The 115,343-nt window shown below is 72.7% G+C and carries 86 protein-coding genes (2 of these 86 cut by a window edge); 51 read left to right on the plus strand and 35 right to left on the minus strand.

What is annotated here, in order from left to right; translation table 11 throughout:
* Positions 1-330: the 3' portion of an O-acetyl-ADP-ribose deacetylase gene (locus IH09_RS19875; RefSeq protein ID WP_052858160.1), read on the plus strand. It extends 234 nt beyond the left edge of the window; the window shows 330 of its 564 coding nt (coding positions 235-564); its start codon lies off the left edge, out of view; the stop codon is at positions 328-330.
* Between the two features lie 103 nt (positions 331-433).
* Here the strand turns inward: IH09_RS19875 and IH09_RS19880 are convergent, their stop codons facing one another.
* Both IH09_RS19880 and IH09_RS19885 read right to left on the minus strand, forming a co-directional pair.
* On the minus strand, positions 434-775 hold the full coding sequence (locus IH09_RS19880) for a DUF5713 family protein (RefSeq protein ID WP_052858163.1): 342 nt from the start codon (positions 773-775) through the stop codon (positions 434-436).
* An 81-nt stretch (positions 776-856) separates the two neighbouring features.
* Positions 857-1,396 (minus strand): MarR family transcriptional regulator, encoded by a 540-nt coding sequence (locus IH09_RS19885; RefSeq protein ID WP_052858167.1) that lies wholly within the window; start codon positions 1,394-1,396, stop codon positions 857-859.
* Positions 1,397-1,452: 56 nt separating this feature from the next.
* Here IH09_RS19885 and pip point away from each other — a divergent pair, with 56 nt between their 5' ends.
* From pip to IH09_RS19900, 3 genes are all read left to right on the plus strand, one after another.
* On the plus strand, positions 1,453-2,424 hold the full coding sequence (pip, locus tag IH09_RS19890; RefSeq protein WP_052858170.1) for a prolyl aminopeptidase: 972 nt from the start codon (positions 1,453-1,455) through the stop codon (positions 2,422-2,424).
* Positions 2,425-2,628: 204 nt separating this feature from the next.
* Positions 2,629-4,101: a DNA-3-methyladenine glycosylase 2 gene (locus tag IH09_RS19895; protein ID WP_052858174.1), complete on the plus strand. Its 1,473-nt coding sequence runs from the start codon at positions 2,629-2,631 to the stop codon at positions 4,099-4,101.
* Positions 4,102-4,110: 9 nt separating this feature from the next.
* The gene (locus tag IH09_RS19900) at positions 4,111-4,680 is read left to right on the plus strand and encodes a methylated-DNA--[protein]-cysteine S-methyltransferase (protein ID WP_052858176.1); all 570 of its coding nucleotides are present in this window, start codon (positions 4,111-4,113) and stop codon (positions 4,678-4,680) included.
* A gap of 263 nt (positions 4,681-4,943) precedes the next feature.
* Here the strand turns inward: IH09_RS19900 and IH09_RS19905 are convergent, their stop codons facing one another.
* Positions 4,944-5,753 (minus strand): nucleotidyltransferase domain-containing protein, encoded by an 810-nt coding sequence (locus IH09_RS19905; RefSeq protein WP_052858180.1) that lies wholly within the window; start codon positions 5,751-5,753, stop codon positions 4,944-4,946.
* 60 nt (positions 5,754-5,813) lie between these two features.
* Here IH09_RS19905 and IH09_RS19910 point away from each other — a divergent pair, with 60 nt between their 5' ends.
* Complete coding sequence (locus tag IH09_RS19910; RefSeq protein WP_052858184.1) at positions 5,814-6,164, plus strand: hypothetical protein; 351 nt, start codon at positions 5,814-5,816, stop codon at positions 6,162-6,164.
* Positions 6,165-6,301: 137 nt separating this feature from the next.
* On the opposite strand, the gene IH09_RS19915 is transcribed toward IH09_RS19910, so the two are convergent.
* A complete protein-coding gene (locus tag IH09_RS19915) occupies positions 6,302-6,814 on the minus strand; it encodes an NUDIX domain-containing protein (protein ID WP_052858187.1) in 513 nt (170 codons plus the stop codon).
* A gap of 152 nt (positions 6,815-6,966) precedes the next feature.
* Positions 6,967-8,673, minus strand: coding sequence for a BCCT family transporter (locus IH09_RS19920; RefSeq protein WP_052858192.1), 1,707 nt, complete (start codon positions 8,671-8,673; stop codon positions 6,967-6,969).
* A 147-nt stretch (positions 8,674-8,820) separates the two neighbouring features.
* Here IH09_RS19920 and IH09_RS19925 point away from each other — a divergent pair, with 147 nt between their 5' ends.
* On the plus strand, positions 8,821-9,999 hold the full coding sequence (locus IH09_RS19925; RefSeq protein WP_052858195.1) for a glycerate kinase: 1,179 nt from the start codon (positions 8,821-8,823) through the stop codon (positions 9,997-9,999).
* 94 nt (positions 10,000-10,093) lie between these two features.
* Here the strand turns inward: IH09_RS19925 and pssA are convergent, their stop codons facing one another.
* The 9 genes from pssA to IH09_RS19970 form a co-directional block, all read right to left on the minus strand.
* Positions 10,094-10,942, minus strand: a complete 849-nt coding sequence (pssA, locus tag IH09_RS19930) for a CDP-diacylglycerol--serine O-phosphatidyltransferase (RefSeq protein WP_172450752.1) — start codon at positions 10,940-10,942, stop codon at positions 10,094-10,096.
* Positions 10,929-11,576 carry a phosphatidylserine decarboxylase gene (locus tag IH09_RS19935; RefSeq protein WP_052858196.1) on the minus strand — a complete coding sequence of 216 codons (648 nt, stop codon included), beginning with the start codon at positions 11,574-11,576 and terminating at the stop codon, positions 10,929-10,931. Before IH09_RS19935 ends, pssA begins: the two co-directional genes overlap by 14 nt.
* A 170-nt stretch (positions 11,577-11,746) precedes the next feature.
* Positions 11,747-12,952 carry an acyl-CoA dehydrogenase family protein gene (locus IH09_RS19940; RefSeq protein ID WP_052858198.1) on the minus strand — a complete coding sequence of 402 codons (1,206 nt, stop codon included), beginning with the start codon at positions 12,950-12,952 and terminating at the stop codon, positions 11,747-11,749.
* Position 12,953: 1 nt separating this feature from the next.
* Complete coding sequence (locus IH09_RS19945) at positions 12,954-13,478, minus strand: MaoC family dehydratase (RefSeq protein ID WP_052858200.1); 525 nt, start codon at positions 13,476-13,478, stop codon at positions 12,954-12,956.
* Positions 13,479-13,483: 5 nt separating this feature from the next.
* Complete coding sequence (locus IH09_RS19950; RefSeq protein ID WP_052858203.1) at positions 13,484-14,446, minus strand: HpcH/HpaI aldolase/citrate lyase family protein; 963 nt, start codon at positions 14,444-14,446, stop codon at positions 13,484-13,486.
* Positions 14,443-16,494, minus strand: a complete 2,052-nt coding sequence (locus tag IH09_RS19955) for a protein meaA (RefSeq protein WP_052858205.1) — start codon at positions 16,492-16,494, stop codon at positions 14,443-14,445. Before IH09_RS19955 ends, IH09_RS19950 begins: the two co-directional genes overlap by 4 nt.
* Before the next feature lie 31 nt (positions 16,495-16,525).
* On the minus strand, positions 16,526-17,899 hold the full coding sequence (gene ccrA / locus IH09_RS19960; RefSeq protein ID WP_052858207.1) for a crotonyl-CoA carboxylase/reductase: 1,374 nt from the start codon (positions 17,897-17,899) through the stop codon (positions 16,526-16,528).
* A gap of 1,014 nt (positions 17,900-18,913) precedes the next feature.
* Positions 18,914-19,717: a TetR family transcriptional regulator gene (locus IH09_RS19965; protein WP_052858391.1), complete on the minus strand. Its 804-nt coding sequence runs from the start codon at positions 19,715-19,717 to the stop codon at positions 18,914-18,916.
* 139 nt (positions 19,718-19,856) lie between these two features.
* Entirely contained in the window at positions 19,857-21,680 is a 1,824-nt protein-coding gene (locus IH09_RS19970; protein ID WP_052858208.1) for a 3-hydroxyacyl-CoA dehydrogenase family protein, read from the minus strand.
* Positions 21,681-22,070: 390 nt separating this feature from the next.
* Here IH09_RS19970 and IH09_RS19975 point away from each other — a divergent pair, with 390 nt between their 5' ends.
* The gene (locus IH09_RS19975; protein ID WP_052858212.1) at positions 22,071-22,772 is read left to right on the plus strand and encodes a HEAT repeat domain-containing protein; all 702 of its coding nucleotides are present in this window, start codon (positions 22,071-22,073) and stop codon (positions 22,770-22,772) included.
* On the opposite strand, the gene IH09_RS19980 is transcribed toward IH09_RS19975, so the two are convergent.
* Positions 22,664-23,164: an N-acetyltransferase family protein gene (locus IH09_RS19980; protein ID WP_446750509.1), complete on the minus strand. Its 501-nt coding sequence runs from the start codon at positions 23,162-23,164 to the stop codon at positions 22,664-22,666. The two genes, IH09_RS19975 and IH09_RS19980, sit on opposite strands and share 109 nt — an antisense overlap.
* Before the next feature lie 402 nt (positions 23,165-23,566).
* Positions 23,567-24,595 (minus strand): Rv2578c family radical SAM protein, encoded by a 1,029-nt coding sequence (locus IH09_RS19985; RefSeq protein ID WP_052858214.1) that lies wholly within the window; start codon positions 24,593-24,595, stop codon positions 23,567-23,569.
* A gap of 155 nt (positions 24,596-24,750) precedes the next feature.
* Between IH09_RS19985 and IH09_RS19990 the strand changes: the two genes are divergently transcribed.
* The 3 genes from IH09_RS19990 to IH09_RS20000 all read left to right on the plus strand — a co-directional run bounded on the left by IH09_RS19990 (position 24,751) and on the right by IH09_RS20000 (position 28,739).
* The gene (locus IH09_RS19990; RefSeq protein ID WP_052858217.1) at positions 24,751-25,194 is read left to right on the plus strand and encodes an SRPBCC family protein; all 444 of its coding nucleotides are present in this window, start codon (positions 24,751-24,753) and stop codon (positions 25,192-25,194) included.
* A 183-nt stretch (positions 25,195-25,377) separates the two neighbouring features.
* Entirely contained in the window at positions 25,378-27,894 is a 2,517-nt protein-coding gene (locus tag IH09_RS19995; protein WP_052858219.1) for an ATP-binding SpoIIE family protein phosphatase, read from the plus strand.
* Between the two features lie 53 nt (positions 27,895-27,947).
* Positions 27,948-28,739: a class I SAM-dependent methyltransferase gene (locus IH09_RS20000; RefSeq protein WP_052858221.1), complete on the plus strand. Its 792-nt coding sequence runs from the start codon at positions 27,948-27,950 to the stop codon at positions 28,737-28,739.
* A 67-nt stretch (positions 28,740-28,806) separates the two neighbouring features.
* Here IH09_RS20000 and IH09_RS20005 read toward each other — a convergent pair whose 3' ends face one another.
* Complete coding sequence (locus tag IH09_RS20005; RefSeq protein WP_052858223.1) at positions 28,807-29,499, minus strand: HAD family hydrolase; 693 nt, start codon at positions 29,497-29,499, stop codon at positions 28,807-28,809.
* A 241-nt stretch (positions 29,500-29,740) separates the two neighbouring features.
* Entirely contained in the window at positions 29,741-30,655 is a 915-nt protein-coding gene (locus IH09_RS20010) for a ScbA/BarX family gamma-butyrolactone biosynthesis protein (protein ID WP_094792504.1), read from the minus strand.
* A gap of 111 nt (positions 30,656-30,766) precedes the next feature.
* Between IH09_RS20010 and IH09_RS20015 the strand changes: the two genes are divergently transcribed.
* Both IH09_RS20015 and IH09_RS20020 read left to right on the plus strand, forming a co-directional pair.
* On the plus strand, positions 30,767-31,480 hold the full coding sequence (locus IH09_RS20015; protein WP_110952448.1) for a ScbR family autoregulator-binding transcription factor: 714 nt from the start codon (positions 30,767-30,769) through the stop codon (positions 31,478-31,480).
* A gap of 555 nt (positions 31,481-32,035) precedes the next feature.
* Positions 32,036-33,292 carry a S8 family serine peptidase gene (locus IH09_RS20020; RefSeq protein WP_110952438.1) on the plus strand — a complete coding sequence of 419 codons (1,257 nt, stop codon included), beginning with the start codon at positions 32,036-32,038 and terminating at the stop codon, positions 33,290-33,292.
* Between the two features lie 14 nt (positions 33,293-33,306).
* Here the strand turns inward: IH09_RS20020 and eccCa are convergent, their stop codons facing one another.
* On the minus strand, positions 33,307-37,257 hold the full coding sequence (eccCa, locus tag IH09_RS20025) for a type VII secretion protein EccCa (protein WP_052858230.1): 3,951 nt from the start codon (positions 37,255-37,257) through the stop codon (positions 33,307-33,309).
* Between the two features lie 257 nt (positions 37,258-37,514).
* On the opposite strand from eccCa, the gene eccD reads away from it, so the two are divergent.
* The 18 genes from eccD (at position 37,515) to IH09_RS20115 (ending at position 72,106) form a co-directional block, all read left to right on the plus strand.
* Positions 37,515-38,909, plus strand: coding sequence for a type VII secretion integral membrane protein EccD (gene eccD / locus IH09_RS20030; protein ID WP_052858232.1), 1,395 nt, complete (start codon positions 37,515-37,517; stop codon positions 38,907-38,909).
* 179 nt (positions 38,910-39,088) lie between these two features.
* Complete coding sequence (gene eccB, locus IH09_RS20035; protein ID WP_052858233.1) at positions 39,089-40,597, plus strand: type VII secretion protein EccB; 1,509 nt, start codon at positions 39,089-39,091, stop codon at positions 40,595-40,597.
* Between the two features lie 118 nt (positions 40,598-40,715).
* Positions 40,716-41,027, plus strand: a complete 312-nt coding sequence (locus IH09_RS20040) for a WXG100 family type VII secretion target (protein WP_052858242.1) — start codon at positions 40,716-40,718, stop codon at positions 41,025-41,027.
* An 82-nt stretch (positions 41,028-41,109) separates the two neighbouring features.
* On the plus strand, positions 41,110-41,409 hold the full coding sequence (locus tag IH09_RS20045) for a WXG100 family type VII secretion target (RefSeq protein ID WP_052858244.1): 300 nt from the start codon (positions 41,110-41,112) through the stop codon (positions 41,407-41,409).
* A 102-nt stretch (positions 41,410-41,511) separates the two neighbouring features.
* Complete coding sequence (locus IH09_RS20050) at positions 41,512-41,973, plus strand: hypothetical protein (protein ID WP_052858247.1); 462 nt, start codon at positions 41,512-41,514, stop codon at positions 41,971-41,973.
* A 133-nt stretch (positions 41,974-42,106) separates the two neighbouring features.
* A complete protein-coding gene (locus IH09_RS39990) occupies positions 42,107-44,305 on the plus strand; it encodes a hypothetical protein (RefSeq protein WP_240150470.1) in 2,199 nt (732 codons plus the stop codon).
* Complete coding sequence (locus IH09_RS20060; protein ID WP_094792509.1) at positions 44,196-44,558, plus strand: YbaB/EbfC family nucleoid-associated protein; 363 nt, start codon at positions 44,196-44,198, stop codon at positions 44,556-44,558. The genes IH09_RS39990 and IH09_RS20060 overlap by 110 nt, the downstream gene beginning before the upstream one ends.
* A gap of 133 nt (positions 44,559-44,691) precedes the next feature.
* The gene (locus IH09_RS20065; RefSeq protein WP_052858253.1) at positions 44,692-45,021 is read left to right on the plus strand and encodes a hypothetical protein; all 330 of its coding nucleotides are present in this window, start codon (positions 44,692-44,694) and stop codon (positions 45,019-45,021) included.
* Between the two features lie 19 nt (positions 45,022-45,040).
* Complete coding sequence (locus IH09_RS20070) at positions 45,041-55,774, plus strand: WXG100-like domain-containing protein (protein WP_052858254.1); 10,734 nt, start codon at positions 45,041-45,043, stop codon at positions 55,772-55,774.
* 2,187 nt (positions 55,775-57,961) lie between these two features.
* The gene (locus tag IH09_RS39170; RefSeq protein ID WP_052858255.1) at positions 57,962-59,695 is read left to right on the plus strand and encodes a hypothetical protein; all 1,734 of its coding nucleotides are present in this window, start codon (positions 57,962-57,964) and stop codon (positions 59,693-59,695) included.
* Between the two features lie 52 nt (positions 59,696-59,747).
* On the plus strand, positions 59,748-63,167 hold the full coding sequence (locus IH09_RS20080; RefSeq protein WP_052858259.1) for a right-handed parallel beta-helix repeat-containing protein: 3,420 nt from the start codon (positions 59,748-59,750) through the stop codon (positions 63,165-63,167).
* A gap of 276 nt (positions 63,168-63,443) precedes the next feature.
* Positions 63,444-64,883 carry an MFS transporter gene (locus IH09_RS20085; protein WP_052858261.1) on the plus strand — a complete coding sequence of 480 codons (1,440 nt, stop codon included), beginning with the start codon at positions 63,444-63,446 and terminating at the stop codon, positions 64,881-64,883.
* 15 nt (positions 64,884-64,898) lie between these two features.
* Positions 64,899-66,497 (plus strand): FGGY family carbohydrate kinase, encoded by a 1,599-nt coding sequence (locus IH09_RS20090; RefSeq protein ID WP_052858263.1) that lies wholly within the window; start codon positions 64,899-64,901, stop codon positions 66,495-66,497.
* A 114-nt stretch (positions 66,498-66,611) separates the two neighbouring features.
* Positions 66,612-68,315: an FAD-dependent oxidoreductase gene (locus IH09_RS20095; protein ID WP_052858265.1), complete on the plus strand. Its 1,704-nt coding sequence runs from the start codon at positions 66,612-66,614 to the stop codon at positions 68,313-68,315.
* Between the two features lie 99 nt (positions 68,316-68,414).
* Complete coding sequence (locus IH09_RS20100; RefSeq protein ID WP_052858267.1) at positions 68,415-69,971, plus strand: FAD-binding protein; 1,557 nt, start codon at positions 68,415-68,417, stop codon at positions 69,969-69,971.
* Between the two features lie 27 nt (positions 69,972-69,998).
* Complete coding sequence (locus tag IH09_RS20105) at positions 69,999-70,649, plus strand: glycerol-3-phosphate responsive antiterminator (RefSeq protein WP_052858271.1); 651 nt, start codon at positions 69,999-70,001, stop codon at positions 70,647-70,649.
* A 3-nt stretch (positions 70,650-70,652) separates the two neighbouring features.
* Complete coding sequence (locus IH09_RS20110) at positions 70,653-70,955, plus strand: putative quinol monooxygenase (protein ID WP_052858273.1); 303 nt, start codon at positions 70,653-70,655, stop codon at positions 70,953-70,955.
* The gene (locus IH09_RS20115) at positions 70,952-72,106 is read left to right on the plus strand and encodes a zinc-binding dehydrogenase (protein ID WP_052858275.1); all 1,155 of its coding nucleotides are present in this window, start codon (positions 70,952-70,954) and stop codon (positions 72,104-72,106) included. Before IH09_RS20110 ends, IH09_RS20115 begins: the two co-directional genes overlap by 4 nt.
* A gap of 147 nt (positions 72,107-72,253) precedes the next feature.
* Here the strand turns inward: IH09_RS20115 and IH09_RS20120 are convergent, their stop codons facing one another.
* Together IH09_RS20120 and IH09_RS20125 are read right to left on the minus strand one after the other, a co-directional pair.
* Complete coding sequence (locus tag IH09_RS20120) at positions 72,254-73,843, minus strand: carboxylesterase/lipase family protein (RefSeq protein WP_318279493.1); 1,590 nt, start codon at positions 73,841-73,843, stop codon at positions 72,254-72,256.
* Positions 73,840-74,061, minus strand: a complete 222-nt coding sequence (locus IH09_RS20125) for a hypothetical protein (RefSeq protein ID WP_052858277.1) — start codon at positions 74,059-74,061, stop codon at positions 73,840-73,842. The genes IH09_RS20120 and IH09_RS20125 overlap by 4 nt, the downstream gene beginning before the upstream one ends.
* Before the next feature lie 137 nt (positions 74,062-74,198).
* Between IH09_RS20125 and IH09_RS20130 the strand changes: the two genes are divergently transcribed.
* Positions 74,199-74,792, plus strand: coding sequence for a TetR/AcrR family transcriptional regulator (locus IH09_RS20130; protein ID WP_052858279.1), 594 nt, complete (start codon positions 74,199-74,201; stop codon positions 74,790-74,792).
* A 109-nt stretch (positions 74,793-74,901) separates the two neighbouring features.
* Here IH09_RS20130 and IH09_RS20135 read toward each other — a convergent pair whose 3' ends face one another.
* Positions 74,902-75,438: a DUF4232 domain-containing protein gene (locus IH09_RS20135; protein ID WP_052858398.1), complete on the minus strand. Its 537-nt coding sequence runs from the start codon at positions 75,436-75,438 to the stop codon at positions 74,902-74,904.
* A 494-nt stretch (positions 75,439-75,932) separates the two neighbouring features.
* Here IH09_RS20135 and IH09_RS20140 point away from each other — a divergent pair, with 494 nt between their 5' ends.
* The 5 genes from IH09_RS20140 (at position 75,933) to IH09_RS20160 (ending at position 84,130) form a co-directional block, all read left to right on the plus strand.
* On the plus strand, positions 75,933-77,684 hold the full coding sequence (locus IH09_RS20140) for a purple acid phosphatase family protein (RefSeq protein ID WP_110952439.1): 1,752 nt from the start codon (positions 75,933-75,935) through the stop codon (positions 77,682-77,684).
* A 195-nt stretch (positions 77,685-77,879) separates the two neighbouring features.
* Entirely contained in the window at positions 77,880-78,713 is an 834-nt protein-coding gene (locus IH09_RS20145; protein ID WP_052858402.1) for a M55 family metallopeptidase, read from the plus strand.
* The gene (locus IH09_RS20150) at positions 78,706-80,040 is read left to right on the plus strand and encodes a M20/M25/M40 family metallo-hydrolase (protein ID WP_052858282.1); all 1,335 of its coding nucleotides are present in this window, start codon (positions 78,706-78,708) and stop codon (positions 80,038-80,040) included. The genes IH09_RS20145 and IH09_RS20150 overlap by 8 nt, the downstream gene beginning before the upstream one ends.
* Before the next feature lie 69 nt (positions 80,041-80,109).
* Positions 80,110-82,137 (plus strand): S9 family peptidase, encoded by a 2,028-nt coding sequence (locus IH09_RS20155; protein ID WP_052858285.1) that lies wholly within the window; start codon positions 80,110-80,112, stop codon positions 82,135-82,137.
* Positions 82,138-82,312: 175 nt separating this feature from the next.
* Complete coding sequence (locus IH09_RS20160; protein ID WP_244933976.1) at positions 82,313-84,130, plus strand: CocE/NonD family hydrolase; 1,818 nt, start codon at positions 82,313-82,315, stop codon at positions 84,128-84,130.
* 109 nt (positions 84,131-84,239) lie between these two features.
* On the opposite strand, the gene IH09_RS20165 is transcribed toward IH09_RS20160, so the two are convergent.
* Entirely contained in the window at positions 84,240-84,434 is a 195-nt protein-coding gene (locus IH09_RS20165) for a ferredoxin (protein ID WP_052858286.1), read from the minus strand.
* Between the two features lie 35 nt (positions 84,435-84,469).
* Positions 84,470-85,657 carry a cytochrome P450 gene (locus IH09_RS20170; RefSeq protein ID WP_052858287.1) on the minus strand — a complete coding sequence of 396 codons (1,188 nt, stop codon included), beginning with the start codon at positions 85,655-85,657 and terminating at the stop codon, positions 84,470-84,472.
* Positions 85,658-86,002: 345 nt separating this feature from the next.
* Here IH09_RS20170 and IH09_RS20175 point away from each other — a divergent pair, with 345 nt between their 5' ends.
* The 6 genes from IH09_RS20175 to IH09_RS20200 all read left to right on the plus strand — a co-directional run bounded on the left by IH09_RS20175 (position 86,003) and on the right by IH09_RS20200 (position 92,654).
* Positions 86,003-87,403, plus strand: coding sequence for a CoA transferase (locus tag IH09_RS20175; RefSeq protein WP_052858290.1), 1,401 nt, complete (start codon positions 86,003-86,005; stop codon positions 87,401-87,403).
* Positions 87,404-87,492: 89 nt separating this feature from the next.
* The gene (locus IH09_RS20180; RefSeq protein ID WP_052858292.1) at positions 87,493-88,044 is read left to right on the plus strand and encodes a GNAT family N-acetyltransferase; all 552 of its coding nucleotides are present in this window, start codon (positions 87,493-87,495) and stop codon (positions 88,042-88,044) included.
* A 32-nt stretch (positions 88,045-88,076) separates the two neighbouring features.
* On the plus strand, positions 88,077-88,445 hold the full coding sequence (locus IH09_RS20185; RefSeq protein ID WP_052858408.1) for a glyoxalase superfamily protein: 369 nt from the start codon (positions 88,077-88,079) through the stop codon (positions 88,443-88,445).
* Between the two features lie 143 nt (positions 88,446-88,588).
* Positions 88,589-89,494 carry an arginase family protein gene (locus IH09_RS20190; RefSeq protein WP_052858293.1) on the plus strand — a complete coding sequence of 302 codons (906 nt, stop codon included), beginning with the start codon at positions 88,589-88,591 and terminating at the stop codon, positions 89,492-89,494.
* 108 nt (positions 89,495-89,602) lie between these two features.
* Complete coding sequence (locus IH09_RS20195) at positions 89,603-91,636, plus strand: DUF5107 domain-containing protein (protein ID WP_052858294.1); 2,034 nt, start codon at positions 89,603-89,605, stop codon at positions 91,634-91,636.
* 97 nt (positions 91,637-91,733) lie between these two features.
* Positions 91,734-92,654: an NADP-dependent oxidoreductase gene (locus tag IH09_RS20200; protein ID WP_052858296.1), complete on the plus strand. Its 921-nt coding sequence runs from the start codon at positions 91,734-91,736 to the stop codon at positions 92,652-92,654.
* A gap of 133 nt (positions 92,655-92,787) precedes the next feature.
* On the opposite strand, the gene IH09_RS20205 is transcribed toward IH09_RS20200, so the two are convergent.
* Positions 92,788-93,138, minus strand: a complete 351-nt coding sequence (locus IH09_RS20205; RefSeq protein ID WP_052858298.1) for a VOC family protein — start codon at positions 93,136-93,138, stop codon at positions 92,788-92,790.
* A 190-nt stretch (positions 93,139-93,328) separates the two neighbouring features.
* Here IH09_RS20205 and IH09_RS20210 point away from each other — a divergent pair, with 190 nt between their 5' ends.
* Together IH09_RS20210 and IH09_RS20215 are read left to right on the plus strand one after the other, a co-directional pair.
* On the plus strand, positions 93,329-93,928 hold the full coding sequence (locus tag IH09_RS20210; RefSeq protein ID WP_052858301.1) for a TetR/AcrR family transcriptional regulator: 600 nt from the start codon (positions 93,329-93,331) through the stop codon (positions 93,926-93,928).
* An 88-nt stretch (positions 93,929-94,016) separates the two neighbouring features.
* Positions 94,017-94,745 (plus strand): YqeB family protein, encoded by a 729-nt coding sequence (locus tag IH09_RS20215; RefSeq protein WP_205379210.1) that lies wholly within the window; start codon positions 94,017-94,019, stop codon positions 94,743-94,745.
* 46 nt (positions 94,746-94,791) lie between these two features.
* Here the strand turns inward: IH09_RS20215 and IH09_RS20220 are convergent, their stop codons facing one another.
* A complete protein-coding gene (locus IH09_RS20220; protein WP_052858302.1) occupies positions 94,792-95,607 on the minus strand; it encodes a class I SAM-dependent methyltransferase in 816 nt (271 codons plus the stop codon).
* Positions 95,608-95,862: 255 nt separating this feature from the next.
* Complete coding sequence (locus tag IH09_RS20225; RefSeq protein ID WP_052858303.1) at positions 95,863-98,220, minus strand: collagenase; 2,358 nt, start codon at positions 98,218-98,220, stop codon at positions 95,863-95,865.
* A gap of 404 nt (positions 98,221-98,624) precedes the next feature.
* Between IH09_RS20225 and IH09_RS20230 the strand changes: the two genes are divergently transcribed.
* Together IH09_RS20230 and IH09_RS20235 are read left to right on the plus strand one after the other, a co-directional pair.
* Positions 98,625-99,338 carry a GntR family transcriptional regulator gene (locus IH09_RS20230; RefSeq protein WP_052858305.1) on the plus strand — a complete coding sequence of 238 codons (714 nt, stop codon included), beginning with the start codon at positions 98,625-98,627 and terminating at the stop codon, positions 99,336-99,338.
* Positions 99,339-99,433: 95 nt separating this feature from the next.
* Positions 99,434-99,895 (plus strand): GNAT family N-acetyltransferase, encoded by a 462-nt coding sequence (locus tag IH09_RS20235; RefSeq protein WP_052858307.1) that lies wholly within the window; start codon positions 99,434-99,436, stop codon positions 99,893-99,895.
* Positions 99,896-99,948: 53 nt separating this feature from the next.
* On the opposite strand, the gene IH09_RS20240 is transcribed toward IH09_RS20235, so the two are convergent.
* A complete protein-coding gene (locus IH09_RS20240; protein ID WP_052858309.1) occupies positions 99,949-101,628 on the minus strand; it encodes a DUF6297 family protein in 1,680 nt (559 codons plus the stop codon).
* Complete coding sequence (locus IH09_RS20245) at positions 101,625-102,341, minus strand: ABC transporter ATP-binding protein (RefSeq protein ID WP_052858311.1); 717 nt, start codon at positions 102,339-102,341, stop codon at positions 101,625-101,627. Before IH09_RS20245 ends, IH09_RS20240 begins: the two co-directional genes overlap by 4 nt.
* Before the next feature lie 270 nt (positions 102,342-102,611).
* Between IH09_RS20245 and IH09_RS20250 the strand changes: the two genes are divergently transcribed.
* Both IH09_RS20250 and IH09_RS20255 read left to right on the plus strand, forming a co-directional pair.
* Positions 102,612-103,835, plus strand: a complete 1,224-nt coding sequence (locus IH09_RS20250; RefSeq protein ID WP_052858314.1) for an aminotransferase class I/II-fold pyridoxal phosphate-dependent enzyme — start codon at positions 102,612-102,614, stop codon at positions 103,833-103,835.
* Positions 103,836-104,316: 481 nt separating this feature from the next.
* A complete protein-coding gene (locus IH09_RS20255) occupies positions 104,317-105,489 on the plus strand; it encodes an MBL fold metallo-hydrolase (RefSeq protein ID WP_190233350.1) in 1,173 nt (390 codons plus the stop codon).
* Between the two features lie 46 nt (positions 105,490-105,535).
* On the opposite strand, the gene IH09_RS20260 is transcribed toward IH09_RS20255, so the two are convergent.
* Positions 105,536-106,183 carry a DedA family protein gene (locus IH09_RS20260; protein ID WP_052858316.1) on the minus strand — a complete coding sequence of 216 codons (648 nt, stop codon included), beginning with the start codon at positions 106,181-106,183 and terminating at the stop codon, positions 105,536-105,538.
* Complete coding sequence (locus IH09_RS20265) at positions 106,180-106,962, minus strand: MBL fold metallo-hydrolase (protein WP_052858318.1); 783 nt, start codon at positions 106,960-106,962, stop codon at positions 106,180-106,182. Before IH09_RS20265 ends, IH09_RS20260 begins: the two co-directional genes overlap by 4 nt.
* Before the next feature lie 185 nt (positions 106,963-107,147).
* Between IH09_RS20265 and IH09_RS20270 the strand changes: the two genes are divergently transcribed.
* Positions 107,148-109,322, plus strand: a complete 2,175-nt coding sequence (locus tag IH09_RS20270) for a phage holin family protein (RefSeq protein ID WP_052858320.1) — start codon at positions 107,148-107,150, stop codon at positions 109,320-109,322.
* 85 nt (positions 109,323-109,407) lie between these two features.
* Positions 109,408-110,754, plus strand: coding sequence for an amino acid permease (locus IH09_RS20275; RefSeq protein WP_110952440.1), 1,347 nt, complete (start codon positions 109,408-109,410; stop codon positions 110,752-110,754).
* Here the strand turns inward: IH09_RS20275 and IH09_RS20280 are convergent.
* Entirely contained in the window at positions 110,751-111,818 is a 1,068-nt protein-coding gene (locus IH09_RS20280; RefSeq protein WP_052858324.1) for a fatty acid desaturase family protein, read from the minus strand. The two genes, IH09_RS20275 and IH09_RS20280, sit on opposite strands and share 4 nt — an antisense overlap.
* Positions 111,819-112,134: 316 nt before the next feature.
* On the opposite strand from IH09_RS20280, the gene IH09_RS20285 reads away from it, so the two are divergent.
* Entirely contained in the window at positions 112,135-112,536 is a 402-nt protein-coding gene (locus tag IH09_RS20285) for a nuclear transport factor 2 family protein (RefSeq protein ID WP_052858326.1), read from the plus strand.
* A 27-nt stretch (positions 112,537-112,563) separates the two neighbouring features.
* On the opposite strand, the gene IH09_RS20290 is transcribed toward IH09_RS20285, so the two are convergent.
* The 3 genes from IH09_RS20290 to IH09_RS20300 all read right to left on the minus strand — a co-directional run.
* A complete protein-coding gene (locus IH09_RS20290; RefSeq protein ID WP_052858327.1) occupies positions 112,564-113,376 on the minus strand; it encodes a helix-turn-helix domain-containing protein in 813 nt (270 codons plus the stop codon).
* 123 nt (positions 113,377-113,499) lie between these two features.
* Complete coding sequence (locus IH09_RS20295) at positions 113,500-114,456, minus strand: YihY/virulence factor BrkB family protein (protein ID WP_052858329.1); 957 nt, start codon at positions 114,454-114,456, stop codon at positions 113,500-113,502.
* A gap of 738 nt (positions 114,457-115,194) precedes the next feature.
* On the minus strand, positions 115,195-115,343 hold the end of the coding sequence (locus tag IH09_RS20300) for a DUF1266 domain-containing protein (RefSeq protein WP_052858331.1). Its footprint extends 988 nt past the window's final position; 149 of the gene's 1,137 nt are visible here — the last part of the coding sequence; the start codon falls outside the window, past its right edge; the stop codon is at positions 115,195-115,197.

Genomic DNA, 115,343 nt, shown 5'->3' on the forward strand with positions numbered 1-115,343 from the left:
ACCGGCGCCGGCCGACTGCCCGCCCGCTGGGTGATCCATACCGTCGGCCCCGTCTGGTCCGCCGACGAGGACCGCACCTTGCTGCTGGTCTCCTGCTACGAGCGGTCGCTCCAGGCCGCCGCCGAACTGGGCGCCCGCACGGTCGCCTTCCCCGCCATCTCCACCGGAATCTACGGCTGGCCGATCGACGACGGCGCCCGCACCGCCGTCGCCACGGTCCGCGCGGTGACCGCGGCGATGCCCGGCACCTTCGACGAGATCCGCTTCGTCGTCTTCGACGACCGCGCCCGCGAGGCGTACGAGGCCTCCCTCGCCGACGACTCCCGCTGACGCCCCGTAGCAGGAGGAGGACAGCCGCCGGGACGGGCGGCCGGCCAGCAGTCCCGTGGTGGGAGGGCGCAGGCGCCGCGGCCGGCCCGGCGGATGCGGCGCCTTACCAGTCCCGAGCGGCTATCAGCTCCTCCGCATCCGCCTCCGGGAACCCGTACGCCGTGGCCACGAACCAGAAGTCCTCGGCTATCTCCTCCCGGGCGACGGTCTCGATCTCGCTGCCGGCCGCGTCGAACTCCGCCTCCAGGGCGTTGAATTCCTCCGTCGCCGCCTCCGTCAGCACGTACAGCGCCGGCAGATCCGAGGGCGGCTCGGCCTCGATCCGCTCGCAGAGCCGCAGCAGGATCGCCCGTCCCTTGTCGACGACGTGATCGGGGAAGTACCCGTCCGCGTACAGCCCCCGGAGAAACGCGTGTTCTGCCACCCGCTGGTTGGTGATCGGCACCGAGACCCCCGTCCTTTCGTTCCATTCGGCCCGTCAGAAAGCCGATACCGCCACTCTGCACCACGCCACTGACAACGCCCCTCAGCGCACGGTGCCGTCCGTCGTACCGGCCGCCCCCGGCGCCGGGGGATCCGCGACGAGGTCCGGCGCCACCGCGGCGATCCGTTGCCGCATCGGGCGCCGGTGCAGGGCGTCGAGCGCCTCCTCGACGAGGCGGCTGAGCGGAAACGACAGCTCCGCCTCGAACTCGGCGGCCGCGGCGCTGGTGGCCGCCGCCTCGGCGTCCAGCGCCGGCAGCAGCGACTCGGCCCGCGGGGTGAGGCGGACGATGCGCTGACGGGCGTCCCGGCCCGGGGTGCTGGTCACCAGACCCGCCGTGACCATCTGGGCCACGGTCTGGCTCGCCGCGGAATGGGTCACGCCGACGGCCCGTGCCAGCTCGCGGATGGTGGCGGGCCCCGAGGCGGCCAGCGCCCGTACGACCGGGGTGAACCGCGGCCGGAATCCCGTGAGCCCGAGATCCGCGTGGACAGCCGCGACATCGCCGTCCAGGAGGTCCAGCAACTGGCGGAGCCTGGTGCCGAGCAGTTCCGGGCCGGGACCGGAGCGGGAGGGAGTCATGGGGCGTAATGTAACAGCGCTGTTGTATTGGTTGGGTGAGCGAAGGAGGCAGGGAGATGGCCGAGCGTTATCCGCCGATCGAGCCGTACGACAAGGGGATGCTCGATGTCGGCGACGGCAATCAGGTGTACTGGGAGGTCTGCGGCAACCCGGACGGCAAGCCCGCGCTGGTCGTCCACGGCGGACCGGGCTCCGGATGCACCACCGGGGCGCGTGAGTATTTCGACCCCGAGCGCTATCGGGTCGTCCTGTTCGATCAGCGCGGCTGCGGCCGGAGCACCCCGCACGCGAGCGATCCGGCCACCGATATGCGGTACAACACGACGGATCATCTGCTCGCCGATATGGAGCGGTTGAGGGAGCACCTCGGCATCGACCGCTGGCTGCTGTTCGGCGGATCGTGGGGCTCCACCCTGATCCTGGCGTACGCGGAACGCCATCCGCACCGGGTGTCGGAGATCGTCATCCCCAGCGTTACCACGACCCGGCGTTCGGAGACCGACTGGCTCTACCGGGGTGTCGGCCGGTTCTTCCCCGAGGCATGGGAACGCTTCCTGGCCGGCGTCCCCGGGGTACCGCGGGACGGCGATATCGTCGGGGCGTACGCGCGCCTGACGGAGGACCCCGACCCGGCGGTACGGGAGAAGGCCACCGCCGACTGGTGCGCCTGGGAGGACGCGGTGCTCTCCCTGGAGGCGTACGGCGCACCGGCCCCGTACGGTGGTCGGCCCACCGCGGCCCGGCTGGCCCTGGTCCGGATCTGTGCGCACTACTTCTCCCACGGAGCGTGGCTGACGGAGGGCGCCCTGCTCCGCGGCGCCGACCGACTCGCGGGCATCCCGGGGGTGCTCATCCACGGACGTCAGGACATGAGCGGGCCGCTGCACACCGCATGGGACCTGGCCCGCGCCTGGCCCGACGCCCGGCTGATCGTCATCGAAGACGCCGGCCACAAGGGCAGCGCGGCGACGCGGGACCAGGTGATCGGCGCGCTCGACCGGTTCGCCACCACGAGTGAGCGTCGGTGACCGATAACCAGTGACCGGTGAGTCCGGCAATCAGTGACCGATGATGGGTGGCCGGCGTCCGGCAACGGATGGCGAAGCGACCGGGCCCGGAAGCGAGGCGGGGGTGTCCGGGCCCGGCCCCGAGCCATCCCCGCCCCGCCACCGCCCCACCTACATGTCGGATTCCCGCCAGCCGTCGCCCGCGGGCTGAGTGATCCTGAGGGCATGCACACCGACACCGAGGGCTGTCTGCGCGCCGTGCAGTCCAAGGACGCCCGTTTCGACGGCTGGTTCTTCACGGCGGTGCTCACCACCCGTATCTACTGCCGGCCCAGCTGCCCCGTGGTGCCGCCCAAGCCCGCGAACATGCGTTTCTACCCCAGTGCGGCCGCCGCCCAGCAGGCCGGATTCCGGGCCTGCAAGCGCTGCCGGCCGGATGCCAGCCCCGGATCCCCGCAGTGGGACGAGCGGGCCGACCTCGTCGCCCGTGCCATGCGGCTGATCGCCGACGGCGTCGTCGACCGCGAGGGCGTCCCCGGCCTCGCCGGGCGGCTCGGCTACAGCACCCGCCAGATCGAACGCCAGCTGCTGGCCGAACTCGGTGCGGGACCGCTCGCGTTGGCCCGCGCGCAGCGTGCCCAGACCGCCCGGCTGCTGGTGGAGACCAGCGGGCTGCCGATGGCCGAGGTCGCGTTCGCCGCCGGGTTCGCCAGTATCCGTACCTTCAACGAGACCGTACGGGAGGTCTTCGCGCTCTCCCCGACCGAACTGCGGCAGCGCGCCAGGCCCGGTCCGCGCGCGGCGGTGCCCGGCACGCTCGCCCTGCGGCTGCCCTTCCGGCAGCCGCTCAACCCCGACAACCTCTTCGGCCATCTCGCAGCCACCGCCGTCCCCGGTGTCGAGGAGTGGCGCGACGGCGCCTACCGCCGCACGCTGCGCCTCCCGTACGGGCACGGCATCGTCGCCCTCAGCCCCCGCCCCGACCACATCGACTGCCGGCTCGCCCTCACCGATCTGCGTGATCTCGCGGGTGCCATCGCCCGCTGCCGCCGGATGCTCGACCTGGACGCGGACCCGGAGGCCGTCGACGGACTGCTCCGTGCCGACCCGCAGCTGGCCCCGCTGGTCGACAAGGCGCCGGGCCGCCGGGTCCCGCGCACCGCCGACGCCGACGAGTTCGCGCTCCGCGCCGTCCTCGGCCAGCAGGTCTCCACCGCCGCGGCCCGCACCCACGCGGGCCGCCTGGTCCGCGCGCACGGCGACGAGATCGACGATCCGGGCGGCGGCCTCACCCACCTCTTCCCGTCCGTCGACGCGCTCGCGCACCTCGACCCGGAGTCGCTGGCGATGCCCCGCACCCGCCGCGCCACCCTCACCGGCGTCATCGCGGCGCTCGCCGCCGGCACGTTGCAACTCGGCGTCGGCAGCGACCGGGAGGAGGCCCGCGCCCAGCTGGCGGCGCTGCCGGGCATCGGCCCCTGGACCGTCGAATGCGTTGCCATGCGGGCCCTCGGCGACCCCGACGCGTTCCTGCCGACCGATCTGGGGCTGCGCCGGGCCGCCGCCGGACTGGGCCTGCCCGCCACCCCCGCGGCCCTCATCCGTCACTCCGCGCGCTGGCGCCCCTGGCGCGCGTACGCCGTCCAGTACCTCTGGGCGACCGACGACCACCCCATCAACCACCTCCCCACGAACTGAGCACCCGCCATGACCCGTCATCCGTCACCGGACTCCGCAACCGGCGCCGTCCTCCCCACGCCCGCCCTCACCCACACCGTCCTCGCCGACACCCTCGTCGGCCCGCTCACCCTCGTCGCGGCCGGGGACGCGCTCACCGGCCTCTACATGACCGATCAGCGCCACCGCCCGCCGCAGGAGAGCTTCGGCCCTCCGGCGGACCCCGCCGAGCCCCCGTTCGCCGCGACCATCGCCCAGCTCCGCGCGTACTTCCGCGGCGAGCTGACCACCTTCGAGCTGCCGCTGGCGCTCCGCGGCACGCCCTTCCAGCGACGCGTCTGGGCGGCCCTGTGCACGATCCCGTACGGCGAGACCGTCAGCTACGGCCACCTCGCGGCACGGCTCGGCGTCCCGTCGGCGGCCCGTGCGGTGGGTCTGGCCAACGGGCGGAACCCCGTCGGCATCGTCGTCCCCTGCCACCGCGTCGTCGGCGCCGACGGCAGCCTCACCGGCTACGGCGGCGGCCTCGACCGCAAGCGCCAGCTGCTCGCCTTCGAGCGCTCGGACGAGGCGCTCTTCCCGGTGGAGGAGTGCGGCTGACCGCCAGGGAGACGGCGCCGGCCACGGCGGTACGGCCACGATCCGGGCTCCGTGGCCGCGGTCGTACGGCCGCGGCTGCGACGGCGACGGCCGCGCAATGCCGCCGAGCGGCGTCCGGCCCCTCTGGCCGGCAGCCCGGATGACCTCCGTGCGGTGCCCGGCCGTGGTGCGCGCGTCGCCCGGCGGCGTACGGCCACGCGGTCGGCGACAGCCCCTGATGGGCGCGTGCGGCCGCCGCCGGGGCGCCACCGCGCGCCCGTCCGTCAGCCCTCGACCGCCTCCCGGACCTCGGCCACCAGCCGCTCCGCCCGGGTCAGGGAGCGTGCCAACTCCACGTCCGTACGGCCGAGTTCGCCGAGCAGCGTGGTCGCGTGGCCGCCGAAGCCTGGCGGGGTCCGCGGCAGTGCGGCGGCCACGGCGAGCGCGCCCTTTTCGTTGACGCACCACACCCCGTGGTGCGCGTGCAGGGCCTGGACGAGGTAGCCGACCGCCCGGGACAGGCAGAGCGCCGCGTACAGCACGTCCTGCGCCGCGTACGACTTGGTGGCCATCGTCACCGAGAAACCGGCGTCCCAGACCGCGTCGCGCGTCAGGGACGTCCGCAGCGCCTCCGGGTAGCCCCGGGTCTCCTCCTGAAGGCGGCCCAACTCCCCACCGGGGTCGGCGAGTACCTGCCCCAGGGCCACCTCGCCCGGGTACGCGGGGGACCAGAAGCCCAGTGGGTGACCGGCCTGGACGCCGATCTCGAAATGGCCGCCGCGGCACTCCTCCCACACCCGCCGCACCCGGTCGACGTCCCGCAGAATCCAGTCCACCCGGCTGCCGTCGGGCAGTTCGAGCCAGGCCCCGCCGTTGACCCAGGCACCCCAGGCCCCCGGTTCGTACACCTCGACCGGACCGCCGGTCACCTCCGCGGCCAGCGCCGCCAGCGCCCGGAGATCCGGTTCGCCCCGGTAGTAGACCCCCAGATCCCAGTCGGAGTCCGGGCGGTGCGTCCCGCGCGCCCTGCTCCCGCCGAGCATCACCCCGACAACTCCCGGTACCTGCGCGATCTTTGCGGCGATGTCGTCCATACCGGCCAGCCTAGGCCCTCCGACTGATCGCGCTCGGACAGGGGCCGGTAGCTTAGGCGCATGTCTTCTGTACTTGTTGTCGGTTACGACCCGCAAGCGATACCCGGCGGCGACGGCGAGGCGCTTGGTGCGGCTCTCGACGCGGAGCTGGTCCGGTTCGGTGAGCAGGGCATCGACGCGGCCGTGGCGCTGGTCGTGTTCGACGAATCGGCCGCGTCCGTCCTCGTCGCGTCGCTGACCGAGCGTCCGTGGGATGTGGTGGTCGTCGGCGGTGGGATCCGCAAGACCGAGCAGTTGCTTCCGCTCTTCGAGCAGACCGTGAACCTGATCCGCCGCCATGCGCCCCAGGCCGCCATCGCGTTCAACACAGGTATCGGGGACAGTGTCGAGGCGGCACAGCGGTGGCTCTGACTTCCGTTCGTCCGGCACTTATGTGATCCGCCGACAGGCCCTGGAGCAGCGGGCCGACGGCGGGCCGGGAACCGGTCGTCGGTCCGGGTGCCGCTGCCCCCGGACCCCACGGCTCCCGGACCTGCCCGCCGGACAGGTCAGCCGGGGGTGCCGTCGGCCGACCTCGGCGGGCGGCCGTCCTCCAGTTCCGCCGGGCCGCGGCCGTCCGCCAGGGCGCCCAGCGCCGCGCGGATACGCAGCGTCATCTGGTCGTCCAGCAGCGCCTTGGCCTCGTCGCAGCTCACCAGCCGCCAGGAGAGCAGCTCTTCCTCCTGGAGCCGGATCGCCGCGAGCTGTGCCGCGTCCAGCACCCCGCCGTCGTACACGTACGACACCAGCGGCGGACGCTGCTCCCCGCGTGTCCAGTCGACGACGAGCAGCGGGCCCGGTTCGATGTCCAGGCCGATCTCCTCGGCGGTCTCGCGCCGGGCGGCCTGCCGGGGCGACTCGCCCGCGTCCGACTCGATGGTGCCGCCGGGCAGGGTCCAGGCTTCGCGGTAGTTGGGCTCGACGAGCAGGATGCGGCCGTCCGCGTCGCGGAAGAGGGTGCCCGCGCCCGCGAGTACGCGGGGCAGGCCGGCGATGTATGTGGCGTAGTCCATGGTGGTCACGCCGTGAGCCTAAAGGGCACCCGGCCCCGGGCGGAGCGGCTCCGGGCGCAAGGGCGTGGCGCCCTCGCATCCCCGGCCCGCCACCGGGGCCCGTCCCGCTCCGTACGCCGCCCGCGCCTCACCCCTTTCCCGTCCCTCGTCCTTCCCACCGCTCATTTCTCCGGCGTGCCCGAATCGTCGCCCGACCGCCGGGAGTCGGCGGCGCGGCGCAGGCGGGCGTGGCGGGTCGGGCCCGCTTCGGTGATCGCGTCGCCGACCATCGCCCGTACCGCGTCCCGCAGTCCGTGCAGGGCGTGGTGGCGGGCCGGGCCCGCGCCGGGGTCCGCCCGGAGCTCGGTCAGCAGCGCCCAGCACAGCGCGAGCATGACGAGGACGAAGGGCAGCGCGACCAGGATCGTCGCGGTCTGGAGGGAGCCGAGGCCGCCGGCCAGCAGCAGTACGGCGGCGACCGCGGCCATCAGGATGCCCCAGGTCACCACCAGCCAGGTCCGCGGATGCAGCGCGCCCCCGCTGGTCAGTGAGCCCATCACCAGGGAGGCGGAGTCGGCGCTGGTGACGAAGTACGTCATCACCAGGACCATCGCCACCCAGGAGGAGACGGCGCCGGCCGGCAGGGCGTCCAGCATCCCGAAGAGCGATGCCTCGGCGTCCTTGGCGGTGCTCGTCAGGTGGGCGGCCCCGGTCGCGTCCAGCCGGATCGCGGTGCCGCCCAGTACGCAGAACCAGATCGTGGTCGCGCCGCTGGGCACCAGCAGGACGCCGATGAGGAACTCGCGGATGGTGCGGCCGTGCGAGATGCGCGCGATGAAGGTGCCGACGAACGGGGCCCAGGACAGCCACCACGCCCAGTAGAAGATCGTCCAGGTGCCCAGCCAGGCCCGGTCGGTGAAGGCGCCGGTGCGCGAGGCCATCGACAGCAGATCGTTGAGGTAGCCGCCGATGCTCGCCGGGATGCTGTCCAGGATGTAGACCGTGGGGCCGACGACGAAGACGAACAGCATCAGCAGCGCGGCGAGCAGGATGTTGAGCGTGGACAGCCATTTGACGCCCTTGTGCAGCCCGGAGAACGCCGAGCCGACGAACGCGGCGGACAGCGCGAAGATGATCACGAGCTGGGTGCCCCTGCTGTCCACCGACCCGGTGGTGAGGTGCAGCCCCTTGGCCACCTGGAGCGTGCCCAGGCCGAGGCTGGTGGCGGTGCCGAAGACCGTCGCGAAGACGGCGAGCAGATCGATGGCCCGGCCCGGCAGGCCGTTCGCCCGCCGCTCGCCGATCAGCGGGACGAAGACGGAGCTGAGGCGGTTGCCGCGGCCCTTGCGGAACACCGAGTACGCCAGCGCGAGCCCGGCCATGCCGTAGATGGCCCACGGGGTCAGGGTCCAGTGGAAGAACGAGTACTCCAGAGCCGTCCGGGCCGCGGCACCGGTCTGCGGCGGGACACCGGATCCCGGCGGCGGCGAGACATAGTGCTGGAGCGGTTCGCCGACCCCGTAGAACATCAATCCGATGCCCATACCCGCGCTGAACATCATCGCGATCCAGGTGAGATTCCCGAACTCGGGATCCGCGTCGTCCGCGCCCAGCCGGATTCTGCCGAACCGGCTGAAGGCGATCACCAGACACAGCACGAGGAAGATATTGGCGGCGACCACGAAAAGCCAGGCGAAATTTCCGAGTACCCAGCTCAGCGCGGTACCGGTTACCGATTCGAAATTCTTCTTGCCGAATGCCGCCCAGGCGACCACCGCGAGAACCGCGACGACCCCGATACCGACCACCTTCGGATCGGGCGGGGGATCCTCACGGGATTCTCCGGGCGTGGAATACGGGGCCGGTTCCCCGGTCGAGTGCACGCTCATGGCGTCCCACTATGGACGCCCATAACGGGGCATGCCGGATGGGCGCGCCGTCGGCCCCGTACCGGAACCGCCGGCCCTGTTCGCGGGGCCGCGCGCCGGATAAGGTCACTGCGGCGCGACTGCCAGTTCGAAAAAAGGGGACATACGGTGGCGGACGCAGCAAGAACGGACCCCGCGCGGGGCGGGGCGCGCACCGCGCGGGTACTGATCGCCGCGGACAAGTTCAAGGGCTCGCTCACGGCCGTCGAGGTCGCCGAGCACGTCACGGCCGGTCTGCGGCGCGTGGTCCCGGACGTCGGAGTGACGGCCGTACCCGTCGCGGACGGCGGCGACGGCACGGTCGCGGCGGCGCTGGCGGCCGGGTTCACCCGCCACGAGGCGCGGGTCACCGGGCCCACCGGCGCGCCGGTGACGGCCGCCTTCGCGCTGCGCGGCGACGGTACGGCGGTGGTGGAGATGGCGGAGGCGTCCGGCCTCCAGCACCTCCCGGCGGGTGTGTTCGCGCCCCTGACGGCCGGCACGTACGGCACCGGTGAGCTGCTGCTCGCGGCGCTGGACGCGGGGGCGGCCTCGATCGTCCTCGGGGTCGGCGGCAGTGCGACGACCGACGGCGGCGCGGGGATGCTCACGGCACTGGGCGCGCGGTTCCTGGACGCCGGGGGCGAGCCGCTCGCCCCCGGCGGCGGGCCGCTGCGGGAACTGGCCACGGCCGATCTGTCGGGCCTCGATCCCCGGCTGGCACGTACCCATGTCGTACTCGCCAGCGACGTCGACAACCCGCTCACCGGCCCCACGGGCGCCGCCGCGGTCTACGGGCCGCAGAAGGGCGCGAGCGCGGCGGACGTCGCCGCCCTGGACGCCGCCCTGGCGCATTTCGCCGCGGTGCTGGGGAGCGCCGTCGGACCGAAGGCCGCCACGTATGCGGCGGCTCCCGGCGCGGGCGCCGCGGGCGGTATCGGGTACGGCGCGCTGGTCGGCCTCGGCGCGGAGTTCCGGCCCGGTATCGAGGTGCTGCTCGACGTCCTGGGCTTCACCCCGGCGCTGACGCGGGCCACCCTCGTCATCACCGGCGAGGGCTCGCTCGACCGGCAGACGCTGCACGGCAAGGCACCGGCCGGGGTCGCCGCCGCGGCCCGTGCGGCCGGTGTCGAGGTGGTCGCGGTCTGCGGCCGGCTCACGCTGCCGCCGGAGACGCTCGATGCGGCCGGCTTCCGGCGCGCGTACGCCCTGACGGACCTGGAGCCCGATCCGGCCCGCTGCATGGCCGAGGCGGGCCCGCTGCTGGAGCGCGCGGCGGAGCGTCTGGCGCGCGACTTCCTGGTCTGAGCCCGGTGTGGGCGGCCCGCACCGGGGAATGCCGAGAGCCCCGGGCGAAGGAGGTCCTTCGCCCGGGGCTCTCGGCGTGTCGTGTGCGGTCGCGCTACGGAAGCTGGGTGGCGCGCGCCTCGCGGCGGTTGCCCCGGAAGGTGTTGACCCGCCGGGCGGTCGCGAAGAGCGGGATCATGGCGCCCAGCACCACCTGGAGCGCACAGCCGGTCTGGAGCAGCAGCATGCCACCGGGGGCGTCCAGCGCCCAGGCGGCCAGCATGCCCATGCTGAGCACGATCCAGCTGAGCATCGCCACCGCGAGCCGGCCCCGCGGCTTGGGGTACTCGACGCGGCTCACCATCAGCCAGGCCACCCCGATGATCGCCAGCAGCGTCGGGATGAACGGCAGCTCCAGCAGGACGATGGCGACGACGGTCAGGGCGCCGAACGGACTCGGCATGCCTTGGAAGATGCCGTCGCGCAGCGTGACACAGGAGAACCGCGCAAGCCGCAGCACCACCGCCAGCAGCACCACCACCGCGGCGACCACGGACACCCGCTGGTGCGCGTCCTGGGCGACCATGCCCCAGGTCACGACGAAGTACGCCGGGGCCAGTCCGAAGCTGATCAGGTCGGAGAGGTTGTCGAGTTCGGCACCCATCGCGGAGCTGCGCAGCTTGCGCGCCACGAGTCCGTCGAAGAGGTCGAAGATCGACGCGAGCAGTATCAGGATCACGGCCATCGCCGCGCTGTGCCGGGCCATCCCGCCGTCGTCGGTGCCCGTCAGATGCGGGATGAGGACGCCGGTGGTGGTGAAGTACACGGCCATGAAGCCGCAGATCGCATTACCGAGAGTGAGGGTATCCGCTATTGACAGCCGCGTGGACAGCGGCATGTCGTCATCGGCCTCTTCGGTCTCGGGCGCCCAGCCGGCCTGCGTCTCGGGATCAATCACGGTCAAGGCGAGTCACCCCCGCGGTGGTGGCCTGGCCGACCTCGACCGCCGCCTCGACGCCCTCCGGGAGGTAGACGTCCACGCGCGAACCGAACCGGATCAGACCGATGCGCTCACCCTGCTCGACCTTGGTGTCCGCGGGCACGTAGGGGACGATACGGCGGGCCACCGCCCCGGCGATCTGCACCATCTCGATGTCGCCGAGCTCGGTGTCGAAGTGCCAGACGACCCGCTCGTTGTTCTCGCTCTCCTTGTTGAACGCCGGAACGAATCCACCGGGGATGTGCTCCACGGACGTCACCGTGCCGGCCAGCGGCGCACGGTTGACGTGGACATTCAGCGGGCTCATGAAGATCGCGACGCGGGTGCGCCCGTCCTTCCACGGCATGATGCTCTGCACCACACCGTCGGCCGGGGAGATGACACGGCCCTGCGCGATCTCCCGCTCGGGGTCGCGGAAGAACCACAGCATGCCCGCCGCCAGAGCGGTGGCGGGCACGGCAACGGCGGCCCAGCGTCCTGACCGGCGGGACCGGGCGAGGCTGACCGCTGCCGTGGCAACGGTCGGCACGAGCCACGGCGACGCTCCGCGCGCGAGGCGGACACGGCCGCGTTGTGCAGAGGATTGGCTGTGGGGCATGGTTGACCTTCGTAGCGGAGGATGCCGCGTAGGGATACGGGGGACGGCGGCTTTCCGGGGATGCTATCGGTTTCGGGCGGCAACTGGCCAAGAGCCAACGCCAATCCATGGCCGAAGTGCGATGACGGGGTGTGATCTTCGTCTAGGTAAAATCGGTCTAAATGGGACGTTCACCCCTGGATTCGGTACTCCTCCAGTAGCCGACGCCCGATGATCATTTTCTGGATCTCGGCGGTGCCTTCGCCGATCAGCAGCATCGGGGCCTCGCGGTAGAGGCGCTCGATCTCGTACTCCTTCGAGAAGCCGTAGCCGCCATGGATGCGGAACGCGTCCTCGACCACCTCCTTGCAGTACTCGGAGGCCAGGTACTTCGCCATCCCGGCCTCCAGGTCGTTTCGCTGACCGGAGTCCTTTTTGCGAGCGGCATTAACCATCATCGCATGCGCCGCTTCGACCTTTGTCGCCATTTCCGCCAGTTTGAACTGGATGGCCTGGTGCTGCGCAATGGGTTTTCCGAAGGTGTGCCGCTGCTGGGCGTACGCGACACCCAGCTCGAAGGCGCGTCGGGCGACCCCGCAGCCGCGCGCGGCCACATTGACCCGGCCGACCTCGACGCCGTCCATCATGTGAGAGAAACCACGTCCGCTCTCGCCGCCGAGGACCCGGCCGGCCGGGATCCGGAGGCCGTCCATGATCATTTCAGTGGTGTCGACACCCTTGTAGCCCATCTTGTCGATCTTGCCGGGAATGGTCAGGCCCGGCCGGACCTCGCCGAACCCCGGCTCCTTCTCCACCAGGAACGTCGTCATCGACCGGTGCGGCGCCGTCCCCTCCGGATGCCCCTCGTCCGTGCGGCACAGCACCGCCACCAGCGAGGCCGAACCGCCGTTGGTGAGCCACATCTTCTGGCCGGTCAGGACGTAATCGTCGCCGTCCCGTACCCCCTTGGACGAAATGGCCGACACATCGGAACCCAGCCCCGGCTCCGACATCGAGAAAGCGGCGCGGATTTCCCCGGTCGCCATCTTCGGCAGGAAGTGGTCCTTCTGCTGCTGCGTGCCGTGCTGTTTGAGCATGTACGCCACGATGAAGTGGGTGTTGACGATGCCCGACACGCTCATCCAGCCGCGGGCGATCTCCTCGACGGTCAGCGCATAGGTGAGCAGTGACTCACCGAGACCGCCGTACTCCTCGGGAATCATCAGGCCGAACAGGCCGAGTTCTTTGAGGCCCTCGACGATCTCCGTCGGATAGGCGTCGCGGTGTTCCAGCTCCGTGGCGACCGGCAGGATCTCTTTGTCGACGAAGTCACGAACGGTGGCGAGGATTTCCCGCTGGACATCCGTCAGACCCTCGGTCTGCGCAAGACGACCCATGTCACTTCTCCTTCTCGGCGGACGGGCCGGACGGTTCGGGGCGGCCCGGCTGCTCCCCGCCGCGCGCCTCGGTGTACGCGGCCGTCGGCACCAGCACCTTGCGCCGGAAGATGCAGACCAGCGTGCCGTCCTGGTTGTGGCCCCGGGTCTCGACGTGCACGACACCGCGGTCCGGCTTGGACCGGGACGGTGTCTTGCCGAGCACCGTCGTCTCGCCGTAAAGGGTGTCGCCGTGAAAGGTCGGTGCCACGTGTTTCAGCGATTCGACCTCCAGATTGGCGATGGCCTTTCCGGAGACATCCGGCACCGACATACCCAGCAGCAAGGAGTAGATGTAGTTTCCGACGACGACGTTCTTTTTGAAGTCGGTGGTCCGCTCCGCGTAGTTGCGGTCCATGTGCAGCGGGTGATGATTCATCGTCAGCAGACAGAAGAGGTGGTCGTCGTATTCCGTGACGGTTTTCCCCGGCCAGTGCTTGTACACCTCGCCGACGGTGAACTCTTCATAGGTGCGGCCGAACTGCATGGCGGTTATGCCTCCGGTGCCTCGAACGTGGATGTACGGGTCATGCCGGCGGCCCGGCCCTTTCCGGAGATGACCAGCGCCATCTTGCGGCTCGCCTCGTCGATCATTTCGTCGCCGAGCATCGCGGAACCCTTCGCGCCGCCCGCCTCCGAGGTGTGCCACGCATAGGCGTCGAGGATCAGCTCGGCGTGGTCGTAGTCCTCCTGGGAAGGCGAGAAGACCTCGTTCGCGGCCGCCACCTGGCCCGGGTGCAGCACCCACTTGCCGTCGAAACCGAGCGCGGCGGCCCGGCCGGCGACCTCGCGGAAACCGTCCACGTTCCGGATCTGGAGATAGGGGCCGTCGATGGCCTGGAGGTCGTGGGTGCGGGCCGCCATCAGGATGCGCATCAGGATGTAGTGGTACGCGTCCGCGCCGTAGCCGGGCGGCTGCTCGCCGACGACCAGGGACTTCATGTTGATGGAGGCCATGAAGTCGGCCGGCCCGAAGACGATCGTCTCCAGGCGCGGCGAGGCACCGGCGATCTCGTCGACGTTCACCAGGCCCTTGGCGTTCTCGATCTGCGCCTCGATGCCGATCCGGCCCGGCTCGAAGCCCATCGTCTTCTCGATCTGGGTCAGCAGCAGGTCCAGCGCGACGATCTGCTGGGCGTCCTGGACCTTGGGCAGCATGATGCAGTCCAGGTTCGGCCCCGCGCCCTCGACGACGGTGATGACGTCCCGGTACGTCCACTGCGTGGTCCAGTCGTTGACCCGCACCACGCGCGTCTTGCCGGTCCAGTCGCCGTTGTTCAGCGCGTCCACGATGGTGTGCCGGGCGCCCTCCTTGGCGAGCGGGGCGCAGGCGTCCTCCAGGTCGAGGAAGACCTGGTCGGCCGGCAGCCCCTGCGCCTTCTCCAGGAAGCGCGGGTTGCTGCCGGGCACCGCGAGGCAGGAGCGGCGCGGGCGAAGGCGGTTGACAGCGGTCATGCGGGGACCTCCAGGGGGTCGAGCTCGTTCGCTTTCCGGATCTCGTCGACGATACGGCCGATGATCTCGGTGATGCCGAAGTCCTTGGGTGTGAAGACGGCCGCGACCCCGGCCGCCCGGAGCGCGGTCGCGTCGGCGGGCGGGATGATGCCGCCGACGATGACGGGGATGGGGGTGTCCGCCGGACCACCGGACCCGGCGGAGGCCGAGGGGGAGACACCGCTCCGGCGCAGCCGGTCCAGCACGTCCGGCACCAGTTCGGCGTGCGAACCGGACAGGATCGACAGCCCCACGCAGTGCACGTCCTCGGCGACGGCCGCCGCGACGATCTGCTCCGGGGTGAGCCGGATGCCCTGGTAGACCACCTCGAAGCCGGCGTCCCTGGCCCGTACGGCGATCTGCTCGGCGCCATTGCTGTGCCCGTCCAGACCGGGTTTGCCGACCAGCAGGCGCAGCGCGCCGCAGCCCAGTTCGGCGGCGGTCCGCGCCGCCTTCGCGCGGACCGCCGCCAGCGGGGTGCCCGCCTCGGCGGTGACCGCCAGGGGCGCGCCGGAGACGCCGGTGGGGGCCCGGAACTCGCCGAAGACATCGCGCAGCGCCCAGCACCATTCGCCGGTCGTCACCCCCGCCCGGACGCAGTCGAGAGTGGCCGGGAAGAGGTTGGCGTCGCCCGCCGCGGCCTTCTTCAGGGCCGACAGCGCGTCCTGCGCACGCCCCTCGTCGCGGTCGTCGCGCCAGGAGTGCAGCGCCCGGACCACGCGCGCCTCGTTGGCCGGGTCGACGGTCAGCACGGCGGTGTCGAGATCCGCGGTGAGCGGGCTGGGCTCGGTGGACTCGTAGCAGTTGACGCCGACGATCCGCTCCGCGCCCTCCTCGATCCGGGCCCGCCGCTCGGCGTGCGCCGAGACCAGCTGCGACTTGAGGTAGCCGGACTCCACGGCCGCCAGCGCCCCGCCCATCTCCTCGATCCGCGCGATCTCCGCCAGCGCGTCGGTGACCAGGGCGTCCACCTTCGCCTCCACGACCCGCGAGCCGGCGAAGATGTCCTCGTACTCCAGCAGATCGCTCTCGTGCGCCAGCACCTGCTGGATACGGAGCGACCACTGCTGGTCCCAGGGCCGGGGCAGGCCCAACGCCTCGTTCCAGGCGGGGAGTTGGACGGCGCGGGCGCGGGCGTCCTTGGAGAGCGTGACGGCCAGCATCTCCAGCACGATCCGCTGGACGTTGTTCTCCGGCTGCGCCTCGGTCAGGCCGAGCGAGTTGACCTGGACGCCGTAGCGGAAGCGCCGCTGCTTGGCGTCCTCGATGCCGTACCGCTCCTGGGTGATCCGGTCCCAGATGCGGCCGAAGGCGCGCATCTTGCACATCTCCTCGATGAACCGGACACCGGCGTTCACGAAGAAGGAGATCCGGGCGACCACCTCGCCCCTGCGCTCCTCGGGGACCTGGCCGGACGCGAACACCGCGTCGAGCACGGCGATCGCGGTGGACATCGCATAGGCGATCTCCTGGACCGGGGTGGCGCCCGCCTCCTGGAGGTGGTAGCTGCAGATGTTGATCGGGTTCCACTTGGGAAGGCGGTTCACGGTGTACGTGATCATGTCCGTCGTCAGGCGGAGGCTGGGCCCCGGCGGGAAGACGTGCGTACCGCGCGAGAGGTACTCCTTGACGATGTCGTTCTGCGTCGTCCCCGCCAGCCGGGTGACGTCGGCGCCCTGCTCCTCGGCCACCACCTGGTACATCGCCAGCAGCCACATGGCCGTGGCGTTGATGGTCATCGAGGTGTTCATCCGGTCCAGCGGGATGTCCCGGAACAGCCGCCGCATGTCACCGAGGTGCGAGACCGGCACCCCGACCCGGCCGACCTCCCCGCGGGCGAGCAGGTGGTCGGGGTCGTAACCGGTCTGGGTCGGCAGGTCGAACGCCACCGACAGGCCGGTCTGGCCCTTGGCGAGGTTGCGCCGGTACAACTCGTTGGACGCCTCGGCGGTGGAGTGCCCGGCGTACGTCCGCATCAGCCACGGACGATCCTTCTGACGCTCAGTCATATATGGCCCGTATCCTCGTGGTCCGGCGCTGTCAGTGGGTCCGGCCGGGCCGGTGGGCCCGGTCCGCCGCGGTGTCCCGGAAGCGGTTGATGGCGTCGAGGTGCCGGGCGCGCATCTCCTCGTCGCGTACGCCCATGCCCTCCTCGGGGGCGAGCGCGAGCACGCCGACCTTGCCCTGGTGGAGGTTGCGGTGCACGTCGTAGGCCGCCTGGCCGGTCTCCGCCAGGGAGTACGTCCGCGAGAGGGTCGGATGGATCTTCCCCTTGGCGACCAGGCGGTTGGCCTCCCAGGCTTCGCGGTAGTTGGCGAAGTGCGAGCCGACGATCCGCTTCAGGGACATCCACAGGTAGCGGTTGTCGTACTCGTGGCGGTAGCCCGAGGTGGACGCGCAGGTGACGACGGTGCCGCCCTTGCGGGTGACGTACACGGAGGCGCCGAAGGTCTCCCGGCCCGGGTGCTCGAAGACGATGTCCACGTCCTCGCCGCCGGTCAGCTCGCGGATGCGCTTGCCGAACCGCTTCCACTCGCGCGGGTCCTGGTGCTCCTCGTCCCGCCAGAACGTGAAGCCCTCGGCGCTGCGGTCGATGATCGCCTCGGCGCCCATCCGCCGGCAGATCTCCGCCTTCTGGTCGCTGGAGACCACACAGATCGGGTTGGCGCCGCCGGCCAGCGCGAACTGGGTGGCGTACGAACCGAGTCCGCCGCTCGCACCCCAGATCAGGACGTTGTCGCCCTGCTTCATCCCGGCGCCGTTGCGGGACACCAGCTGGCGGTACGCGGTCGAGTTGACCAGGCCCGGGGCCGCCGCCTCCTCCCAGCTCAGGTGCCGGGGCTTGGGCATCAGCTGGTTGGACTTGACGAGCGCGATCTCGGCGAGGCCGCCGAAGTTGGTCTCGAAGCCCCAGATCCGCTGCTCGGGGTCGAGCATGGTGTCGTTGTGGCCGTCGGAGGACTCCAGCTCGACGGAGAGACAGTGCGCGACGACCTCGTCACCGGGCGCCCAGGCGTTGACACCGGGACCGGTGCGCAGCACGACGCCCGCGAGATCGGAACCGATGACGTGGTACGGGAGATCGTGCCGCTTGCCGAGCGGCGAGAGGCGCCCGTAGCGCTCCAGAAACCCGAACGTCGGCAGCGGCTCGAAGATCGAGGTCCATACGGAGTTGTAGTTCACGGAGGAGGCCATCACGGCCACCAGCGCCTCGCCGGGGCCGAGTTCGGGCACCGGCACGTCCTCGACGTGCAGCGACTTGCGGGGGTCCTTCTCCTTGCTGCTGAGGCCGGCGAACATCTCGGCCTCGTCCTTGTGCACGGTCACGGCGCGGTAGGACTCGGGGAGGGGCAGCGCGGCGAAGTCGTCGCGGGTGCTGTCGGGCGCGAGGATCGCGTCCAGGATGTCGTTCACGGAGTGCCTCCGGCGGATGGGGTCTTTCCCCTGCTGTGAGCGGAGCCGAGAGCTCGGGGAAGCGTCGAGGGAACGGCTTGGGAGAACGTCGGGGTGGGGCGGAGGTGGTGCCGTCGGTTCGGCCGGGGCGGCGCCGCGCCCGCCGTCGCCGCGCGGATCGCGGCGGCGCCGGTCACGGTGCCTGGCAGCGCCGGTGGGCGCGGGTGGAGATACCCCCGGCGGTGGCCGGGGAGCCTGTGACGCAGGCGTCCGGGCGGGCGGCCACAAGTGGCTTGCTGGGACAGCCGGCGCACGGAAGTTCACTGCGCGCCGGCCGCCCGGACACCCTCAAGGTATGACACCGCGTGCCACTCGACAAGACACTGAGTGCCAAGAATTTCTCTCAGATGTCATTTGGGTGGCACGTATGAGCGGGGTGCGGGTCGTTTTCCGCGCCGTCGAGGCCGGTCAACTCCGGCTCTTCAACCGCTCACGGAGCCGCGGCCACAACTGGGCGGCGCCGTGCAGTACGAGCAGCGCCGCTGCAACGCCTCCAGTTGGGGCCGCTTCAGCTCGACCACCGGCAGCCGGTTCGGCAGCAGCGGGAGTCCGCAGGCGCGCGTATGTCGCGACCGAGAGATTTCCCGCTGCCTCGGCCGTCGCCGCCTCGGTTGCCCGCTTGAAGTCCCACAGCCCCTTCAGAGCCTGGCCCAGCGTGCTGAGGGAGGCGGTCAGCCGACGCGCGTCATCGCGCCGCCGCCATGCCTGTGCGGCCCGTTGGTGGTGGCCGGCGCGCCGCTCCCGTACCTGTGAGGCCCGTTGACGGTGGTACCGGGCGGCCTCGTGGTCGCGGTGGCAGTTGGCCCAACGACCGCGGGGCGGCGCTCCCGGAGCCGAGGTGGACGATGTTCGCCTGGATGAGGTGCTCGGCCGCGCCGCCGCTGAAGACGTTGTGTGTGGCGGGAGTCGGGTCTGCCGGGCTCGCGCCCTCCATGTCATCCGCAGTCACGTGGGTAACACGTGCGAGCCGGTGCGTCAGTTCCGCTCTTTGATCGCCTTGCGGATCGTGCGCATGATGTCGTCCAGCGGGGCGTCCGTCCGCGCCACCGCGACCAGCACCTGGCCCTCCCGGGAGACGGCCGCCGGGGGCTCCTCCCCGGTGGTGGCGCGGCCCACGCCGATACCGGCGCCGAAGGTGTCGCGGACGATCCCGAAGGCGTGGTCGAGCTGGGACTCGACATCGCCCTCGGCGCCGGCCCGCAGCCAGCGGCGCAGTACGTGGTTGTGCGCGGTGACCACGGCCGACGCCGCGACCTCGGCGAGCAGCGGATCGTCATCGCCCTCGTGGTGCGCGCCCTCGTCGAAGTGGCCCAGGAGATAACGGGTGAACAGCCGCTCGTAGCGGGCCACCGAGGCGATCTCGGCCTCGCGCAGGGTGGGTACCTCGCGGGTGAGGCGGTAGCGGGCCACGGACACGGCGGGGGAGGCCGCGTACATCCGCATGACTTCCTTGATGCCGCGGCAGACCGTGTCGAGGGGGTTCTCGTGCGGCGGGGCGGCGTCCAGGACGGCCTCGGCGCGGACGAGAGTGTCATCGTGGTCGGGGAAGATCGCCTCTTCCTTGGAGCGGAAGTGGCGGAAGAAGGTCCGCCGGGCCACGCCCGCGGCGGCCGCGATCTCGTCGACCGTGGTCGCCTCGTAGCCCTTGGTCGCGAACAGCTCCATGGCCGCCGCCGACAGTTCGCGGCGCATTTTGAGCCGCTGGGCGGCGGCCCGGCGGGCGCCGGGGGTGCTGGTGCCGGGGGCGTCGGACGACTGCGGGCGAGCGGGCTGGGACATGTGGGGACGGTACTGCATATTCGCACGGCACGCGGCATTCGGCGCCCTCGGCACCCCTGTGACCAGCGGCGGACCGCCGGCGGGTGCCGGCAGTCCGCCCCCTGCGTCCGCCGTCCCGGGCCGGGGGCGCCGCCCCGCGTCAGCGCCGGGCGTGCTCACGGAAGCCGCGGCCGGTCTTGCGGCCCAGGCAGCCCGCGGCGACGAGGTGTTCGAGCAGCGGCGCCGGGGCCAGCCCCGGATCGCGGAACTCGGCGTGCAGCACCCTCTCGATCGCCAGCGACACATCGAGACCGACCGCGTCCAGCAGCTCGAACGGCCCCATCGGATAGCCGCCCCCGAGCTTCATCGCGGCGTCGATGTCGTCCGGGGAGGCGTAGTGCTCCTGGACCATCTTGACCGCGTTGTTCAGGTACGGGAACAGCAGCGCGTTCACGATGAATCCGGCCCGGTCGCCGCAGTCCACCGGGTGCTTGCGGAGCGTCGCGCAGACCGCCCGCACGGTGGCGTGCGCCGCGTCGGCCGTCAGGACCGTACGCACCACCTCCACAAGCTTCATGGCGGGTGCCGGGTTGAAGAAGTGCATCCCGATGACGTCCTGCGGCCGTGCGGTGGCGCGGGCGAGGGCGATGACCGGCAGTGAGGAGGTGGTGGTGGCCAGGACGGCGCCCGGCTTGCAGACCTCGTCCAGCGTCCCGAACAGCCGTTGTTTGGCGGCCAGTTCCTCGGCCACCGCTTCGACCGCCAGATCGACGTCCGCGAAGGCGTCGAGCGAACCGGCCGGGGTGATCGCCGAGAGCGCGGTGTCCCGGGCCTCCCGGGTGAGCCGGCCCTTGGCCACGGAACGGTCCAGCGACCGGGCGATCCGGTCCTTGGCCCGCGCCGCCTTCTCCGCCCCGCGGGCGGCCAGCACCACCGTGAAGCCCGCCGTGGCGAAGACCTCGGCGATCCCGCTCGCCATCGTCCCGGACCCGGCGACCCCGACACGGCGCACCGGCCGGCCATCGGCACCGGGGCCGCCGTCCCCGGCCGGGCTCGCCGCGTCCGGTACGACGGCGGCGGTGCCGGGCGCCCGGTAGGTGTAGAAGCCGCGGCCCGACTTGCGGCCGGTCAGCCCGGCCTCGGCCAGCTGCCCCAGGATCGGCGCGGGCGCGTGCAGCCGGTCGTGGGACTGCGCGTACATCGCCTCCAGGACCGTACGGGCGGTGTCCACGCCGATCAGGTCGAGCAGCGCCAGCGGGCCCATCGGCAGTCCGCAGCCGAGCCGCATCGCGGCGTCGATGTCCTCACGGGTCGCGTATTTGGACTCGTACATCGCGGCGGCCTGGTTGAGATAGCCGAACAGCAGGCCGTCGGCGACGAATCCGGGCCGGTCGCCGACCGCGATCGGGTCCTTGCCCAGGGCGCGGGCCAGCTCCGTGACGGCGGCGACCGCGGCCGGCGCGGTGAGCACCGAGGAGACCACCTCGACCAGCTTCATGGCCGGCGCGGGGTTGAAGAAGTGCACCCCGAGCACCCGCTCGGGGTGCCGCGAATCGGCGGCCAGCCGGGTCACCGACAGTGCGTTGGTGCCGGTCGCCAGGATCGCGTCCGGCCGCACGACGGCGTCCAGCGCCGCGATGACCTGCCGTTTGAGCGCGTAGTCCTCCGGCACCACCTCGATGACGAGATCGGCGTCGGCCGCCGCCCGTACCTCGCCGGAGGTACGGAATCGGGCCAGCACCTCCTGTCGCTCCCGCTCGGTGATCCGCTCGCGTCGCACGGCGCGGGCGGTGGCCTCCGCCAGCGCGGTGACGGCCCGGCGGGCCGCGGCCGGATCGGTGTCGATGCCGATGACCTGGCGGCCCGCACGGGTCAGGACTTCGGTGATACCGGTGCCCATGGTGCCGAGACCGACGACGGCCACGGTCCCAAGTGGCAGGGGAGAGGCGCCGGTTGAGAGTGCAGGGGCGGACTGAGGGTCCATCGCGAGACTCCAGGAGGTGTTCCCCTGCGGGCAGGGGAGAAGTGACGACTGAGGAGGGGCCGCGTGGCGGGGGACCGGCAGTGAACGCGGCGCGGGCGGCGGTGGGCCGCGGAACGCCGCCGGACTGCGGGCCTCGCCGGCGGTGCGGGAGACTCGGCGGGCCCTGTCCCGGGGCCGTGCCGTGCGCTCCGTACGGAGGTCGGACGATGCGGTGCCGAACCGACTGCACCGCGTGGCGGCTGCGTCACCAGGCCGCCCGAGCGGGGGTACCACTCGTTCCAGCAGGCTAACCGGTGGGTAACCCGAGCACCAGGGGTAGGCCGGGTCATTAGGCTGTGGCGCAGGCCACGTCGCAGGAACCGGGGTGTCCCGGCGGGAGGGAAGCGGCAAATGGAAGAGGAATTCCACGAGTTGACGGACCGGGTGCGGGCCGAACTCCGCTCCCCACAGGACCTGGTCGCCTACGAGCGGCTGCTCGGACTGGCCCGGAAGAACACCCCGGCCGGCCGCGAGGAACTGGCCCAGATGCTGGTCGCCGTCGAACGCCCCCTGTGGGCCCGGGAGATCGCCGCCTTCATCCTCGGCTGCGCCGGGGACAAACGGGCCTTCGAGACGCTCGTCCTGCTGCTGAACTACCGCGACCCGGTGCGCTGCGCCACCGCCGCGCACGCCCTGGGCCGGCTCGGCGATCCGCGCACCGCCCGTGCCGCGGCCGCGCTCGCCACCAACCCGCTGCGCACCGCCTATGCGCTGCACCCCGTCCGGCTGCTCGCCGAACTCCGCGCACCGCAGTCCGTACCGGCGCTGATCGCCACCTTGGAACGGCTGCTGACCCCGCACACCCCGTACTGGCGGGTGGCGCTGGCCTGCGTCGAGGGCCTGGGCGCGCTGGGCGACCGGCGCGCCGTCCCCACCCTCGCCGCGGCCGTCGGGCATCCGCGGCTGGCCGCCGCCGCGGCGGCGTCACTGGCGCGGCTGGGGGTTCACGAGGATGTGCGCGCGGACGCCGGGGGTGACGGCGGGGACGGTGGCGCGGACGGCGCCGGGGGCCGGCGGGAGGGCCCGGCGTCCGACGCCACCGGTCGCCGGTAGCGCACCTCGGGAACGTTCACCCCCGCCACCTCGTACGCCTCTTCCGCCCCGTCCGGTACGAAGCCGGCCCGCTCGTAGAACCGCCGGGCGCGGGTGTTGCCCCGCACCACCCACAGGCACAGCGTCTCCCAGCCGGCGGCCCGCGCCCGGTCCAGCCCGGCGGTCAGCAGGGCGCGGCCGATGCCGGTGCCGGTCAGGCCGGGGGTGACGTAGAGGGCGAACAGCTCACCGGCGGCGGGCGGGTCCGCGGGCGGCTCGGCGGCGGGCGGGGCGGCACCGGGCGCATCGGAGACGCCGGGCGAACCGGGCGTATCGGAGGTGCCGGAGAGGTCGGGGTCACGGGCGGGTCCGAGCGCGGCCCAGCCGGCCACCGTGCCTTCCCGTACCGCCACCAGGTCGCACGCCTGCGGCAGACGGTGTCCGAACCGCGACCGCCGCTCCGCGGCGTCCGAACCGCGACCGCCGCTCCGCGGCGTCCCGCGCGACGCTCATGGCGTCCAGATACGCCTGCGGCATCAGCCCCGGGTACGCCGCCTGCCAGCCCTGGACCCGCACCGCCGAGACCGCGTCGATATCGGCCTCGGTCATCTCCCTTATCCGCAACGGTGGTTGCGTCCGTACACCTGTCATGCGCCTGTCCCCGTCCCCATCCCCGCTGCCGCCGTCCCGGTCCGCGCCGCTGCCCAATGGGGCCCGGCCCCGGCCTCGGTCTTGTCCGAAACGCTAGGCCGCGGGTCAACGGGTTTTCGGTGGTCGCGGACCCGGCGGCCGCCCCGGTGCGTGCGCGGAGCCGGTCAGAGCAAGGTCAGCTGGGTGGGCTCCGGGGGGACGGCGCGCGGCGGCGTCCCGTCCGCGGCAGGGGGCCGGATGCGGCGGGCTTCGCCGGGGCGGGCCGGGCCGATGCCGTACTCCGTGGCGAGCTCGTGGACCTGGCGGGTGATGGTGCGCTGGTACCACGTGGGGGCGTACGCGCCGTCCGCGTACATCCGCTCGTAGCGCCGTACCAACTGCGGGTGGTGGTGGCCCAGCCAGGCCATGAACCACTCGCGGGCGCCCGGCCGCAGATGCAGGACGAGCGGGGTGACCGAGTCGGCGCCCGCCCGCGCGATGGCCCGCACCGTGGCGCGCAGCTGGTCCGGCGCGTCCCCGAGGAAGGGGATCACCGGCGCCATCAGCACACCGCAGGGGATGCCGTGCGCGGTGAGGGTGCGCACCACGTCCAGCCGGCGCTCCGGGGCGGGGGTGCCGGGCTCGACCGTGCGCCACAGCTCGCGGTCCAGGAAGCCGACGGAGACCGAGATGCCGACCTCGGTGACCGCGGCGGCCTGCCGCAGCAGCTCCAGATCGCGCAGGATCAAGGTGCCCTTGGTCAGGATCGAGAACGGGTTGGCGTGGTCGCGCAGCGCCGCGATGATGCCGGGCAGGAGTCCGTACCGTCCTTCCGCACGCTGATAGCAGTCGACGTTGGTGCCCATCGCTATGTGCTCACCGCGCCAGCGCGGCGCGGCCAGCTCGCGGCGGAGCAGCTCGGCGGCGTTGACCTTCACCACGATCTGGGAGTCGAAGCCGAGACCGGTGTCCAGGTCGAGATAGCTGTGCGTCTTGCGTGCGAAGCAGTACACGCAGGCGTGGCTGCATCCGCGGTAGGGGTTGACGGTCCATTCGAACGGCATCCGGGAGGCGCCCGGTACGCGGTTCACGATCGAGCGGGCGCGCACCTCGTGGAAGGTGATCCCCCGGAATTCGGGGGTGTCGACCGTCCGGCTGACGACGTCCGTGCCGAACAGTGCGGCGCGGCTTTCGTCAAGATTGTCCCAGCGCATCGGGTCTCCTCCTCAGTACTGCCGAGTCCCCTTAATCGATAATAGAACAGATGTTCGCTTAGTGCCCATCGGCCCGATTTTGGCGCGCCGCCCAGTGGTGGTTGGCTTGGCGGCACAAGGCAGGACCGGCAGCCGAGTACTGGAGGAAGACGCACATGGGTCAGGTCGAGGCCACCACACAGCGCGAGATCGCGGCGGACCCGGAGGACGTGTTCGACGCGCTCGCCGACTACAGCGGCACGCGCCGGCAGCTGCTGCCCGAGCACTTCAGCGAGTACGAGGTCAGGGAGGGCGGCGACGGCAAGGGCACCGTCGTCCACTGGAAGCTCCAGGCCACCAGCAAGCGGATCCGCGACTGCCTGCTGGAGGTGGACGAGCCGACCGACGGCCAGCTCGTGGAGAAGGACCGCAACTCCTCCATGGTGACCACCTGGGTCGTCACCCCGGCGGGTGAGCAGCGCGCCCAGGTCGTCGTCACCACCACCTGGAACGGCGCGGGCGGCATCGGCGGCTTCTTCGAGAAGACCTTCGCCCCCAAGGGCCTCGGCCGCATCTACGACGCGATTCTCGCCAACCTCGCCGCCCACATGGAGAAGTGAGCCCCGCACCGGCGCACCGGCCGGCCCGCCCCGGGCGTGGCCACCGCCGCATCCGGGGCGCGTGGGCGGCCGGGCCAATGCGCCCGCGCACGACCTCTTCGGCCAATGCCGCCCACGCCACCGCTCCATGGCCCTACGGTGGGACCGGTGGTGCCGGACCGGTGCACGAAGGAGCAACCGCCCATGGAGCGTGGCCCGTCGCACGGTGACGACACGGCCGGCGCGGCACCCACGGTGCCCGTGCCCAGGGAGGCCGTGCCCGGACGGCTGCCGCTCGCCGTCGTGGTGGTGGACGCGGCCGGCCGGATCTCCCACTGGAGCAGCGGCGCGCGCAGGCTCTTCGGGCCCTCCCGCCAGGAAGCGGTGGGCGCGGCCGCCGTCGATCTGATGCCGGTCACCGGCGCCCTCGGCGACCGGGAGTGGGACGAGCCCCCCGATGGCGCTGGCGCTGCCGCTGCTGACGATGACGTGCCAGATGCAGGCCCGGGGGCTTTGCCCGGCGGCGGCGCGGCCTACCCGACCGCGGGCCGGGCCCGGATGGCCGGCGCCGGGTCCGCCCCGGTGGACCTGCTGTGGTGGGCGTACCCCCTGATCGGACCGGGCACGGAACGGACGCTCGTACTCGCCGCGGACGCCGCGCAACTGCACGGACCGGGCGACGACGGGAGCGGCCGGCCCGGCGCGGGGAGCGAGCGGTTCACCCCGGCCTTCGCCCGGCACACCGACTTACCCGACGCCGCGGAGCTGGCCCGGCGGCTGCCGGAGATCCTGCCGAGCATGAACCCCCTGGACAGCGCCCGGATCGTCTCCCAGGTGCTGGAACTGGGCTATCCGGTACTGGAGATCAGCCGGCACGAGCGGTTCCCGGTGACCCCGGACTGGGGTGTGCCGCGCCGTGTCGAGCGGCGTACGCGGCTGCTGCGCGCGGCGAGCGCGGTGGCCGACGATCCGCGGGCCGCCGCCGCGGCCGCCGCCGAGCTGGCCTCGGACCTCGAATACGCCGCCGTCCGCGAGCGGCTGGAGTTCCTCAACGAGGTCAGCGGGCGGATCGGCACCTCGCTCGATCTGGCCCGCACGATTCAGGAAGTCAGTGCCGCCGTCGTACCGCGCTTCACCGACGTCGCCGGCACCTATCTGCGCGAACAGGTCGTCGCCGGCGAGGGATTCCCCGACGGGCCGCCGGACGCCACGACCCTGTGGCACCGGGTCGCCGTCGAGCACAACGACGAGCCGGGGCGCTGGGACGACGTCGTCCCGGTCGGCGAGTCGATGCCCTTCCCCGTCCAGACACCGTTCTTCCAGTGCATGACCACCGGACAGCCGGTCCTGGTGCCGCGGATCAGCGACGACATGGGCAACGCCATCGCCGCGCAGTTCGAGAAGCGGGACATCAGCCCGCTGATCAACCGGCGGTCGCTGCTGGTCGTCCCGCTCAAGGCGCGCAACGTGGTGCTCGGCTTCATGATCCTGCTGCGCCATCCGGAGCGTACGGAATTCAACGACATGGACCGGGTGACCGGCGCCGAACTCGCCGCCCGCGCCGGGCTCGTGCTGGACAACGCCCGGATGTACACCTTCCAGGAGAACGTCGCCGAGACGCTCCAGGACAGCATGCTGCCGCATATCGCACCGCGGATGGCCGGCTGCGACACCGCGACCCGCTATCTGCCGGGCACCCGCCTGGGCCGGGTCGGCGGCGACTGGTTCGACACCATCAAGCTGCCCGGCTCGCGCACCGCGCTGGTCGTCGGCGACGTCATGGGCCACGGCCTCAACTCGGCCGCGATGATGGGCCAGCTGCGCACCGCCGTCCAGACCATGGCGGCCATCGACATGCACCCCGCACAACTGCTGCGCAGCCTGGACGACCTCGCCCAGCGGCTCGGCGACAGCTACCTCGCGACCTGTCTGTACGCGGTCTACGACCCGATCGGACAGCGGCTGACGATCGCCAACGCCGGGCACATCCCGCCGGTGCTGGTCCGCGCCGTGGACGGCCGCAGCGAGCTCCTGGAACTCCCCACGGGCGCGCCGATCGGCGTCGGCGGGGTGCCGTTCGAGGCGGTGACGGTGCCGGTCGCGGCCGGCGACCGCCTGGTGCTGTGCACGGACGGCCTGGTGGAGGTGCGCGGCGAGGACATCGGCGTGGGCCTCGCGGCGCTCGCCGAATCCGCCGCGCACCCCGCCGCCTCCATGGACGACGCCTGCGACGCCATCATCCGGGCGCTGAACGTCCAGGACGACCGGAAGGACGATGTGGCGCTGCTGATGGCGCGGCTCAACGGCATCGCGCCGGACGCCGTCGCCGAATGGCGCCTGGCGATCGACCCCCGGGAGGTCGGCCGGGCCAGAGCGCTGGTGGGCCGCCGGCTCGCCGACTGGGGGCTGGACTCCTCGGCCGAGCCCGCCGCGCTGATGGTCAGCGAGGTCGTCACCAACGCCGTACGGCATGCCCACACCCGGCAGGTGGTGCTGCGCCTGGTCCGTACGGACGCCCTGCTGTGCGAGGTCTCGGACGACGACCACGCCCTGCCGCAACTGCTGAACGCGGGCGCCGACGACGAGTTCGGGCGCGGGCTGCGGGTGGTGAGCCGGCTGGCGCGGGAGTGGGGTACGAGCCGGACGGACACCGGCAAGACCGTCTGGTTCGAGCTGTCCCTGCCGAACACCCGGCGTACCCGGGGCCCGCACGCCGGGTGACGGATCCGGCGCCCCTCTTGCGGGCCGCGCACCGGCGGGCGTAGCAAGGGGCCATGAGCGCTGCGAGTCCCTTCACGAGCCCCTCCGCGCAGGCGTGGGAGGGCTTCTGGCGCGCCGCGCCGACCGGTGCGGGCGAGGTCTTCTGGGACGCCGACCCCGCCCTGGCCGTGCAGCTCCATCTGCCGCTCTTCGAAGGGCACTTCGACCCAGGGCTGCCGGTGGTCGACCTGGGGTGCGGCAACGGCACCCAGACGCGCCATCTCGCCGGCCGCTACGCGCGCGTCGTCGGCATCGACCTCGCCGGCGCGGCGATCGGCCGCGCACGGGCCGAGGACGTCCACGGCACGGCCGAATTCCGCTGCCTGGACGCCACCGACCCGGACGCGATGCGTGCCCTGCACGCTGAACTGGGCGATGCTCACCTCTATCTGCGGGGCGTCCTGCACCAGTGCGCGCCCGGCGACCGGGCGCGCATCGTGGCGAACATCGCCGTACTGCTGGGCACCCGAGGGCGGGTCTTCGCGGTCGAACCGGCCGCCTCGGCCAAGGACGTTCTGCGGTCCCTCGCGCAGAGCCCCACCGGACCGCCCGCGAAGCTGCGCGCGGTCCTCTCGCACGGCATCTCACCCGGTGACATGGCCGATACGGCCGTCCCGGGACTGCTCGCCGCCCAGGGGCTGCGCGTCGTCGCGAGCGGCCGGCTGCCGCTGGCGACCACCGAGTACCGCCCCGACGGATCGCGCATCGAGATCCCCACGAACTGGCTGGTGGCAGCGGCGGCCGGCGGATCGGCCGGGCCGGTCCGCCGCCCCGGTCCCGGGGCCGGCCGCCTCCCCTCCAGGTAGCCGGTCGCGGGGTGCCCGCGGTGGCCCCCGGCGCCGCCGGCGCTCCGGCGGCGCCCGGGGCGGCGGGTCAGCGGGACACCTGGCGGGGGATGCGGTTGCCCGCCCAGCCGCTGACCCGCGGTTCGTCCAGTGAACGTACCCACAGGTCGACCAGGGCGGTGACCTGTTCGCCCGGCCAGGGGCCGACTCCGATGACCCGCAGGCCGGCGCGGGCCGCGGACTGGATACCGCAGTGCGAATCCTCGACGGCGAGGGTGTCGGCGGGTGCGGTGCCGCACTGCCGGGCGGCGGTGAGGTAGACGTCCGGATGGGGTTTGGGTCGGATGACGTCGTCGGGTACCACGATGTGGTCGAAGTGGCTGAGGAGGCCGGCGGTGGCGAGGCTGGCCTCGACGACCTCTCTGGGGCAGTTGCTGGCGATGGCGAGCGGGGCGAACTTGCTCACCGCCACGACGAGTTCCCGGGCGCCAGGCATGGTGACGGGGTGGTCGGCGGCCAGCGTGCGGAAATGTCTGAGGAGCCGGGCGGTGAGCTCGTCGCCGAGTTCGGGGTGTCCGGCTTCACGGGCCATCAGGTGTCCGCATTCGGTGTAGTGCAGGCCCTTGGCGCGTTCCGCGAATCCGGGGTCGGGGGTGAACCCGAACTCTTCCAGGGTGATTTCCCGTGCGTCCTGCCAATGGCGCTCGGTGTCCATCAGGGTGCCGTCGCAGTCGAAGACGACGGCGGCCGGGGTCCAGGAAAGGATGCGATGAGAGGTCATCTTTCTTCTTTCCGTTCTGGAGTGCCCGGAAAGCGGCAGATCTTGACGTCGCGACGGTGCGGGGCGCGGTCGGCGTGCCGGTTCATCCGCTGTCGGGCAGGTGCGATTCCCGGCGGGCGCAGCCTTGTAGGAAGAGGCTTTCTCGGGCGACCGCCGAAGAACATAACGATCGCTACGTTAGAAACGCGGAGTTGGTGTAGTCAAGGGAATCTATTTAGTTGCTATCGTGTGTTTAGAGGTCTTATCGGTATTGGAGGGTTCCGAAGGCTTTCTGTTCGCCCCCCTGAAATACGCGGAAAACGCAGGTCCCGTGATGTGGCACGCACAGGACGCGGGCGGGCGGACTGAATTCGGTGAACCGCACCGCTCTCAGCCGTCCGGCCGTGGGGCGCAGCAGGGTGCCGTGACTCTCCAGGGCCGCGGCCTGCCGGGCCGCTTCCAGCAGCACCATGCCCGGCACATGATCCGTGGCGTGGTCGAAGAAGAACGGATGCTTCGGATCGACCGGTTCCACCAGGAGGGTGCCGCCGTCGAGCCCGATCACGATGTCGCGCGGATCGGCCACCGCCGGTCCGGTGGCCTCCGGGCGCACCCGGACAGCCGTTCGCGAGGTGCGCCGGACGGTGGTCACGGCCCCGCGCAGCACGGTGTACCGGCGCGCGTCGAGAAAGCGCGCGCCGCCCCCGGCGCGGGCGAAGGCCGTACCGCCGGCCAGGAAGGTCACCTCCAGCCGGAGCCCGGTGACGGCGCCGTCGGCCCCGGTGCGTATCTCGCTCACACCGGTCAGGCAGGTGACATCGGTGGCGGCGGAAGCGGCGCGCGGTTCCGCCGCCGGGGTGAGGGCGAAGAACAGATCGGTGATGAGCAGATGCGCGGTCGCGGGCACGCCGAAATACCGCAGCGGGAGATAGATGCCGAGCTGGCGCAGGGTTTCCACGACGATCAGCGGACTGTGCAGGTCCGCACCGTCCCGGGGGAATGTGGGATGGGACCGGGGCCAGGACGCCGCGGCCTCGAAGCTGCCGTCACCGGTCCGCCGTACGTCGGTGAGGAGTACCTCCGCCAAGGAGGTGCGGTGCACCATTTCGCGTGCGACGGTGCGTGACCAGCTCAGCGGCCGGAGTTCCCCGGCGGTCTCGCCGACCGAAGTGTTCATGCAATAAGAAGAACCCAGTTCCGGTGTCCGCGCACGCCCGTCCCGTCGCGGGCGTGGGGGCGAGCCACTACATTGCCTGCTGTCGGCGACCGAGCGGTATCCGGGGTGAATGTGCAGGTACGGGCGAGGACCACGCGAAGGTCTCTGCTGGAGACGGCGGCGCGACTGTTCGACGAGCGGGGGTATGCCGGCACCAGTATCAGCGATATCAGTACCCGGTCCGGCCGTACCAGCGGGGCCATCTATTTCCATTACGCCAGCAAGGAGAATCTGGCGCTCGCCATTGTCGAGGAGCATTTCGCGACCTGGCCGGAGCTGATCGCCCGCCATCGGGCGGCCCGCCTGCCCGCGCTGGACACGCTGGTCGCGCTGAGCTTCGATGTGGCCCGCGCCTTCCGCGACGATGTCGTCATCCGGGCCGGCTCCCGTCTCTGGATGGAGCGCAAGGCCATCGACGCCGCACTGCCGACACCGTTCGTCGGCTGGACCGCGACCGTCACCGAACTCCTCGAAGAGGCCCGCGCGGAGGGCACGCTCGCCGCCGCGATCGACCCCGGAACGGCCGCGCACGGCGTCGTCTGCGCCTTCTTCGGGCTGCACACCGTCGCCGACGCGCTGGACGGCCGCAGCTGCATCGAGGAGCGGCTGCACGGTCTGTGGCTGCTGCTTCTGGCCGCGCTCCAGGCCGACCCCGCACCGGCCGCGCTGCTCAGCCGCGTCCACGACCGGGCGGGCGCCGCCGAGCAGTGCCGGCCCGCTCGCCCGGCCGGCACCGGAACGGCCCGGAGCGGCCTCGCGGCCGTCGGCGCCGCGCGGGCGAAGTAGCCCCGGCCGTCACTACGGGGTGAAGTGGTCCCGGCCATCGCCACGGGGCGAAGTAGCCCTGGCCATCGCCACGGGGTGAATCGGCCCCGGCCGCCGCCACGGGGTGAAGTCGCCCCGGCCGTCACCACGGAGGGACGGGGGAGGAGAGCACGGCGGGAATGTTCCGGTATTTCTCCGCCACGGGCCCCGGACGGAGAAGCGGCCTGCAGGGGAAAGTCGGGGGAATCCCGGGAAAGGGGCCGGCGTTCACCCACCGTTTCCCGTACGGATATCGAGATTTCGGCATTCCGGCATTTTGGGATTTCGGATGTCCGCCGTTTCGTGGATCTCCTGAGTTCGGAGCACCGGCGAGCCGAGGAGCCGAAGGCAGGGGAAGGGCGGGAGCGCCGCCGCACGGCGCATTCGCGGGCGCGGGGTTCACCCGGACGGCCGACCGGCGGCGCGGCGGCCGCGTCGGACTGCGTCGGACCGGGTCCGGCCGGGTGACCTGCGGTGCCGTTCGCGGGGCTGCGTATGATCGCGAACGCGGGGCGCTGTGGGGACGACTGATGGGGTGTGGACGTGCGAAACCGCCAACTGCCGTTGCAGCGTGGGGTCACGGTGGCGATCGGCGCTCTCGGGTGCACGGTACTGCTGGCCGGGGGAACGGCAGGGGCCCGGCCGGTGGCGGGTGTGCCGGTGGCCCGGGTCGCGGCGGCGGGGGGCGGGACGGTGCTGCCGCAGATCCCGGACGGGCCGGTCGCGGAGGGCAAGTGCACCAAGGAGTCGGCGCGCACGATCTCCCAGACCCCCTGGGCCCAGAAGGCGCTCGGCCTGTCGGAGGTACGGCCGCTGAGCCAGGGCGGCGGGGTGACCGTCGGCGTCGTGGACACCGGTCTCGACGCGGGCGTCGCGGCGCTCAAGGGACGCGCGTCGGGCGGCGGGGGCAAGGACTGCGCGGGGCACGGCACGTTCGTCGCGGGGATCGTGGCGGGGGCCGCGCAGGACGGTGTCGGGTTCGCCGGCGTCGCGCCGCGGGCCCGGGTGCTGGGGGAGACCGTGAGCGGTGCGGACGCCGGGGCGCTGGCCGGCGGTATCGAGGACGCGGTGGCCGGCGGCGCCAAGGTCGTGCTGGTCGCGGCGAGCGCGACGGAGTCCGACGCGCGGTTGCAGACGGCGGTCGACAAGGCCGCGGCCAAGGACGTGCTCGTCATCGCCGGGGCCACGGCCGGGGACAAGGGTGCGCAGGCGTACCCGGGGGGACTGCCCGGGGTGCTCAGCGTGGCGGCCGTGGGGGTCGACGGGAAACCATATCCGGGCCGTACGGGCGGGCAGTCCACCGGTGCGTCGCTGCCGCGGGTGGACCTGACGGCGCCGGGGGACCGGGTGGTCAGCGTGGGTCCCGGCGGCGGCCACTTCACCGGCGGCGGGGACTCGGTGGCGGCGGCCTTCGTCGCGGGCACCGCCGCACTGGTGCGCGCGCACGACCCCGGGCTGTCCGCGGCCCAGGTCGCCGACCGGCTGCGGGCGACGGCGGCGCGCGGGCCCGGGGCGGTCCCGGACGCCCGGTTCGGGTACGGACTGGTGGACCCGCCCGGCGCGGTGGGCGCGGTCTCCGCCGCCGCGTCCGGCACGGGCGCGCGGACCCGTACGGAGAGCGCCCCCGCGCTGGACGGGACCTACCGGGTGCCGGAGCAGCCGCCTGCCACCTCGCCGGCCGTGGCCTGGGCGGTCGTGGGTGTTGCCGCCCTCGTATCCCTGCTGGTGGGCGGCGCGGCGCTGGTGATCCCGCGCGGCCGGGCGCGCGGTTGGCGCCCCGGCCGCCTCGGCTAGGGGCCTCCCGCCCCTCAGCCGTCCTCGGCCAGCTGCGCCGTCTGGACCTGGATCTGGCGCCTGCGGGCGACCCACAGGGCGCGGCCCGGCGGGTACTCGCGGGGCTTGACGTTGCCGAGGATCAGGCCCTCGGAGGCCGGGCAGGAGAACACGACGCTCGGGGTGTTCGCCTCCACCAGGCGGCGCAGCAGCGGATCGCTCAGGGCGCGGCCGATGCCGGAGGACGACCGGGAGACGATCAGGTGCAGGCCCAGCTCGGTGCCCTGGCTGAGGAGTTCGAGCACCGGGCCGAAGGGGCTCTCGGATCCGTAGCCGCTGCCGGAGACCAGGTCGTAGTCGTCGACGAGGAGGAAGACCTGCGGGCCGTCCCACCAGTCGCGCTTGCGCAGGCGGTCCGGGGTGATCTCGGGGCCGGGTATCCGCGGCTGCATCGCCCCGGCGGCGGCCAGCATCATCTCGCGGGTGGCGTCCGCGGAGACCGCGTAGCCCAGGCGGTACTCCTCGGGGACCGCGTCGTACAGCTCGCGGCGGACGTCGACCATGGCGATCAGCGCCTCCTCGCTGGTGTGTGTGGCGACGATCGAGCGGGCGATGTGCCGCAGGAGGTTGGTCTTGCCGCTCTCCGTGTCGCCGATGACCAGCAGGTGCGGTGACGCGTCGAAGTCGTGCCAGAAGGGCGCGAGTTCGTTCTCCTCCACACCGAGCGGGACCCGGCGCCCCTCGGCGGCGGGCAGTTCGGCCGCGGGGAAGGCGGCGGGGAGCATCCGCACGGCCGGGGCGCCCGGTCCGTCCCACGCCTCGCGGACGGCGGCGACCAGGGCCTTGGTGCCGTCGGACAGGTCGGCGACCGCGCCGCTTCCGTCCATGCGGGGGAGCGCGGTCAGGAAGTGGTAGGAGTCCTCGGACAGGCCGCGGCCCGCGACGCGCGGTACCTCCTGTGCCTTGCGCATGCCGATGAGGGAGTCGACCGGGTCGCCCAGGCGCAGCTCGAACTTGGTGCCGATCTGGTCGCGCAGTGCCGGCTGCATCTCGGCCCAGCGCGGGGACGCCACGATGAGGTGGATGCCGTAGTTGAGGCCGCGGGCGGCCAGCTGGACGACGGTCTGGGTGAGGTCGTAGAAGTCCTCGCGCAGGGTGGACCAGCCGTCGATGACGAGGAAGGCGTCCCCGAAGGGCTCCTCGGCGAACTCGCCCGCCGCGCGCCGGGTGCGGTAGTCGGCCATGGAGTCCACGCCCTGCTCGGCGAAGGCCAGTTCCCGGCGGGCGAGCAGTGAGGTGATCTCGCCGATGGTGCGGGCCAGCCGCTCGGGGTGCAGCCGTCCGGTGACCGTGCCGACGTGCGGCAGATCGGTCAGCGAGGTGAGCGTGCCGCCGCCGAAGTCCAGACAGTAGAACTGCACTTCGCGTGGGGTGTGGGTGAGGGCCAGGGCGGTGATCAGGCTGCGCAGCAGGGTGCTCTTGCCGCTCTGCGGACCGCCCGCGATGCCCACATGGCCGCCGGCGCCGCCGAGGTCGGCCAGCAGCGGGTCGCGACGCTGGTCGAAGGGGCGGTCGATGACGCCGACGGGCACCTTCAGGCCGCCGCGGACGGTGCCGTACCCGTCGAGCCGGACGGTGCCAGGCGGGAGGAGTTCGTCCAGTGACGGCGGGGTGCCCAGCGGGGGCAGCCAGATGGGGTGGGCCTCGGGGCCCGCCTCGTGCAGCCGCTCGATGGCGACCTGGAGCAGGCTCGCCGACTCGGTCTCCTCCTCCGCGGGCCGCGGGAGGTCGGGCACGACGGGGTGGGCGGGCGGTACGTAGCCGGAGCGGTAGGGCACCACGGCGCCGGTGCCGGTCGCCGCCTGGGGGGTGCGGCGTTTGGCCCGGTAGGCGCCGGAGACGTACGCGGCCTTGAAGCGGGTGAGCGTGGCCTGGTCGCTCTTGAGGTAGCCGTTGCCGGGGGCGGACGGCAGCTGGTGGGCGTCGGGGACGCCGAGGACGCCGCGGCTCTCCATCGCGGAGAACGTCCGCAGGCCGATGCGGTAGGAAAGGTGCGATTCCAGCTGGTGCACCCGGCCCTCGTCCAGGCGCTGGGAGGCCAGCAGCAGATGAACGCCCAGGCTGCGGCCCAGCCGCCCGATCATCACGAACAGGTCCATGAAGTCGCGGTGCGCGGCGAGCAGTTCGCTGAACTCGTCGACGACGACGAACAGGGACGGCAGCGGTGCCAGCGCGGCGCCGGCCGTCCGGGCCTTCTCGTAATCGAGTACGGAGCTGAAGTTGCCGGCGCTGCGCAGCAGTTCCTGACGGCGGATCAGTTCGCCGTGCAGGGCGTCCTGCATACGGGTCACCAGCGCGGCCTCGTCGGCGAGGTTGGTGATGACGGCGGAGGTGTGCGGCAGCTGCTCCATGCCCAGGAAGGTGGCGCCGCCCTTGAAGTCGACCAGGACGAGGTTGAGCACCTCGGAGGAGTGGGTGAGCGCCAGCGCGGCCACCAGGGTGCGCAGCAGCTCGCTCTTGCCGGAGCCGGTGGCGCCGATGAGCATGCCGTGCGGGCCCATGCCGTTCTGCGCGGACTCCTTGATGTCCAGCTCGACGGGCGAACCGTCGGCGGCGATGCCGATCGGGACCCGCAGCCGGTCGCGCTCGCCGGGGCCGCGGTGCTCCCACAGGCGGGGCAGTTCGTGGGCGCGCAGGTCGGTGACGCCCAGCAGGGTGGTGAGTTCGAAGTCGGTGGTCAGCGGTTCGGTGATCTCGCTGGTCACGCTCATCCGGTACGGGGCGATCAGCCGGGCCAGCGGACCGGCGCGCAGGACGCTCAGCGCGTCCGGGCGGCCCAGCTCGGTGAGCTGCTCACGGCCGTTGCGGTCCTGGCCGACGACCTGGAGCAGACCGGGCGCGACATCGAGGCCCAGGGCGTGCGGACCCGGCTCCCAGGGGAGTGCGCCGCTGACGTCGATGACGACGCAGTTGCGGAAACCACCGCCACCCAGCCGCGAATTGGCGTGAATGTCCGGTCCGTCCAGAACGATGACGGTGAACGGTTCGTCCTTGGAGGGTGCCGCCTGCGGGTCGAAGCGGGTGCGCTCGCCGAACTCCTCGCCCAGCAGCTCCTCCAGCTCCGTCGCGCTGTCCGCGATCAGCCGCCGCTGGCCCGCACCGTCCTGCTGGGTGGGGTGCTGGGCGTGCGGCAGCCACTTGGTCCACTCCCACAGCGGGCGCTGCGGGTCGCCGACGCACAGCGCGACGCGCAGTTCCTCGGCTGCGTGGAAGACGGCGAGCTGGCCCAGGACGGCGCGCACCATGGCCCGCCCGGCGTCGGCGTCACCGCGCAGCTGGACCAGCGCGTAGCCGCGCAGGTGGATGGCGATGGGCTGGTCGGCGACGGAGGTGTAGGCGCGGATGAAACGGCGCAGGGCGTGCGCGGCGAGCGGTTCGAGGTCCTCGACCGGCTTGGTCTGTACGGGGGCCAGCCGCATCGCCAGCCGCTGTTCGCCGACCGCCAGGCGCACCTCGGCGAAGTCCCCGTGCGCGGCCCGCCGCTCCCACAGCCGGGAGGTGCGGACCACCGACCACAGGGCGGCCGGATCGGGGTTGCGCCAGGCGTGCGCGTCCCGTTGGCGGACCACGACCTCCCGTACGCGCCGCCGGTTCTGGCCGAGGTAGCGCAGATAGTCGCGGCGGTCACCGCTGAGCCGGGCCTTGCGTTCGCCGGCGCCGCGCACCAGCTGGCCGACGAGCATCGCCGCCGAACTCAGCAGCATCATGCCGCCGACGAGATACATGAAGACATTGCTGCCGCCACCGGGGCGCAGGACCATCAGCACCATGCCGCTGGAGGCGATGGCCATGGGCAGGTACGTCAGCATCGCGGCGGCGCTGCCGGTGCGTTCCGGGAGCGTCGGCGGCTCTTGCAGTTCGAGCTCGCCGCCCGCCGGCTCCGGGCCCGGACGGCGGGGTGGGCGGCGGAACAGAAGCAGGCTCAACGCGCCAGTCCTCTCGGTCGGTGGCCGGACCGCGGCGACGCCGGGGCAGGCCGATACGGGCGGGCCGATAGCCGTCGCACCGGATGATGTCATGCCTGGTCAAGTGCCGTGAGCTTACGCAGTTTTGCGTTTGTGATCGCATGCGCCTATTGCTCAACAAGATTGGTAAACAAACATAACCATCTCTGATACTTTCTCTCCAGCCCCACCCGTTTCATGGTCCGCGTATCGCGGATCACCGGGAGAGTGACCACTGCGTGAGCAACACCATCACTGCCGAGCTGAGCAGGCTCGTCGTCAAGGCGCCAGAACGCACCTTTGAGATAGCCGTACCGGCCGATGTGCCGCTCGCCGAACTGATGCCCTCGCTCGTGCACTACGCGGCTCCCGAGGGAGCCGACCTCGACGAGAGCGGTCTGGAACACGGCGGCTGGGTGGTGCAGCGGCTCGGCGCCGACGCCCTCGACGAGGACGCGACACCGGCGGAACTGGGCCTGCGCGACGGCGAGACGCTCTATCTGCGGCCGCGCCGCGAACAGCTGCCGCCCGTCCACTTCGACGATCTGGTCGACGGCGTGGCCGTCGGCATGCGCGAGCGTGCCGACCTGTGGCGCCCCGAACTGACCCGCCGTCTCCTGCTCGGCGTCGCCGCCGCCGTACTCGCCGCGGGCTTCGCCGCCCTCGCCTCCGCGCACGCCCCGCTCCTCCAGACGGCGGCCGCCGCGGGCACCGCCGTCCTGCTGCTCCTCGGCGCCGCCGCGGCCTCCCGCGCCGTCGGCGACAGCGCCGCGGGCACGGTGCTCGGCGTCGCCGTCGTCCCCTACCTCGCCCTGGCGGGCTGGCTGTTGCCGACCGGTCCGGAGGGGCCCGAACTGATCGGCGCCCGGCTGCTGGCCGCCTCGGCCGCGGCGGCCGGCGGTGCCGTGCTCGCCGTCGCCACCGTCGCCGCGGCGGCCCCGCTGTTCTGCGGCCTCCTCCTGGTGAGCCTGCTGGGCGCGCTGACCGGGGTGCTCGGCCTGACCGCGGGGCTCACCCTGGCCGCGGCGGCCGGCCCGGTGGCCGTACTCGCCGTACTCCTCGGCGCGTTCGTCCCCATGCTCTCCTTCCGGCTCGCGGGCCTGCGGCTGCCGCCGCTGCCCACCAACGCCGAACAGCTCCAGGAGGGCATCGAACCGCTCTCCTCCCGCGACGTGCTGGACCGCACCGCCATCGCGGACCGCTATATGACCGGGCTCTACGCCGGGACCGGCGCGGTGTGCGCCGCCAGCCTGACCGCCCTGTCGACCGGCGGCGGCTGGCCGCCCTTCGCCCTCGGCGGCGTCCTGAGCCTGCTGCTCGTCCTGCACGGCCGGGCGATGAACGGCGCCTGGCAGCGGCTCTCCGCCGTCCTGCCGGGCGTGTACGGCGGGGTACTCCTGATGCTGGCGGGGATCTGGGAGGGCGGCACCGCCGCCCGCTGCACGGTCCTCGCGTTCTCCCTGGTCGCCGGGGCCGCCCTCGTCGGCGCCGCCTGGAGCATCCCCGGACGCCGGCTGATCCCGTACTGGGGCCGCGCCGCCGACCTGCTGCACTCGCTCGCCGCCGCGGCGCTGATCCCCCTGGTCCTCGTCGACCTCGGAGTGCTGTCGGCCCTGCGCGGGCTGTGGAGCTGAGACGGCGATGCGCCACCCGCCGCCGTAACCGGCCCCGGGACCGGGGCCGAACGGCGCACGGGAAGGCCACACCACCACGACACGGCAGGGCGAGCACGAGACCCGGCCGCACCACGAAGACACACAACCCGTCGGAATACGCACAATCCGTCAACTGACGGGCAGGGGTGGGGAGAGGGATGCAGTCCAGGCGGGACCAGGTCCAGGCTTATACGTTCGTGGTCGGGCGGCTGACCACGGGCATGCTGGCGGCCGACCCGGACGCCCTGGACCCGCCCATGAGCCGCACCCGGCGCGGCGCGACGACGGGCCTGATCATCGGCGTGCTGCTCTGTGTCGGCTTCCTCATCTTCGGGATGATCTCCCCGGGGGAGTCCACCGCCTGGCGCAAGCCCGGCACCCTCATCATGGAGAAGGAGACCGGGGCCCGTTACGTCTTCGGCGGCGGGGTGCTGCGCCCGGTCGTCAACTACGCCTCCGGCAAGCTGGTGACCGGCGGCCAGGGCGAGATGCTGAGCGTGGGCCGCGCGTCCCTGGCCGATGTGCCGCGCGGCGCGCCCATCGGCATTCCCGGCGCCCCCGACTCCCTGCCCGACTCCGCCGGGCTCTCCGACCACGCCTGGCAGGTGTGCGCCACCTCCCGCACGGCCGCCGACGGCTCCACCGAATCCACCACCACCGTCGGGGTGGCGGCCGCCGCCACCACCCCGGCGCTCCGGAGCGACCAGGCGCTGCCGGCGACCGGCCCGGACGGTGTCACCTACCTGCTGTGGCAGGGCAAGCGGCTGCGGCTGGACTCCGCCCACGGCGCATTGCAGTCCCTCGGCTACGGCACCGCCGACCCCGTACGGGTGGGCAGCGCGTTCCTCGCCGCCGTCCCCGCCGGGCCCGATCTCGCACCGCAGGAGGTCGAGGGGCGCGGCGAGACGGGCCCGCAACTCGCCGGTGAGAAGCGCCGGGTGGGCCAGCTCTTCGACGTCCGCACCCCCGGCAGCCCCGACCAGCACTACCTGCTGGGCCGCGACGGGCTCCACCCGCTCACCGTCACCGGCGCCCAGCTGCTGCACGGCGATCCGCGTACCGCCAAGGACGCCTACGGCGGCAAGGAGGCGGCCGCCACCGTGCTGGGCCCCGACGAGGTCAGGGCGCACCTCGCACCCAAGGGCGGCGCCGGACCGGCCGCCGGACTGCCCGCCGCACCGCCGAAGGCCGTGACACGCCAGGCGGGCACGGTCCCCTGTCTGCGGGTCACCCCGCAGGGCGGTACGCCCGACCAGCAGCTCACACAGGTGCCGGTGCGGTACGCGGTCGGGCAGCCGGCCGCCGAGCGCGACGGTGTCACGGCCGGCTGCCCGGCCCCCGAACTCATCGGCGCGCGCCCCGGCTTCGGCGTCCTGGCCGAACCGCTGCCCTCCGGCGCGGGCTCCGGGACCCTCTACCTGGTCACCGGCGAAGGCGTCAAGTACCCGCTGGCCTCCGCCGATGCGGCCAAGCGGCTCTCCTACGACGGGGTCAAGCCCGTACGGCTGCCGTCCGCGCTGCTGCGGCTGCTGCCGACGGGACCGGCCCTCGATCCGGCGCGGGCGGCCCGGCCGGCGGACGCGGGCCCGGCCGCCAAGCCGGACCCGGGCTGTGCCAACGCCGCGGCGGCCGGCAAGGGCGTGCAGAAGGGCGGGACGCCCGGATGAGCGCGGACACCGACCGCCGGACCCGGCCCGCACGGGGCCGCACCACAGACCCGGAAGGCGGGAGCACCTCTCCCGGCGTCCGGTACGAGATCCGACACGAAGCAAAGGTGTGAGCGTCATGGTCGACAGGATGCGCAGTACCGAACACGCGATGAACGTGGGCAGGGATGCCATCAGCGAGGCGGAAGCCTCGTGCCGGAAGATCTACACCGATGTCACGACCAACCAGCAGAACCTCAGCGGCGGCTGGACCGGTGCCGCGTCGACCGGCTTCGGTGCCTCGATCTCCGAGTGGCTCGTGCAGCTGAAGGCGCTGGGCCAGAGCATGGACGAGATGGGCGTGCAGCTCGGCGGCACCCGGCACGAGTTCACGGCGAACGAGGAAGAAGCGGTCCACAAGTCCAACTGGGTCCAGCGGGTGAACCGCTGACCGGCACCGCCCGGCTGAACGGACGCACCGGACCTCCCGGGCGCCCCATGTGTGACGACCAGATCCGAGGGAGTACGAGCAGATGACCGACTTCAGCGTTCAGTACGGCGTGGTCGACGAGGCGCGGCAGTACATGATTCAGCAGACCAACGCCATCGCGACCGCCATCGAGGACCTGCACACCAAAGTCAAGGTGGTGCTCAGCGAGCTGGACGGCGAGACCGCCGGCGCGTACGACGCCAAGCACCGTGAATGGCTCGCCAAGGTCGAGGACATGCGGACCACGCTCACCGCGGGCCACCTGGTCCTCGGCGATATCCACGCCGGTTACAAGACCACCGACACCCGCGAGGGCAACCGCTGGATGTCGCTGCGCGCCTGACCCCGGTCCCGGCGGTGCGGGCGGGGCGGTCTCCCCGCCCGCACCGTAGCCCCGCGGCGGACAACGTTCCGCTCTCGTCCCCGGTTTGTGGAGGCAGACACCATGGCGAGCAATGACAAGACGACGTTCACGAAGCAGACGCTTCAGAATTACCGCGATTCGCCCGAGTACCTGAACGGGCTGCAAACGGGCGCGAACGCCGCGCTGTACGACCTCGTGGGATTCCAGGAGGAATACGGCAAACTGCTGCCCGGTGGACCGTCTTTCGGGGCCGCGGTGGAGCTTCAGAAGTCGCTGCTGGCGGTCGACACCTCGGTCAAGGAGCAGCTGGACACCGCCTACAACCTCTTCAACAAGATGGTCGTCATGCTCCGGGACACCAGCACGTCGATGACCGAGATGGAGGACTCCACGGCCCAGCTCTCGGTCGAGCAGCTCAGGAAGCTCATCGGCGGAGCGCTCCAGCCGACCACCCCGCCGGCCACGACTCCGCCCGGTACGACTCCGCCGGGTACGACTCCGCCGGCCACGACCCCGCCCCCCACCACCGAGCCGCCGAGCTAGCGCGATGTGACGCACCGGACCGATCCGTCGGTCACCGGCCGGTTTCCCCGGCCACCGACCGGTTCGCCGGTCAATGCACGGTCCGCAGCGCGGCGGACCTTCGGATCCGATCCGCGGGAGAAGGAGAACGACGGTGGCAGACCCCACTCGTTGGCACGAGCTGATGGCTGTCTTCGCCAACTCGGGGCAGAAGGGCGCCAGCGGGCTGCTCGTCACGGTCCCCAGTCCGGAGGAGGTGACGGCGCCACGCTGGACACGTGCCTACTGGAACTACTGGGCGGCGTTCCCCTGGACCGCGATGAAGACCTGGAAGTACTCCGACGGCAAGTTCTTCACGCTCCAGCGGCAGGCGGGCATCGGCCTGGCCGACGGTGAGAACGACCTCGACCGCGAGGGCGGCCCCTGGCCGAACTTCAACATGGGCAGCGCCCATCTGCTGGGCGCCCTGGGCGGGGCCGGCACCAACACCACCAGCCTGCCCAGCTTCGCCGAGGCCAGAAGGCAGCTCACGGCCGCCATCACCTTCTTCCACACCTGGCAGCCGAAGCTGGAGAAGTGGCAGAAGGACCTCGGTGAGCCGTCCCAGGGCTGGGAGGGCTCGGCCGCCGGCGCGTTCGCCGGGATCCTGGGGAAGCTCTCCAATGCGTACAAGGACATCCTGAGCTTCACCGGCGATACGGCGGGCACGTCCAAGAGCGGCTATCTGTACGAGCTGGAGCAGGCCGAGACGGGGCTGCGGACCGCCCTCACCTCCATGTGGAAGGCATACGACGGCTGGCAGCAGGACCCCACGTTCTCGCCCGCCGGGGCCATCGAGTCGTACATCAAGAACCTCACCGTGGACCAGGTCTCCGCCGAGAAGGACCGGGTCGGCAAGCTCATCCACAGCACCGAAGGCGAGGTCGGCTACGTCGACCGGCAGGCCACCTGGGACACGGTCGAGGCCAAGGCCAAGGCCATCTGGGCGAAGACCGTCGCGGACAAGCTCGACAGTGAGGTGCCGGCGATCGTCGCGGCTCTGAACACGGCGTACCGCACCTCCGCACTGGGGCTCAGGCCGCTGCCGCAGAGCATCCAGGAGGCCCTGGCGAGCGGCGGATACACCGTCACCACTCCGCCGCCGAACGGCGGCGGGGGCGACAAGGACGGTCCGCCCGGCGGTACCGGAGGCGACACCCCGCCGCCCGGCACCGGGGGAGACACCCCGCCCGGTGGTACCGGAGGAGACACTCCGCCCGGTGGTACCGGGGGAGACACCCCGCCGCCCGGGCAGACGGGTGACGGCCCGCCGCCCCCCGGGCAGACGGGTGACGGCCCGCCGCCGCCCGGATCGACCGGCGACGGCCCCCCGCCGACCGGCTTCCCGCCGCCCGGCCAGACCAAGCCGGACGGCAAGGGCGACAAGGGCAAGGGCCCGGACGGCAAGAACCCCGACGGCACCGACCTGAAGAAGCCGCCGCCGTTCAACCCCAACGACCTCCCGCCCGGCCAGACGCCCCCGGACAAGAACGGCACGGACCACAAGGGCCAGGACAAGAACCATCAGCCACCGCCCGTGCTGCCTCCGCCGTTCCGGCCTCCGGGCCAGACGCCGCCGGGCGCGGGCCCGGGTACGGGGTCGAACAAGAACTCCTGGGACCACCGCAACCAGTACCAGCCCCCGGACCTGCACGACTTCACCGGTCCCGGCAGCACCCACTACAAGAACCACGACTGGACGCTGCCGCCCGGTACCGAGGCCGACAACCGGAGCCGGGCGAACCACGCCCCGCCGGGGCAGACCGACCTCTCGCGCTACGAGCCGTACAAACCCGAGGACTACAAGGGCGACAACGGCCCGCAGACCTCCTCGACGGGCACCGGCTACTCCTCCGGCTCCGGCGGATCGTCCGACGGCACCGACGGCCTGTCGCTGGACAGCAACGGCAACCTGGTGCGCAGCGGCACGGGCGGAACGGGGGGCGGTTCCGGTACGAGCGGCGGCGGCGCCGGCTCGCAGATGCCGTACATGCCGCCGATGGGCGGTATGGGCGGCGGGGGCGGTGGCGGCGGCAAGGAAGGCCAGGAGCGCGAGCGCACCACCTGGCTGTCAGAGGACGAGGAAGTGTGGGGCACGGACCCGGATCTGGCACCGATGGTGCTGGGCCGCCCGACCCCCGAAGACACACGTGGCGGAGGCTACCGTGAGCAGCAACCCCTTCCAGGCACGGCTGGACGAGGCCATGGTCCAGCTGGAACAGGCCCGCGAACAGGCACACCGAACCCAGCAGGCCCTCGCGGAGGTCAGCGCGACGGCCACGTCCCGGGATCGTATGGTCAGCGCAACGGTTGACGCACAGGGCGCGGTGACGGGGCTGAAGTTCCACAGCACCCGCTACCGCTCCATGGCGGCGGCGGAGCTGTCCGCCGCCCTGCTCGACACGATCCGGCAGGCACAGGACGAGGCCACCGCGCAGGTGTCGCAGCTCCTTCAGCCGGTGATGCCGGGCGGGCTGGACCTCGGTGACGCGCTGGGCGGGCGCGGGGACCTGTCCGAGATGCTGGACGCGTTCACGCACGGTTCGCTGCCGGGACAGCGCGGCTGAGACCGGCGGGGCAGCGGGGACGGGCAGCGGGTCGAGAGACCGGGGGGACGCCGTACGGAGGCGCCCCCCGGGCCCGGTCGGCGGAGTCCGCCCCACACATCGTCAGAGGCAGTGACAAGAGAGGAGTACGGCGGTGTCGGACGGATACCTGGCGGCCAACCCGGAAGGGATGGTCAAGAAGAGCACCCACATCGACGACCTGGTCTCGTACACGGCGGAGATCCGCGCCTACCACGAGAGCGGGCTCAGCGGCCTGGGCACCCCGTGGGGGGAGGGCGACGAGACGGCGAACGCGTTCGAGGAGGTCTACTTCCCGGGGCACCGGAACCTGACGGTCCTGATGGAGGCGCTGGAGACCGGTATCGAGCAGTCCACGGACCAGGTCAAGGAGACGGCCACGCACTTCTCCCGTACCGAGACCGCCAACACCGAGGAAGTCCGGCGGCTGCGGACGCACGGCTGAGGAACGCGGGAAAGACAGCATGAGCATCGAGGCGTCGGACGATTTCCGCAGGCTCTGCCTGGCCCTGACCGGTTCGGAATTTCCGAAGGCCAACGAGGACGGACTGCGCCACCTGGCCGACCACCACGGCCGGGTGGCCAGGCGGTTCGCCAGCATGCCCGATTACCTCATGCACGCCGTCAACGGCATCCGCACGGACTTCGACGCCAAGGCCGCCGACGACTTCTCCGCCTCGCTCGCCGAGTTCACCTCCGGCGGGACCAACTACATCGAGGCGGCGGCCAAGGCGTCGCGCGATATCGAGCACTACGCGCGCGTGACGGCCACGAACGTCGAGTACGCGAAGCTGATGGGCATCGCGCAGCTCGTCCAGATGCTGCTGGAGATCGCCTGGGCGATCCTCCAGGGGCCGTACGGCTGGGCCGAGATCCCCGTCTTCCAGATGCTCACCAAGGTGTTCCTGCTGAAGGTGTTCCGGGGGCTGGTCGGGCACATCCTGGCCGGTGTGGTGATCAGCGAGGTCGTATCGCTGTCGCTGGACGCCCTGATCCAGCGCATCCAGATCGCGAACGGCACCCGCGACTCCTTCGACAGCGAGCTCACCAAACAGGCCGGTCTCAGCGCGCTGCTCGACGGTGTGCTCGGCGGTGTGCTGGGCGCCGGTACCGCCAAGTTCGGCAAGGTCTTCGGCAGCTCGGCCGGCGGCAAGGTGGGCAAGACGCTCACCAAGAACCTGGACGAACTCGGCACCGTGCCCCCGGGCCTCGCCAAGAACCTGGGCAAGGACGTGGGCGGGGCGCTGAGCAAGCACTCCGACGACATCCTGCGCCCCCTCGGCGGGGCGCGCCACGCGCTCGGCGACGAGGCGGCCGACCGTTTCCGGAAGTCCTTCGGCGACGTCTTCGAGAAGAACTTCGGGGACACGCTCGGGGCCGGGGCCGCCCGCGAACTCGGCCAGAAGTACGGCGACACCTTCGCCCGCAATTGGGGCCGCGAGGGGACCAAGGAAGCGCTGGCGAAGACGCTGGACGGCCCCGCGGGCAAGAAGCTGCCCGACGAGGTGCGCAACTCCCTGAAGAACCTGCCCGACACCGTCCTCGACGCGGTGACCGACACCCACCGGACCGTGGCGAGCCAGGCGGGCCACTGGCTCGGCGGGGCCGCCACCGACGCCGCCCACGGGTACCTCTCCGACGGTCTCTACAACCTGATCTTCAGCGACGAGCACGAGTTCACGGTGAACCCCTGGAGCGGTGCCGCCGGTGCGATAGCGGGCCGGGTGACGCACCACCTCACCGAGGCGGGCAGCGGACTGGTCGAGCACTTCCGGGGATCCGGGGACGGCGGGGGCGCCGGGTCGCACTCCTCCGCTCCGGGGACGGGGACGGGGGCAGGGTCCGGACCGGGGACGGGATCGGGATCGGGATCGGGGGAGAAGGCAGGCCAGGTCGGTGCTGGTTCGGGCGGTACCGGCAACGACGGGTCGAACGGTGCCGGGTCGACCGGCGGCGAAACGCACGGCACCGACAAGTCCGGCGGCGGGGTCAACGGTGACGGGGCGAACGGCGGTGGCAGAGCCACGAGTTCCGACGGGCCCGGTACCTCGGACGACGGTGACACGCACGGCACGGGCAAGGACGAACCGACCGCGGGGAAGGACGGACAGTCGGCTTCCGCCCCGGCCCCCTTCCCGACCACGGGCACCGGTCAGCAGACCGCGGGCGGTCAGAGCACGGACAACAGCCAGAACCGCGCCGGCGGTTCTTCGGCCACCTCGAAGCCCGGCTCCACCCCGTCCAGCACGTCCCCGACCTCGGCGGACGGGCGGCAGACGGGCAAGCCCGGCGGCTCCGACAAGCCCGGCGGCAGCACCGACAAGTCCAGCGGCAACACGGAGAAGTCCAGCGGCGGCACCGCCAAATCCGGCAGCACGGAAACCTCCACTGGTACCGACAAGACCGGCTCCACGGTCAAGACCGGCTCCACCGATTCCCCCGGCACTCCGTCCACCGAGTCGCACCACACCGAGCGGGAATCCGGCGACCGGCAGAGCATGCCGCCGCCCTCGGCGATCTCCACGTCCTCGTCCACGGACTCCGCCTCGCAGCACGGCAACACCCATGGCGACGAGACGCACCGCACCGAATCCGGCACCGGCTCGGAACCCCCGGCCCCGTCGCAGGTGAAGACCGGGACGTCGGAGACCACGGAGCCACCGGGGACAGCGGGGAAGGGCGAGTCGGCAGGGAAGGAAGCGGTCGCCGGCGGCGGGGCGGCGAAGCAGGATTCCGCGCCGGGGCCGCACCCCACCGGCCAGGACCGCACCACGCACCACGACACGGCCACGGAACGCACCACCTCGGACGAGACGCACCCGGGCACCACACCGGGCACCACGGAATCCGTCACCAAGTCCGATACCAAGTCCGGTACGAAGCCGGATACGAAGTCCGATGCGAAGTCCGCCACGGAATCCGACAGCAAGTCCGACACCAAGTCCGACACCGATTCCCCTACGGAATCCGATACGAAGTCCCGTACGGAATCCGTCGACAAGCCCGTCAACCATGACCAGGCCACCGGCCACCACGTCACGGACGGCACGGGCGGCGGTGCTGCCACCGATCACCACAACAAGGGCTCCGACACCGACGGCACTCCCGACCGGCGTGCGCGCCAGGCGCCGCCGAAGAAGGCATACGTCGAGCTGGCCGCGCAGCCCGACTGGCTGACGATCGGTGGCCCGGGGGCCGACGAGGCGACGCATGAACCCGTCCCGAAGACGGTGCACTTCATCTGGCTCAACGGGGAGCTCTCGCCCGCGGCGCAGGCCAACCTGCACGAGTGGGCCGCGCTGGCGAAGAACGGCGACTGGCAGATCAAGCTCTGGACGGACGAGCGCGCCAGCACGGTCAACAATGCGTTCCTGAAGGACCTGCCCCCGCACGTGCAGCCGACCCTGATCACCGACAAGCTCTTCGAGGACCCGCCGCCCAAGGGCAAGAACTCGACGATCCGGAAGCTCAAGAGCGTCTTCAAACCCACGCCGCAGCGCGATACGCGTCATATGTACGACTACGCCCACGGGAAAAAGGGCTACGCGATGGCGTCGGATGTGGCGCGCTATCAGATCCTCAACCTGCACGGTGGCATCTACGCGGACGTGGACCTCGGGCCGGGCAGGCTGACGCTGCCCAATGAGCCGTGGACGATGCCCAACGGCCCGTCCACCGCGCCCTTCTTCGGACCGGAGCTGCGCGACAAGAAGTCCTTGGCCTTTGTGCTCAAGAGGGGGCAGGACGAGCACTTCGGCGATGACGACGTACAGCGGGCCGCCGACGAGATGTACGAGAAGGGGCAGCTGGGCAACCAGTTCATCGTCACACCGCCGAGCAGCCCGTTCCTGGGGCACCTGCTGGACAATCTCCAGAACCCGGCGAAGAACCAGGCCGGCTGGCTGTATGTGGACCCCGCCGTCGACGCGGCGGACCGTACCGGCCCCGGCTACATCCGCAAGCAGGCGCTCAACTATCTGAAGGAACACGGCCACCCGGTGGCGCGAGCGGTCACGCCGTGGCAGGTCGATCGCACGGCGCGGGACAGATGGGGCGCGCTGAAGTGGATCACGGACGAGAGCGAATCCCAGGAGCACGCCGCCGGCCCGCCCCCGACCAAGACCGTCACCACCTCGTCCGGGACCGGCGATACGCCCACCGGTACGGGTACGGACGCGACACGTCCGCGCAAGGCACCGCCCGCGACGCACACCGAAGGACAGACGCACACCGAAGAACAGCCGCAGCACGTCGCGTCGGAAAACACCCACGACACGACGGGGGAGACGCACGCGAACCACACGGGGGCCGCGCACGCGAACAACACGGGAGGCACTCCCGCAAACAACACGGCACAGACTCCCGGTGGCCAGGGGGACAACAACCCCGAGGGCGGTACGGACGACATCGCGCACGGCGCGCCGGACGACGCGCAGCAGTCCGCCGCGCCGCAGCCCTCGCCCGACCCCAGCGAGTCCTGGGCCCATCTGCGGGTGGAGACCCCGGTCCATCAGGTCGGCAGCCCCACGGACACCTCGGGCGTGGAGGTGTCGCGGTTCGAGGGCTTCGAGGACAGCGCCTTCACGTTCACGAGCCAGCCCGACGGCTCGGCGCTCCACCACCTCCGGCTGCGCGGGACCGACGGTCAGGTGCGGTTCGAGTGGCGGCGCATACCGCTCCCGGGCCCGCATCAGGAGAACAGCCCGACCCACGTCCGCGAGGTCACCCTGCGGGTCCGCTTCGACCGCGGTCCGGGTGTCGGACCCGACGAGGCCGCGGCCCGTATGCGGTCGTACACCGAGGCCCTTAACCAGCACCTCAACAGCGGATACCGGCTCCCGGGCGGCGGCGACCTGCTGCACATCCGGGTGGCGGAGGCGGGCCCGGAGACCCCCGCCCGCGATGTGCACGCCACCGTGCGGTGGACGGCCGCCGATCCGCAGACGCCGCCCCGCTCGGACGAGAACAACTGGCGGGTGGACGACGACCCGGAGACCTGGATCCACGAGACGCTGCACCGGGTCGGCCTGGTGGACGAGTACCACGACAGCGCGACGGACAACGACGGTACGCCGCTCAGCCTGTTCCGCCGGAACCCGGACTCCACGGCCGTGCACGGCCCCGACAGCTTCATGGGTCCGCGCCAGACCGAGCCGGACGGCACCGATCACCTCGTCGCGCAGGTGCGGGACGACCAGCTCACCACGATCGAATCGATCATGGACAGCGGTTCGGCCCATCTGCCGGCGCCCCGCCTGGCCGATCTGCCGGACGTCGCCCGTAACCGGCTGGCCAGGATCCTCCAGCCGGCGCCCGGCCCGGTCGAGACGCGCTCCGTGGTCGAGCGGTTCGGGGCGCTCTTCGACCTGACCGTACGCGGCCGCCAGGAGGACCACGTACTGAGCGATCTGCCGGAGGGAGACCGGGACCCGGCCGCCCTCTACACCCTGTACGAGGAGTGGAACCGGGACGGCCGCTGGAACCAGGCCATGGACCTGTTGCGCGAGCACGGCGTGGACGTGGACGACCGGGGCGGCCCCGTCAATCCGGCGAACGATCCCGTACACGGTCCGGCGAATGACCCGACGCATGCCCCGACGCATGCCCCGACGTATGCGCCGAACACCGATTCGGTGAACGGTCCGACGGCTGGTGAGGGGTCCGGTTCGTGGAGCGAGACGCACCACCAGGACGAGCACGAGGGCACCGACCGGGACACGTCGGAGGGGGAGTTCTTCGACGCCCGGGAGCGCCAGACCTCCTCTTCGGAGGACGATGCCCGGGAGCATCAGACCTCCTCGTCGGAGGACGATTTCTTCGACGCCGTGGAGTATCAGCCCGATACGGACGGCGAGGAAACGACGCCGCAGGACGTCAGTACGTCGGAGCACGGCTCCACATCGGAGCAGGACGCGGCGTCGGAGCATGGTTCCGCGACGGAACACGACGGTCCTGAGGAGGACAACGGGTCCACGTCCCTTCATGAGGACGAGGAGACCACCCAGGAAACACCGGGCGACGAACCCGAACCGTCCATCCCGGACGACAACTCGTCCCACAGCGGTGATGACCAGTCGTCGGACACCCACACCGACACTGGCACCGGCGCCGACGATGAGCACGGCGCGCACGACAGCGATTACGACGCGGATCAGGAGTCGTCCAACGCCTCGCCCCCGCCCTCCCCGTCCGTCTCACGCCCCCGCACACCCGCCTCCGAGCGCGTTCGCGACGGGGACTCGGACAAGGTCTCGGAGGGCGGCCAGGAGCACGTTTCGGACGACGTCCACGACGGCGCGTCCGACAACCATCGCGATGAGGACTCGGACAAGGTCTCGGAGGTCTCTGAGGACGCGCGCGACGAGGTGCGTGACGAGGTTTCGGACGAGGTCTCTGAGGGTGTCCGTGACGAGGTGCGTGATGAGTCGTCCGATCACGTTTCGGAGAGCACGCGTGACGAGGTGCGTGACGACCTTTCCGACAACGTCTCGGAGGGCGGCCAGGAGCACGTCTCGGACGACGTCCACGACGGCGCATCCGACAACCATCGCGAGGAGATCTCGGACGAGGTCTCTGAGGATGCCCATGACGAGGCACGCGATGACGTGTCCGATCACGTTTCGGAGGACGCGCGCGACGAGGTGCGCGACAACGTCTCCGACAACGTCTCCGACAACGTCTCGGAGGGCACCCAGAAGCACGTTTCGGAAGACCCTCAGGACCACGTCTCGGACGACGCCCACGACGGCGCATCCGACAACCATCGCGACGAGACGCCCGACGACGACACTGCCAACCACCAGGACGAGACCACCGGCGACACAGCCAACGAGACGACCAACGACGCGACCAACGATGCAACCAACGAGACCGCTGACAACACCGCCAGCAACACCCCGGAGGGCAACCCCGGTGATGACCCCGGGGACACTCCGGCCACCACCACCGGGCCGCCCGTAGGCCCGAACTCCGTGCACCTCGGTCGTACGCTCGCCGGGGCGAAGATAATTGAGGCCCCGGGTCCCGACAGCGTGCGGCAGCGGGTCAACCAGTTGCTCGGGAACGGGCACACCCAGCCGCTGGCCGAACGGCAGTTGGACGCCGCGTTCGACCCCGCCAACTTCCGCGCGATGCACCCCAAGATGGTGAACGGCGACTGGCGCTTCCCGGTCCATATCGATGGCAAGGTCCACGAAGTGGTCGTCAAGGCCCACCCCGGTGAGTGGACCTGGCGGGAGCGGGAGGACACCGGGGGATCCGCGGCCAGTGCGAAGGTCAAGCAGGCCACCGCCGATCCCCGTAAGACGACCTTCACCTCCACGAAATCGGGTATCGACGAATCATCGAGCTACGCCCATCCGCTCTCCACCGAGGCGACCCTGCTCACCTCGGTGTCGGTCAAGGCGGGGGCGATGAGCTACGACGGGGAGAGCTCGGCGACCTCCGATCGTGAGGCGAGCCGGGAGACCTCCCCGAGCGGCAAGGTGAACACGTACGTGTCCACGTTCAGGTACGAGGTCTCCGTCCTGGACCCACACGGCGTCGAGGTTCCGCACACCGGCGGTGACACCCAGCAGCTGACCGGGCAGGTGGCCGCGCAGGTGGCCCATCCTTCGACAGCCTCCACCGAGCAGAACGCCAACCACGCACAGCGCTGGGAAGGCTGGAACCCGCAGGCCAACGGGCAGCGCCAGCCCAACGGTTACGCCCTCGACGTGACCGGGCTCGGCAACGTACGGGACGCCGTCTTCCGGCAGCTGCCCGGCGAGCTGCCACCCGGCAGCAGGGCGCACCAGAAGATCAACGACTTCCTCACCCCGCAGAACGTGCTGGACGGACTGGAGCAGGCCGCGGGCACCGGCCTGCTCTCCCCGAAGTTCACACTGACCGACGGCCGCCCCGCCTGGATCAACCTCAAACTCGAACCCGAGCACACCACCGTGGAGCCCGGCTACGAGACCAAGGACAAGATCGGCTCGAAGGTGACGTCGCTGCTCTCCGGCAGCCTGAACAACGGCAGTTCCTGGTCGCTGGGCGGTTCCCTGGGCGGTGCGGGCCGGGTGCAGCTGCTGCTCCAGAAGTGGGTCACCGGCACCCTCGGCTACACCTACAGCGGGACGCACGCGTACAAGTCGGCGGCGAAACTGTCGTCCACCGTGGAGCGGAACGTGGAGCACGGCGAGTCGTCGCGCCTGGTGCGTACGGGCGTCCGGTTCCGGGCGGAGGTGATCACGGGTTCCCTCTCGCCGCACAAGGACGGGCTCCGGGCGGTGACCAGCACCCCGGTCGGCACGCACAACGAGGCGCACCGGAACCACGAGACCGAGACGCCCGCGCCGCCGGCATCTTCACCACACCCGCAGAACACGGATGAGCACGCGGCCACGACGACGGACGCGAACAACACGACGGAAGCGGCCACGACGACGACCGCGACGCCCGCCCCGAACACGGACGCGGACGCCAACACGAACGCCCACGTGAACGCGAACGCGGATGACATCGAGATGCGTCCGCTGCCGCAGCGCAACGCGGACCATGTCGCCATCCAGATCGATCCGCCGGAGACCACGACCCACGCCGGACCGGAGAACACCGTCGGCCGGACGGGCACACAGGACACGGTCATCCAGATCGATTCGGAGAACACCTCCGGCCAGTCCGAGTCGCAGAACACGCACAGCCAGACAGAAGCACAGAACACGGCCGGTCAGACGGAGACGCAGAATACGGCCGTACAGGCAGCAGCGGCGCAGCACACACCCGGCCGGACCGAAGCGCAGCACACGGCCGTACCGAACGAACCCGAGCACACCGTCATCCAGATCGAGGGCGGTGATCTGACCGGCGAGCTCTACCGCCTCTACCCGGAGGAGATCACGCCGCCGCAGTCCGGTGACGTACAGCAGGCCCCGCAGCAAGCGGAGTTGCGGGATCCGGTGCATGCCCTGCGGACGGTCTATCTCGACTTCCCCGGTTCGACGGAGCTGGAGCGGCACGTTCGCGAGCGGCTGGCACAGCAGGCGCCCGGTCTGCTGCCGCCGCTCGGCCACGGACCCGGTGACCGGCCCCTCGAAGGGGATACCGGGAACGGGCGCCGGCCTCGTATCACGCCCCAGGCGATGGACAACCTGCGCAAACTGCGGCAGGAAATATCCGCCTCATCGCTGCGCGGCGGCGCGGACAGCCTGCTCGACGGCACCTTCCACTTCACCCTGGACTCCTCGCACCTCCCGCTGATGTCGTCGAAGAAGTACGAGGTGCTCATCAAGGCGGACCTCTCCGAGGGCGAGCACCAGGGCACCGTCACGTCCAAGACGAAGAACGCGGTGACCCGGACGAGCACGGCGGACCGCAGTGTGACGCACGGCAGCAAGCACGCGCTCGCCCTGTCCTTGAACTACCGCCAGCAGCTGGCGGATTCGTCGGGCAGCCAGTCCACCACCCGCAGTATCGCCAAGGCCGACGCCGGCTGGACGTTCCTGAACAAGACGCAGCAGACGGCCTCCGGGCGGGAGACGGAGACCAGCCGGAGTTTCGAGAACAAGGGGTCCGCCGACGCGTTCGGCTACCGGGTGAACTACCAGGTACTGACCCGTTCTCATGAGAAGGACGCCCCCACCCTGAACGAGGTGCTGGAGTCCGACACCTCCCTCCCGCAGGAAGAGCGGCAGGCGCGGCCGGTCAGTATCGGGGACAGCCGGGCGAAGGTGGAGGTGCAGCGGCCGGAGCAGGGCATGCAGCCCCCGACGACGCCGCATTTCACGCGGTTGCCGCCGTTCCATTTCGTCCAGCACGTCAGCGACGGCGCGGGGCTGCGGGACGGCGTGGACCGGGCGATCCGCGGCGCCTACCGCGCCCGCGAACAGGCGGGCAAGGCGCAGCAGGAGGGCGGCGGAACCGAGGGCGGCCGCGAACCGCGGGTTCCGGACCTGGAGGCGACGCTGGACTCGCTGACCAGCACCCCGCGGATTCTCTCCGATGTCTCCGCATCCTCCGGTGGCTGGTCCAACTCGCCCGACCAGCACGTCGGTTCGGGAGGCAACCGCGATTCCGTGGGTGTGTCCCGGCGCACCACCCTCGCCGACGACTATCAGTACCGCGGCACGCTGTCCGAAGGCACCCTCGAACTGGTCCTCAAGGGGTCCACGTCCACCACCGTGGTGGGCAAGAGCGGCAAGGTGCTGAGCGGGAGTCTGGGCCCCGACTTCGGGTATTTCCCCGAGACTCAGACGGGCATGACGATCGAGAGCATGCAGGCCCGCGGCGGCTTCGTGGTGAAGGGCTCGAACACCGCCGCTTTCGCGGACTCCCATCTGGAGCAGACGTCGGCGGGGCTGAAGATCAAGCGCGAGGGGCCGTGGCACCTGTACGAGGTCCGGGCCGAGAGCACCGTGGTCGGCAGGGTCACCAGCCCGAACGGCATCGTGCACTACGGCACGCCCGAGCGCAGTGAGCACACGGTGTACGTCCTGCTGTCCGACGCGGATCTGCGCGCCGCGGGCCCGCACGGCCCACAGAGTGCGCAGCGCGCGCACAACGTGCAGGAGCCGCACGGCACGCAGAATCCGGCCGGGACGCAGGGGCCGGCCGTGACGCAGAACCAGACGGTCACGCCGAATGAGCCGCAGGGTTCGGCCGGGGCGCAAGAGCAGACGGTCACGCATGAGTCGCAGGGTCCGGTGGCGACGCAGGATCAGACGGTCACGCCGCATGGGGCGGAGGGTTCGGCCGGGGCGCAAGAGCAGACGGTCACGCATGAGTCGCAGGGTCCGGTGGCGACGCAGGATCAGACGGTCACGCCGCATGGGGCGGAGGGAGAACCCGGAAGCCCCGCAGAATCCGCCTGCCCAGGGGGACGGGAACCTCACGGAAACTCCGCCGCCGCCCCTCACCGCTCCGCTCCTGGAAGCCAAGGTGGCCGCGGGATGCCTGGCCGAGGTGCCGGGTTCCGAGGAGATCCTGGCGGAGGTGCACCGCCAGCTCACCGGGGAGCGGCTGGACGGAGGTGTGCCGACCCACGCGCTGCCGTTCGCGGAGACGTTCTCACCGGACGCGCTCGCCGCGGGCTTCGACTCCCTGCTGACGGTCGGACTGACCGATCGGCAGGTCTTCGAGACGCGGACCGGCCGCACCATCACCGAGGTCAAGGTGCGCGCGGTCCCGCAGGGGGCCTGGCAGGACACCGGGAAGCGTGATGACCAGTCGGTGACCCGCAGCCTGGAGTCGGTGGAGACCCTCAAGGGCACTGGGAACACCACGTGGATGGGCGGTATGGACGCGAACCTCCGGTACGCGCTCAACCCGCGGACCAATGTCGGCTTCCTGAGCTGGGACCCGAAGGCCGCCGCCGAGGCGGGCTTCGACAACAGCAGCGGGTCCAGCATGACCAGCACCACGGGGCACAGCACTTCGGGCTTCGGCACGAGCGCGCTGTTCACCAGCGATATGCGGTTCGAGGTGATCGTCACCCGGCGTACGGAGCCGTTGGGCAAGTACACGTTGCTGGAGGCGCCCGAAGAGGTCGTGGCACCGTCCCCGACCAGTGTGTGGGTTCCCGAGTCGCTCACCGCTCCCGCGCCGGCGCCCGGCACCACCACGGCGCCCGCTCCCGGCGGCACGCAGGAGCACGTCACCGCGCAGGAGCACGTCACCACACCCGCTCCTATACCTGACACCACGGCGACAACGACACCCGCGCCCGCGCCCAACCCGGCTTCCGGCACGGTGCAGCCGACGGCCCCCGACAACGCCCAGCACCACGAACCGGCAATCGACGGCGGTCAGAACCACGAAACGCAGAACGTCGACGGCCAGAACCATGAACCGGCGAACGGTGGCGACCAGAACCACGAAACGCAGAACGTCGACGGCCAGAACCACGGATCGCAGAACGATGACGGTCAGCACCACGAACCGGCGAACACCGGTAGCCAGACCCATGAAACGCAGAACGCTGACGGCCAGAACGACGCAGCGCAACGTCAGTGGTCCGAATCCCTCCGCAGCGGGCACGACATGCTGGGGTTCGACCACGGGTCGGAGCTGCTGGACATCAGCCGGCAGGTACTGACCACACCGCGGCCCGGTCCGGACGGCGGGCTCGGTTCCTGGTTGCACTCGGCCTACACGACCATGGGCTCCTCGCTCCATCACGTCGTGGAGACCTTCCTGCCCGCGACCGACCCGCGCATCCCGCAGAACTCCCCGCTGCGCGATGAATACCGGCTGCCGGTGGAACAACGCCAGGCGCTGCGCCAGCTCATGGGCCCGCAGGCGCTGCCCGCCGTCTTCCATCTGCTCCAGCAGGAGGGCGGCTATCTGACCCCGCCGCTGGCCGGCGACGGCGGCGTCGCTCTCCAGCTCACGCTCGGCGCGACCGGCACGGCGGAGCAGGTCGGCCGCCGGGAGGCGGGCGAGGACGAGCTGTCCGGCGGGCTCAAGCAGGAGATCGCCAACGCCGCCACACTCAACATCAAGAAGAGCGTGAGCCCCGCCAACTTCGGCATCGGTGCGGACAAGCCGAGCCTGACGTTCCCGCTGAACACCATGAACATCTCCCGGGACTCGACCCAGGACAGCGACCGCCATGTCACCCGCACCCCCGCGACGCCGAGCGGTCAGGTGCGCCCGGCCCCTGTCCCGCACGGCAAGACCGAGAGCGAACCGGGCAAGGCGAAGCTCAAGGGCCCGCAGGTGCTGATGCGGCAGCCGGTGCGGTTCGAGGTCTCGGCGGTGGACGAGAAGGGTGCGTACGGCGCCCGGACCGTCGACGGCAATCTCTACTACTGGGTCGCCGAGGAAACCCCGCAGACGACGACGGAGCCCACGGAGACCGCGCAGTCGACGACGGCCGTCACGGAGACGACCCAGCCCACGACTCAGCCCACGACGCCGCCCGTGGAAACCCCGCACACGACGCCGGAGTCCACCCCGAGCCCACCGGCGACCGCCGTGCCCGTGGACCTCCCGACCCAGGCCCCGACTCCGGTTCCGACCCAGAGCCAGAACCAGACCCCGACCCAGAGCCAGAGCCAGAACCAGAGCCAGGCTCAGAACCAGAGCCAGACTCCGGCCCCGGTGGAGCTCTCCGAGCAGCCGGTCGATGTCGTCGAGCCGCCGGTCGTGGTGGAGAATCCGGCCCAGGTCACCATCGATATCTCCGAGCCGGAGTTGGTCGAGACCCCCGCCCCGGATGTCGTCGAGAACTCCGAAGCGACGACCTCGGACGCGGCTGCCGGCGCGCCGTCCGAACAGCCGGTCACCGGCCCGCCGGTACCGGCGAACAACGCCCAGGCGTGGTTCGCCGCCCTCAATCCCTCGCACGCCTCGCGCGGTCCCCAGCCGGGCGCGCACCAGCCCACCACGAGCGAAACGGACAGGCCATGAGCGACAAAGCAGCGAAAGCAGCCGAGGCCGCACCATCGAGCGGCGCGGCCGGGTCCGAGCAGCCGGCGCCCACCGCCGCCGCGCGGGCCGCCGCACTGCCGGACGGGCCCAAGCCGGCGGAGCGGGCGAAGCCGGCCGAGCCGGCGGAGGCGGCAACGCACGGTTCGACCGGTACGGTGCTGCGCCCCGGAGCCCCGCTGGTGCCCGTCGAAACCACGCCCGGGACGGACGGCGAGCCCACGGCCAAGGGCGATGACAAGGGCACGGCCGACGACAAGCGCCAAGGTGACGAGAAGCGCGCGGGCGCGGACCCGGCGGAGGCCGCGACGGCAGGCACGGGAGCGGTAGCCAAGACGGAAACGGGAACACGCGCGGAAACGGAAACGGGAACACGCGCGGAATCGGAATCCGAATCCGGCGGCGAAGCCGGAAAGAGCGCGCCCGCCACCCCCAAGACCGAAGCCACCCCCGAACCCGGCGCCCGGTCCGGAGCAGCACCGGCCACCGGAGCAGCACGGCCCACCGGAGCAGCACCCGCCGCCACCCCCGCCCGCCAGAGCCGTCTCCGGCGTGCCGTACACAAGACCCGTGCCGCGGCGGGCGCGGCGGGGGCGGCCGGTGTCGCGAGTGCCGGTGCGGTGGCGGGGGCCCGTGCCGAAGGGGACGCCGCGGGTGCGCAGTCGAAGGCCGGGAAGCTCTCCCCGCGGGTGCTCGCCGGCGCCGCGATCGCCGGTGTCGTCCTCGTCGCCGCCCCGTTCGGCATAGCCGAGTTGAGCAAGCGCGTCTCCGGCGATTCGCCCGCCCATCCCGGGGACCCCCTCCTGGCGGCCGAACAGAACGGCGGCGGGCCGGGGTTCGTCCCCGTACCCGGTGCGACCACGCCGGGGGAGGACGGGGGCGCCGCCCCGAACGGCAGCACCGCCGACCAGGGCGGCGGGCCGGCCGGCGGCTCCGACGGTCCCGGCGGTCCGGGAGGTCCGGGCGGTCCGGGGGGTCAGGTCGGGGCCGGAGCGGCGCAGCCCGACGGTGCGAAGGGGGCCCAGGCCGGCGACGGACCCGGTAGCACGCCGGCCGGCGACGCGGTACCGGCCGGTGGCGGCAAGGTCGCCGGGAAGCCCTTGACCCCGGACACCAAGGCGTCCCAGGGGACGGGTTCCGGCGGCTCCGGAGGGAAGGCCGCGCTGGGGCCGGTCAACCATGCCGTGGCCAAGACCTATACCGCGGTTGCCGGTCCGTGGTGCGGCCAGAACAACGGCCAGACGTACAAAGAGGTCGGCAAGTACTCGCAGGGCAAGGAGGGCTGGCTGACCGGCTCGGGCGGTGCGGCCGGCAACGGCTGCGACGGCCGGTTCCGCGCGCTGCCGATGTCGGGCGCGAAGACCCCCGACTCCAGTCTGTTCTCCTACTGGACCTTCAACACCGGCTTCTCCAGCGCCAGTTGCAAGGTGTCGCTGTTCATCCCCGACGACTCCTCCAAGCAGCGGGTCGGCGGCGAGCCCGCGTACTACTCGCTGCACAAGGGCCCCAAGTGGAACGGCGACCACCTGGCCGGCTTCCATATCGACCAACCGGCAAACCGGGGCAAGTGGGTCAACGCCCCGACCATCAACGTGCCGGGCGGCACGTTCACGCTCCGGCTGACCAACGCGGGCCTTGACTGGTCCGGCAACAAGAAGACATACGCTCATGTAGCCGCCGCCCAGGTCAAGGCCCAGTGCACGGCGCAGTGAACGCGTTCGGACCCGCGGCAGCACGGCTGCGGGCAGGGGAGGAGAGACCGTAATGACACGCCAGGTTTTGGCCGTCGACCCGAACAGCCCCGGCTGCTACGCCACCATCGCGGAGGCGGTCGGTGCCGCCCAAGGAGGCGCGCTGATCACGGTGGCACCCGGGCGCTACGCCGAAACCCTGGTGCTCACCGCCGTGGTGACGGTCATCGCGGCCGAGGGGCAGGGCAGCGTCGAGCTCGCCCCGCGCTCGGGCACCGCGGTCACCGCGGCGGCGGAGGCCGTCAAGCTCACCGGACTGGTCATCCGCGGCCAGGACGGTGAGCGGCCCGCCGTCGACGTCCCCGACGGCCAGCTGGAACTGGACGGCTGCGAGATCAGCGCCCGTTCCTGGGCCACCGTCCTCGCCCGGGAGTCCGGCGCGCTCGCCATGCGGGACTGCCGGGTCACCAACCCGGGCGGCGCCGGCATCGTGGTCACCAGCGAGGCCGAGTCCGTCATCGAGGGCTGCACGCTGGAGGATCTGGCGGACTCCGCGCTGGTGATCGGCGAGCGCGGCAATCCGCTGATCCGCCGCTGCACCGTACGCGACGCGGGCGGCAACGGGCTCTTCGCCAGCGGCCAGGCGCGCGGCACCGTCGAGGACTGCGAGTTCCAGGGCACCGGCAAGCCCGGTATCGCGCTGGAGGAGGAGAGCGCCACCCGCGTCCTGCGCAGCCGGGTGCGGGACGCCAAGACCATCGGCATCCACATAGCCAGCCGCAACCGGGTGCTCGTGGAGGACTGCACGGTGCAGGACTCCGTCGGGCACGGTCTGACGCTGACCGGCGACGCCGACCCGGTCGTCCGCCGGCTGCGGGTCACCGCCCCGGGGGAGCACGGCATCCGGATCGACGGCAAGGTCCGCGGCCGGTTCGAGGAGTGCGAGGTCGAGGACGCCGGGCAGGCCGCGCTGTGGATCGGCGGCACCGCCGCCCCGGTCCTCACCGGAACCCGGCTGCGCGGCGGCCCGGTCACCGGTGCGCAGCTGACCGAGGACTGCGTCGCCGAACTCGACCTGCTGCGGGTCAACGGGGCGGGCGGCAGCGCCGTCACCGTCGACGAGAGCGCGAACCCGCTGCTGCGCCGGGCCACCCTCGCCGGGTGCGAGGGCCACGGCATCGAGGTGCGCGACGAGGCCCGCGGGCGGTACGAGGACGTGGAGATCAGCGAGGTGCGCAAGTCCGGGGTGCAGGTGACCGACTCCGCGCGCCCGCACCTGAGCGCCGTCGTGGTCCGCGACAGCGGCATCAACGGCCTCGCGGTCGCCAAGAACGCCGCCGCCAAGTTCCGCGAATGCGATGTGTTCCGGGCCGGCGGGGACGGCCTCTCGGTGACCGCCGGGGCGAGCGTGACCGCCACCCGCTCCCGCTTCCACGGCTGCGGGCGCAGCGGCGTCATGGTCGCGGCCGGCGGCACCGGCACGCTCACCGGCTGCGAGGTCTTCGAGAACACCGGCGACGGAGTGCTGCTGCACACTGCCGAGCGCCTCGTGCTCAAGGACTGCGCCGCCTTCGACAACGGCCGTTCGGGGCTGCGCCGCACGGTCGTCAGCGCGCAGACCGTACTGGAGAACCTGGTCAGCCGGTCCAACGCCGCCGAGGACGTGCACGGCCTGCCGGCCGGGGAGGCGGCCGGGAGCGACGCGGCGGCGGACGGCGCGGCGCCGCCCGCCGGCCCCGGTGCGGACCCGGACGCCCCCGGGGCGCCCGCCGAGGACCCCGCGCGCCCGGCGGCCGCCGACAGCAAGGACGCCCCGCGCAGGAACAAGAAACTGACGCCGCTGGAAGAGCTGGAGTCCCTGGTCGGACTGGAGGCCGTCAAGCGCGATGTGACCACGCTGGTGAACCTCAGCCAGATGGCCCGCCGGCGTACCGAGATGGGCATGTCCGTGGCGCCGATCAGCCGCCACCTGGTCTTCGCGGGCCCGCCCGGCACCGGCAAGACCACCATCGCCCGGCTGTACGGCAGCATCCTCGCCGAGCTGGAGGTGCTGCGCTACGGGCATATCGTCGAAGTGGCCCGGCAGGACCTGGTCGCCCAGGTCATCGGTGGCACCGCGATCAAGACCACCGAGGCGTTCAACAAGGCGCTCGGCGGGGTGCTCTTCATCGACGAGGCGTACACCCTCACCGCGCAGTCGGACAGCGGCGGCGGACCGGACTTCGGCCAGGAGGCCGTGGACACGCTGGTGAAGCTGATGGAGGACCACCGTGACGACGCGGTGGTCATCGTCGCCGGCTACTCCGTCGAGATGCGCCGCTTCCTGGCCTCCAACCCCGGTCTCGCCTCGCGTTTCAGCCGGACGATCGAGTTCCCCAACTACTCGGTGGACGAGCTGGTGACGATCGTGGAGCGGGTCTGCCGGCGCCACGAGTACGAGCTGGGCCCCGGTACCGCCGAGGCGCTGAACCGCTACTTCGAGAAGATCCCGCGCGATGAGACGTTCGGCAACGCCCGCACCGCGCGCCGTACCTTCGAGGAGATGGTCGAGCGCCAGGCGTTCCGCCTCGCCGCCCAGCCCGACGCGGCGCCCGCCGAACTCGTCCGGCTGCAGCCGGAGGACCTCGCCGCACCCCCCGCCACCGGTATCGGCTCCGACACCACCGGCGGCGACCAGGAGAGCCTCGACGCGCTGCTCGCCGAACTCGACGCGATGGTGGGTCTGCCGGAGGCCAAGCGCACCGTCGCCGACCTGGTGCATCTGCTCGCCAACGCGCGGCGCCGGGCGGCGGCCGGGCTGCCCACCCCGGCCCTGAGCCAGCACATCGTCTTCACCGGGCCGCCCGGTACCGGCAAGACCACCGTGGCCCGCCTCTACGGCCGGCTGCTGGCGGCCCTCGGCGCGCTGCCCAGGGGCCAGGTGGTCGAGGTCGCCCGCGCGGACCTGGTCGGCCGCTACGTAGGGCACACCGCGCAGATGACGGCCGACGCGTTCGACCGGGCGCGCGGCGGGGTGCTCTTCATCGACGAGGCGTACACGCTCACCCCCGTCGGCCGCGGCGGTTCGGACTTCGGGCAGGAGGCCGTGGACACGCTGGTGAAGCTGATGGAGGACCACCGCGACGACGTGGTGGTGATCGCGGCCGGTTACGCCGAGGAGATGGACGGCTTCCTGGCCTCCAACCCCGGCCTCTCCTCGCGCTTCGCGCACCGCGTCGAGTTCACCGACTACTCGGCCGACGACCTCGTCGTCATCGTCGAACAGCAGGCCCTGTCCGGCGGTTACGTCTGCGGACCCGAGCTGGCCGGGCTGCTGCGCGCGCACTTCGCGGCCGTACCGCGCGACCGCTCCTTCGGCAACGCCCGCTATGCGCGCAAGGTCTTCGAATCGATGGTCACCCGCCAGGCGGGCCGGCTGAGCCACTCGGCCGCCCCGACCCTGGACGAGCTGCGCCAGCTGCTGCCGGCGGACTTCACGCCCGCGGCGCACTGACGGCGGGGGACGCGGCGGGACGGCCCAGGCGGCGGAGAGGGCGGCCGGGGCGGGCGGCGGAGCACGCCGCCCGCCCCGGCCGTCACGTCCCGGCAACGTTCCCGAAACCCTTGACGCCGTAGAAGTTTCCTTCTTAACCTTCGGGGGCAATTCCGTCCGCGGCTCTTCGTCCGCGGCATTTAGGCAGGCACAGACGCAGACCACCTGTCGGTGGCCTCGCCGTGCCTGCTTTTTCTTCGTCGTGCCATCGACCGGTCTTCCCCCGAAGGCGGATTCATGGCACAACGTCCGAGCGTCAACGGCGTCGCCGATGTCGTTGCGCTCATCGATGGGCTCACCAAGATCACCGGTCGGGCGCGAGTCATCTGGTACCTGGTGTTCGGCGGTCTCTTCCTCGACGCCTACTCGAACGCGGCACTGAGCGCGGGGCTGTCCCCCATGACCGCCCAGATGTCCCTGAGCAGCACCCAGATATCGGTGCTGACCGCCACCGCACCGGCGCTGGCGATCGTCTTCAACCCGGTCGGCGGCTGGCTCGCGACGCGGTTCGGCCGCGTCCCCCCGCTCCTGCTGGCCAAGGTCTTCGCGCTGGCCGGCGCGCTGCTCGCCGCGTTCGCCGGCGACTTCACCACCGTCTGGCTGGGCCGGGTGCTGGTCGGCGTCGCGTACGGCATCGACTTCGCCGTGGCGATGGCCCTGCTGGCCGAGTACACACCCGCCTCGCTGCGCGGCCGGCTCAACCTGTGGCAGGCCGTCTGGTACATCGCCGCCACCAGCAATCTCGCGCTGGCCCTGGTGTTCTTCCACTTCGACGTCGGCGCGGACATCTGGCGCTGGTCGGTGGGGTCGGCCGGGGTGGTCGCGGCGGCCCTGCTGGCCTCGCAGTCCCTGCTGCTGGTGGAGAGCCCGGCATGGCTGGCGACCAAGGGGCGGCTGTCCGACGCGGCCGACAGCCTGCACCGGATCTTCGGCATCGAGGCGGTGGCCGGTACGGCCGCGGCGGTGGACGCGGAGCACCGCGCCCCCGAGATCGGCATGCGGCAGGCCGGGATCCTCTTCCGGGGTGCCTACCTGCGGCGTACCGCGCTCTCCTCGGTGATCTCGCTGGGCCAGTCGATGCAGTACTTCGCGGTCGGCTGGTACCTGCCGGTGATCAGCCTGGCGATCTTCGGCGAGAGCTTCGAGAAGGCCACCGTCGGCTCGATGGTGTTCAACGCCTTCGGCATCGTCGGCGGCTTCGGCTCCGCCTACCTCGGGCGCCGCCTCGGACTGCGGATCAGCTCGGCCGCCGGCTTCGCCGGAGTGTTCGTGGTGCTCGTCGCGATGGGGCTGACGTTCGGCCGGGTCCCGACCGCGGTCGGCTTCGTACTGCCCGCGCTGTTCATCCTCTGCCACTCGGCCGGGCCCGGCGCCAACGGCAAGTCCATCGCGGCGCTCTCCTACCGCAGCGACGTCCGGGCCCTGGGCACCGGCGTCACCGGCATGGTGGGCAGCTTCGGCAGCGTCGCCGGGCTCTACCTCTTCCCGCAGATCAAGGACGCCATCGGGCTGGACCACACGTTCCTGGTCCTGTCGGCCGTGCCGCTGCTCGGGCTGCTGACCTGCCTGCTGATCAAGTGGGACCCGACGCGGACCACGGAATCGCCGGACGAACCGGCGCGGCGGACGGCCGACGGCGGCCCGTCCCAGGCCCCCGTCGCCGCCGGCACCCGCTGAACCGAAAGGGCTGCAATGACGCAGACATTCCCCGGCCCGGAGCACACCACCGGGCCGCACCTCGCCCCACCCCACGGCGGTGGCCGCCGGCTCGGCGTACTGGCCGTGGACGAGGGCACGACGGGCACCAGGGCCGGTGTCGTCCTGGACTCCGGCGCCGCCGGACCGGTCCGCTACCGGCCGATCAAGGTGGCCCGCCCCGACGCGCACTCCGTCGAACAGGACCCGATGGAGATCTGGACCGCCACCCTGGAGGTGTGCCGCCAGGCGCTCGCCGCGGCGCGCGCGGAGGGCATCGAGATCCGGGCGCTCGCGCTCTCCACCCAGCGGGCGACGGCCATGCTCTGGGACCGGGTCACCGGCCGCCCCCTGCTGCCCGCCGTGGTCTGGCAGGACCGCCGCTACGCACAGGAGCTGCTCGCCTTCGAGGCCGCCTGGAACCAGGTCCTCATCGGCCGTACCGGCCGCCCGGTCGGCTCGCGCGCCCCGTTCTACTGGGCCGCCCGGCAGCTCGCGGAACACCCCGCGGTACGGGACGCCCACCGGGCGGGCCGGCTCGTCTTCGGCACCGTCGACACCTGGCTGATCTGGCAGCTGACCGGCGGCGCCGTGCACGCCACGACGGCCACCAACGCCTGCTCCACCGGCGGATACCTCCTGGAGCGGCACGCCTGGGACGAGGAGTGGATCGCGCACCAGGGCTTCCCGCCCGAGCTGCTGCCCCGGCTGTGCGCCGACGACGCCGGGTTCGGCACCACCGACCCCGCCGTCCTGGGCGTCCGGGTGCCGATCGCCGCCTCCATGGGCGACCAGCACGCGGCACTGATCGCGCTCGGCGGTCTCGCCGCCGGGCACGGTATGTGCGTGTACGGGACCGGCGCGTTCGTGGACGTCGCGACCGGCCACCGCCCCGCCCTGCCCCGGCCCGGGATCTCCGGGGTGCTCGCCCAGCCCGGCTGGCGGCAGGGCACGACCACGCAGTACAGCCTGGAGGCGTACAGCTCCACCACCGGCTCCGCGCTGCGCTGGCTCTGCGACGACCTCGGCTTCTTCACCTCCCCGCAGGAGATCGGCGAGCTGGCCGGCCGGGCGGAGGGCGCGCCGGCGAGCGGCGCCTGGTTCATCCCGGCGCTGGTCGGGGTCCGTACGCCCGACTGGCACCCGGAGGCCGCGGCCGCGCTCGGCGGCCTCACCCTCGCCACCGGCCGCGCGGACGTCGCCCGAGCGGTCTTCGACGGCATCGCGCACTCGGTGTGCGACCTCATCGACGGGGTGGCCGGCACGATGGGCGCGCCCTTCCGGCAACTGCGGGTCGGCGGCGGGGTGTCCGGCAGCGATCCGCTCATGCGCATCCAGGCCGACCTCACCGGCCTCCCCCTGGAGCGGGTCACCGACTCCGCCACCGCCAGTCTGCGGGGCACCGCGTATCTGGCGGGCGTGCACGAGGGCCTGTGGTCCTCGCTCACGGAGGTCGTCGAGGCACAGCCCCGGGGAGAGATCTTCGAACCGGCCACCGGACCGGACGAACGGGCCGAACGCCGGGCGTGGTGGCGGGAGTTGATGGCCCGGCATCTGCACCCGCCCGGCCGCGGAGCGGCCCCGGACGGCCCCTGACACCGGACCGCCCGGACCACCCCGGCTCACCGGCGCCCCGCCCTGCCGGCGCCACCCCCACTCACCGCACCACCCGATCCACCAGCACCACCCGAACCACCAGGAGTTGATCTCGTGATCACCATGCCCGCCCGCAAACCGCGGCGCGCCGCCGCGGCCGCCGCCCGCGGCAAGCCCCTGCTCCTCGACCGCGACCGGATCAAGCGCCGGCTGGCGGACGAGGTCTTCGACGTGCTCGTCATCGGCGGCGGCATCACCGGCGCGTACGCCCTCCTGGACGCCGCCTCCCGGGGACTGCGCGCCGCGCTGGTGGAGAAGGACGACTTCGCCTCCGGCACCTCGTCGAAGTCCTCCAAGATGGTGCACGGCGGGCTGCGGTACATCGAACAGGGCAACGTCAACCTCGTCCGGCACTCACTGCTGGAGCGCCACCGCTTCCGCAAGAACGCCCCGCACCTCGTCCAGCGGCTGCCGTTCCTCTTCCCCATCCTGGAGAAGGAAGGGGTCTTCGACCCCCGGCTCGCCAAGGGCTTCGAGGGCCTGCTGTGGACCTACGACCTGGTCGGCGGCTGGCGCATCGGCAAGCTCCACCAGCGGCTGACCGTCCCCGAAGTCCTCGGGCACGCCCCGACGCTCCGCGCCGAGCACCTCACGGGCGGGCTGCTCTACTTCGACAGCCGCGCCGACGACGCCCGGCTGACCCTCACCATCATCCGTACCGCGGCGGCGCTGGGCGCCACGGTGCTCAACGGCGCCACGGTGAACCGGCTGATCACCCGCAACGGCCGGGTCGGCGGCGCCGAGGCGGGCGCCGACGGCGAGACCCTCACCATCCGCGCCAACGCCGTGGTCAACGCCACCGGCGTATGGAGCGACAGCGTCGACTCGATGGCCGACGACGGGCACCGGCCGCAGGTGCGCCCGGCCAAGGGCGTCCATATCGTGGTGCCCTGGCACAAGATCCGCAACGACTGCACCATCACCGTCCCGATCCCCGGCCGGGCCCGCCGGGCCACCTGCACCCGCTGGGGCGACACCGTGGTGCTCGGCACCACCGACAACGACTACCAGGGCTCCTCCGACGATGTGCACTGCACCCGCGAGGAGATGGAGTTCCTGCTGGAGGGCGCCAACACCGCCTTCGACACCCAGCTCGGCCCGGACGACGTGGTCGGCAGCATCGGCGGGCTGCGGCCGCTGGTCGGGGGCAAGGAGGGCGCCACCCTCGACATGCGCCGCGACCACCACATCACCATCGGCGCCGGCGGCATGGTCACCGTGACCGGCGGCAAACTCACCACCAGCCGCCACATGGGCGAGCTGGTCATCGACAAGGTCCTCACCGTCCTCGGCCGCAAGGGGCAGGTCCGCAGCCGCACCGCCCACCTGCCGCTGCTGGGCGGCGCGGGCTACGACGCCGAGGCGGTCGCCGCGACCGGCGGACTCGCCGCGCACTTCGGCGAGCGCTACGGCACCGAGGCGCGCTTCGTGCACGACCTGATCAGCGAGGACCCGACCCTCGCCGACCCGGTCGTGGCCGGTCTGCCCTACACCCGCGCCGAGGTCGTCTACGCGGCCCGCTGCGAACTCGCCCGCTCGGTCGACGACGTCCTCTCCCGCCGCACCCGCGCCCGGCTCTTCGCCCGGGACGCCTCGGCTGCCGCGGCGCCGGCCGTCGGCGCGCTGCTCGGCCGGGAACTGGGCCTGACCGACGCCCAGGTCGAACAGCAGGTCAACGCCTACCTCGCCGACGTACGTCACGAGCGGACGGTCCTCTTCGAGGGCGCCGCCGCGGTCACCGGGCCCGGGACGGCCTGAGCGGCCGGCTCCCGCGCGGACCCACTCACGTACCCCACGTACCCCACGCGCCCCCGCCGCTCCGCACCGAGCGGCCCGCACCACCCAAGGAGCAGCACCGTGATCAGCCGACAGACCATCACCCACCCCTTCAACCGCGGCGACTACACCGTCGGCGCCCCCACACCCCCGCGCTGGGCCCGCACCACGCCCATCGGCGACGGCGGCGCCGCCCTCCAGAGCGCGGACCCCGTGCCCGTCCCCGACGCGGTGCTGGCCGCGCTGCGCGACGCCGCGCACGCCGTCCACGTCGAGCGCGCCGAGGTCGTCGCCCGCACCCGCGACTGGTGGGCCGGCTCGATGATCGGCGAGACCGACGGCCACCCGGCGACCCCGGACGCCGTCGTCGTCGAGGCCACCGACGCCGACCAGGTCGCCGCCGTCCTGCGGATCTGCCACGCGGCCGGCATCCCGGTCACCCCCTCGGCGGGCCGCAGCAACGTCACCGGCGCGGCGCTGCCCGTCTTCGGCGGCGTCGTCCTGGACCTGTGCGGCCTGAACCGGATCACGTCCTTCGACGCGGCGTCGAACGTCGTGGACGTCCAGGCGGGCATGTTCGGCGACCTCTTCGAGCAGGAACTCCAGGAGACGTACGGCGTGACCACCGGCCACTGGCCGTCCGCGTTCGCCGTCTCCACCGTCGGCGGCTGGATCGCCTGCCGCGGCGCCGGCCAGCTCTCCACCCGTTACGGCAAGATCGAGGACATGGTCGTCGGCATCGACGTCGTGCACGCCGACGGCACCCGCGCCACCTACGGCGACTACTCCCGCGCCGCCACCGGCCCCGACCTGCGCCAGCTGTTCATCGGCTCGGAAGGCACGCTGGGCGTCATCACCGGCGCCCGGCTGCGCGTCCACCCGCTCCCCGGCTACGCCAAGGCCCTCGCCTTCGGCTTCGCCACCTTCGCCGAGGGCCTCGAAGCCTGCCGCCGCATCCTCCAGCGCGGCGCCACCCCCGCCGTACTGCGGCTCTACGACGCCCTGGAGAGCAAGGTCCACTTCGACCTGCCGGACACCAACCTGCTGCTCATCGCCGACGAGGGCGACCCCGCGCTGGTGGACGCGGGCCTGGCGGTCAGCGCCGAGATCTGCGCCGAATACGGTCCCGAACTCGACAGCGACGCCGTCTTCGCGCGCTGGCTGAACGAACGGATGCTGGTCGGCAAGTCCTCCGACGGCTTCACCCCGGGCCCCGGCTTCGTCGCCGACACCCTGGAGATGGCCGCCTCCTGGGCCGAACTGCCCGGCATCTACACGGAGGTGACCGCCGCCATCCAGTCCGTACCCGGCACCCTGGCCGCCTCCGCCCACCAGTCCCACGCCTACACCGACGGCGCCTGCGTCTACTTCTCGCTGCGCGGCGATGTCGAGCCCGGCCGGCGCCGCGAGTGGTACCGCGCCGTCTGGGACGCCGCCAACGAGGTCCTGCTGCGCCACGGCGCGGCGATCAGCCACCACCACGGCTGCGGTCTGCTGCGCGGCCCCTACCTGCCCGAAGCCCTCGGCGCCGGGTTCGCCGCCTTCGCCGCCGTCAAGGAGGCCCTCGATCCGGCCGGCATTCTCAACCCGGGCAAACTGGGCCTGCCCAGCCGTTTCGGCACCGCACCGCTGGCCTGAGCCGGCGCCCTCCACCACAGGCAGGCCATGAATCCTCGACCCCGGCCCGGCGTCGCCCTCGACCGCCGGCTCTCCACCGCCTTCTCCCAGGTCCCCGTCATCGCATCGGTCGTCGGGGCGCAACTGGTACGGCAGTTCGCCGAGGCCCCCGCGTCGGTGGGCATCGTCGCCTCACTGCCGGTGGGGCAGCTGCCGCAGATCGTGCCCGCCCTCGGCCGGGCGGGCAAGACGGTCTTCGTCAACGTCGACAGCAGCCCCGGCCTGGCACAGGACCGCGGCGCACTGGAGTTCCTCAAGCACATGGGCGCCGCCGGGGTGGTCAGCACCCGGCTCAACCTCATCGAGAAGGCCCGGCCGCTGGGCCTGCTGTCCATGATGAAGGTGTTCGTCACCGACCGGTCCAACCTGCGGCGCAGCACGGACGCGGTGGCCCGGGGACTGCCCGACCTGGTGGAGGTCATGCCCGCGCCGATCGTGGCGCATATGAGCCCGCAGGCGCAGCGGGCCATGACGCCCTTCGTGGCGGCCGGTTTCGTCGAGACGGCCGCGGACGTGGCCAAGGCGCTCGCCCTCGGCGCGGTCGCCGCGGCCACCTCCGACCCCCGCCTGTGGGAGCTGCGCCGCGATCAGCTCCCGGCGGTGCCCGCCGCCCCCGCCCGCCCCACCTCCTTGGAGTAGGACATGAGTTATGTCGTCATCGCCCGATACCGCACCCTGCCCGGACGTGAGGAGGAGGTGCTGACCCTGCTCGACGCCATGTCCCGGGCCTCCCGCCAGGAGCCCGGCTGCCGCCGGTACCGCGTCCACCAGGGCACCGAGGACCCGCGCGCCATCGTGCTGTACGAGGAGTACGGCGCCGAGGCCGACTTCACCGCGCACTGCGCCTCGGCCCACTTCCAGGACCTCGTCATCGGCCGGATCGTGCCCCTCCTGGAACAGCGCGACGTCCTGCGCTGCACCCCGCGCGCGGAGGCGGCCGCATGAAGATCGCGGCAGCCGTCCTGCGCGAGGTCACCGGGCGCCGCCCCTACCGGGACAGCCGGCCCGTGGAGATCGAGGAGCTGACGCTGGGCGCGCCCCGGGAGGGCGAGGTACTGGTCCGGGTGGCCGCGGCCAGCCTCTGCCACTCGGACCTCTCCGTCGTCAACGGCGACCGGGTCCGCCCGCTGCCGATGGCGCTGGGCCACGAGGCGGTCGGTGTGGTGGCGGAGACCGGTCCCGGCGTACGGCGCGTCGCCCCCGGCGACCATGTCGCGCTGGTCTTCGTGCCCAGCTGCGGACAGTGCCGCCGCTGCGGCGAGGGCCGTCCCGCACTGTGCGGTGCGGCCGCGGCGGCCAACGGTTCCGGCGGTCTGCTGCACGGACCCCCGCTGCTGCGGGACGCCGCCGGCCGGACCGTCCACCACCAGCTGGGGGTCTCCGCGTTCGCCGAATACGCCGTCGTCGCCCAGGAGTCGGTGGTCCCGATCCCGTCCGACGTACCGTTCGCCGTGGCCTCGATGTTCGGCTGCGCGGTCCTCACCGGCGCGGGCGCGGTGATCAACACGGCGGCGCTGCGCCCCGGTCAGTCCGCGGTCGTGTACGGGCTCGGCGGCGTCGGCCTCTCCGCGGTGCTGGGCGCTCGGGCGGCCGGTGCCTACCCCGTCATCGCCGTCGACCCGGTGCCGGCCAAACGCGATCTGGCCCGGCGGCTCGGCGCCCACCACGCGCTCGCCCCCGACGGCGCCGTCGAGGCGATCCGTCAGCTCACGGACGGCGGCGCCGAACTGGCCGTCGAGGCGGTCGGCAGCCCGGCCGTGACGGGGGAGTGCCTCCGGGCGGTCGACCGGGGCGGCCGGGTCGTCTCGGTGGGCCTGCCGGCCCCGGGCCGGACCCTGGAGGTGCCCGCGCTGGCCTTCGCCGGCGAGGGGAAGTCGCTGATCGGCTCGTACATGGGCGACGCGGTCCCGCGCCGGGACATCCCGCGCTATCTGGACCTCTGGCGGGCCGGGGCGATGCCGGTGGAGGAACTGCACACCGGCACGCTCCCGCTCACCGGACTCAATGAGGCGCTGGAGGAACTGGCGAGCGGGGCGGCGATCCGGCAGGTGATCGACACCTCCGGGCTGCTGGCCCCCGGGACCCCGGCGGCGTAGGGCGGACCGCACCGGTCCCGGCGGCGGGGTGCGGCGGCGCCCGGAACGGGCCGTGGACCGGTGAAGGGCAGGCCGGGCGCTGTTGTCGCACGGTGGAAAGACCTGTGCGGAGTCCGCACAGGTCTTTCCGCGCCGCCGCGCCGGGGGTCAGAACCAGAGTCCGCAGTGGTGGGCGGCGTCCAGGTCGACGGTCCGTACGGAGTCCGCGCCGAAGGTGAGGGCGGTGGCGTGGGCGCCGAAGCGTGGCCAGGCCGGGGCGCCGGGGCCGTTGGGGTCGCCGGTCCGCGCGAACCGGGCCCAGTAGCCGACGAGTTGTCCGGCCAGGGCCCGCTGTTCGGTGGTGAGCGCGGGGCCGTCGGGGAAGTCGAAGAGATAGCCGAGTTCGGAGCCGTGCGCGGTCGCGGGCCGGACGGTGCCGGGCAGCGGCCGGCCGCTGGTGGTGGGGGCGGTGGGGTCCGCGAAGACGTAGGTGTAGGTGGGAGAAATACGGGCGTGCAGGCGGCCGGACTCCCCGGTGGGGCAGATCCAGTCGCGGTCGCTGAACACCCGGCCGAGCGCCGCGATCGGGGACGGGAAGTCCCCCGCCGGATAGCGCCGCTCGACCCGCGGTGCGGCGGCGCCGAACGCGGTCCGGAGTGCGGCGGAGTACTCGGCGGCGGTGCGGCCGCCGGGGTAGGCGGCCAGGGCGAACTCGACGTGTTCGTCGCGGGTATTGCCCTGGAGGAGGGGGACGTCCGCCTCCTTTCCGGCGGCGAACACCGCGGCGGGTTCGGCCGGCAGCAGGCCGGTGCCGTAGGCGACCATCGGGAACTGCGCGGTGTACGGCAGGAGCCGGTCCGCGGGCACCTTGCGCAGACAGGCGACGCCGGTACAGGAGAGCCGCTCGGCGAGGGCCCGGCCGGTGCCCTGCACCGTACCGATCGGCTGCCAGCTGGAGACCGCGCCGACACCTGGGCCCAGCGCACCGGCCGGATGGCCGGTCAGACAGGATCCGCTCTGGACGATGGCCCGCCGGAACAGGCCCCGCGCGGCCGGTGACGTCATGAGGGAGCAGGTGCTCATCGCCCCGGCGGACTCCCCGGCCAGGGTGACGGCGCCGGGGTCGCCGCCGAACCGGGCGATGTTGGCCCGCACCCAGCGCAGCGCGGCCAACTGGTCCTGGAGCCCGAAGTTGCTGCTCCGTCCGAGGTCGGGATGGGCGAAGAAACCGAACACCCCCACCCGGTAGTTGACCGTGACGACGACCAGCTCTCCCGCCCGAACCAGCCGGGCCGGGTCGTGGATCGAGCCCGCACCGGTGAGGAATCCGCCGCCGGGCACCCACACCAGGACCGGCCGGTTCGCGCCCGGTCCGGCCGGGGCCGTGATGTCGAGGGTGAGGCAGTCCTCGCTCCGCGGGGTGCCGCGCGGCAGCTCGGGCGATGCGGGCTGTTCGCACACCGGCCCCGATCGCGTCGTGTCCCGGGTGCCGGTCCACGCGGCGGCGGGCTGCGGTGGCCGCCAGCGCCGGTCGCCGACCGGTGGGGCGGCGAACGGGATGCCCCGGAACCGCCGTAACCCGTCCTGCCCCGACGCGGTCCGCACCACCGGGGCGGCCCCTTCGCCGCCGGCCGCTGCGGCCGGTGCGGCAGGTCCGGCCTGTGTGGCCGGTGTGCCGCACGCCGTCAGCAGCAGCACCCCCGCCGCCGCGGCGAGCATCCGCAGCCTGGTGCGGAACCCCGGCGCCCCGGCGGTCACTTGCGCCGCCCGAGCGCCTTGGCGCGGCCGTGGGCCCAGCCGGCCAGGAGGACGCCCGCCGTGGTGGCGGCCAGATAGACGGTCAGGCGGCCCGCGAAACCGCCGGGGAGCGCGCCGAGCAGTCCGGTGTTGTCGTGGTCGATCAGCAGCCGGATCGCCCCCTGGCCGCCGAGGACGGTGAGGACCGCGCCGATGATCTGGAACACGTCGAACTTCATGATGACCTTTCGGGGTGCGGAAAACGGTGTGCGCGCAGGCCGGTGCGGACACCGGCGCGCTTTAGCAATGCAAGTGCACTGTAATAAACTGGTGGCGATGACGCAATGCAGACGCATTGCATTAACTGGAGGGGCGCATGCCGAAGGTCGTGGACCACGAGGACCGCAGGAGACGGCTGGCCGAAGCCGTATGGACGCTGACGGTCCGGGACGGCCTCGAAGGCGTCACCCTGCGCAAGGTCGCAGCGGAGGCCGGGGTCTCCATGGGGCAGGTGCAGCACTACTACGGCACGATGGAGGAGCTGATCCGCGACGCCGTCGCCCGCGCCGTACGCGCGCTCAACGCCAGGATCGAGGCGTCCGTCCACGCGGCCGGCGAGGCGAGCGCCGAGACGATCCTGCGGGCCTGCCTCCATGCGATGCTCGCCCGCGACGAAGACGGCCTGCGCCTCCTCCAGCTGTCCGTCGCCGTGCTCGGACGGGCCGTCTCGGACCCGGCCATGGCGGGCGTCCTCGCCCCGAACGACGGTGAACTCGTCTCGTTCACCGCCGGTCTCATCACCGCCGCCCGGCACGAGCGCGGCACCACGTCCCGGGGCGACGACCGGATCGACGCGGACATCTGCTGGACCCTCGCCACGGGCCTCGGCGTGGACGTCGCCCTCGGGCAGCGCTCACCCGAGGCGGCCATGGAGGCGCTGGACTACCACCTCGACACCGTGCTGGGCTGAGCGGGCGGCGGCGGACGCCGCGAGCCGTCGCGGCACGCCGGACACCCCGGTCTCCAGGGGGGAAGGGAGACCGGGGTGGGTTCGGCGCCGGCTGTGCGCGGGGGACGGGTTACCAGAAGAGGGCGTCGGCCGCGGTGGTCTGCCAGTAGGTGACCGTGGCCGAGTCGTCGACCCAGGTGCCCTTGGGGACGGCGGGGGAGACCATGGGCCCGACCGAGCCGGCGAGGTCGCGGCCCTGGAAGCCCAGGGACAGTTTCGTGCCCCACTGGCCGTGGCCGCCGTCGCCCGAGGTGCGGACGCCGGCATAGGCGGACTGCCCCGGCTCCAGGGTGACCACGGCCTGCGGGATGCTGTCGCGGAGGATCGGCAGGGCGGCCTGCGGGTCGTTGAAGCCCATCAGCGGGGCGCCGTACGCATAGCAGGGCACCTTGCCGGTGTTGGTGGCCTTGATCAGCAGGTGATTGATGGGACGGCTCACCTGGGAGACCTCGACCTTGGTGTTGGCGCCGGTGCAGGTAACGGGCGAGGCGGCCTTCACCGTGGCCGGCGCGGCGGTGGCGGCTCCGGTCGTCAGGCCCGTGAGGGCGAGGGCGCCGACGAGGGCGGTCGCGGCGGCGGTGGCGATACGGGTGCGGCGGATGTTCATGTGTGTGCTTCTCCCCGGGGTGTGTCCGTGGTGGATGCGGAAAGCGACGATGGCGTATACGGTGCGGCGCCCGCGGCGGCGGACGGCGTGCCCGCGGCCGGTACGCCGCGGGGACCGGACCGGTGCGCAGACGACGGCGACGGCGACTGCCGCGCGGCCGGAGCGGCGGCGGCCGGTGGTGAACTCAGCTTGCGGGGCGGCGGATTCCACCGCCAGACGTATCCGGGCATGCGGGACGCCGGAACGCCCGCGCACCCTGTGACCTGGGGAAACGGGAAGCCCCTGGAACACTCCTCTGGAACGCGGGCGGCCCTGCGCCGCCCCGCTCCGCTGCCCTGGGGCCGGGTGTCCGGGCGCGGCGGGAGCATCCACCGACGCCGGTAAGTGGCCGATAGATGGCGACCGGTGGGCATGTTCCGGTCGGTCTCACGCACAGTGATCTTTTGCCGGTCGAACCTCTTGTCGAGTCCGACGGGTTCCCTTAGCGTCCGGGCATGTTCGAGACGTCAGCGCACGGTGAACGACCCGACGGAGCCGCCCCGTCGGCGCGGCCGAGTGAGAATTCCGGCAGCGGCCCGGCCCGCCCGGTCCCCGCCGAGCAGCACGAGCGGCCCACGGAACCCGCCTCCGGTCGGGAGGGGCACACCACTCCACCGGATGGGACCGCGTCCCGGCACTCCGGGCACTCCCGCCGCGGCATCCTCCGCATCGGCGCGTCGGGCGGCGCCGCATGGGCCGCCGGTACGGTCCTGCTGCCGGGCGGCGCGGCGGCCGCGGTCGCGGAACCGCGCACCGCCCCGGCCGCGGCCGCCGGCCCGGCCGTCCCCTCCGCCGTCCGTACCGCCGGGTCCGCGCTGCGCCCCTTCGGACGGCACATCAACTTCGGGGCCGACCCCGCCCGGCAGATGGTCGTCTCCTGGCAGGTGCCCGCCGCCGTGGCCGACCCGTTCATCCGGATCGGCCTGAACCCCGGCGACCTGGGCAACCGCGTCCGCGCCGAGGTCCGCCCGCTGGTCAGCAAGCTCGCCTGGCAACACCCGGTGGAGGACCAGCCGTTGGTCAAACCGAAGAAGGTCACCCAGTACCACCTGCACGCGGCTCTGGACCACCTCGTACCGGACACGACGTACTACTACGTCGTCGGCCACCGGGGCTACGACCCGGTCGCCCAGGGCGCCCGCCTCGGCGAGGTGGCCAGCTTCCGCACCGCCCCCGCACCGGGGCACGGCGGCGCCTTCACCTTCACCGCCTTCGGCGACCAGGGCATCGGCTACAACGCCGCCGCCACGAGCAACCTGATAGCCGGTCTCGATCCCGCCTTCCATCTGCACATGGGCGACCTCTGCTACGCCAACACCGAGGGCGGCGGCACCCGCTCCGACAAGTACGACGCCCGCGTCTGGGACTCCTTCTTCGTCCAGAACGAGCCGGTCTCGTCCCGCACCCCGTGGATGATCTCGATGGGCAACCACGAGATGGAGGCGTGGTACGGGGAGGACGGCTACGGCGGGATGCGCGCGCGGTACGCCATGCCCGACAACGCCTGGGAGCGCTCCACCGGCATCTACTCCTGGCGCTACCAGAACGTCGGGCTGCTCAGCCTGGACGGCAATGACGTCTGCTTCAACACCCCCGCCAACCTGGACTACACCAGGGGGAAGCAGACACCGTGGCTGCGCCGCCGGCTGGCCGCCTTCCGCGCCGATCCCACCATCGACTTCATCGTCGTCTACTTCCACCAGTGCACCTACTCCACCTGCCACGACAACGGAGCCGAACTGGGCGCCCAGCAGGACTGGGCCCCGCTGTTCGACCGCTACCAGGTGGATCTGGTGCTCAACGGCCACAACCACGTCTACGAGCGGACCGACCCGATCCGCGGCGGCAAGGCCACCCGCAAACTCCCCTCCGGCGGCACCACCGACCCGGTGGCGGACGGCACCACCTACGTGGTGGCGGGCGGCGGCGGGGGCGGCCTCTACAAGTTCCCGGTGGGCGACACCTACCTGGGCCACGAGAAGCCGAACGACGAACCGGTCCCCATGGTGGTCTCCACCAGGGACGGCCACGAACAGACCGTCAAGGTCGAATGGTCCCGGGTCCGGTACACCGGCTACGGGCTGGTGACGGTCGACGTCACACCGGCCGCCGCGGGCCGCGCCGCGCAGCTGAAGGTCCGCTGCCTGATCGAGGACGGGTCCGCGGTGGACGAGTTCACGGTACGGCGCGGCCGCCGGGGACACTGACCGCACGGCAGCGGCCGACGGATGCGTACCGTCGGCCGCTGCCGCCGCCCGGCGGCGCGGCGGAAGTCCGCCCACCCGGCCCGGCGTACGGCCCCGAGTAGGGTGGGAACCCGTCCGGTCCTCGCAAAAAGATGCCAATTCATGATGTCCGGACCGGTGCGTACTGCCTCCCACCTGCGATAGGACTGACGCATGGTGAAGATCCTTATCTCCGCGGACATGGAGGGCGCCACCGGCGTGACCTGGCCCGCCGACGTGCTGCCCGGCACGCCCCAATGGGAGCGCTGCCGCCATATGTTCACCTCCGATGTCAATGCGGCGATTGCCGGATTCTTCGACGGCGGGGCCGATGAGGTCCTGGTCAACGAAGCGCACTGGACGATGCGCAACCTGCTGCTGGAGAAGCTCGACGAGCGCGCGCAGATGCTCACCGGACGGCACAAGTCGCTGAGCATGGTCGAGGGTGTGCAGCACGGCGATGTCGACGGCATCGCCTTCGTCGGCTACCACACCGCGGCCGGCACCGAGGGCGTCCTCGCGCACACCTATCTCGCCAACACCCTCACCGGTGTCTGGGTCGACGGCACCCGCGCCAGCGAGGGCTACCTCAACTCCCTGGTGGTCGCCGAATACGGCGTACCGGTCGTGCTGGTCACCGGCGACGACCGGACCTGCCAGGACGCGCTGGGATACGCCCCCCGGGCGCGCGGCGTGGCGGTCAAGGACTATGTGTCGCGCTACGCCGCGGTGTGCCGCCCGCCGGCCCGCACCGCGGCCGACATCCGGGCCGCGGCCCGGGAGGCGACACCGCTCGCGGTGCGCCACGAACCGGCCCGGCGCGGCCCGTTCCGCCTGGAGCTGGAGTTCGACGCGGAGCATCTGGTGGGCGCCGCGACCTGCGTACCGGGCGTGGAGCGCAGCGGAGAGCGCCGCGTCGCCTATACCAGTGACGACATGTACGAAGCCATCCGGTGCTTCAAGGCGGTCACCACCGTCGTCTCGTCCGCCGTGGAGGAACAATATGGCTGAGCATCCCGGTCCCGTCGACCAGCAGGCCCTCGACGAGGTCGTGCGGTTCACCTCCGAGCTGATCCGCATCGACACCACCAACGCCGGCGACGGCGAGTGCCGGGAGCGCCCGGCCGCCGAGTACGTCGCCGAGCGGCTGGCCGACGCCGGTCTGGAACCCACCCTGCTGGAGCGCACCAAGGGCCGTACGAACGTCGTCGCCCGGGTCGCCGGCACCGATCCGGCCGCCGACGCGCTGCTGGTCCACGGGCATCTGGACGTGGTGCCCGCCGAGCCCGCCGACTGGCAGGTACACCCCTTCTCCGGGGAGGTCCGCGACGGGGTGGTCTGGGGCCGCGGCGCCGTCGACATGAAGAACATGGACGCGATGGTGCTCGCCACCGTCCGCCAATGGGCCCGCACGGGCGTCCGGCCGCGCCGCGACATCGTGCTGGCCTTCACCGCCGACGAGGAGGCCAGCGCCGAGGACGGTTCCGGATTCCTCGCCGACCAGCACCCCGGCCTCTTCGAGGGCTGCACGGAAGGCATCAGCGAGTCCGGGGCGTTCACCTTCCACGCGGGCGACGGGAAGCGGCTGTACCCGATCGCGGCGGGGGAGCGGGGCACCGCCTGGCTGACCCTGACCGCCCACGGCCGGGCCGGACACGGCTCGAAGGTCAACCGCGAGAACGCCGTCAGCCGGCTGGCCGCCGCGGTGGCCCGGATCGGCGCGCACGAATGGCCGGTCCGGCTCACCCCCACCGTGCGGGCCGCGCTCGGCGAACTCGCCGCGCTGTACGGCATCGACGTGGACGTGCACGCCGACGGCTTCGACGTCGACCGCCTGCTGGGCGAGCTCGGCCCGGCCGCCAAACTGGTCGAGCCGACCGTCCGCAACAGCGCCAACCCGACGATGCTGGCCGCCGGTTACAAGATCAACGTGATCCCGGGCAGCGCCGTCGGCCATGTGGACGGCCGGGTCGTCCCCGGCGGCGAGGCGGAGTTCCGCACGACCCTGGACCGGCTCACCGGACCCGATGTGACCTGGGACTACCAGCACCGGGAGGTCGCGCTCCAGGCGCCGGTCGACGCACCCCTCTACGCCGCGATGCGCGCCGCGATCGAGCAGTTCGACCCGGAGGGCCACGTCGTCCCGTACTGCATGTCCGGCGGCACGGACGCCAAGCAGTTCTCCCGGCTGGGCATCACCGGGTACGGCTTCTCCCCGCTCAAACTGCCCCCGGACTTCGACTACCAGGCGCTCTTCCACGGCGTGGACGAACGCGTACCGGTCGACGCCCTCCACTTCGGCGTCCGCGTCCTCGACCATTTCCTGCGACAGGCGTAGCGCGCCGCCGCCCACGACGATGTGGCCGCCGGGCCGTACGGCCCGGTCCGGCCCGGGAGGAAACCCAGCATGGTGACCACGGCCCCCTACGGAGCCTGGCCGTCCCCGATAGACGCCCGGACGGTCGCCGCCCACGACGGCCGCCCCGCCTTCCTCGGCCTGGTCGGCGACGACATCTGGTGGACCGAGCCCCGGCCCGCCGAGGGCGGCCGCCGCACCCTGGTCCGCAGACGGCCGGCCGGCACCGAGGAAGCGGAGCTGCCCGCGCCCTGGAACGTCCGCAGCCGGGTGCTCGAATACGGCGGCCGGCCCTGGACCGGCACGGTCACCGACCGCGGACCGCTGATCGTCTTCAGCAACTTCGCCGACCAGCGGCTGTACGCCTGGGAACCCGACAGCGGGGCCGCCCCGCGCCCGCTGACCCCGCTCTCCGCCGTCGGCGACGGGCTGCGCTGGGTGGACCCGGTGCTCCGCCCGGAGCGCGGTGAGGTGTGGTGCGTCCTGGAGGAGTTCACCGGCCCCGCGCCCACCGATGTGCGCCGCGTGATCGCCGCCGTGCCGCTCGACGGTGCCGCCGCCGAACACCGGGGCTCCGTAAGGGAGTTGAGCGACGACCGGCACCGCTTCGTCACCGGACCGCGGCTCTCCCCGGACGGCCGGCGGGCCGCCTGGATCGCCTGGGACCACCCCCGGATGCCCTGGGACGGCACCCTGGTGATGCTCGCCGAGATCACCGCCGAGGGGGAGTTCACCGGCTCCCGGCCGCTCGTCGGCGACCTCGGCCCCACCGTCCCGGACGCCACCGCGCGGGGCGAATCCGTCGCCCAGATCGAATGGGACGCCGACGGCTCGCTGCTCTATGTCTCCGACCCCGACGGCTGGTGGGAACTGCGCCGGGTGGACCCCGGCGCGGCGGCCGGCGGCCCGGCGGTGAGCCGGCGGCTGGGCCCGGCCCGGCAGGAGGAGTTCGGCGGCCCGCTGTGGAACGTCGGGCAGCGCTGGTTCCTGCCGCTGGAGAGCGGCACCGTCGCCACCCTCCACGGGCACGGCGCCAACGCCCTGGGCATCCTCGACCCGGTCACCGGCGAACTGGTCGATGGAGCGGGCCCGTGGACGGAGTGGGCGCCCGATCTCGCCGCGCACGGCAGCCGCGTCATCGGCATCGCCGCCGGACCGCACAGCTCCTACGAGATCGTGGAACTGGACACCTGCACCGGCCGCTCCCGGCCGATCGCCTCCCGCCACACCGATGCGCTGGACCCGGCGTACTACCCCCGGCCCCGGTCCCGTACGTTCACCGGCCCCGACGGCCGGGACGTGCACGCCCACATCTATCCGCCGCACCACCCCGACCACACCGGGCCCGACGGCGAACTGCCGCCCTTCGTGGTGTGGGCGCACGGCGGCCCGACCGGCCGCGCCCCGCTCGTACTCGACCTGGAGATCGCCTATTTCACCTCCCGCGGTATCGGCGTCGCCCAGGTCAACTACGGCGGTTCGACGGGCTACGGCCGGGAGTACCGCGAGCGGCTGCGCGGCCGGTGGGGCGTGGTGGACGTCGAGGACTGCGCGGCCGTCGCCCGGTCGCTCGCCGACGAGGGCACCGCCGACCGCGCCCGGCTGGCCATCCGCGGCGGCAGCGCGGGCGGCTGGACCACCGCCGCCTCCCTGACCACCACCGACCTCTACGCCTGCGGCACGATCAGCTATCCGGTCCTGGACCTGACCTCCTGGGCGACCGGCGAGACCCATGACTTCGAGTCGCGGTACCTGGAGTCGCTGGTCGGCCCGCTCGCCGAGGTGCCCGAGCGCTACCGCGAGCGCTCCCCGCTGCACCGCGCGGACCGGATCGCCGCGCCGTTCCTGCTGCTCCAGGGCCTGGACGATGTGATCTGCCCGCCCGCGCAGTGCGAGCGGTTCGTCGCCGAGGTCGCCGGACGCGGTGTGGCGCACGCCTATCTCACCTTCGCCGGCGAGGGGCACGGCTTCCGCCGCAAGGAGACCATCGTCCGCGCCATCGAGGCCGAACTCGCCCTCTACACCCAGACGTTCGGCATCGACCGTGACGACATCCCGGCCCTGGAGCTGCGCACCTGACGGTGGCTCGGCCGGCCCCGCCGCACGCCCGCGCGCACCCCGCCGGGCGTGCGGCGCTGAACTGATGTCCTGGCGCCGACGCGGGCCGCGGGCGTTGACTCGTCCGTCGCGGGTGGCGCAGCATGAGCGCGCCGTTACCGACTGTGTGGTACGACATTTCCTTCTGGAGGTCTTCGTGCCCAGCGCGCCCCGAGCCGCGTCCCGCCCCGTGCTCCGTATCTCCCTCGCCCTGCTGGCCGGTACCGCCCTCGCCGCCTCCCTCGCCCCGGCCGCCCCCGCGACCGCCGCCGGTCCGTACACCGTCACCCCGCTGAAGGTGACCGTACGGGCCGGTGACCGCGACTGCGCCGTGGACGCGGACCTCTACCGCCCGCACGGCGTGGACGCCGCGCACCCGGCGCCCGCCGTGCTGACCACCAACGGCTTCGGCGGCAGCAAGGCGGACGGCTCCACCGACGCCATCGCCAAGGCGTTCGCCGCCCGCGGCTATGTCGCCCTGGCCTACTCCGGCCTCGGCTTCGGCAAGACCGGCTGCCCGATCTCCCTGGACGACCCCCGGATCGACGGCAAGGCCGCGAGCCGTCTGATCGACTTCCTGGCCGGCGCCGTGGCCGCCGACAACGGCACCCGGATCGACTACGTCACCAAGGACGGCCCGAGCGATCCGCGGGTCGGCATGATCGGCGGGTCCTACGGCGGGGCGATCCAGCTGGCCACCGCCGCCGTCGACCACCGCGTGGACGCACTCGTCCCGCTGGTCACCTGGAACGACCTCGCCTACTCCCTCGACCCGAACAACGCCGATCGCACGAGGGGTGTCGGCGGGCCGGCGCCCGGCGCCTACAAGTACCAGTGGACCGGCGGGTTCTTCCTGATCGGCGAGGCGCAGGGGCTGGTCCATCCGAACCTCGACGTGTCACGGATCGGCGCGGCGGGCTGCCTGCACTTCGTCGCACCGGCCTGCGACACCAAGCGGCTGCTGGACTCCGGGCGGTACCCGGCCGAGGGGACCGCGGCGATGGTCCGCTACGTCCGCAGCGTCTCCCCGGTCGGCTATCTGTCCTCGGTCAAGGCGCCGACGCTGCTCGTCCAGGGCCAGAACGACAGTCTCTTCAACCTCAACGAGGCGACCGCCACCTACCGGACGCTGACCGCACAGGGCACCACGGCCAAGATGATCTGGCAGTCCTGGGGCCACAGCGGCGGCATCAAGAACCCGCCCAAGGGCGAACTCGACCTGGCCCGGGAAAACCTGGACACCAGCTACGTCGGCCGGCGGATCCTCGCCTGGTTCGACCGCTATCTGCGCCACCGGACGGCGACCGACACCGGCCCGGCCTTCGCGTACTACCGGGACTGGGTCACCGAGGGGCCCGTCTACGCCACCGCCTCCACCGTCCCCGCGACCCGCAGCCGGCTCTACCTCTCCGGCGACGGCACGCTCGTGGCCCGGCGCGAACAGGTCGTGCGCGGCAGCCGCACGTACCGCAACTGGGCGCTGGCCACCAGCCATTCGGAGACCTCGCTGGCCGGGATGCTCGGGCTGCCGGACCCCGCGCCGTACGACATCGGGGGCACCTATCTGGACTGGACCTCCGCACCGGTCGCGGGCGGTCCGGTGGATGTGGTGGGCGCGCCCGAGGTGACCCTCAAGGTGGTCTCGCCGGCGACCGAGCGGGTGCAGAACTCCGCGGACGCCGCCGACAAGCTGGTGCTCTTCGCAAAGTTGTACGACATCGCACCGGACGGCGGGAAGACGCTGGTGCACCGGCTGGTCGCCCCGGCCCGGGTGCCCGATGTGACCCGGAAGTTCACCGTGCAGCTCCCGGGCATCGTGCACCGGTACGAGCCGGGGCACCGTCTGCGGCTGGTGATCGCCGCGAGCGACACCGCCTATGCGGGCAATCGCGGCAGTAAACCGGTGACGGTCACCAGCGCGCCCGAGGACGCCGGGGTCCTCGAACTTCCCGTCACGCACGGGGTGTTGCGGTAGCGGATAGGTGGCTTCGGCAGGGGTGGGTCAGTGGTGGTACCCGTCGGACGGGGGCCGGCCGGGGGCCGTGCGCCGGCCGTGGCGTCCGCCGGGTGCGCGCGGCGGGCCGTCAGCCGTCCGTGATCGTGATGGCCCCGACGGGGCAGGCGCGGGCGGCCTCCCGTACGAGCGGGTCGCCCGCGCCGTCCTCGCGGCCGGGCAGCAGCATGCTGTAGCCCTCATCGTCCTGGGTGAACACCCCCGGCGCGGTCAGTACGCACTGGCCGGCGCCGATACAGATGTCCGGGTCGATCTCGATCCGCATGTCGGACCCCTTTCTTCTTGGCTGCCCCCATGGTGCTACCAGGCCAGCGGCAGTTCGATCATTCCCTGCAATGTGTCGCCCGGCTTGAAGGGAATTTCCGCGGCCGGCGCGGCGAGCCGCAGATCCGGGATCCTGGTGAAGAGCGAGCGCAGTGCGATCTCCATCTCGGCGCGGGCGAGGTTCTGTCCCAGGCACTGGTGAATGCCGAAACCGAACGCCACGTGATGGCGGGCGGAACGGTGCCAGTCCAGGTCGTCGGGTGACGCGTAGGCAGTGCCGTCACGGTTGATCGTGGAGTTGGCGAACACCACGCCCTCGTCGGCCCTGATGGTCCGCCCGCCGATCTCGATGTCCTCCGTGGCCACCCGCACCATGCCGTCGGCGATGGACAGGAACCGCAGCAGCTCCTCGACCGCGGCCGGTATCAGGCTCTCGTCGGCCCGCAACTGCGCGAGCTGTGCCGGGTGTTCGAGCAGCGTGAAGGTGCCGAGCGAGATCATGTTGGAGGTGGTCTCGTGCCCGGCGATCAGCAGGATCAGGGCGAAGGTGACCAGGTCCTCGCGGGTGAGGGCGCCCGTCCGCAGCTGGTCGTCGATCAGATCGTCCAGCAGTCCCTCGCCGGGCTTCTTCTCCTTGCCGGAGATCAGCTCGGCGAGGTAGTTCTCCAACTGCTCGCGGGCGTCCTCGAACTCCTCCGCCGAACCGCTGCGGAGCATCCGGCGCGACTGCTCCTCGAAGAACTCGTGGTCGGCGTAGGGCACGCCGAGCAGCAGGCAGATCACCATGGACGGCACCGGCAGCGCGAAGGCGGAGACCAGCTCGGCGGGCGGCCCCTGCGCGAGCATCCGGTCGATGAGGCCGTCGACGATCCGCTGGATCTGCGGCCGCATCGCGGCGGCCCGCTTGACGGTGAAGCCGGGTATCAGCATCCGGCGCTGGGTGTTGTGCTCGGGGTCGTCCACGCCGAGCAGCGGTGTCCTGGTCCGGCGGATCTGCGCGGCGCGTTCGATCGTGATCGGGAACGCCGGGTTCATCCGGTCGGCGGACAGCCGCGGGTCGGACATCAGGGCCCGCGCCTCGGCGTGGCCGGTCACCAGCCATGCCGAGCGGCCGTCGTAGAAGGTGACACGCGCCAGCGGACCCTCTGCGCGCAGCGGCTGATAGGCGGACGGCGGCTGGTAGGGACAGGTGCGGTCCTGCGGGAAGGAAACGGTTTCGGTCATGGCTTGCCTCCCGGGCAAGGGCCTGAGGTGCTCGCGTGTATGAGGGGGGTCGGCGGGAACGCGCGCGTGTGCGACGTGCTGATCTCCACTTCATGCCCGGTGTGCCGGGATCGTCTACGCGCAGTCCAGCCAACTTCGGTCGTAATTGGCCATGTTCGGAACTCTCTGCCGGTGTTGCCTTACGGGGTCTTTACTTCTGGCGGCGCGTTGTGCTGACGGCCTGATATCGCCATCGGCCGGGCGGCGGCGCGGCTCCGTACACCGCGGGCAACCGGTGAGCGGCTTCCGTGGCACTCGTACCACCCCCGAAGTTGCCACGGCGGCACGCGGTGCCACACTGGGTGTATGGGGCAACGACATGACACCGGTACGGAACTGGCCTGGGCGGCACTCGGCGGCGCCCCGGATCTCACCCGGCGGATCTCCTACGGCGGACCGCCCGGCCTGCTCGCGGCCCGGCTCCCGGTGATGGCGCTGGCCCGCTCCACGGTCGCCGTCTGCGCGCTCGCCGCCGCCGAACTGGCCGCCCGGCGTACCGGCCGGCCGGTGCCCGCCGTACGGGTCGACGACGGCGCGGTGGCCACCGCCTTCGTCAGCGAGCGCCATCTGCGGATCGACGGCCGGGCACCCTCGACGTTCGCGCCGCTCTCCCGCTTCTGGCGCACCGCCGACGGCTGGCTGCGCACCCACGCCAACTACCCGCACCACCGCACCCGGCTGCTGACCGCGCTCGGCCTGCCGGCGGCCGCCGGTGCGGCGGAGGTGGCGGCCGAACTGGCCGGCCGCCGGGCCGAGGAGGTCCAGGAGACGGTGTACGCGGCGGGCGGGCTGGCCGTCGCCGCCCGCACCCCCGAGGAGTGGGCCGCGCACCCGCAGGGCGCCGCGGTGGCCGCCCATCCGCTGCTCACGCTGGAGCCGCTGGGCACCGGCGCGCCCCCGCGCCCGCTGCCGGTGCTCGCCGGTGATCCCGTGCTGCCCGCCGCGGGGCTGCGCGTACTGGACCTGACCCGGGTGATCGCCGGACCGGTCGCCACCCGTACGCTCGCGCTGCTCGGCGCTGATGTGCTGCGGATCGACGCACCGCAGCTGCCGGAGAGCCAGGACGCGCACAGCGACACCGGATTCGGCAAGCGCTCCACCGTGCTCGACCTCGGCGCGCGGGCCGGCCGGGCCACCTTCGAGGAGCTGCTGACCGGCGCGGACGTCGTGGTCACCGGCTACCGGCCGGGCGCCCTGGACCGCTTCGGTCTGGCGCCCGAGGAACTCGCCGCCCGCCGCCCGGGGCTGGTCGTCGCCCGCCTCTCCGCCTGGGGCGACGACGGGCCGTGGGGCGCCCGGCGCGGTTTCGACAGCCTGGTGCAGGTGGCCACGGGGATCGCCGCCGTAGAAGCGGACGGCGACGGCACCCCCGGCGCGCTGCCCGCCCAGGCGCTCGACCACGGCACGGGCTATCTGCTGGCCGCGGCGGTGCTGCGGGCGCTGACCGAGCAGGCCCGCACCGGCGGTTCGTCCCTCGCCACCCTCGCGCTGGCGCGGACCGCCCGGTGGCTGGTACAAGGCCCGGCCGACGACGATCCGGCGGATCCGGCCGCCGGCCGCTACGACGCCGCCCACCACCTCCGGGACACCGACAGCCCGGTCGGACGGCTGCGCCACGCCCTGCCGCCGGTCTCCTTCGACGGCGGCCCGGCCACCTGGGCGACCCCGCCGGGCCGCTGGGGCACCGATCCCGCCGCGTGGCGGTGAGCGGCCCGCTCCGCCGTCCGCGGGATCCGGGAGGATCGGCGCCCGCCCCGGCCTGGCCCAAATCGGCCGCTCCTCCGTACGATCTGCCGATGACCGATGATCACTACCTCGCACGGGGCCCGCGGGTGGGCATCCGGCGCTTCACCGCCGCCGACCGGGACGAGTTCACCGCACGGGCCCGCGAGAGCGCGGACCTGCACCACCCCTGGCTCTACCCGCCGGACTCCGACGACGCGTACGACACCTATCTGGACAGGCTCCAGGAGCCGCAGCGCGAGGGCTACCTGATCTGTGCGCACGACAGCGGCCGGATCGCGGGCTTCCTCACCATCAACAACATCGTGCACGGCGCCTTCCGGTGCGGGGCGATCGGCTACGGCGCCTTCGCCCACGCCGCCGGGCGCGGTCTGCTGGGCGAGGGGCTGCGGCTCGTACTGCACCACGCCTTCGAGGAGTTGGGCCTGCACCGGATGGAGGCCAACATCCAGCCGGCCAATGTCCGGTCGATCGCACTGGTCAAGCGTGCCGGATTCCGGCTGGAGGGGTTCTCACCGGACTTCCTCTTCATCGACGGCGCCTGGCGCGACCACGAGCGCTGGGCGATCACCAGCGAGATGCTCCCGCCGGCCGGGGCACGGTGACCGCCGGCCCGGCCGGGGTGCAGAGTGACGCCATGGACATCGAATTCCGCCGCACCGTACCGGTCTTCCGCATCTTCGACGTGGCCAAGGCCCATGAGTTCTACCTCGGCTACCTCGGCTGCGCCGTCGACTGGGAGCACCGCCACGAGCCCCGGATGCCGCTCTACACCCAGGTCTCGCGCGGCGGACTGGTCCTGCACCTGTCCGAGCACCACGGCGACGCGACGCCCGGTTCCGCGCTCTTCGCGGAGGTGCGCGGGGTGGGCGCCCTGCACGCCGAACTGACCGGCAAGGACTATCCGTTCCTCAGGCCCGGACTGGAGCGGGACGCGGACGGTACCTCGCTCACCCTCATCGATCCGTTCGGCAACCGGCTCGTCCTCACCGAGCCCGCCGGCTGATCTCCACGGTGTCCGTGCCGGGACCGGGCGGCGCGGTGCCCGGCAGTCCGGGCCCGCCGTATTCCCAGAGGCCCGCCCCGGTCCGGTGCGCGCCCGGCGGAAAAGCCAATGGCCCCAGGTGTACGCCCCGTTACGATCGCGGTATGCGCCGCACCGTACTCATCGACGCCTCCTCCAACCTGGGGCTGCGCCCGCCCGCGCCCGGCACCGTCCCCGGCTGCTACAAGCTCGCCGGCGCGCTGCGCGAACAGGGGCTGCTGCGGCGGCTCGGCGCACGGGAGGGCGGGGTGGTGGTGCCGCCGCGCTACGACCTGGGGGACTGGCGGGAGGGCGACGGCGACTTCCACGCCGCCGCCCTCGCCCGTTACACCGGCCGGCTCGCGGACCGCGTCGAGGGACACGTCCGCGCGGGCGGCTTCCCGGTCCTGCTCGGCGGCGATTGCAGCATCCTGCTCGGCGCCGTCCTCGCGCTGCGCCGCCTCGGGCGGTACGGCGTGGCCTATCTCGACGGGCACGGCGACTTCCGGCACCCCGGCAACGCGGCCGTGTCCGGCCCGGTGGGCGCCGCCGCCGGTGAGGGCGTCGCGCAGATCACCGGGCGCGGGCAGCCGGACCTCACCGACCTGGAGGGCCGGCGGCCCTACGTCCGTGACACGGACGTACACGTCCTGGGCCTGCGCGACGCCGACGAGCACCGGCCGGAACTGACCGCCCTCGGCATCGCCCACACCCCCGTCGGCGAGATCCGGCGCCGCGGCCCGGCGGCGGTCGGCCGCGCGGTGCTCGGCCACCTCCACAAGCCGCCGCTCGACGGCTTCTGGATCCACCTCGACGCGGATGTCCTGGACCCGTCCGTGAAGCCGGCCGTCGACAGCCCCGACCCCGGCGGCCTGCTCACCGGCGAACTGCGCGACCTGATCGGCCCGCTGGCCGCCTCCCCCCGCTGCGTCGGCCTCGACCTCACCATCTACGACCCGGACCGCGACCCCGAAGGCACCGGCGCCGTACTCCTCGCCGGCCTCCTCGACGGCCTCTTTGCGCAACCCTGACCCGCCTCGTCGGCAAGAGGCCCTGTGCAGAGCGGCGATGACGTTGTTCCATGGTCAACAGGAGGCCGCCGCAGCCGAGGCGGCCCGGTCCAACCCTGCGAGGCAGCTGTGGCCACGAGTGTGCGACATACCACCCTGACCCTTCCCGCCGCCCCCATCGGCCCGGACAACCCCCTGCCCGCCCTGCGCGGCGCCGGCGATCCGCACCGCGTCGAGATCTCCGAGGACACCGGCCTGCCCGCCGACATGGCCCGCCAGCTCGGCTACCGGCCGCTGCGCTCGCTGCTGCCCGCCCCGCTGCGCGACGGCTACGGGCGCCGCCGCCGCGCCACCGACCTCGATGCGATCGTCATCGAGAACGACCGGCTGCGCGCCACCGTCCTGCCCGGCCTCGGCGGCCGGGTGTACTCGCTGTACCACAAGCCCACCGACCGCGAACTGCTCTACCGCAACCCCGTGCTGCAACCCGCGGCGTTCGCCCTCAACGGCGCCTGGTTCTCCGGCGGCATCGAATGGAACATCGGCGCCACCGGCCACACCACCCTCTCCTGCGCCCCGTTGCACGCCGCCCGCGTCCAGGCCCCGGACGGCGGCGAGATGCTCCGCCTGTGGGAGTGGGAGCGGCTGCGCGATCTGCCCTTCCAGGTGGACCTGTGGCTGCCGGACGGCGCCGACTTCCTCTACGTCGGCGTCCGCGTCCGCAACCCGCACCACCACACCGCCCCGGTCTACTGGTGGTCCAACATCGCCGTCCCCGAACAGGCGGACAGCCGCGTCCTGACCCCCGCCGACACGGCCTGGCACTTCGGCTACGCGCACACCCTGCGCCGCGTCCCGGTCCCCGCCTCCGACGGCGCCGACCGCAGCTACCCGCTGCGCAGCGCCCACCCCGCCGACTACTTCTACGAGATCCCCGACGGCGCCCGCCGCTGGGTCACCTCCCTCGATGCCGGCGGCCGCGGCCTGATCCAGACCTCCACCGACACCCTGCGCGGACGCAAGCTCTTCCTCTGGGGCGCGGCGCGGGCCGGCCGCCGCTGGCAGCAGTGGCTGACCGAACCGGGCACCGACGGCTACGCCGAGATCCAGGCGGGCCTCGCCCGCACCCAGCTGGAGCACGTACCGCTGGACGGCGGCGCCGAGTTCGCCTGGCTGGAGGCGTACGGACCGCTGGCCGCCGACCCCGCGACGGTGCACGGCGACGACTGGGCCGCGGCCCGCGGTGAGGTCGCGGCCCGCCTCGAAGCGGCGCTGCCGCGCGCGGACGTGGACGCCGCGTACGCCGCCTGGCGGCCGTACGCCGATCTCGAACCGAAGGCGCACCTGGCCACCGGCTCCGGCTGGGGCGCACTGGAGGCCGCCCGCACGGGCCTCGACCTGCCCGGTACCCCCTTCGACGCGGCGACCCTGGGCGAGGCGCAGCAGCCCTGGCTGACCCTGCTGCGGACCGGTGACCTGCCGGCGACGGGCCCGCTGCCCGGCCCGGCGCCGGTCGCACCGGCCTGGCGCGAACTGCTGGAGTCCGCCCGGCCGGGCCCGGCCACCGACTACCACCTCGGCCTCGCCCAGTGGTACGCCGGCGACCGCGCACAGGCCGTCCGCAGCTGGGAACGGGCGCTGGCGCACGGCGCCGGATGGCAGCCGCGGTACTGCCTGGCCGCCGCCGAGGCCGAGGCGGGCGACACGGCCCGCGCCGCCGACCGGTACGCGGAGGCGTTCGACTGCGCGGACCGCCCGGACGGGACCGCCGCGTCCGGCCCGGCCGCCCGCACCGGGCGGGCGGTGCTGCCCGCGCTCGCCCGGGAGGCGGTTCCCGCACTGCTCGCGGCCGGCCGCAGCGAGGAGGCCGCGCGGCTGCTGGCGCGGCTGCGCCCGGCCGAGCTGACCGCCGGCCGGTTCCGGCTGCTGACGGCCCAGGTGCTGCTCGCCCAGGGGGCGGCGGACCGGGCGCGCGAGATCTTCGACACCGGTTTCGAGATCGCCGATCTGCGGGAGGGCGACGAGACGCTCAGCGACACCTGGTACGCCATCGCCGAACGCCTGGTCGCCGGCGCCGGGCCGGTCACCGACGAGGTGCGCGCCAGGGCCCGCGCCGAGCACCCGCTGCCGGAGCGCTACGAGTTCCGGATGCGGCCGGTGTGACGGGACGCCCCACGGTGCGCGCACCCGGGTACGCCATCCGGGTGCGCCTGCCCGGGGCGGCGGAATCAAGCGGTACCGGCACTCGTTACGGCCGGTCATGAAAGCAATTGTCACCCATGGTTACGGCGGCCCCGAGGTCCTCGTCCACACCGACCGCCCCGATCCGAAGGTGGGTCCCGACTCGGTGCTGATCCGGGTCCGGGCGGCCGGTGTCAATCCCGTGGACTGGAAGATCGTCGCCGGCTATCTGGACCCGCTGATGTACATCCACTTTCCGCTCATTCCCGGCTGGGACGTGGCGGGCGTCGTCGAGGCGGCCGGTGCGGACGCCACCGAGTACGAGCCCGGCGACGAGGTCATCGGCTACGTCCGCAAGGACGAGGTCCAGCACGGCACCTTCGCCGAACTGGTCGCCGCGCCGGTGCGGACGCTGGCCCGCAAACCGGCCGCGCTCAGCTGGCAGCAGGCGGCGGGACTGCCGCTCGCCGGACTCACCGCCTACCAGGCGCTCCGGCGCGTCGGCGGCCGGGCGGGCGAGACGGCCCTGGTGCACGCCGCCGCGGGCGGCGTCGGCTCGTTCGCCGTGCAGATCGCGGTGGCCCGGGGCCTGCGCGTCATCGGCACGGCGAGCGAGCCCAACCACGACTATCTGCGATCCCTGGGCGCCGAGCCGGTCACGTACGGAGACGGCCTCGCCGACCGGGTACGGGCGCTGGCGCCGGAGGGCGTGGACGTGGCGCTGGACTTCGTCGGTGGCGTGGTGGACGTCTCGCAGCGGCTGCTGAAGGACCGCACCCGGATGGCGTCCATCACCGACGACGAGGTCAAGGCGGCGGGCGGCCACCTGGTGTGGGTGCGCCCCGACACCGCCGATCTGACGGCGCTCGGCGAGCTGGCGGACGCCGGCCGGCTGACCGTGCCGGTCCACGCGGCGTTCCCGCTGTCCGAGGCGGCCGAGGCGTTCCGGCTCAGCCAGGGCGGCCGGACCCGCGGCAAGATCGTCCTCGACGTGTCCTGACCGCGGGCCACGTCCGCTCCCGCCGCTGTCCGGCCGCCTCGGCGAGGGCCGGACAGCGCGGCACGGCGAGAGCTGCACCGGACGCCGCGGGGCCGTCCTTCGGGCGACGACGGGGAGGTGACGGCAGGCCCTGTCAGCCCTGCTTGCGGTCGACGTACTCGAAGATCGAGCCGTCCGGATGCCGGGCCACCAGATTGCGGCCGATCGGGGTCGGCAGCGGGCCCGCGATGATGTCCGCGCCGACCGCCGTCAGATCGGCCACCGCCTCGTCCACGTCCTTGACGGCGAGCGTCGCGGCGATCTTCCGCAGCACCGACAGCTCCGCCTCGGGACCGCTCATCAGAAAGAAGCACCCGACGGCCGCGACCGCGACGTTGCCGCGCCGGAAGCGGACGGCCTCGGCGCCCGTCAGCCGCTCGTAGACACCGACCGCCGCATCGAGATCACTGACGCACACCCGCAATGAGGTCCCCAGAATGTCCATGGGGCAAGCCTAGACGAACGAACCCGAAGTCCCCTGTGCACCAGGGGATTTGGTGTGCCCGGCCTGGCGGGCTCCGGCCGCGGGCCGCCGCGCTCCGGTGAGCTGCCCGGGGAGGGCCCGTCGGGCGTGGGCGACGGCCGCACGGAACCGCCCGGAGATTAATGGAGTACGTGCTCTATTATTGACCCCGATGCGTACCGTCAATCCCGAACAGCACGCCCGCAAACGGGCCCGGATCCTGCAAGCCGCCGCCGAGCAGTTCGCCGCCCACGGTGTGGACGGCACCTCCACCGCGGAGATCTGCCGTCGCGCGGGCATCGGCTCCGGCACGCTCTTCCACTACTTCCCCACCAAGCGCGACCTCTTCCACGCCCTGTTCGCCGACGACCTGCCGCGCAACGCCGAGATCTGCGCACAGGCGCTGGCCGCGCGGCCCGGCGCGGGCCTCGACCTCCTGGTGGACCATCTGCTGGCCGATCTCGCCGATCCGCTCGTGTCCGGACTCGCGGCCGCGGCCGTGTTCCAGGCCAACCGGGACGCGGAGTTCGCCCGGATGCTCGCCTTCGACGACGAGCGGAGCCGCACCACCCTCACCACGCTGCTGACGCGGCTGGCCGATGAGGGCCGGCCGCTGCGGTTCGCGCCCGACCGCGTCGCCGGGTGGATCCAGCGGCTGATCGAGGCCGGCTACACCGCGGCCGGGGAACCGGACTTCGACCCGGCGGTGCACACCGCCGAACTACGGCAGATCGTCGACTGGCTGGTGGGGCGGCGACCGCGCCGGTGCTGAGGCACCCCGGCCCGCTCGACCTCCGTACCTCCCCGGCCCCGCGCCACCTCCCGGCGCACCCCCATCCCTGACCAGGAAAGGCAGCACCATGTCAGCCGAGAAACCGGCGCCGCAGGACGCCACCCCCATCGCGCCGTCCACGCGTGAGCGCGTCCTCGTGTGGACCGGCTTCCCGCTGCTGGGGGCGGGCGTGGGCTGGCTGCTCAAGATGGCGGTGGGGTGGCTGGCGACGCTGTCCTGGGTGCCGTGGCAGGGGCCGGTCAGGCTCGTCGCGTCGATTCCCGAACCGTACGCCGCCATCGGGTTCCCGGTGCTCGGGGCCGTCCTCGGGGTGCTGATCGCGTGCTACGCCGAGTTCGACTACGTGACCGCCACCGTCACCCCCGGCCTGCTGACCGTCACACACGCCGGGCGCACCCGGACCGTGCCGCGGGCGGCGGTCGACGCGGTGTTCCTGGACGGCAAGAAGCTGGTGCTGCTCGGCCACCGCAGCGAGGAAGTGGCCCGGATCGGCGGCGACTTCGACCCCGAGGCGTTCGCGGCCGCGCTACAGGCGCACGGGTATCCCTGGCACGCGGACGGTGACCCGCACGCGGACGCCTACCGGCGCTGGGTGGACGGTCTCCCCGATCTGCCGGCCGCCGCGCACGTACTCCTCAAGGCCCGCGCACACGCGCTGAAGAAGGACCGCACGGCGGACGCCGAACAGCTGCGGGAAGAGCTGGCCGAGCTGGGGATCGTCGTCCGGGAGGAGAAGAAGCAGCAGTACTGGCGCCGCCTCCCGGAGCACCCGGGAGACGGACGGCGGCAGCCGTGACGGTGGCCGGCACGGGCGCAGGAACCGGCGCCCGTGCCGGCCTTCGTCAGACGCGGCAGAGGATCTCGCCGTGCAGGACGGTGAACCAGCCGTCCTCCTGGGCGCCCCACTCCCGCCACGCCCGGCCGATCCGGGCCAGCTCCTCCGGGGTGGCGTGGCCGCCGTCCACCGCGGTCCCGGCGTACGCCGAGGTGACGGTGCGGTCCGCCCACAACTCGCTCCACCAGGACCGCTCCTGCGGGGTGTGGTAGCACCAGGTGCCCGCGGTGGCGGTGATCTGGGCCGGGTCGAAACCGGCCTGGCGCGCCCAGGCGTGCAGCCGGCGTCCGGCGTCCGGCTCACCGCCGTTGGCGCGGGCCACCCGCAGATACAGGTCCAGCCAGCCGGGCAGCCCGTCGACCGCCGGATACCAGGTCATGGCCGAGTAGTCCGCATCGCGGACCGCGACGATGCCGCCCGGTGCGGTGACGCGGCGCATCTCGCGCAGCGCCTGGACGGGGTCGCCGACGTGTTGCAGGACCTGGTGGGCGTGCACGACATCGAACGCGTCGTCCGGGTAGTCCAGCGCGTGGACGTCCCCGACCGCGAAGTGGACGTTGGTCACCCCGCGCGCCGTGGCCGTGGCGCGCGCCTGCGGCAGGATGTCCGGTGCGTACTCCAGCCCGGTGACCTCGCCGTCCGGCACCAGTGCGGCCAGGTCGGCGGTGATGGTGCCGGGCCCGCAGCCGACGTCCAGGATCCGCATGTCCGGCCGGAGCGAAGCCAGCAGATAGCCAGCCGAGTTGGCGGCGGTGCGCCAGGTGTGCGAGCGCAGTACGGACTCGTGGTGGCCGTGGGTGTAGACGGCGGACTCCTGCGGCATGGCCGGCTCCTTCGCGTGCGTCGGGGCGGCGGGAGTGCCCGCCGGGCGCCTCCCGCCGCCGCTCGGCCGTCCGCACGGACCGTACGGCGGACGTCCTTCGGCGTGATGAGCCACACGCTACGCCTGCATCTCGCATCATGAGAGTGGTGTCTCACCATGCGAGCTACTCGATGGCGGTGATCCGGTCGGGGCACGGCGCGGCCCCGGACGGCGGGCGTGCCGTCCGGGGCCGGCGGCGGTTGCCGCGGTCCGGGGTCAGCCCCGGAGCGGTCCCTCGCAGCGGTAGTCCGAGGTAGCCGTGCGCTGGTCGGAGGCGATCTGCGGGGCGGTGAAGGAGCAGTTCATATCGGTCAGGTTGTTGTCGCCCTTCGCGGCGCGTTCGAGGATGCCGAAGTCCACGGTTTGGGACATGTCCTGGAAGACACGGTCGGGGCTGGCGGCGTTGTTCAGTTCCGCGGTGATGCGGCCGGTGCAGGCGAACCGCCGGTACTCCGTCGCGGGGGTGGCCGCGCAGTCCGGGGCGATGCCGGTCGTCGCGGTGAAGGACGAACGGACCTCGTCGGCCGAGGCGTCGCGCAGCTCGCCGAGGGGTGTGTAGGCGGTGTTGGGCACGTAGAGGTCGTCGACCTGCGCTATCTGCGCGTCCAGGAAGGTGTCGTAGGCGCGCTGGAGGCCGGCGTCCCTGCCGAGCCGGTCACGCCAGGCGTCGAAGCCCGCCGGGTCGTTGGCGCGCAGCCGGCCGTACATCTCCGACAGCAGGGCGGGGCGCTCCCTCCACAGGAACTCGAAGAAGGTGCCCGCGTAGTCGTAGAAGCGGAAGCCGTCCGCGTCGTACGTGGCGTGCAGCAGCTGGTCCACGCTCATCCGCGGTCCGCCGCCCGCCGTGTCCCGGATGACGCCCTGGACCAGGGACTTGCGGACCTTGATGCCGTCGCCGCGGGTGGCGCCGTCGAAGAACTCGGCGGTTCCCTCGTCCATCGCGGTGGTCCGGTCGCCCTCGTACCAGGGGCCCTCGCCGAACGAACCGGGCACCGCCCAGCGGCCGTTGAGGTAGTGGGTGTACTCGTGGCGGAAGAGTTCCTCCAGCGTCAGGGTGGAGTCCTGCGGGACGCGGCGCTGGTAGGTGTAGAAGGTGGCGCCCTGCTCGATGTAGATGCCGCCGTTGTTGGTGTCCATACCGGTCAGCAGCGGGTGGAAGTTCTCGTAGTCGGCGCGGGAGGCGTACAGCACGATGTGCAGGGTGGTGTTGGTGTCATCGGCCAGCGGCTGCTCGGTGCCGAGCACCCGGTGGAACTGCGCCTTGACCTGCTTGCTCGCGTAGTAGAGCTGATCGACGGTGGCGCGGTCGAGGGCGGTGCGTACGCTGATGCCGTCCTTGTCGTATGCGTAGGTCTTCGGGAAGAGGCGTTGCTCGATGTCCGCCTTGCACACGTGGTACTGCGTGCAGGCGTCGAACTCGTTCAGCCAGGTGGCGACCTTCGCCCACGGTGCGCTGCTGTCCCCGAAGTTGCGGGCCGTGGTGTCCAGGAGGGGGCCGAGAGCGGCGACGATCTCGGCGCGGAGCGCGTCGATCTGCCCGATGCGGCCGTATTCACTGAGCGCGTCGCGCACCACCCAGGCGTTGTCCGTGTCCTTGAGGTGGACGTGGTCGGCGAAGGACCGGAAGACGGCGCGGTAGGAGGGATCGGCGGTGACCGCCGAGTGGAAGGCGGCGTCCTGGTTGCCGGGGTAGACGCCCAGGTAGTTGAGGGTCAGCGCGGCGAGTGCGGCACCGCCCCAGGAGGCGTCCCGGGCGGTGTCGGGGTGGTCGGCGCCCATGGTCGCCAGGACCTTCTTGACCAGCGGCAGCTGGTACTGGCGCAGACCGGTCGCGGAGCCCGCGTCGAGGGCCTCGCGCAGGGTCTCGGCATTGCTGCGGGTCGCGTCGAAGCTGCGGGCCGCGGAGCCGAAGTCGTCGATGGCGCGGCGTACGGCGTCCAGCGTCGCCGGGTCGTTGAGGCCGACCTCGCTGTGCGAGAAGGCTTGGTAGGAGACGGCGTGGAGATAGGTGAACATCTCCAGCAGATGGCTGCCGTTGCGGCCGTCGTGGGCGGCGGCGAGGCCGCTGATGCGGTGCGCGACGGCCTGGATGTGCTCCCGCGACATCACGGGCGCCAGCCGCTGGTCCCAGTTCCAGATCAGGGAGCGCAGGCAGTCGTCGGCGGTGACGGCCGGGTCGGCGAGGAAGTCGGCGAACTGCTCGGGGGCCAGGCCGGTGACGCCGTCGAGGGTGCAGGGGACGGTGACCGTGCCGAGGGTGATGCGCGGTGCGGGCGCCGTGCTGTGCTTGCGGGGGGTGCGCGGGCCGGGGACGCGGCCGCCGGTGACGCCGCCCGGTGTCGGGACCGTACGGGCGGCGGGCTTCGGGGCGCGGGCCAGGTGGTCGACCCGGTCGGCGGCGCGCGGCGCGCCGTCCCCGGCGGGACCGGCGGCGTGCGGGGCGGCCGCGGCGGGGCGGGCCGCCCGGGACGGTGCGGGGGCGGCCGCGTGCCCGGCCGGGACGGCGGTCACACAGAGCAGTAGCGCCGTCCCGGCGGTGAGCAGGGATCTGTACAGGGTTCTCGACAGGACCACGGAGGACTCCTGGTGTGGGGGGCATGAGACGTGCCGTGCGTAGAGGTGCGGGTGGTGCCTGCGTAGTTCGACACCTCAACTGGCAGGTGGATGGCGGCTCTTGAGCGCATCAGGCAGGCGCCATGTGATGTGTAACGTAGTAATGTGAAATGGCACTGACAACCCCTCGGTGGCCTCGAATCGTGTGGAGCGGGCCGTCCGGGCGGGAACCGGGAGCCTTCCCGGGGCCGGTGGCGCCCTGCCGAACGGGGCGCTTTCGCCCGGGAGTTGCCCGGTATCGTCCCGACCGGCGTCCGCCCCGGTGCGGAACGTCCCGGCGTTCCCGGAGGCCCTGGTGAAAACGTGACATCGTACGCTGGTGGCCCGCTCGGGCACGGGGCACGGGGCACGAAGGGAACACCATCATGGGTCACCTCAAGCAGCGCAACCTCATCACCACCAGGGAGCGGCTGCGCGACCAGGTCGCCCACGCCCTGCGCGCCGCTCTGATCTCCGGTGAACTCCGCCCCGGCGAGGTCTACTCGGCACCCGTCCTCGCCGACGACTTCGGCATCTCCGCGACGCCGGTGCGCGAGGCGATGCTCGACCTCGCCCGCGAGGGCCTGGTGGAGCCGGTCCGCAACAAGGGCTTCCGGGTCACCGAGGTCACCGAGCGCGATCTCGACCAGTACACCGAGATCCGCACCCTGATCGAGGTCCCCATGACCGGCCGGATCACCCGCACCGCGTCCCGGGCGGATCTGGAGGCGCTGCGTCCGGTGGCCGAGGAGATCGTGCGCGCCGCCCGCGAACACGACCTCATCGGCTATCTGGAGGCCGACCGCCGGTTCCATCTCTCCCTGCTCGCGCTCGCCGGCAACGAGCGGCTGGTGGAGACCGTCGGCGAACTACGCAAGCGCTCCCGCCTGTACGGCCTGACCGCGCTGGACCAGAGCGACCGGCTGATCCCCTCGGCCGAGGAACACCTCGAACTCCTCGACCTCATGGTGGCGGGGGAGGCCCGGAAGGCGGAGCGGTGCGTGGCCCGCCACCTGGGGCATGTGCGCTCCCTGTGGGCCGCGGGCGACCGGGACCGGCAACCGCGCGGGTCCGGGAAGGGGCGGGGCGCGGCGCGCTGAGGGCGCGGGCGTCCAAGGCGGCGGCCCGGCAAGGCCCCTGCGGGGGCCGGGAAAACCGGGCGCCCGCCCCCGGGCCGCCGTGGTTCCATGCCCGGATGATCAGGCGACGGAACGACAGTGACCTCGACGCGTGTGTGGCCGTCCTGGCCGAGGTGCACACCCACAGCGGCTATCCGCACCACTGGCCGGCCGACCCGGCACGCTGGCTGACCCCCGACGGTCTGACCGGTGCCTGGGTCGCCGAGGCGGCCGGCGCGGTCGTCGGACATGTGACGCTGTGCGGACGCGAGGTCAGCCGGCTCTACGTCGGCCCCGCCGCCCGCGGTCGGGGACTCGGCGGCCAACTGCTGCGCGGTGTCGAACAGGCGGCGGCGGCGCGCGGCCTGCGGCCCGTACTGGAGGTCAAGACCACCGACACCGCGGCCATCGCCCTCTACGAACGGCTGGGCTGGCTCCGCCGCTCCACCGGGCGCGAGGAATGGGAGACGGGCGAGGTGGTCGAGGTGCACCACTACGAGGCGCCGCCCGCCCCGGAGCGCCTGGACGCGCGGGGCTGATCCGGCGCACTCCACCGGGCCGGGCGCCCACGCGGCGGCGCCCGGCCGGCCGGTCAGTGGCCGCGCAGCTTGGCGGCCCGGCGGTACGCGAGAGCCAGCAGCGCGGCCGTCAGCAGCACGGACGTCAGCGCGAACGCGGCCACCGCACCGGCCGCGAAACCGTGCGCGAGGAGCGAGCCGACCGCGATGGCCAGCGTGGTGACCGAGATCAGCGGGGCCAGTACGTACCAGACCAGGAAGACCAGGAAGCCGGGGTCGCCCATGGGCGTCGGGACGCCCAGGAACAGCAGCTCCGTCCGCACCGGGCCGCGCACCGCCGACAGCACCGCCGCCGCCGCGAACGGCACCGCGCACAGCGGCATCACCACCAGCGCCCACGCCCCGCCCTGGAACGCGAACGGCACCGCCGCGAGCAGCGCCAGCACCGCGCCCAGCGCCGCGGGCACGATCGCGTGCTGCACCATCAGCGTCGCGAAGCGGAACGGCGACCACGCCGAGCGCCGCAGATCGTCCCCCTCCAGCCGGGCCGGTTCCGCCAGCGCACCGACCGCCACATAGCCGAGCACCAGCGCCACGACCACCGCGATCGTCCGCGCCGCGCCGTCGGCCCGGACCCCGAGCGCGGCCACCGCGGCGGCGAGGACCGTCCACAGCGCGGCACCGCCGACCCGGCCCGGCGCGCGCAGCAGGGCCACCGCGTCCCGCCACACCACCACCAGATACCTGCCGCGCGGCATCGGCAGCCGCCGCCGCGCCCCGGCGCCGCGGTCGCCCAGCGCCTCGGACACCGCCAGCTTCGCGGCCCGCAGCTCCACCGACCAGAGCACAGAGGAGACCGTCGCCGCGGTCGCCGCGCGGGTCCGCAACTGCGCGTTGCGGACCGCCGGGACCCTGCGGTACGCGGCCGTCAGCGCACCCGCGGTGAGGACCACCAGCAGGACGAGCGCGGCGAGGTGGCCGGGCGCGGAGCCGCCCGCGGTGTGGACGACCGGCTGCGCGGCCCACCCCCACGGCCCGGACCACAGTTCGATCTGCTCCACCACCGGGAGCCGGTGCCCGGACCACGCCCACACCGTCTGACCGGCCACCGCCATCAGCAGCAGCACCCCGTACGGCGTCAACGCCCGTACCCGGCGGGCGAGTCGGGGCCTGCTCTCGACCTGCGTCGCGAGCGCCACCGCCAGCAGCGGCAGACAGATGCCCGCGGGCAGGCACTCGGCGAGGGCGGCGCCCAGCGGCGACAGCCCGGTGATGCGCAGCAGCAGGGCCCCGGCCACCGCGGCCAACGCCCCGGCGAGCAGCGCGAGCCCGGCCGTCAGCCGGAACCACGGGCGCAGCACCCTGCCCCGGTCGACCGGCTGGTCCAGCAGCCACGCCGCGTCCGGCCCCGGTACGACGACCGGGCCGCGCCACAGCGCGTCCCGCGCGGCGAGCAGGGCCGCAGCGAGGGCGAGGAAGACCAGCGCGCCCGGGAGCGCGCGGCCGATCGCGGCGCCGGTGTCACCGTGCAGCGCGTCGTGGTGGAGATGCTGGGCGAAGCGGTAGACGAACGTGGAACCGTACCCGGCGGCGAGCAGCAGCACGGTGTAGAGGACGACGGCCAGATCGCGGTGGCGCTGCCGGCGGTGCCGGCGGCGCCTGGTGCGCAGCCAGCGCAGCGTCTCGGGGGTGCGGTCGTCGTCCTCGGCCGTCCAGGCCGCATCGTCGGCCACCAGGGGCGGTGCCTGGCTCATCCGCGCCCGCCGAGCCGGGCGAGCACCTCGGCGGGCGGGCCGGCCGCGATCACCGCACCGTCCTCCAGGGCCACCATCCGGTCGGCCACCGCCTCGGCGAGCTCGGCCTGATGGGTGGCGATCAGCACCGCGACGCCGTCCTTCTTCTCGGCGATCAGCAACTCGGCCAGCCGGCGCCGGGAGTCGGGGTCCAGCCGCTGCTCGGGCTCGTCCAGCACGAGCAGGTCGCGCGGCCGGACCAGGGCGGCGGCGAGCAGCAGGGACTGCAACTGCCCGGAGGAGAGCGAGGCGGGCAGCGCGTTCGCGTGCCCGGCGAGGCGGCGGTCGGCCAGTACCTGGTCGATCCAGGCGTCCGCGTCGTCCACGGCGTGCGCCACCGTGATCAGTTCGAGGTGCTCGCGGACCGTCAGGTCCGGGTAGCAGGCGACGGTGTCGCCGACGACCGCGACCCGGGCCCGTACCTCGGGATCGTCCTCGTCGATCTTCTTGCCGTCGAACAGCGCGGTGCCGCCGGTCGGTTCGTCCCGGCCGCTGGCGATCCGCAGCAGGGTGGACTTGCCGGAGCCGTTGTGCCCGAACAGCGCGGTGCAGGTGCCCGCCCGGACGTCCAGGTCCAGCGGGAGCAGCGCCCGCCGCTCGCCGTACGTGCGGCTGATCCTCCGCAGCTGGAGCAGCGGGCGGCCGGTGCCGCCGCCGTCGATGGTGCTGGGCATTCGACCTCCGAGGCGCACGAACCGTCGACCGACCCTAACGCGCGGGCGGTACGGTCCCCCGGGCGGGCCCGCCCGGTCTCGTACAGGTGAGCGAGCGGCTGCGCCGTACGGCCCGCCCGTGCCCCGCCGCGGCGTGCCGGGCCCCCACCGCCACCCTCGCCTGACGTGTCGTCCCCCGCCGCCACCCCCGTGATCTGCCAAGGTGGTCGAGGCCGTCAATCATGTGATGGGCCCACCATCGACCTGCCGACGTGGCGTGTGGAGGTACGGATGCAGCGGACCGCACCGGACCCGCAGCGGGAGCCGGAGCCGGGGTCGGGGTCGCCGGCGGGCCTGCCGGTCCTCCCGGAACTCGCCGCCCGCCTCGCCGCGGCCGCCGGCCGCACCGCGCCGGAACCCCCCGGCGGCGGACCGCCGCTGCGCTCCGCCGCCTGCGGCTACTGGGAACGCCGCGGCCTGTTCACCGCCGCCGACCGGGTACTCGCCGCCCCCGGGACGGCCGCCCTCCTCCTGGCCCTGTACGCCGCGGCCGACGGCGCCGTCCTGCTCCCGCGCCCCTGCGCCGAGGAGTACGCGCCCCCCGCCCACCTGCTCGGACTGCCGGTACACCGCGCGCCGGTACCGGCCGAATCCGGCGGTGTGCCCGATCCGTTCGCCCTGCTGGAGACCGTGCGCCGGGCCCGGCTGCACGGCGAGACCCCGCGGGTGCTCGTACTGTCCGTCGCCGACGACCCGACCGGCACCTGCCCGCCGCCCGAGCAACTGCACGAGGTCTGCGAGGCGGCGGCGGGGGAGGGGCTCTGGGTCATCAGCGACGAATCGCGCCGCGATCTGCTGCACGACCCGCATGACACGGTGCTGCTCAGCCCCGCCGAGATACTGCCCGCGGAGGTCGTGGTCCTCTCCGACCTGCGGGCCGCGCTGGTCCCCGCCTCCTGGCCCGTCGCGCTCGCCCGCTTCCCGGCCACCGACCGCGGCGCCGCGCTGCGCTCCGCGACGCTGGCCGCGCTCACCGCCCTGCACGCCCCGCTCGCCGGACCGGTCGCCTGCGCCGTCACCCACGCACTCGGCGAACCGGAGTCCGTACGCGCCAGGACCGCCACCGCGGCCCGGGTGCACGGCGCGCTCGCCGCGGCGCTGCACCACACCCTCACGGCGGCCGGCGCGCTCTGCCGCCCGCCGCACTCCGGCAGCCACCTCTACGCCGACCTCGACCCGCTGCGCCGGCCCCTCGCGGCCCGCGGTATCACCGAATCGGCCGCGCTGGAACGGGAGTTGGCGCCCTGGTCCGCGCGCGGCGGGCACCGCTTCGGGGACGATCCGGGGGCCCTGCGGGTGCGGCTGGGCGCCGAGGCGCTGCTCGGCGCCGGCACCCAGCTGCGCCAACGTGTCCTGGACGCCCCCGACCCGCTCGCCCTCCCGCACGTCAGGGAGGCGCTGACCACGCTCGCGCGCGAGCTGGCCGCGCTCACGGAGCCGGCGGGGGGTGGTTGATCAGCCGTTCGCCGTCAGCCGTCAGCCGTCAGCCGTTCGCCGTCCGTTGCCCGTCGCGCCCCGCCCGTTGCCGGTCGCCCGCCGCCCCCCGTGCCCGCCCGGGTACGTGTCCGCCCATCGAACGGAACCCGCCCCGGCCCGTCCCGGAACCGCTCCCCGCCCGCCCCGGGTCTGTCCCCGAATCCCGGTTCTGTCCACCGAATGGAGCCCCTCGATGACCGAACAGACCGAGCGCTCCCGCACCGAACGCTCCCTCGCCGAGCCCGCCGCCGCCGAGCGCCTTCCGTACGCCGAGCCGGGCCATGGCGCCGGGCCGAGCGGGGGAGAGGGCGGCGGGGGGAGCGGCGGGCCGGCCCCGGACCGGTCGGGCGAATCGGATCGGCCGGACCATCCGGCCCAGTTGGACCGGATGAGTCAGGCGGGTCAGGCGAATCAGGCGGATCGGGTGGGGCAGCCGGCCGGCGGGAACGGTGTCGCGGCCATGAGTGTGGCGGCGCCGTCGCCGGACGCGGCGGCCGCCGGTGACGGCGCCGCTCTGGAGGTCCTCGACGGCACGGTGGTCCCGGGGGACTCCCCGAACCCGCCCGCCGCCACCGTCCCCCTCGCCGCCACCGTCCCCACGGGCCCCCGCGCCCCCGACGAGCTGGTGGAGCCGCGGCCCGCCCCGCCGCCGCTCCCCGAACCGCGCCCCCTGGGGGAGACCCGCAGCTGGCCGCGGGACTTCACGGACCGGCTGACCGCGCCGCTGCCCGGTGTCCGCGCGCTGGCCAGGATCGCCCGGGACGGCAAACTGCGCCCGGCCCCCGAGGCGCTCCGGGAGATCCCGCAGCTCCCCTTCGAACCCGGCCCGCTGCCGGCCGCCGGCACCACGGACACCGCCCTCACCTGGGCCGGGCACGCCAGCTGGGTGATCCGGACCGGCGGCCTGACCGTGCTGACCGACCCCGTCTGGTCCCGCAAGATCCTCGGCACGCCCGCCCGGGTCACCCCGGTCGGCGTCCGCTGGGAGGATCTCCCGCCGGTCGACGCGGTCGTCATCAGCCACAACCACTACGACCACCTGGACGCCCCCACCCTCAGACGGCTGCCCCGGCACACGCCCCTCTTCCTCCCCGCCGGCCTCGCCCCCTGGGCCCGCCGCCGCGGCTTCACCGAGGTCACCGAGCTCGACTGGTGGGAGGCGGCCGAACTGCCCGGCCCCGCGGGCCCCGTACGTTTCGACTTCGTCCCGGCCCACCACTGGAGCAAACGGACGCTGACCGACACCTGCCGCTCCCTGTGGGGCGGTTGGGTGCTCACCGCGCCGGGCGGACGGCGGATCCACTTCGCCGGGGACACCGGCTACGGCCACTGGTTCGAGGAGATCGGCCACCGCTACCCCGGTATCGACCTGGCCCTGCTGCCCATCGGCGCGTACGACCCGCGCTGGATGCTGCGGCCGGTGCACACCGACCCCGAGGAGGCCGTCCGGGCCTGCCAGGACCTCGGCGCCCGGGTCCTGGTCCCGATGCACTGGTCGACGTTCCTGCTCTCCGCCGAACCGCCCCTGGAACCACTGCACCGCGTCCGCGCCGCCTGGGCCGCCACGGGCCGTCCCCGCGCGGACCTCTGGGATCTGCCGGTCGGCGCGTCCCGCGTGCTCGGCGAGGACTGAGCGGGGGAGCGGGAAGGGGAGGCCGGGGTGCCGGTCCGGCCCCGTGCTACGCCTGCTCGCCGCCGCTGTCGTCGCGGCCTGCCGGCCGCAGGCGCCGCCAGAGGGCGGGGGCCACGCTGATCAGTACGGTCAGGGCGACCGCCGCGACCACCCCCTGCCACGGTTCACGGAACAGCGAGCCGCCCAGCAGCCCGACGAGCTGATACGTCGCGGCCCACGCCAGGCAGGCCGGAATGTCGCCGCGGACGAACCGGCGCAGCGGCATCTTCGAGAGCAGACACGCGAGCATGACCGGGATGCGGCCGGCCGGCACCAGCCGCGACAGCACCAGTACCAGGACCCCGTGCTCCCGCAGTTTGTGCTGTGCCTGCGCCAGCCGCTCCGGCGCGGCGTGCGTGCGCAGCCGCGCCAGCCAGCGCGAGCCGCCCCGGGAGCGCACACCGCGCTGCCCGAGCCAGTACAGCCCCATGTCGCCCAGGAGCGCCGCGAACGACGCGACCCCGAACACGATCAGCAGCGCGAACGGCGACGTCTGGTGGAAGGCCACCACCGCCGCCGAGCTGACCACCGCCCCCGTCGGCACCACCGGCACCAAGGACCCCAGGACGACCAGCAGAAAGAGCGAGGGATAGCCCACCGCCTGCTGCGTCGACTCCGGTGGCACGCTCACCATCAGCTCGCCGACGAGCGTCATCGCGCGACCACCGGCCGTACGGACTCGCCGTGTCCGAGCCGGTAGACCGTCACCTCCGGCGCGACCAGGGCCAGCCGTTGCTCGAACTCCCGCCCGGGAGCGTGGAATTCCCTCGGCCGTACGGCGGCCATACCGATCGGCCAGTACGTGCCGTAGTGCACGGGGACGGCGCAGGCCGGTGCCAGCCGGGCCGCCGCCTCGGCGGCCCGGCGCGCGTCGAGATGGCCGGGCCCGAGGAACGGCCCCCAGCCGCCCACCGGCAGCAGCGCCGTCTCGCACGGTCCGACCTCGTCGGCCATCCCGTCGAAGAGCCCGGTGTCACCCGCGAAGTACGTCCGCGCCGCGCCGTGGATCACATAGCCGAGCGCGGGGACCCGCTGCGGCCCGTACGGCAGCCGCCGCCCGTCGTGCGCCGCGTGCACCGCCCGTACGGTCAGCGCACCGGCCGCGACCTCGTCGCCCGGCCGCACCTCGGTCACCCGCAGCCGCCGGGCCCCGGCCACCCGGCGCAGTCCCGGTACGGCGTCCGGTGCCCCGCGCGGCACCACCAGCCGCGTCCCGGGCGCGAGCCGGGCCAGCGAGGCGGGGTGCAGATGGTCGGCGTGCAGATGGGAGACGAGTACGAGGTCGGCCCGTGCGGCCTCCGGCGGCGGCAGTGCGCCCCGCCGGCGCCGCAGATGCGCCAGCCGACGGGTGAACAGCGGGTCGGTCAGCACCCGTACACCGGAGTCCTCGACCGTCACGGTGGCATGTCCCCACCAGGTGACCTCCACCGACACCGATGACCTCCCGATCCGTCGCCCCGTTCCGGGCGCGCTCTGCCGATCCTCCACCATCCGCCCGGATCCGCGAGCGCCGGGGCCCGCGGGTCCGGCATCTCGCGGCGCCACAGGGGGAATGGGGCATTTCGGATATCCGGGTGCACAAGTGGCTGACCAGGCGGGCTATGACACGCTGGACGGCGATGTCCGCGGCCGGTGCGGGCCGGAGCGGGAGGCGGGGCGGCGTGCGGACGCGGTGGCGAACACGGGGCGGTGCCCTGCTGCGGGTGCTCGCGGTCTGGCTGGTCTCCTCGTGCACCCTGCTCGTGCTCGCCGCCCTGCTGCCCGACTTCCGGCTGCGGGCCGCGGGCGGCACCGGCATCACGGACGCGGCCGTCACCGCGGCCCTGGGAGCCGGGGCGTTCGGCCTGCTCAGCGCCCTGGTGTGGCCACTGCTCGTGCGCGCCCTGCTGCTGGTGCCCGCGTTCGTCCTCGGCCTGCTGGTCTTCTTCCTCAACGGTTCCCTGCTGCTGCTCGCCCTCGACCTGACCCCCGACGCCGGTCGGGCCGCCCCGGAGACCGCGGTGATCGTCGCGGCCGCGATGTCCGCGACCTCCTCGGCCACCTCCGCCTTCCTCGCGGTGCGCGACGACGAGGCGTACCACCGCCGGCTGGTGCGGCTGGCGGGCCGCCGCGCCCGGCGCGCCGCCCGCGGCCCGGACACCCCCGGCACGCTCTTCCTCCAGCTCGACGGCGTCGGCCACGATCTGCTGCGGGAGGCGACCGGTGGCGACCACCCGCTGATGCCGACCGTCGCCCGCTGGCGGGGCGGCAGCCACCGCCTCACCCCCTGGCGCACGGACTGGTCCAGCCAGACCGGCGCCAGCCAGCTCGGCATCCTGCACGGCAGCAACGAGGATCTGCCCGCCTTCCGCTGGTACGAGAAGGAGACCGGCGCGCTCGTCGTCAGCAACCGGCCCACCAGCGCCGCCGAACTCCAGCGCCGCGCCGTCGAGCGCACCGGCGACCGCGGACTGCTCGCCCACGACGGCGCCAGCCGCGGCAACCTCTTCAGCGGCGGCGCCGAGCAGGTCGCCCTGGTCATGTCGGTGGCGGCCCGCCGCGGCCGGTACAACCGCTCCCGCGCCGGCTACTTCGCGTACTTCTCCGACCCGGCCAACGCGACCCGCACGGCCGTCTCCTTCGTCGCCGAGGTCGTCCGCGAGATCGTCCAGGCGTTGCGCACCCGCTTCCGGCGCGAGCTGCCGCGGGTCAAACGGGGCGGCCTCTACCCCGTCATCCGGGCCTTCGCGACCGTCGTCGAACGCGATGTGGTGGTCGCGGCCGTCATCGGCGACATGCTCGCCGGCCGGACCGCCGTCTACGCCGACCTGGTCGCGTACGACGAAGTGGCCCACCACTCCGGGCCGCGCCACCGCGACACCCACCAGGTGCTGCGCCGCCTCGACCGGTCCCTCGCGCTGATCGAGCGGGCCGCCCGCCACGCCCCGCGCCCGTACCGCGTCGTGCTCCTCTCCGACCACGGCCAGAGCCCCGGCGCGACCTTCCTGGAGCACTACGGGCTGAGCCTGGGCGATCTCGTCCGGGCCGGGTGCGGGCTGCCGGTGCCGCGGCGGGCCGGGCGGACGCCGAGCGGGGCCGAGGCCAGGGAGGCGGCCCGCGCCGCGCTGCACCGTCCGGAGGGGGCGGCGGGGGACGGCTCCCCGGACTCGGCGGGGCCGTCCGCGGCGGCGGCGCACCCGATCGTGCTGGCCTCCGGCAATCTGGGCCTGGTCTCCTTTCCCGAGGTGCCCGGCCGGATCACCCGCGAGGAACTGGACCGCAGGCACCCCGCACTGCTCGCCACCCTCGCCAATCACCCCGGTATCGGCTTCCTGCTCGTCCGCTCCGCGGCACACGGCGCCGTGGTGCTCGGCCCGGCCGGCGCCGAGCACCACCTCGACACCGGCCGGATCGTCGGCGCCGACCCGCTCGCGGCGTTCGGCGACGGCGCGGCCGACGCGGTGCGCCGCACCGACCGCTTTCCGCACGTCGCCGACCTCATGGTCAATTCCGCCTACGACCCGCGGACCGGGGCGGTGCACGCCTTCGAGGAGCAGATCGGCTCGCACGGCGGGCTGGGCGGTGCGCAGAGCGAGGCGTTCCTGCTGTGGCCCGCGGAGCTGACGCCGCCGGCCCCGGACGGCGAGCCGCTGACCGGCGCCGAGCAGGTGCACCGGGTGCTGCGGCGCTGGCTGCGAGAGGCGGACGGGCCGCAGCAGCCCCTCGAAGCCGAGGTGGACGAAATGCGGCATGAAGCGGCCGAACCAGGAGCTTTTTCGTCGCAGAGGCGTACCACACAGGACAAAACTCGTTGATTTTGGTGCAAGGGCACCGGTCGCCGACGATATGCAGTCGTCCGGCAATCCCGGGCGTTCAGCACGACGAGAGGCCCACCACGCCATGCACGACCGGCACACCCGCCGCTTCGGTCTGGGCACCGCCACCTGCCTGGTGATGGGCAACATCATCGGCGGCGGCATCTTCCTGCTGCCGGCCTCGGTGGCCCCCTTCGGCACCGTCAGCCTGGTCGCCTTCGGCGTACTGACCATCGGCGCCCTCGCCCTCGCACTGGTCTTCGGCAAGCTCGCCCGGCGCCACCCGGACACCGGCGGCCCCTACGTCTACGCGCGCGAGGCGTTCGGCGACTTCGCCGGATTCCTGTCCGCCTGGTCGTACTGGACCATGACCTGGGTCAGCAACGCGGCGCTCGCGGTCGCCGCCGTCGGCTATGTACACGTCCTCTTCCCCGGACACCAGTCCCGGGGCGTCGATCTCATGGTGGCGCTGGGCGCCCTGTGGCTGCCCGCCCTCGCCAACTTCGCGGGCACCCGCTACGTCGGTGCGGTCCAGCTGGTCTCCACCGTCCTGAAGTTCGTCCCCCTCCTCTTCATCGCCGTCGTCGGCCTGTTCTTCTTCGACCCGGACAACCTCGGCCCGTTCCACGCCGGCGGCGGCAGCGCGATCGGCGGGATGTCCGCGGCGGCGGCGATCCTCCTCTACAGCTACGTCGGCGTGGAGTCCGCGGCGATGAGCGCCGGCGAGGTCCGCGACCCGGAACGGAACGTCGGCCGGGCCACCGTCCTCGGCACCATCGGCGCCGCCGTCGTCTACCTCCTGGGCACCGTCGCCGTCTTCGGCACCGTCGCGCACGAGAAGCTGGTGAACTCCAAGGCGCCGTTCTCGGACGCGGTCAACGCGATGTTCGGCGGCCACTGGGGCGGCACCGCCATCGCCGCCGCGGCGGTGATCTCCATCGTCGGCGCGCTCAACGGCTGGACGCTGATGAGCGCCCAGTCGCCGTACGCCGCCGCCAAGGACGGGCTCTTCCCGGCCCTCTTCCTCACCAAGCGGCGCGGTGTGCCGACGTTCGGTGTCCTGGCCGCCGCGGTGCTGGCCAGCGCCCTGACGGTGATCAACTACCTGACCGGGGCCGGCGGCGTCTTCGAGATCCTGGTGCTCATCACGACCTTCTCGGCGACCGTCCCCTACCTGCTCGCGGCCGGCGCCCAGATCTACTTCCTGCTGACCGGACAGCGCGACAAGGTCCGCCCGGCCCGCTTCGCCCGCGATCTGACGCTCGCCCTGGTCGCCTTCGGCTTCACCTTCTGGCTCGTCGCGGGCGCCGGCTACGCGGCCATCTACCAGGGCGTGCTCTTCCTCTTCGCCGGCATCCTCGTCTACGCGTGGATGGCGGCACGGCGCACGGGACGCCTGCGCGCGGGTGCCCCGGAGGAGGAAGCCCGCTAGGCCCCCCGGCCGGCCTCCACCGGACGGGCCCGCAGCGGCTCGCCGACCCGGTGGAGATGGCGCAGCGCCTCCGCGTACGAGGCGAACAGCCCGGTCTCGTGGTACGGGACGCCGATCTCGGCGCAGTAGTCGCGCACGATCACCTGGGCCCGGCGCAGATGCGGGGTCGGCATGCTGGGGAAGAGATGGTGCTCGATCTGGTAGTTGAGACCGCCGAGCATCAGATCGGTGACCGGACCGCCGCGGACATTGCGCGAGGTCAGCACCTGACGGCGCAGGAAGTCCGGGCGGTCGTCGCCGGTCAGCGTCGGCATGCCCTTGTGGTTGGGCGCGAAGGTGCAGCCCAGGTAGACGCCGAACACGGCCTGGTGGACGAAGAGAAAGGCCAGCGCCTTGCCGGGCGACAGAACGAGGAAGAGCGCGCCCAGATAGCAGACGATGTGCGCCAGCAGCAGGGCGGCCTCGGTGCCCTTGCTCTTCATGGTGGGTGAGCGCAGCGCCCGGATGCTCGACACATGGAGGTTGAACCCCTCCAGGGTGAGCAGCGGGAAGAACAGCCGCGCCTGGTGGCGGCCCATGAAACGGGGCAGGCCCGTGGCGGCCCGCGCCTGGTCCTGGGACCAGACCAGGATGTCGGGCGAGACATCCGGATCCAGCTCCTCGTGATTGGGGTTGGCGTGGTGGCGAGTGTGCTTGTTCATCCACCAGCCGTAGGACATCCCCACCCCGAGGTTGCCGAACAACCGGCCGCCGATCCCGCTGGGGCGGCGCTTGCGGAACACCTGCATATGCGCCACGTCATGGGTGACCAGCGCGATCTGACCGAAGACGAAGGCCAGGAAGACGGCGGTGCCCAGCTGCCACCAGCTGTCGCCGAGGAGGACGAACGCCACCCAGCCCCCGGCGAAGGCGGCGGTCACGAGCGAGAGCCGCGCGACGTAGTAGCCGGGCCGCCGCTTGAGCAGTCCGGCGGCCGTGACCCGGCGGGACAGCCGCGCGAAGTCGCTGCCGGCGGGCGCCTCGGGAGCGCTGAGTGGGGAGGGGGGCTGGAGACTGGTCGTCATGCGTTCGAGTCTGCTGAGCGGGCCGGGCCCCCGACAGCCGGTGCACCCCCGAAGGCAAGGGGGGCCTGCCGGTGTTTCTCAGGGGTGGTAAGCACACCCCCGGCGGAAAACGTACGCCGCGACACCGCCGGGCCGCGCCCCTCTCCCGCGTGGAGACGCGGTGGCCGGGCCGAGTTCGCCCTTACCTCCGGAGTAATCGACCGCCGTTCGCCGGCCCGGCAGAGTACGGGTACCGGTTCACGGGCCGGCGCACTCCGGCCCGTGAACCCGGCCTACCCGTCTCATTCCTTACCTCCGGATTCCCGAGGAGCACGCCATGACCCGCACCGCGCAGCAGACCACCGGCACCATCGACTACCGGGCCGCCGCCGCGCGGTACTTCGAGGCGTGGAACGCCGTCGACCCGGCGGCGCTCGCCACCGCGGTGGCCGCGGCGTTCACCGAGGACGGCAGCTACACCGACCCGCTGGCCGATGTCGCCGGTCACGAGGGACTCACGGCGGCCATCGCCGGGGTGCACCAGCAGTTCCCGGGGTTCGTGTTCCGGCAGTTGGGGGACGTGGACGGACATCACGACATCGCCCGGTTCGGCTGGGAACTGGTCAGCGGGGCGGACGGCTCGGCGCCGGTCGCCGGCTTCGACGTGGTGCGGCTCGCCGCCGACGGCCGCATCCGCTCCGTACTCGGCTTCCTGGACCGGCTGCCGTCGGGGGCGTGAGACCGCGGCCGCCCCAGGGCACACCGGCTACGGCACCAGCTTCCGCAGCCGGGCGGCCGTCTCCGCGTCGGCGGGCAGAAAGGTCTCCACCGCCAGTTCGGAGACGGTCACGTCCATCGGTGTGTTGAAGGTGGTCATGGTCGAGATGAAGGAGAGCACGGCGCCCTCGTGCTCGATCAGCAGGGGCAGCGCGAACCGCGGATGCTCGCCGCCGGCCACCGGCTCCCGTCCGCCCCCGGGCACCGGATAGCCGCTCACCTCGTCGTAGAGCGCGCGCAGCGACGCGGACCGCAGCAGCGCCAACTGCCGTTCCATCTGGGCCAGGAGATGGCCGCGCCACTCCGGGAGGTTGCGGATCCGTGGCGCCAGGCCCGCCGGATGCAGGGTGATCCGCATGGCGTTCAGCGGCGGCCGCAGCAACTCCTCGTCGACGCCCGCCAGCAGCATCGCGATACCGCGGTTCGCCGCCTGCACGTGGTACGTACCGTCCACCACCAGCGCGGGGAACGGCTCGAAGCCGGTCAGCAGCCGCTCCATCCCCGCGCGCAGGGCGTCCATCGACGGGTCGTCCATCGGCGTCTCGGGGAAGACCGGGGCGTACCCCGCCGAGATGAGCAGGGCGTTGCGCTCCCGTACGGGCACGTCGAGATGCTCGGCGAGCCGCAGCACCATCTCCTGGCTCGGCCGGGAGCGGCCGGTCTCGATGAAGCTGATGTGCCGGGCGGAGGAGTCCGCGCGCAGGGCCAGCTCCAGCTGGCTGATCCGGCGCCGGTCACGCCACTCGCGCAACAGCCTCCCCACACCCATGGCCTCCGGCGGACACGCCGCAGCAGTCGTCATGGGCCCGAACCTAGCCGACGCCCGCGGCGGCGGGCGTCGGTGGGGCGGCCGGCAGGGCAGGGGAGGGGCCCCTCGTATCGGGGCCCCGTCCTGCCGGCTGGTGCCGCCCGTGACGCGGTGCGGTCAGGAGCGGCGGGACGAGCGCCGCCGCGGCCGGACGACCCGGCCCGCGCGTATCAGCTCCACATTGAACTGAGCGCCGCACAACAGCGACAGATGGGAGAACCACAGCCAGATCAGAAAGACCACCGGGCCCGCCAGCGAGCCGTAGAGCCGGTTGAAGGTACCCACGTACGACACATAGAGCGCGAAACCCGCCGAGCACACCAGCCACATCAGCACCGAGACCAGCCCACCGGGCGCCGCGGCCCGTACCCCGCGCGAAATCGGCGGCCCGGACCGGAACAACACCATCACCAGCACACTGGCGAGCACCACCAACAGCGGCCACTTCAGCAGGTCCCACGAGGTGTCACCGCTCGCACCCAGCTCCAGCGCACGCATGACGGCGCGTGCGATCGGCCCGCTCGCCAGCAGCGCCACCGCACTGCTGATCAGCAGCGCCATGAGCAGCAGCGCCGTGGCGAGGATGCGCGGCGCCTTGTGCCACGGCGGACGGTCGTCCTGCATACGGTGCATGGCGTGCAGCGCCCTGCGGAACACCGCCAGATAGCTGCACGAGGACCACAGCGCGCTGACCAGGGCGCCACCCACCACCAGCCAGGCGGCGGTGCGCTGCTGGGACATCCCGATCAGCGCGTGGCGCACGGTCGCGCCCGAACCGGTGGGGGCGATCGAACTGAGGTGGTTGATGAGGACCGCGGTGGCCGAGGGATCGGCGAGACCGATCAATGACACCGTGACGATCAGCGCCGGCAACAGCGCCAGCACCGAGTAGTACGTCAGGCTCGCCGCCCAGTCCGTCACATCGTCGTGCCAGACGGACACCGGTGTACGGCGCAGCGCGGTGCGGCACTGCGCCCACGTCGGCAGGGCCGTGCGCAACGGCTCGGCGGCGGATTCGGGGCGAGGCCCGGGGTCCGGCCCGGGGGCGGCGGGCCCGGTGGCGTCAGCGCCCATGGCGGTCTCCCGGAGCCGTGGTCCACGGTCCGAGCGGCGGCCGCAGCCGCTGCCGCATCCGGAGCCGTGGCCGCACTGTGCCGCGCGGACGGTCCCGGCCGGGCGCGGACGGTCCGGCCGTCACCACCGCCCCTGGGCGCGCCGGCCCGTCGAACGCGATCCCGCCACTCCCGCCCATGCTGTGTCCGTCCTCTCCGCCGATACGGTCCCGCCGGCCGGTCCGCTCTCCCGGACCGGCCCGGTCCCTCCGAACGGCCCGCTCTCCTCGAACGGCCCGCTCTCTCTGAACGGTCCGGTCCATGAGATAGATCCAGCCTCTTCGACCGTGCCGCTTGCCCGGGGCGGTAGCGCCCATCCGAGGCCGTGGTGGCCGCCCGAGGACATGGTGACCGCATCGTCCCCCGGCATCACGGTCATCCCCCGTATCACGGTCGGCCCCGTGTCACGGCAGTCCCATGTCACGGCAGTCCCGGACACCACGACGGCCCCGCCCGCGGCCGAGGCTCGTCCACCAGCTCAACCAGCTCAAGCCGCCCGACCGGCACAACCGACACAGCGACTCGGCTGCCCATAGTGGCTCAACCGACCCATAGTGATCCAACCGGCCCATGTCGGAGGAAGCCGAGGGACCGACGGCAAGCACGGCAAGCACGGCAAGCACGGCAAGCACGGCAAGCACGGCAAGCACGGCATGTACCGCGCAGGCGGGCGGCCCCCGACGGCCGCCCGCCCCCGGCTTCAGGCGAAAGCCAGCCCCCGCCACGGTGAGCCCGGGTCCTGGGTGAGGACGCGGTGGATGTGTACCGCCTCGGCGTACTGCGGGCCGAACCAGCCGTTGTCGAAAGCCAGCATGCGGCCCAGCGCATAGCCCGCGGCGAACTCCGCCC

The organism is Streptomyces celluloflavus (genome assembly GCA_000720995.1).
Taxonomy (GTDB): domain Bacteria; phylum Actinomycetota; class Actinomycetes; order Streptomycetales; family Streptomycetaceae; genus Streptomyces; species Streptomyces celluloflavus.

Excerpts from the sequence above, each read along its gene's own strand:
- IH09_RS20050 (WP_052858247.1), top strand. The coding sequence starts at position 41,512 with ATGGCGAGCAATGACAAGACGACGTTCACGAAGCAGACGCTTCAGAAT.
- IH09_RS20000 (WP_052858221.1), top strand. The coding sequence starts at position 27,948 with ATGAGCGCTGCGAGTCCCTTCACGAGCCCCTCCGCGCAGGCGTGGGAG.
- IH09_RS20185 (WP_052858408.1), top strand. The coding sequence starts at position 88,077 with ATGGACATCGAATTCCGCCGCACCGTACCGGTCTTCCGCATCTTCGAC.
- IH09_RS20080 (WP_052858259.1), top strand. The coding sequence starts at position 59,748 with ATGACACGCCAGGTTTTGGCCGTCGACCCGAACAGCCCCGGCTGCTAC.
- IH09_RS20105 (WP_052858271.1), top strand. The coding sequence starts at position 69,999 with ATGAATCCTCGACCCCGGCCCGGCGTCGCCCTCGACCGCCGGCTCTCC.
- IH09_RS19990 (WP_052858217.1), top strand. The coding sequence starts at position 24,751 with ATGGGTCAGGTCGAGGCCACCACACAGCGCGAGATCGCGGCGGACCCG.
- IH09_RS20190 (WP_052858293.1), top strand. The coding sequence starts at position 88,589 with ATGCGCCGCACCGTACTCATCGACGCCTCCTCCAACCTGGGGCTGCGC.
- IH09_RS19895 (WP_052858174.1), top strand. The coding sequence starts at position 2,629 with ATGCACACCGACACCGAGGGCTGTCTGCGCGCCGTGCAGTCCAAGGAC.
- IH09_RS20200 (WP_052858296.1), top strand. The coding sequence starts at position 91,734 with ATGAAAGCAATTGTCACCCATGGTTACGGCGGCCCCGAGGTCCTCGTC.
- IH09_RS19965 (WP_052858391.1), bottom strand. The coding sequence starts at position 19,717 with ATGTCCCAGCCCGCTCGCCCGCAGTCGTCCGACGCCCCCGGCACCAGC.
- IH09_RS20130 (WP_052858279.1), top strand. The coding sequence starts at position 74,199 with ATGCCGAAGGTCGTGGACCACGAGGACCGCAGGAGACGGCTGGCCGAA.
- IH09_RS19935 (WP_052858196.1), bottom strand. The coding sequence starts at position 11,576 with ATGCCCCACAGCCAATCCTCTGCACAACGCGGCCGTGTCCGCCTCGCG.
- IH09_RS20270 (WP_052858320.1), top strand. The coding sequence starts at position 107,148 with ATGTCCGCGGCCGGTGCGGGCCGGAGCGGGAGGCGGGGCGGCGTGCGG.
- IH09_RS19955 (WP_052858205.1), bottom strand. The coding sequence starts at position 16,494 with ATGACTGAGCGTCAGAAGGATCGTCCGTGGCTGATGCGGACGTACGCC.
- IH09_RS20005 (WP_052858223.1), bottom strand. The coding sequence starts at position 29,499 with ATGACCTCTCATCGCATCCTTTCCTGGACCCCGGCCGCCGTCGTCTTC.
- IH09_RS19950 (WP_052858203.1), bottom strand. The coding sequence starts at position 14,446 with ATGACCGCTGTCAACCGCCTTCGCCCGCGCCGCTCCTGCCTCGCGGTG.
- IH09_RS20280 (WP_052858324.1), bottom strand. The coding sequence starts at position 111,818 with ATGACGACCAGTCTCCAGCCCCCCTCCCCACTCAGCGCTCCCGAGGCG.
- IH09_RS20010 (WP_094792504.1), bottom strand. The coding sequence starts at position 30,655 with ATGAACACTTCGGTCGGCGAGACCGCCGGGGAACTCCGGCCGCTGAGC.
- IH09_RS20085 (WP_052858261.1), top strand. The coding sequence starts at position 63,444 with ATGGCACAACGTCCGAGCGTCAACGGCGTCGCCGATGTCGTTGCGCTC.
- IH09_RS20115 (WP_052858275.1), top strand. The coding sequence starts at position 70,952 with ATGAAGATCGCGGCAGCCGTCCTGCGCGAGGTCACCGGGCGCCGCCCC.
- IH09_RS20135 (WP_052858398.1), bottom strand. The coding sequence starts at position 75,438 with ATGAACATCCGCCGCACCCGTATCGCCACCGCCGCCGCGACCGCCCTC.
- IH09_RS20140 (WP_110952439.1), top strand. The coding sequence starts at position 75,933 with ATGTTCGAGACGTCAGCGCACGGTGAACGACCCGACGGAGCCGCCCCG.
- IH09_RS20180 (WP_052858292.1), top strand. The coding sequence starts at position 87,493 with ATGACCGATGATCACTACCTCGCACGGGGCCCGCGGGTGGGCATCCGG.
- IH09_RS20175 (WP_052858290.1), top strand. The coding sequence starts at position 86,003 with ATGGGGCAACGACATGACACCGGTACGGAACTGGCCTGGGCGGCACTC.
- IH09_RS20215 (WP_205379210.1), top strand. The coding sequence starts at position 94,017 with ATGTCAGCCGAGAAACCGGCGCCGCAGGACGCCACCCCCATCGCGCCG.
- IH09_RS39170 (WP_052858255.1), top strand. The coding sequence starts at position 57,962 with ATGAGCGACAAAGCAGCGAAAGCAGCCGAGGCCGCACCATCGAGCGGC.
- IH09_RS19940 (WP_052858198.1), bottom strand. The coding sequence starts at position 12,952 with ATGGGTCGTCTTGCGCAGACCGAGGGTCTGACGGATGTCCAGCGGGAA.
- IH09_RS19900 (WP_052858176.1), top strand. The coding sequence starts at position 4,111 with ATGACCCGTCATCCGTCACCGGACTCCGCAACCGGCGCCGTCCTCCCC.
- IH09_RS20165 (WP_052858286.1), bottom strand. The coding sequence starts at position 84,434 with ATGCGGATCGAGATCGACCCGGACATCTGTATCGGCGCCGGCCAGTGC.
- IH09_RS19910 (WP_052858184.1), top strand. The coding sequence starts at position 5,814 with ATGTCTTCTGTACTTGTTGTCGGTTACGACCCGCAAGCGATACCCGGC.
- IH09_RS19995 (WP_052858219.1), top strand. The coding sequence starts at position 25,378 with ATGGAGCGTGGCCCGTCGCACGGTGACGACACGGCCGGCGCGGCACCC.
- IH09_RS20275 (WP_110952440.1), top strand. The coding sequence starts at position 109,408 with ATGCACGACCGGCACACCCGCCGCTTCGGTCTGGGCACCGCCACCTGC.
- IH09_RS19920 (WP_052858192.1), bottom strand. The coding sequence starts at position 8,673 with ATGAGCGTGCACTCGACCGGGGAACCGGCCCCGTATTCCACGCCCGGA.
- IH09_RS19945 (WP_052858200.1), bottom strand. The coding sequence starts at position 13,478 with ATGCAGTTCGGCCGCACCTATGAAGAGTTCACCGTCGGCGAGGTGTAC.
- IH09_RS19885 (WP_052858167.1), bottom strand. The coding sequence starts at position 1,396 with ATGACTCCCTCCCGCTCCGGTCCCGGCCCGGAACTGCTCGGCACCAGG.
- IH09_RS20255 (WP_190233350.1), top strand. The coding sequence starts at position 104,317 with ATGAGTGTGGCGGCGCCGTCGCCGGACGCGGCGGCCGCCGGTGACGGC.
- IH09_RS20220 (WP_052858302.1), bottom strand. The coding sequence starts at position 95,607 with ATGCCGCAGGAGTCCGCCGTCTACACCCACGGCCACCACGAGTCCGTA.
- IH09_RS20245 (WP_052858311.1), bottom strand. The coding sequence starts at position 102,341 with ATGCCCAGCACCATCGACGGCGGCGGCACCGGCCGCCCGCTGCTCCAG.
- IH09_RS20125 (WP_052858277.1), bottom strand. The coding sequence starts at position 74,061 with ATGAAGTTCGACGTGTTCCAGATCATCGGCGCGGTCCTCACCGTCCTC.
- IH09_RS19905 (WP_052858180.1), bottom strand. The coding sequence starts at position 5,753 with ATGGACGACATCGCCGCAAAGATCGCGCAGGTACCGGGAGTTGTCGGG.
- IH09_RS20250 (WP_052858314.1), top strand. The coding sequence starts at position 102,612 with ATGCAGCGGACCGCACCGGACCCGCAGCGGGAGCCGGAGCCGGGGTCG.
- IH09_RS20150 (WP_052858282.1), top strand. The coding sequence starts at position 78,706 with ATGGCTGAGCATCCCGGTCCCGTCGACCAGCAGGCCCTCGACGAGGTC.
- IH09_RS20295 (WP_052858329.1), bottom strand. The coding sequence starts at position 114,456 with ATGGGCGCTGACGCCACCGGGCCCGCCGCCCCCGGGCCGGACCCCGGG.
- IH09_RS20235 (WP_052858307.1), top strand. The coding sequence starts at position 99,434 with ATGATCAGGCGACGGAACGACAGTGACCTCGACGCGTGTGTGGCCGTC.
- IH09_RS20205 (WP_052858298.1), bottom strand. The coding sequence starts at position 93,138 with ATGGACATTCTGGGGACCTCATTGCGGGTGTGCGTCAGTGATCTCGAT.
- IH09_RS20210 (WP_052858301.1), top strand. The coding sequence starts at position 93,329 with ATGCGTACCGTCAATCCCGAACAGCACGCCCGCAAACGGGCCCGGATC.
- IH09_RS20090 (WP_052858263.1), top strand. The coding sequence starts at position 64,899 with ATGACGCAGACATTCCCCGGCCCGGAGCACACCACCGGGCCGCACCTC.
- IH09_RS20045 (WP_052858244.1), top strand. The coding sequence starts at position 41,110 with ATGACCGACTTCAGCGTTCAGTACGGCGTGGTCGACGAGGCGCGGCAG.
- IH09_RS19970 (WP_052858208.1), bottom strand. The coding sequence starts at position 21,680 with ATGGACCCTCAGTCCGCCCCTGCACTCTCAACCGGCGCCTCTCCCCTG.
- IH09_RS20240 (WP_052858309.1), bottom strand. The coding sequence starts at position 101,628 with ATGAGCCAGGCACCGCCCCTGGTGGCCGACGATGCGGCCTGGACGGCC.
- IH09_RS20060 (WP_094792509.1), top strand. The coding sequence starts at position 44,196 with ATGGTCCAGCTGGAACAGGCCCGCGAACAGGCACACCGAACCCAGCAG.
- IH09_RS19985 (WP_052858214.1), bottom strand. The coding sequence starts at position 24,595 with ATGCGCTGGGACAATCTTGACGAAAGCCGCGCCGCACTGTTCGGCACG.
- IH09_RS20155 (WP_052858285.1), top strand. The coding sequence starts at position 80,110 with ATGGTGACCACGGCCCCCTACGGAGCCTGGCCGTCCCCGATAGACGCC.
- IH09_RS20230 (WP_052858305.1), top strand. The coding sequence starts at position 98,625 with ATGGGTCACCTCAAGCAGCGCAACCTCATCACCACCAGGGAGCGGCTG.
- pip (WP_052858170.1), top strand. The coding sequence starts at position 1,453 with ATGGCCGAGCGTTATCCGCCGATCGAGCCGTACGACAAGGGGATGCTC.
- IH09_RS20110 (WP_052858273.1), top strand. The coding sequence starts at position 70,653 with ATGAGTTATGTCGTCATCGCCCGATACCGCACCCTGCCCGGACGTGAG.
- IH09_RS20170 (WP_052858287.1), bottom strand. The coding sequence starts at position 85,657 with ATGACCGAAACCGTTTCCTTCCCGCAGGACCGCACCTGTCCCTACCAG.
- eccB (WP_052858233.1), top strand. The coding sequence starts at position 39,089 with ATGCAGTCCAGGCGGGACCAGGTCCAGGCTTATACGTTCGTGGTCGGG.
- IH09_RS20040 (WP_052858242.1), top strand. The coding sequence starts at position 40,716 with ATGGTCGACAGGATGCGCAGTACCGAACACGCGATGAACGTGGGCAGG.
- IH09_RS20290 (WP_052858327.1), bottom strand. The coding sequence starts at position 113,376 with ATGACGACTGCTGCGGCGTGTCCGCCGGAGGCCATGGGTGTGGGGAGG.
- IH09_RS20260 (WP_052858316.1), bottom strand. The coding sequence starts at position 106,183 with ATGACGCTCGTCGGCGAGCTGATGGTGAGCGTGCCACCGGAGTCGACG.
- IH09_RS20070 (WP_052858254.1), top strand. The coding sequence starts at position 45,041 with ATGAGCATCGAGGCGTCGGACGATTTCCGCAGGCTCTGCCTGGCCCTG.
- IH09_RS19975 (WP_052858212.1), top strand. The coding sequence starts at position 22,071 with ATGGAAGAGGAATTCCACGAGTTGACGGACCGGGTGCGGGCCGAACTC.
- IH09_RS20285 (WP_052858326.1), top strand. The coding sequence starts at position 112,135 with ATGACCCGCACCGCGCAGCAGACCACCGGCACCATCGACTACCGGGCC.